Consider the following 115,343-nt stretch of genomic DNA (forward strand, 5'->3'; position numbering starts at 1 on the left):
TATTTTTTAAATTACTGCAAGCCTAATTGAAAAATAAAGAGTACTGAATAATATCTATATAGCAATAAATTTTTAAAATAGCTATGCCATTAATAAATGAAACAAACTTTAAAATCTGTGTTATCTCATGGAATAACCACCAGCCATAGTTAACCACTAAACACCTGATAATTAGCAATATATTTATTAAAATACCCTATATATGAGCATTTACACAGGAATTATTATCAAAAAACTTATCCATACAATAACCCTTAAAATTAGGGATCTCAGCAATAAAAGTATTTACTCAATAAATGATATAAACAGACAAAAACCATAATACAATATAGAAATAATTACTCTATATATTTGGGGATATTGGTCTTCATAATTTCCTAAATATATACAAAAATATTACCAACCATCGAATGGAATATAGTTTTAACAAAATATGCTGTTCGTATTTTTTATACATACTTATTATAACACTACTTGTTATGTTTTATCACGACAAAAAACTTCAATATACGGTTCGGGTGGATCGTCCTAATCCAGCTTTTGCTCGTTTGTTACAACAGGCTATTGGCGGCATTGAAGGAGAAATCCGGGTATGTCTGCAATACCTCTTTCAATCCTGGGGCAGCCGGGGTCCGCAAAAGTACAAGGACATGCTTCTGGAAACGGGTACGGAAGAAATGGCCCACATTGAAATGCTGGCAACGGCAGTGGCTCTGAATCTGGAAGGTGCGACGAATGACCTGAAAGATCAGATGGTGGGAGAAAGCCCCATTTTATCGGGTATCATGGGGGGAATGGACCCTCGCCATTACCTGTCTGCGGGGCTGGCGGCGATGGCGGTTGATAGCAACGGCGTTCCTTTCAATGGCTCCTGGGTAGTGGGTAGTGGTAACCTGGCGGCAGACATGTACGCCAACGTAATGGCGGAGTCGACAGGCCGGGTGTTAGCAACCCGACTTTATGAAGCAACGGATGATGCCGGGATGAAAGATATGCTGTCCTTCCTCATTGCCCGTGATACCATGCACCAAAACCAGTGGCTGGCCGTTCTGGAAGATCTTGGCGGTGTGCAGAATGCCTTACCTATTCCCAATTCGTTCCCAATGACCAGTCAGCCAAACGAGTTTGCGTATACGTTCATCTCAACGGATATTAATCGTCCTGAGGCTCCCGATGCCCGTTGGGCATCGGGTCCTTCGATTGACGGAAAGGGCGAGTTTACCTATCAACATGCTCAGCCTATGGGGCAGGAACCCCAACTGGCTCCGCCCGTACCCGAAGGTTATGCTCAACAGGAGCAGATGGCAGCTGGCCCTGATGGCTTCATTGAAAAAGTAAAAGAAACCTTATTCTAGTTTAACTACCAATGACAATAAAAGCCGTGCTTGAATAGCTAAGTTACTGCTATTCAAGCACGGCTTCTGTATTTTCCAAGTACGAAAGACAAATGATTAATTATCCTTTAAAAGATTCATCAACGTACTGATAACCGTGTTGAGATTAACGGCAGCCTGCTCTGATAGGACCACATGCTTTTCCGATTGCTCCGGTTTCCAATCATTCGTAATAACCACGCTAGGGACCTGTAAGGCCTTCGCCATTTGAGTGACTGCACAATTATTACTGACCAGTAGGGAAGACTGCTTGATGATCCAGCCCAGACTACCTAAGTCCGTTTGATCGATGATGACTGGAGCGGGTTCCTCTCCATCTTTCACCAGACGCTTGACTTCTTCCAGGGTTCGCTGCCGGCCATGTAAACCCGTTAGAACCGTCGGGTAACCCTCAGAGGCCAGCTTACGGGTAAGCCAGGCGTAATGGGAGGCTGGCCATTGATGCGACGTGTCCCCATCCGGGTGAATGCAGATAAAGGATTTCTGTTGCCATTCCGGCCAGGCTTGCCGAGCCTTCCCTTCATCTTCAGCAAAAAGCGGAAATTCAACCGCATCGTTTTCTACCGGAATACCCAGTGACGCGACGAGTTGTAGCGGAGAACTATTACTGGACGCAGTCAGAGCAAAAGGTATAAAGAACCGATCATCGGCCTCATACATTTCGGCTATTGAGGCCTCAAAATAGCCCGCCGTGAGTTTTGCTCCCGCTAACATAAGCATGTGGTTAACGGTACTTCCATGCTCTTGCAGCGAAAGAAGGACGTCCCATTTCCGCTGTTGCATAGCACAGAAAAAATGAACCACTTCACTTGCCTTTACCTTCCGACCAGATAAACCCGGATGGCCGGGAAAAGGAAAAAACTCATCCACATAGGCCGCATACCGCTGAGCTACTTCCTGGTATTCGGGAAAACTGATGAGACAAATCTGAGCTTGCGGAAAAGCCCTGCGGATCGCCCGGAAGGCGGGCACTGCCTGTAACAAATCTTTTAGTTCTTTCGCCAGAAACAAAGCTATTTTTTCAGGCGTATCTTTTAATGTTTGAGTCAACTGGTCCATTACAAATACGATCAAACTTGCCCATGCAAGTCGTTAACTGGGTAAAGGAAACCCTGAGAGTGACTTCTCAGGGCAATGTATTAAATCGTTAGGGCTACAAATACGGCGTGAGTCTTTTGTTTATCCTGTGCCGTTTCAAACGCTTCATTAATGGCATCCAGCGAGAAGCGATGAGTAATGAGCTTTTCAGCATTGAGTTTCCCCTTCGCCAACAAATCAAGACACATTTGCATCTCCGGGTAAATGCCCCAATAAGCGTAACTGGCACTCGGTATTAACTTGATTTCTGACATCTGGATGCGTTGCCATTCGAGTTCAAGCGGCGTAGTACCCGGATCAAAGCCCCCGACCATCAGTACTTTCCCCCCAATGCGGGTAAAGGTGGTAGCCTGAGCAATAGTCGTAGCAATGGAAGGTCCGCCGGCACACTCAAAAGCGATATCTACGCCACGATTATGGGTAAACTCCATAACTTTTTGATAGGCGTCTTCTTTCTGACTGTTTATGACCAAATCTGCTCCCAGTTCCCGGGCCAGGTCCAATGAAGATTCAACAATATCCGTGACGATGACATCGGCTCCGCAGGCTTTGGCAAGTTGTAATTGCCCTAAGCCAATCGGCCCGGCTCCGATAACGGCCACTGTATCATTGATTTTGATTCCACTGAGCTGAATGGCGTGCATGCAAACCGAGAAAGTATCCAGCAAGGTGGCTTCTTCAAAACTAACGTGGTCAGGCAGTTTGTAGAATTTCTTCGCCGGGCCTACCACGTAAGCAGCAAACGCCCGGGATACCGTCTCCATCCGCACCTCGTACAAATGAGGGCAGAGGTTATACTGCTGAACCTTGCACCAGTCGCAGGTATCATCGCCCAGCACCGTTTCTATAACCACCCGGTCGCCGGGCTTCACGTTTGTCACCTCGCTCCCTACTTCAATCACCTCGCCCGCCAATTCATGACCCATAATTTTATGCACTAGCTCCGGTTCTTCTTTCTTCCAGTGCCGCAGGTCTGTGCCGCAAATGCCCGCCACCCGCACGCGGGCCAGCACCCAGTCGGGCTTGGGAATTTTAGGTCTATCTACATCCGTTACTTCGAAATCTCCCTTTGCTGTTTTAAGAGCAGCTTTCATTTGATGGTCCATAAACGATCATTAGAACTGTGTAAGTAACTACTTCACCCGTCATCACCAGTGAATCAAAATCGGACTTATTGGTCCATTAGCAAGTGCTAGAGAATGCGAACCAGCTTTATACATCTGGCCCACGCCTTTAGTACTGAATTTAGATTTGCTTTCCAATCAGAATAATATAGTGCAGGTGAACTTGGTGGGTAGTACCGAATGAATCTCCGTAGCTACGGGCATAATAAGCACAGCATTAACGAAAATAAATATGCCATTTGAAGGATCTAATAAACTGCTAGGACGGCATAAAACCTACTATCAAATAAACACAAAGCACTAACTATCAGAACATTACAAATAATTAATTCTTCTTTTTTTAATACATTACCAGTTTTTGAGGATCTGAATACCCCTTGATTTAGGGGAGCCATTTCTTTGCGTATACCCTGATGAATCCGTCAGCAATTTTGCCAGGATTTAGGCAATGAATTTAAAAGTGAGGAAATAGGTAGCCAATGGGAAGTAGAGATTTGCTTATTCTTTGTTCTATCTAATGTCCGTTCAGAGTTAAAGGTTGAACGCAGGTAAAGTATAACTTACTCTCATCTATATACGTTACTAGCTGTTTTTACTACTCATGCAAAAGAGCAGTGCTGGTGAACACTGCTCTTTGACGTATGGAATCAATCCTATCGTTTACTTAAGGAAGGTTTAGCTTTTCCAAATCTTTTCGGGCGGGGCCTGTTAATACTTCCCCTTGCGGTGAAAACCGGGCTCCGTGGCAGGGGCAGTCCCAGCTTTTCTCGGACGCATTCCAGTTTACAAAGCAATGGGCGTGTGGGCAAACGGGACTCAGGGTATGAATCTCTCCGGTAGGGCTTTTATAAACGGCTACCTTTTTTCCGCTGATTTTGGCAATCATTCCCGTGTCGAAGGGCACTTCTTTCAGAGAATCCAACTCCTCCGTAGACAATCGATCCGCAATGAAATGATAGGCTACGTCAACGTTTTCTTTGACTGCTTCAGGCGTTATCGCTAACGGTTTTACTCGACGGGGATCAAATAAATCGGCGTAAGCATTGTCTTTCCCAGCGATTAAATCACTCAGGATTTTACCTGCAATGGTACCTAGAATCATGCCATTCCCATTGTAACCCGTCGCCGTATAAATGCCCGCTGGACTTCCCGGCATTTTCCCAATGTAAGGTAAGCCGTCTGAGGGAACGAAGTATTGCGAAGACCATTGATAGGCAACTTCTTTGACTTTAAAGTGCTGGCGGGTATAATGCTCTAACGCTTCAAAAGCCGCCTGAGGGTCGTCATGGCCTGTTTTATGATCATTGCCGCCAATTAATAAATACCGTTGCCCCTCAATCACGTGCGACCGAAAATAATGATAGGGCTCCTGCATGTCGTAAATTAAAGCATCGGGATACTTTTCATCTTCTAAAGTTACGGCCAACACATAACTTCGGTAAGGGGCATTCAGAAAATGTAAGGCATTGATGCCACCGGGAGGAATGTGCGTAGCATAAATAACGGCTTTGGCCTGAATCACCTGATCCCCACTTCGAGCCTTATGAAGATCATTTTCCTGTTCAATTTCCTCAATTCTGGTGTGTTCCAGCACCACGCCCCCCAAAGCTTCAAACACTTTTCGCAGGCCACCTATGTATTTTAGTGGATGAAACTGAGCTTGGTGCGGAAAGTGAATTACCTTCAACGCAGGTATGTTCAAAGGAGACTGCGAAACGGTATGGGCCTCTACTCCCGCCCGCAAGGCACTTTCATACAGGCTGTCGAGTTCTTTTCGCTGAGATTCATCTTCGGCATAGACATAGGCATCTTTAGATTCCAGATCACAATCCATGCGATAGGTTGCTGCATTCGTTTTGATTGTAGTAACGGCTTCCTGGATGGCTTTCGCAAATAACTGGGCGGATTCCTTACCAAAATCCTGCTCCACTTCTGCATAGGTAGTATCGGCAAACGTATTAATGTGGGCACTCGTTCCGTCCGTGGTTCCATAACCGATGGTATGCGATTCAGCTATTACTACTGCTTTTCCCAGCTCCTGTAATTGCACCGCCGCCGTCAATCCGGTAATGCCACCCCCCACAATCAGTACGTCAAAAACTTCATTCTGGCTGGAGTACTCCTTTGAGGGAGCCGGTTGAAAACCTGGCTGCCAAATACTTACATTAGCACCATCCCGCGAACTTACTTGTTCGTGGAGTGGCTTTGGTGTGTTCAGCTCGTTCATATTCTTGTTTACTAAAGGGTTGGATAATAGGCACTCACGAATCCTTCTTCGATCAATACTTCTGACATCAAGCCTAATTCTTTTTACTTAGGCGTATAGGTTAGCTGCACCACCAACGCCTGACTTCCGTCCTTGTTAGAACGCCGCCATCCTACCGCAAGCGGAAGGTGCTGCGTCAGGTAAACTTCTGCTCCTAATACGAGTTGTCCGTAATCGTGGGCATTACTGGCCCAATCACCGAGCAGGTGAAATTTCTGATAAAAAATCCCCGCATCAAATCCTGCATGAAAGCCTACGTTCGGTCCTTCACCCAGAAAACGGGCATTTCCCGTATACGTCCCAGCAACCACCTGATAATGATCTTCGTGAAAATGTCCTTCTACGTTAGCATAGAAAAAACCTACCCAGGAAGCAGGCCGGGTTCCGTTCAGATTCGCTCCGGTCTGTAAGCCCACTCCTGCCTGCCAATGCTCATTAATCTCCACAATTTTCTGAGCATTTACCAAGAGCAGGGGAGCATAGGGAATTTGCGTGGTGGTGTCATTACGAATCCAGTGATGATCCTGACGCATCACATTATAGAGGTTGAACCCGACTTCCCAGTGCTTTCCTAACCCGTAGTTAACGGTAGTCATAGAGCGAAATTGCTCCCGATTCAGATCAACCTGCTGTTGAGCCAGGATTTTATGTTGCGGGGTAATGTCCGAGGATGGTACGTTAAAAATGGTCTGCTGGGCGTGCAGACTCATGCTGCTCAGCGTGAGCATCAGCCCGATGAATAACTTTTTCATGATTCATTTAATTACCCGTTTCCGAATGCGACGCATCCACGGGTTTGGATTCCGGAGAACCCTTTTGTCGCAGGAAAATAGAAAGAACAACGATAGATAGTACCGACAAAAATTCACTCTGCCAGTTTTGAAACGATTGGAACCAGAATTCGCTCGTCCCCATGAATTCCCCCAAACTCAACACTTCGGACGATCCTTTCATGCTTTCTTCTGCATTATGCTGCCTGACCCCGCCCAATGCATGCAGGAAAAACGATAAACCGAAAAGAATAAAAAAGGCCAGACTCAGCGAATGCTGGTACAGCTTGAGTGCCCATCCCCCCCGACGAACGGCCCAGGGAGCATTTTTGCGATTGGGGTCAGGCTCTCGATCTACCTCTTCAGAAGCGTCAGGGTCTTTGGATTCGGAGGAGCCTCTTTGGTATAAAGTGACGGTCAATACCACGTAAAGGCCCATTTGTAGAAATTCGCTTTCCCAGTTTTCAAAAACAGATTCTACACAATGCCCGGTAAAAAGGTATTCACCGAAAGACAAAGCCGCTAAGTGGTACTCTTCCCGCTCCTGATTATAGTCATTCCAGCCCGTTAATAAATGAGCGGTCAATGTCAATAAGGTAATCACAATTAGCACAATAGACAGGCCATTGTACTTTCCTATTTTCTTTAAGTTCATCCTAAAATAGTGTATTAGATTTCAGTAGGTTGTCGAAGGAGTAACGAACGTATTCCTCAACTTTGCTATAAAAAATAATACCAGTATCAGAAAATCGCAGAATGATAACGACAATACCTATACGTTAGATAATACAGAGGTAAATGCCATGAAAGCTATATTCATGAGGCGAGTCATTGCTAGCAGCTTTTTCGCTGGTAATCACTAACGGCAAAACCCGCTACCGCTGCCAGCTTTTTTCGTTGGCAGCACTAACCCAGGCTATGCAATACGATCCTGAAGTAAGGGGCTGCTAACAGCGGAAAAAGCTGGCTTTACCTCATGAAAAAGGCTTGTCTAGTATTAACTTAACAAGCCTTTAATATACATCAAGCGGTTATCTAATCAGTTACGAGGTACGTAGGCAGGTACTTTGTCAGCTAATCTGTAGTATCCCCCTATCAAACTAACTGACAAAGCAGGTTCAAACCCGACAAAGTAAAAACCTGTCCCACCCGCATGGACGTATAACGCTCATGCCCGTAATAAATACATTGTAAATGTAGACTATACGTTAATGGCAGTCAATCCTATAATCAAGGTAGATTGAGATACCTAAAGTTGAGGGGATGAGCTGAGTTTTTACTTAATAACCTCAGCGTCATTCAGAATGAACGGATTTGGTTATGGAAAATTTCCGAATCCTTATTCCATCCCAGCCTATAGAAGGTCTTTCTCTTCATTCGGGAGGACAGAGCAGAGAAGTGGCGGTCATCCAGAGCGAAGCGAAGGATCTTATTACTTTTGCGGCCTTACTTGGTTTTAGGAAGGTTTTGGTTTGTCAATGGCTTGAGATTTCTGATTCTTATCCATTTTCTTCCCCGGATTTCATCCGGGGCTATTCGTATTCAACCCCTCCGGGGTTATTTGTTTTAAAACTATTTTGGTAACAACTCCAACAGGGTAACCTCAGGCTGAATAGCCCCGGATGAAACCCAGGAGCACCGTTGGTATTTACCACCAATAATTACTTCACCATCATAATCCGTCTTCCAGAGCGAAGGACGTTATGAACTTTGCGGCCTTGTTGCTCCATCAGGAAACTTTATTAACCCTAGCACCGTCCATTCTACAGAAGGTTTCTCACTGCGTTCAAGAGGACAGAATGAATCTATCCTCTTGAGCAACGGAACGCGTTTGCCTTCCCTGTGAAGGTTTCAAAAACTACAACTTGCATTACTATAAGCCTGGGCGATCGCTTAAACTAGCTAAGATTTTAAAATTCAGGCAAATAGATGTAAAACTTTGCTCCCTGATTGGGTGTCCCCTGGGCCACAATCATACCATCGTGGTTCGTTACTACTTTCTGACAAATCGCCAGCCCAACCCCGGTTCCTGCGAACACATTCTTGCTATGAAGCCGTTGAAAGACCCCAAAAATTCGTTCAGCGTAGGTTTCTTCAAAGCCAATGCCATTGTCTTCAATAACAACCTGATGATAACGAGCATACTTGTCCCTGTTTTCAGGATTGAAGGGTAACTGATTAGTGGCGAGACTTTGGTAACTAACACGTATGGAAGGGACCGTAGCATTGCCAAGAATATCCTTACTGCTAAACTTCAGGGCGTTGGAAATCAAGTTTTGGAATAACTGTTCAAACTGCCTTTGATCTCCCTGAATCTCCGGCAACGCCATAACCTCAATGGATGCTTTGCTTTCTTCAATGGCCACCGATAGGGTATCAATGACCTGATTTAACACCGACGACAGATTAACCCGCTCCCGGTTACTCTTGCCAGTCGATAATTGAGAGAAGGTCAACAGATCGTTAATTAAGTTACTCATTCGCTGGGCCGACTCCTGAATTCGGTCCAGCAGGCGATTATCTTCTGCTAAACTAGCCCGGTGACGCAGGCTTAGCAGGTCACTGAATTGTTGAATTTTTCGAAGAGGTTCCTGTAAATCATGACTAGCTACGTAAGCAAACTGCTCCAGGCTCTCATTTGAGCGTATCAATTGCTCATTAAGCTCCGCAAGATTTTCATTAGAGGAGGTTAATTCTTCATTGGTCGCTTCCAGTTCTTCCGTTCTTTCCTGCACCAGAAATTCCAAAGCAGCCTTCGCCTCGTAATGACTGGTTACATCCCTGATCAGTCCATCTACGTGCGTAGGCTGTCCTTCTAAATTTCTCCTGACCTGTCCTACGGTTTGCAAAATTCTCCTTTGACTAGTCTGGGAATGAATGATGGTGTATTCCATCCGATAAAAACCGCTTGAGCCGGGAAGTAATGCGTCTTTATAGATTTGAAATACACGATCCCGATCACTTTCGATAATGACATCGAGGGAAGCAAACACATCTGTCACTTCAGGAAGACCATACCAACTGGATACTTTGGGTGATTTCACTAACTTCTGACTAGCTAAATCAACCGTATAAGTACCAAGTTCGGCTAAGTCGATCATCGACTGTAAAATATGCTGACTTTCTTTGAGAGCCTGCTTTACTTTTGCCTCGCCTGTAACGTCCACGGCAATATCCAGAATGGCATATACCTTTCCTTCTTCGTCAAAAACGGGGCTGTACGTAATGTTGTAAATGTTATGGGTCATGACCCCGTTTTGCACGATTTTTACCTCGGATCCATAGGAGTGAAATCGCTGGCCAGTCGTAAAAACGTCGTCCAGAATTTGCAGGAAAGGTTGGTTTTGTTCAATCAATTCAGGCATCACTTCCCGCAAAGGCTTGCCAACGATGTCCGGGCCTTTCCCGACAATATCAATAAAGGTCTGGTTTGGATTTTCGACGATTAAATCCCGGCCCACAAATAGACCAATAGCTACAGGAGCCGTTGAAACAATGGAACGCAGCTTGGCTTCGCTAGCTCGCAGGCTTTCCTCCGCCAACTTTTGTTCGTGTATGTCAATTACGGTGCCAATCATGCCGAGGTAATTCCCTTCCGCATCAAACCGGGGGCTTCCTTTATCAATCGCCCAACGGTAAGTGCCGTCGTGCTGACGTAGGCGATATAGCAAATGAAAGGGAATGTGCTGTTCGTTCGCCTCCAGAAACTGCTTGCTGGAGGTATCCTTATCCTCGGGGTGGGTAGCGTCAAGCCAGCCAAAACCTTCGGCCTGAGCTTTGGTTTGTCCGGTGTACTCGTACCATTGTTTGTTTAAGTAACTACAGCTTCCGTCGGGCTTAGTCGTCCAGATGATCGCCGGAACGGTGTCTGTCACCTGTCGGTCATACGTCTCACTCTCCTGATTTTGATCGGAAGGCTGAACAAATGCTGTTGCCGTCGACAGAATCCCAGTGATCACGCCATTTTCATCGGTAACCGGGCTAAAGTTCAACAGGTATCGTTGGTTTTCGAAGGGATCTACTGATTGATAAACAAAGGGTTCGACCGCCTCTGCATTCCAGACCCGCTCTAGCAAAGGCTGTATCAAAGCCCATGGTTCATGCCCAATACGTGCGGCTTTCTGATCGGAATGAATCGGGTTATCTAGGATAGCAGCATAAGCATCATTAGGAAAAAAGAGAAAGTCTTGTCCCCAGAATAAAGCCATTTTAGTAGAAGCCCCCAGCACGGTGCCAAGGGTAATTTTCAGGCTAACAGGCCAACCATCGGGGTTACCCAAAGCAGAGTTACTCCAATCCTGTGAAGCCAGGAATTGCCCCATCTTTCCTTTATTCAGAAAGAAAGGGTAGGTATTGTAATAAAAAGATTCCAATGGTATGATACAGGTTGCTAAAAGGTGGGACAAGAGCTTTAACGAACACGCTAGTCATCTAACTACTTACTCTGGTGAAGTGTTTAATGTCACAATAGATGTATAGCTAAAAGATACCCCAAATGTTAGTCCAAAAGTCTTTCGTTTTTACTCATCTATAGCTAACAAACTAATAATGAACCCATTATTAGTCGTCCTAAATTTTTATTTAAACAAGTATAAATGACTAACGTACTACCCTATAGGTATAGTAATTTAACAATTTTTGTATCTATCTATTTAGGTAACCCCTTGCTTAGCATAAGCGATTTAAAAAGTAGAGCGATGCCTAATGATTTGCATCAGAGACTCCAGGTCCACTGGTTTGGTTACATGCTCATCGAATCCCGCTTCCCTGGCTTTTCGCTTATCGGAGTCTTGCCCGTAACCAGATACGGCGATGATGAACGTCTGGGGGCCTCTCGGATGCTGGCGAATCTGGCGACAGGTTTCGTAGCCATCCATTTCCGGCATACCAATGTCGAGTAAAATCACTTCGGGTTTTAGATTATCCAAGGCCTCCAGGGCTGCCATCCCACTATCCCGCGTGTAGACTTCATAGCCTTTCAATTCCAATAGCACACTTAAGGTGAATGAAGAATCTGAATTATCATCCACAATCAATATACTGGTCTGGCGTATAGAAGTAAGCTTTGTGGACGGGTCCATTTCATTCCTATCCCTCACTAACGCAGGTAGATGTACCACAAAGGTACTTCCCTTATTCAGGCCTTCGCTCTGGGCTTCTACGCTGCCTTCATGAAGTTCGGCAATCTGTTTGACCAGGGTAAGTCCTAAGCCTAGCCCTCCCTGCGAACGAGCCAGTGAATGGTCTACCTGCACAAACAGCTCAAAGATTTTTGAAAGTTGGTCCGTCGCCAACCCAATGCCATTATCTGTGACGCGAATGATCGCTGTATTTTCTTCCTGACTCAAGCTTAACTCAATGGCTCCCTGATTAGGAGTGTAACGGCTGGCATTGGTTAATAAATTCATCATTAGCTGTACCAGACGAGTCGCATCTCCCTCTAACTCAATTGTTTCAATGGGTATGTTAACGCGAAGCTTTTGCTGCTTGTTCTCAACTAACATCTGTACAGATTCGAGGGCCTGATGAACCAAATCGTTCAGAAGAACCCGTTCTTTTTTGAGTTCGATTTTTCCCTGACTGATGCGGCTCACGTCCAACAGATCATCAACCATTCTTACCAGGTGATCGGTCTGACGAGTCATTCGGTCTATCACTGTTTTAGCCTGAGCATTGGTAGCTGCCGTGATTGATAAAATTTGCAACCCACTCCGAAGCGTGGCCATTGGATTACGAAGTTCATGAGCCAGCATAGCCAAAAACTCATTTTTCCGCTGGTTTGCTTCTTTTAAATCATCTTCTGCCTGCTTCTGGCTGGTTAAGTCACGCATTACTTTCAGAAGACCGATGATGGTACCGGCTTCGTTGAGTAAAGGCGTAGTTACCCCCGAACCAAAGAAGCGGGAACCGTCTTTTCGCATATGCCAGCGTTCGTTCTCGGCCCGGCCTTGTAGCAGAGCCATATCCCTTTCTTTCTCAGGAGCACCCTCCGCCCGATCTTCTGGAACAAAAAAGATTTCTCCGGGTTTTCCTACGATCTCCGGTTCTGAATAGCCAAGCATGTACTCAGCACCCGCGTTCCAGTCCTGAACTTTCAGGTCTAAATCAAGCGTTAATATGGCGTAATCGGTTGCACTTTTCAGCATAGCGTCCTGACGACCTTTCATATGTCGTAAATCTATTTCAGCCTGCCTGCGAGCCGTAATATCAAGCATTACCCCGCTCATGAGGAGCGGTTTTCCTCCCGACTTTTCCATTACCCGACCGTATCCGCTCATCCATCGTTCCGTTCCGTCTTCCCGTAAGGCACAAAATTCAGTATCAAAATCCGTTTCACCCGTCAGAGCCTGACGCAACAGTTCTTCGACTCGCCCGCGATCATTCGGATGCACATGTTCAAAAAATACATTAGGGTGAACCGGACCTATTTGAGGTTCGAGACCGAATATTCGAAAGTGGTGTTCGTTCCAGAATACTTCATTGGTCTGAAGATCCCACTCCCAGGTAGCCATGTCTGCGGCTTCAACCGCCATGCGGGTCCGTAACTCTAACTTTTGCAGAGCCATTTCAGCCTCTTTACGCTGGGTTAAGTCAGCAGTAATGGCCAAGACCGTAGTGTCCTGACTAGCTTTGTGATGCAACAGAGAGACGGAGCTATTAGCCCAGACAACCGTACCATCGGGTTTTACATACCGCTTATCAATGGACGCTACCTCTCCAGTCAATAGCAGTTGTTGCAGCACCTCATAGCTTTTAGCAATGTCCTCTTCAAAGGTTACCTCTGAAATAGTATGGCCTATCAACTCAGAGGCATTCCGGGCCAGCAATTGACAAAATTTGTCATTGACCCGTAGAAAGTACCCTTCGGTATTGAGTTCAGAAATGCCCACCTGAGCCGTCTGAAAAATAGCCAGCAGGTGGGTTTGACTTTGCTGAAGGTCTTGTTCGGCCTGCTTCAGGTCATTGATGTTGGAGATAATAACCATGTGCCCGGTAGCCTGCTCATGTCCATTTTTAATAGGAACGGCAGAAACATGAGTCCAGATTGTACTTCCGTCGTCCTGCATATATCGCATCTCAATGGGCGGCAGTACCCGTTCACCTCTCAAGGCTCTGGCCCCTGGAAAGTCCTGAGGATCCATACGGCGACCATCGGGATAATAGCCTAACCATCGATTGGGAGTGTCTTTATCCATAGAAGGCATGACGCCCGTAGGAATAAAGCGTTCCATTTCCTTATTGGAGAGAATGAATTCCCCTTTTGTATTTACCACGCCAATAGCTACGGGCAAACTTTCAAAGATAGCGGCCAGATGAGCTTCACTTTCCCGCAGGGCCTCTTCCGCCCTTTTGCGAGCAGTAATATCAATGACCAGGGAAACCCCCGTCTTCCCCTCTTCCAGCACAGAGCCGGCAAAAATACCCCATCGTAATTCGCCACTGGAATGATAAAATTGTTTTTCGTAAGGTTGGATTGCTCCCGTTTGCTTGAATTCTTCAACCGCCTGCCAGGTTCTGGGTATCCAATCTTCGTGTGTATAAACATCCCAGCGGACTTTTTCTGAATGCAGTTCCTCCTTTGTTACGCCCAGCATCGTCAAAAAAGCCTCGTTGGCTTCCAGAATAGATCCGCCAATGTCAAAAAAAGCAACAGACACCAAACCGCTTTCACTCAAACGTCTGAATTTTGCTTCGGATCGACGCAGGGTATCTTCGACTTCGGCCCGTTGTACGGCTGCCCAGGCACGTTCAGCCGTTTCGTGCAAAATTTTTATATCATTCCTGGTCCACTGACGCGGGCCACGCTGATCGACGGTGAGTACCGCAATAAGACTTCCTTCTCTGATTAGCGGTACAGAAATACTAGCCCCGATGCTGGATTGAATCAGACTGTCTTTTTCTTCGGCTGATAACCGATCCGTTTTACGTACCTCCTCCATTACAAAGTTTTCTCCCCGAAGCAAGACCTCCATGACTGTTCCAAAACTGCTTGCAGAGAAATTACTCATTAGTTCAGCACCTTCCTCGCTTACATACTCGGCATCCGTACTTCTGTCTTTATCACTGAGGGTAGTAAAATACGCATGGTCTACCTGTAGCTGCGGGCCTAGCAACTGCACAGACTTCCGCCGGATTTCGATGGGGCAGGTAGTTGAACGCAAGGCATCGCTTAGTTTCAAAAGATATTCCTGTAACTGCTCGCCGTGCCTACGTTCGGTAATATCTTCAAAAACGTTAGCAATTACCCGGCTTTCAGGCCCGCCTATTCGTGACGTATGTGTCTGATACCATTTATGATTATCTTCATCGTAATGCTCGTACCGGATTGATTCACCTGTTTTAACAACCCGGTCGTAGGCTTCCAGCCAGTAGAATTGAGCAGGCATAAAGTCACTGGCTAACTTTCCCGCCACTTTCTCCAGCCCGGTTATTTTTTCAAAAGCTGGATTTACTTCCAGCCAGCGAAGATCTAATGGCTTCTCTTTTTCATCGTAGATCATCTCTAAAACCGCAAGGCCTTCGCCTATGGTATTAAACAGAGAGTAATACCGATCCGTTGCTTTCTTTGCTATTTCATCTTTCAAACGAAGGATTTCCTGCTGGCTTCTCTTCTTTTCTGTAATGTCTTCGGTATTCATCACGAAGCCATCATTCATTTTAATCAACACCTGATGATACCAGCCATCAAACTGCTCATAACCATAATATTTCTCCTGTTCAATGGATTTACCGGTTTCCGTTACCTCCACAAACTGAGCAAACAGGCCCGTATCTACAACCGCTGGATTTTTTTCCAATAGACTTTTACCAATGACATCGCCATTCTGAATAATGCCTTTTTCATTATTCATCGTCCAGATGAAATCGATAATGGCCCCAGTTTCATCTCGCTCGGCTCTGAAAGCCTGAACGATGTAAGGAGAGCTGTCTAAAATGGTTTGCAAGTGCTCTTTCAGAGTGGCCAGTTCGTGTTTTGTCTGCTTTAGTTTCGTAATGTCGGTGGTGGTGGTAACTAGGCCATCCTCAAGCTTAACCGTAGACTGATAAAACCAGCCATTGAATTGCTCATGCACATAATGACGTTCACTCTGATCGGCTACTCCCGTCTCACATACTTTTTTAAATGTCTCGAAGACGCCCATCTGTTTTACTCCAGGGTTCATTTCCAGCAGGCTTTTTCCAATCACATGACCATAATATTTTTCACTGGCATGATTGTTCAGCGTCCAGACAAAATCGATGATTTCACCCTGTTTGTTACGCACGGCTTTGAACACCTGAATCATTTCCAGCGTACTATCCAAAGTGCCCCGAAGAAGCTGTCTGTTTTCCTCTAACTCCTGCGTGCGTTGGTAGACTTGAGCTTCCAGTTGAATTTCATAGTATTGCTGAGCTTCCAGTAGAGCCTGCTCTGCGTCTTTCTTATCCTGAATGTCAATATTTATACCCAGCCATTTTTTTATGGAACCGTCCGGGTTAAGGATGGGCGTGGCTTTAACATTGGTCCAGCGATAACCACCGCCCGGTCTCTGAAGCCGAAATTCGGCATCTACCCGCTTTTTCTGTCTGCCAGCCTCCTGCCATTGCGAAAGGGCATAGGGTTGATCATCAGGATGCACAGCCGCCACCCAGCCTTCCCCCATCCCTCCTTCTCGTGACTGGCCCGTGTAAGCTTGCCAACTGGGTGAGTCCTTGATAACCATACCCTGCCCATCCGTCTCCCAGAAAGCCTGAGTAAAGGAAGAAAGTAAGGTATGATATTCTTCGGCTGTAATCGTTGAAGACGGCGGTGTAGATTCCTCCTTTTGCATAGAGCATAACGTTTACTAAAGGCTGCTAGGCAACCGATAAAGCAGAGGTAACGAGAGTTGGCCATGATCACTCGAAGCCTATCCTTTTTTAACTCCCGGTTAATCCATTGAATGGAAAAGAAGCGTACCCGAACTTGTTTTATAAAAAAGAAGAATACCTTATTACTAGTAATGGTAGCGACTTTGTATGTTTTCCTATGCCTTCAAATTGATTTCTTTTTCTAACCTATTCGTTTGGGACAGGTTTCTTCCACTTATTCCAGTAGTAAGTAAAATCAAACGAAAAATACCTTGGCAAGCGATTGACAGATTCTTCGCTCCGTGTATTGGCCATCTGTTGAAATTCGAAAATGGTCCGGTTATCAAAAATATTAGTAGCTCCCAGTGTCAATCGAATCTGGCTCTTTTCACCTAAATATTTGGCTATCTTCAAATCTGCTATCGTATTCGCAACGTACGTGTCATTCGTCTTTTTACTAACGATGGCCGTACCTGTGATATGAGCGTACCATTGATTCTTCAGATTCAGATTCGCTTTGACACTCCCTTCATTGCGAATATTAACTCCTGTCTGAGCTTTTAATTGTTTTACCAGGTTAAATCGATAATCAAACTGAAATGTTACCCGTTGGGAACCTATTCCCTTTATGCCCAAGGTAGTACTGTTTAGCAAGGTCTGATAGAGACGATTTTCGCCACTCAGACTAACCCGGTTTTCTCGCCGGGACAAAAAATTGAAAAAGTACAATTGAACCGGACTACTCCGGTTGAAATTAAGCCACATGAACGTAAACGTCCAATGATTTAAGTGTCCATACTGTCGCATGGTTTGATTGAGAGAGCCCAAAAATCCTACGTTTAGCTGCGGGTTAACCGGAGGCTCCACGCCTTCATAATACAAATTGAAAGTCAGGTTATTAGCGGTGGCAACAACTGTTGACACATTTACTTCTGCATTACGCTGGGCGTAGTTCAAGAGGGAAGGATTTCCCTTTCTAATGACCTGAATTGACGAACTATCCATTACGGGCAGCATGTCTGGCAGCATGGGGTCCATGCGGCTTATCTGATAACGGAAAGATGCTTTAGTTTGCCGGGAAAAACGGTACATCAGAAACAGATGAGGCATCCATTGTTGTTCTTTAAAGAACTGCTTCTCCTGATCCAGCGAAACCAGCTTACGCGTGGAGTACCAGTGCCAGGTTGCCATCCCAGCCACCAGATCCCAACGCAAGCCCTTGTATAGGGCAGTAAGTTGAGATTTCCATTCAAAATTCTGAATTTCCCAGGTGTCAAATCCTAAGTCAGGTCGCACAAGGCGAGAGGTCGTTTCCCCTAACTGGTACGCCTGTTGATGAAAAGGAGCCGTAGAGGAATTTGCGGTAGTAGTAGATTCCAGTAACCATCGGCGTGATAATGGCAAGGCATGTACGAGTTCTGCCTTTAGCACCTGTACTGAGCTCACTTGATGAATCTGGTTATGATTGATTGTCGTTGATTCTACAAATGCTGTCTGTCGATTTTGATACGTTAGGTCCGTTGCGTTTTGCTGATAAAAATAGTTTAGGTAAGCGGAAGTTACATGAGCCTTCTTAGCGTGTCTGCGAAGCCAGGCAAGGTGTTGGCTTAACACAAATTCCGATTGCCTCCTATCCTGAAATGTCTGAAAGATATTTTTCAGAAGCGTATCGTTTCTTTGGCGATCTATAAGTTGAAGAGACGTATAGTTAGTATCCAGATTCTTCAGGCGTTTATACGCAATGGTTTGAGAAAACCGTAAGCTGCTTTTCTCTGAAAACTGAATCGTTCCCAATACATTTCCCCGTAGCCAGTCCGTAAATTGCCGGGTATTCTTCCGTCCCCTCAGTACCTGTTCCGTTAATCCAACGCTTATCAGCTGCTGTTCTGTTCGCTCTACATTACGATCATCCTGATCTGCAAAAATAAATCCAGTCCAACTGCTGCGAGCTCCCGATTTAGAAAAATTCAGCCCCAAGCCAGCCATTCGGGTGATCCCTTCCCCCGGATCTGCTAGCAGATTCGGATTCGTAGCCACATTTGTACGCTGTACTCGCAAGATTGGCATGGTTTCGGATTGGCTAGTTATCGAATATGCTCCATTTCTCATCTCCAGAAAGGTACTTCGATTGTACGAATCCTCATCCTGCTGCGTTAAGGCACGTTCGTTAATATTGTTGACACTGAGGTATGTATTGAAAAAATGTGTAGGATGAATTCGATTAAACCGCGTACCTACCTGGTACCGGGACTTCGTAGCCGGACTTGCTCCTACATTTCCGTATAAGCCGTTCTCGTACTCTTTCTTTAGACGAATATTTAGGGAACCGGCTTCGGCAAGCACTTCTAATTGTTTAATCATTTCACCCTGTAGGGCTTTTAATGTAGCCGTAGCATTGCCCCCAAAGAGTAACTTCCCGTTCACAGTCACCCGGTTTATTTTTTTACCCATCACTGAAAGCGTCCCATCCCCGTAAACCCTAATACCGGGAATTTGACTCACTAGTTCACTGGCATCCGCATGGGGCATGATTGGGATACCATCGGTATCAATAAACGTAGTGTCCCCTCGAATAGAAATCCGATTATCCGATTTTATAATCACTTCTTTGAGTTGGGTAATTTCAGGCTCCAGTCGTACCCGATGAAGCATCAAGTCCCTGTTTAAAAACACCTGATATTGATAGCGTTTGTATCCATCAGCCTGGATTTCAATCTGATAATCACTATGTTTTTTTAATAAAATACTCAGACAAGTGTCCGCACTTTTAAAATGAAAAGAAGCCTGTACTCTCCCTTCCGTCAAAACGTATACATCGGTCTGTGTCCGTTCTTGTCTCCCTATACATAACCGAAGTAAACCCGTCGTTTTCTGAGCAAAGACAGGCGAAGAACACAGCATTAGTGACAGTAAGAAGATAAAATAATAAGGTCCACTAAAGAAGGCCATTTTATAGTTTAATAAATTCTGATCATTTAAGTATTCATAACCATCCTATTCCTGATTCACATAGCTAACGTCTGTTCGGACTACTGTTCCTTGAGCATTACTATACCAATTAATACATGCGACAAATGATCCACTCTGATAAACTGACACAAAACCACACGTATAGTTAACTAATTTTTCATAACTGATTTTAATTGAATTATTAGTTAAAAAGCAATCACAAGAGCAGAATAAGTAGCTGTTTTTATTCTATTGTTTAAAATGCAGCGGGTCATTTCTTAAGTAAACTGTTTGAAATATCATCATTATTACTTATTTACGCAAGCAATAATAACTATATATAAGTATGAAAATGATACTTCCTATTTTAGGCATTCTAAGTATATTATCCAATCCCTTAAATGCTCAGAATTATGCTTGGCAGCAAGCCTTAGCTTCGTATATGAACAAGCCTATTAGCTCGCTAGTAAAAGCTCAGGGTACTATTTCGGGAGCTAGTACCAACGAAAGCAAGTCTATTAAGGGAGGGATTCCTACTTCAGTTGTCAAACAATCGCTAAGCTCTTCTTATAATAGAACAATTGTGTTACAACCAGTATCCGAGGGGGGTACGTTTACCATCCATCGAAAGGTGAATAAAATGATTATTACCAGTAAAGATGCCCAATCTACCAGCCAATATGATTCAGAAAATCTGTTTGAAAGGGACGTAATGGCTACTGCTCTAGGCGAACAATACGATCCATTGGTAGGAAAAACGCACACATCGGTTTTTCCTTCAAACCAAACAGTAGATACGGAAAAGACTTTTAATGGGTTATGGACGAAGAGTGTTCCCTTCCTGGTAGCCACCCCCGAACTGGTTGGAATCGTTATGCCCGTAAAAGATATGAATGATTTAAAAGTAGGCTCAGTCTGGAAAGATGAATTCCCCTATGGTAACCAAATCATTGTGAACACCTATACTATTGTATCGCTTGAGAAAAACGTCGCCACTGCTACCCTGACAGGCCGCCGGGAAAGCCGCTCCCCTTCCAGTATTCATTTAGATAATAGTCGCATTGTATCCATCAAGACGAACTATACGGGCACCATTCAATTTGACCCAAAAAAGCTGTTCATTTATAAAGCATCTTTCCATTTTACTACGGAAAATTCCTTGCAGGTCATGGGCTCTGCCAATAACTCTACCACGGTAACTGATTCTGAAATTACCAATTCCTTTTCTCGTTAAACCTTCTTAAATGCTATGGTATTCGGGGCCATTGCTTAAGCCAATTAAGTTCTGTAACCTCAGATAGAGAGAATCTTTCCCTTTTCAGAATATATGCTGCCAGCAAAAAGGCTGCCAGCGGTTTGTTTGGCTATTTGAGTGTTAAAAATATTTCTTGCAAAGCGGCAGGAACTACTACTCATATTAGTTTTCTAACTGAAGGCAGTTAGGTGCCGCCGCTGCCAGCGTGGCCTGGCCAGCTTTTTCGCTGGCAGCATAAACATATGATGGAGTAAGCCTTTTCCAAATTAAGAACATGTGCTGCCAGCAGATTTTTGAGCTATACGAGTGAAGCACTCCAGGGTAGCTAACTAACAAAAAGTATTTGGAATCATGGGTAAGGCCCTTTCTTTCTCCCTAGATAAAAGAGTTGCGTTTTTTCTATTACAAACGCTCATCCCGCGTATAATCCTCCACGGCAATAACTTTTACCAGATCGTAATACCTGGGGAATAAAGGATTTAAAACGACATTATATTCCTGCGGTAAAACGGCACTTCTTACTTTGAAGCCGAGGTATTCTTTTGCTTTTAAAATCCTATCGCCCTGATGTTTCAATGCCAGATTTTCGGTCATCCGCCAGTCGATAGGTAATGCTTCGTCCTGAACTTCGTAAAGTTGAGCAGAGTCGTCAATTTCGATGGTCATGATAAAGAGGTTTGGTGGCAGTTCGGAGTCATCCACGTGCACCAGTAATTCCAGTAAGGCCAACGCCCGGCTTTCGCTGGTATATAATGCGAAAACGCCTTCGTTGTTCCAGCGACCACCGAACAACGAGGCACCTAAGCCGCTTAGATCATTAGCTCGCTCCTTCTTTTTTGCGATTCGATAAACAACCATGAATACTACGAATACACTCCTTCCTCGATTCGTCCCAGAATTTGGTTGACCAGTTTAATGCCCGTGGGCGTATTGAGTAAATCAAAAGGCCTTTGTCCGCTCAGGGCTTTATTTTCCTTGTGTAGCCATCGGTTGAGTTTGTCAGGATCTTCGAAAAGGGTGAGGCCCATAGCGATGGTATGGGCAATTTCAATGGAAAGTGAGGAGACGAGCGTATTCAACACATCTGTTTTCTTTTTCCGGGCCAGCGTTTTATAAGAAAGGTTCAGCAGTTCGGCCATGTCTTTCATGGGAATGTCCAACACATCAGCCAGGTGTTCGAGTGATGCTTTAGGAATGCCTTTTTCGCTGGCCGTCAGAAAATCCAGTCCGGAAACGGGTTCGTTTTCCATAAAATGCGTACTTCCTAAAATCAACCAGGTAATGGTATTGGCAGGAGCTTTTTGCCGAACCATCTCCGTTACTATTCCCAAATTCCAGCCGGAGTCAGGCGTTACCGAAACCATTGATGTTTTCATAGAATGGACATTTGACTCAAATATACGGAAAAATGTCCATTCACTACTATGCAATAATAAAAAGGTCTGAAAATCAATTAGAAATTGACTTTCAGACCTTCAGTACTTAAGAATACTAGAAGTATTATTTCAGTGGCGTAGCCAGATTAACGAAGTAAATACGGTTTCGGTCTACTTTACCCGTAGCAGGTAGTATTTTGGCTGCAAAACCGTTGGCCCCGTTATCAATGACACCGAAATCATCGTCATTGGAAATAGCCAACGTACTATTGCCAATCAAAGCAAGACCTTCGGCTTTGTCGTGCGGATACACGGGGTTGATCTGAGCCAGCAAATCCAGCACCAGCGTTTTCGTAACGGGCGTAATACCCGCACTTTGCAAACCAGCCGTGTTCTTAAGTTGCTCTACCGTTTGCCCGTTATAGAGTTTTCCATTTTCACCATTGGCAGGATCAGAAATGTCCGTAGCTCCGGCCAGATCAAATTTGAATACTTTCTTGAACTTAGCTGGTTTGGCTGGATCTCCGCCGTAATTACCGTCCCGCTCCAGAGCCAGGAAGGTCGTATTCGTAATGGCTGCTACTTCACTGCAACCCGTCAGGCTGGAATTTTCCATGACGTAAGCATACTGATGAGTTTCTCCGCTAGTAATATCGAAAGTTAATACCCGCAGAATGGTTCCCCCCGAAACTGCCGAAGAAGAAGGATTATACAGAGGCGATTGCATTAATCCTACCAGCGTTTTGCCATCGGGAGTAATCGTCAGACCTTCCATACCGCGATTGGGACGGCGTTTAGCCAATACCTTGGGCAGGACACGGCCTCCCGTTCCTGAACCGAAGGGGTTAATACGTTCAATCGTTTTTCCCGAAGCGTCGAAGTGAACAAGGTGAGGGCCGTATTCATCACTAACCCAGAACGAGCCATCAGCCGCCCGCACGAGTCCTTCCGAATCCAGTCCATCGGGATCTGGATTTAAGGTTTTACCCGTTAAATCCAGGGGCGTTTCGCCCGTGCTACCCTGACCAGAAGGGTTAGGAAGTCCCGTCAGAAGCTGACCAGCGGCATTTTTCAGCAGAATAGTTTCAATTAATACCAATTTATCTCCGTCCCGACGGAACTTGCCAATTTGTGGCGTAAAATCAGCTTTGCCAAAAATAATGGAGTTAGCCGCTACCCCTCCTGAGTTCGGCCCCCGATCGGTTAACAGATAAAAAATATTGGGATCATTGGGATCAGTAGCCAGAGCCGAACCGAAACCGCCGTTATAAATCACGGTACCGTTAGGAGCCGTTGACAATATTTTAGGGTCAGAGGCTTCCGCAAAAAGGGGAAAACTAGCCGGAGGAAAAACGTGATCGGTACAGGCCACAAGAGCTAACAGCAGAGTCCCTGCCGTTAGAAAAGAAGGTACATATGGAAGCTTCATGGGATAGTAAGAAGTTAGGCCACAAAGCTAGGAGTGGGAATATTACGGAATCATGATATTATACGAGGTAATGTTATAAAAATGTGAAGGTTTTTATACTTTCGTTTTGATACGGAACCAAGGATATTTATAGTAGGTGATGCCAGCAAAAAATAGAGCATCGACATTCATACGTTAGAAAAAGGAAGGTTTTACGGTGTGTTTTAATGATCAATTAGTAAACTTTAAATCCCATCCAACCCAGTATTGTAATGATGAAAAGAGGCCTTATCTTTTTCTGTTCTGTAGCTATAATCGCTGTTATCTACTGGCGTTACCCATCGAAACCGGCTATAGACCATTTTACTATTATTGAAGCTGGGATTGAGCATCTTTTCAGACATCAAAAATTTTCGCCAGAGTTTTACCGTCATCCGCTACAAATTGTAAAGTCTTTTTACTTAAGTCATCAAAACGGGAAACGTCTCAACCGGAAGCCTTACTACCTGATTGACAAAGCTCCTTGCTCCAACGAACGGGATTGGCAACATCCTTTACCTTATCTGGAAATCTGGGGCATCGTGCCGCTAGCAGATCAGGCGATTCGTTTACAGCTTTTTTTCAATTCTATTGGAAAATGTTACACCCTGGATTTGTACGAAGAAAACCATCAATGGAAAGTAAGAAATAGTAATTATGCTGATATAAAAATGGGATGTTAGACGAATGATGCCAGCGAAAAAGCTGGCATCGGCTAGGCTGAAGTAGTTGAGTTTATCTCTTCTACTATCATCCGAAGCGAAGGGCCTTACTTAGTATTGCGAACTTGCCTGGGGTAGTAACTCCATTCCCTTTTCTCTCACAGTCGCTCGGCTCTAGCCGAGTGACTGCGGAAGTGAATATGAAGCGTGAGACGCATGATGCCAGCGAAAAAGCTGGCATCGGCTGAGCTGAAGTAGTTGGAGTTTCTCTTCTACTGTCATCTAGAGCGAAGTGAAGGACCTTACTTATGCTTTTGCAAACTTATCCGGGGCAGTAACCCCCTTTCCATTCCGAACAAGTTCTCTTCTAAAGTAAGGAGCCTCTGGCAGACCACAGGTTACTCGTGGTCTGCCAGAGGCTCCTTACTTTAGTTAATCCAACTTTTCTACCGTGACGTTTTTAAAACTTCCCTTTCCACCTTCCGTGAACAAACTTACCGTTCCGTCTTTTTTAGTGGGGAAAACGTGGTCAGTAATTACGGCTTCGCCATCGTTGATGTATACTTCAACCATCGAGGCATCTACGAGGATGTGCAGCTTAACGGCTCCATTTTTAAGTTTCACAGGGGCCTCTTCCACACTTGCAAAAGTCGGATTAAAATCCACTTTGCCTGACTTGCGACGGTCAAACTGTACTTTACCATCTACATACCGAATAATCGTTTCTTCGTCACCTGATTTATAAAGCTTTAAACCTATTTCTTTGGCTTGCTTCGGAAGCAGCTCTGCTTTAATTTCCAGCCGTTCGCCCGTGGCTTTACTAAAAACCTTTTCGTTACTGGTTAAGGTTAGCGTTTTTACTGATTCCAGTGGCGTGCGTTTTAGCTTGGCTAAGGCCAGGTAAGGTTTCTGAATCAGAATTAAGCCTTCGGGCGTACGTTTGAGCGAAATTTCGCGGGGTAAAGTCATGCTGCCCCGAAAAGGACTTGTAGGAATTTCCTTGGCGTACGTCCAGTTGAGAGCCCAGCCCAACGTAATGGGTTTGGTCTGCGATTTGGGCAAGTTATTAAACTCAATGGCCGCGTAATAGTCCTTGCCGTAATCAATACTATTACCCCATCCTACCCGAGCTGGTTTTAGATTATCCTTATCCAACGTGAAGGTTTTTCCGTCGTAATTACCTACAAAGTATTGCATCCCCACGAAGCCTTCCACCTGATGGCCCGAAGAAATATACAACACCCATTTTTTCTTACCGGGTTCATTTTCAATGGGGACTTCCATCAGGGCAGGGCACTCCCAGATTTTAGAAACGTCCCCCTGTTTGCCAAATTCTCCCGTCTTGGTCCAGCTTTTCAGATCTTTGGATTCGTAGAACATTGCGGTGTGAATATCCGGCTTCACCACCGACATCACCCATTTTTTCTGCGGCTCGTACCAGAATACGTTCGGGTCGCGGAAGGACGGCGTGCCTAGTGTCAAGACTGGATTTTTAGCGTATTGAGTCCAGGTGCGGCCTTTGTCTGTGCTGTAAGCCAGATTCTGATGTTGCTCCAGTTCTTCGCCCTTGGCGTGCACGTGTCCGGTGTAAATGGCCACCATACAATCTTTGGTACCCGGAGGGCATACCTGACTTTTGTTACCATAATCAATGACGGCACTTCCCGAGAAAATCATGGTTTGGCTTTTGCCGTCGGGATTATCAAATTCGGGAATCGCGAGGGGTAAATGCTCCCAGTGAATCAAATCTTTGCTAATGGCGTGACCCCAGCTCATATGTCCCCAAGTGTCTCCAAAAGGATTGTACTGGTAAAAAAGGTGATACTCGCCTTCGTAGTATAAAAGACCATTCGGATCATTTGTCCAATTCTTCTCTGGAGTAAAGTGAAAGGCTGGACGATACGCTTCTGTTGGCGTTTGGGCCTGTGAGTAAGTAGCCGTCATGGCAGCTAGCAAACTCAGCAATAATTTCTTTTTCATAATAAAAGGTTAAAAGTCGGCTGAATGGATTAGACCATTCAGCCGACTCGCACTAAGGTAAATTAATAGCCTGGATTTTGAATATACAGACCTTTGGTAAAATTGATTTCACGCTGTGGAATAGGCAGGTACTCATCACGGCCCGCCGTAAAACTGGCTCCACTCAGGAAGGAATGTCTGGTTTTTTCTTTAGCCAGATAGTTATTCAGCGTTTCTGCGGCAATGCCCCAGCGAACCAGATCAAAGAAGCGAGGACTTTCCAGAGCAAATTCCAGTCGGCGTTCCCATTGCAAAGCCCGACGGGCATACGACTGAGTCCAGCCCGAAGCATCGTATGTTTTAATCAGATATTTGGATGGATCACTACCGTCGGCTTTCTTGGTGCGGCCCGTACTGGCGGCGGCCCGGGTTCTGATTTTGTTAATCAGCGGACGAGCTAACTCGGGCTGACCCAGTTCAATGTATGCTTCGGCCTGCCAGAGTAATACATCGGCGTAACGAATGACATCCACATTCTTTGCTACACCAATGAACGGCCCCTGCTTTTTAAAGAATTGACTCGTCGCCAATTGCTGTTCTTTCATACTCTGGAAATAGCCGTACACTCCCGGATCGCGAACCCAACTGCTGCTGTAAGGTAAGCTGGCGTTATACTTGTATGGGTGACCATCAATACCAATCGAGTGATCCACACGAGGGTCTACCGTGGCCGTTTTGAAATCAATTTCGGTGGCATTAAACGAATCAAACTTGGGCAAACCATTAGCATCCGTTCCGAAGGCATTAGCTAAATTCTGGCTAGGCTGGTGAAAGCCGCAGCAACCGTACTGAGGTGCTCCGTGCGGGTAATTGAGCCCGTTTTCAGTATTCAAACGTCCCAGCGTAGTTCCGTCATTGATGGAAAACTGAATTGCAAAAACGGATTCAATGCCATTATCAAATTCGGGCAGAAAGTTCTGAGCAAAGTCAGAATGGAGGTCATACTTGCCCGAACTGATTACTTTCTGGGTTAATTCTACTACCTGCTGTAAACGCGTACGATTAATGTTCGTAACCTGATGTTTGTCATTCTGTTCGTAGGCCTGATACAGTCGAGTCTTGGCCAGGTAAGCCGCCGCCGCGTACTGGTTGGCACGACCCGGCTGGCTTTGCGAAACGGGCAGGTTATCCAGAGCATATTGGAAATCAGTAGCAATTTTATCCCATAAGGCATCATTCGTACCCTGGCGGTTAGAAGTGGCCAAGATTTGGTCGTTACTCAACGTTTCATCGACGTAGGGAATGTTCTTGAAGAGCATTTTCAGCATAAAGTGTGAATGCCCCCTCAGGAAACGCAATTCCGCCAGACGCGTCTTTTTCGATGGAAAATCCGTGTCGGATAAATTAGTCAGCGAGCGAATGCCTACGTTGGCCCTTGAAATGGCCTTATAGTAATTCTCCCAGGTTAGGGGGTGATAAAACCCGCCGCCCTGCTGAGCCTGCGTGAGGTTATACTGCTCATAGAAGTTAATATCCTGCAAGTCAGCAACGCCGCCGCCGCCTTTATACGCATCGTCCGAACGAACACTGCCGTACACCCACATGCTGGCAATGGGACCAATCATATCGGCATTGCCAATACCCGCGTAGGCAGCAGTAACCAGAGCCTCGGCGTTGGAAGCGGACGTTACCTGGTCGGAAGAGAGCGTGCCCTTGGGCTGATACTCTAGAAAATTATTGCAGGAGGAAACCAGAGCGATTCCTGAAGCAAAAAGTATGGTGCGAAAAATAGTTTTCATAACAAATTAAGCGGTTTAGAAGGATACATTTAAACCAAACGTATAAGCACGGGGTACGGGAATGGCGTCCAGCGTGGTACGTTCGGGATCAGGGCCCTGAAAGCTTTTGCTTTTGATCCAGAACAGGTTTTCTCCCATTACGTAGAGTCGAACACTACCTAAGCCCCAGCCTTCCACGGTAGTCTTGGGTAACGTGTAACCAAGCTGAGCATTCCGTATTTTAAAATACGAAGTGTTTACGTTGAAATAATCCGAACTCCGCGTTTCATCATTGCCGTCCGACAGAGTCAAGGCAGGAACCGTTGAGGTGGGGTTCTGAGGTGTCCAGGCTCTGAATACACCGGGGCCTACGTTATCACGTCCACGAATGAAGTCATTGTAGAAGGTATATGGATCAAAACCCGTGCGACCCGCAATACCCGATCCGAAGAGGGAGAAATCGAAGTTTTTATACCCCAGATCAATGCGGGCACTGTATTCCAGACCGGGTAAGGTAGTTCCGAAAAACTCCTGATCCAGAGCGTTAATAACCCCGTCGTTGTTGAGATCCCGGTAACGAATCCGACCCGGAGCGGCACCTACCTGTTTGGCGTGGCCGTCTACTTCCGACTGACTCTGGAAAATGCCATCCGTGCGATAACCAAACAAATCCAACTGGGAATGACCAATGATGGTAGTCACGGCATTACCTGCAAATGCGGAACGAACCTCTTCGGGAAGCACCGTGATTTTATCGCGGAAGCGGCTAAAGTTTGCGAAAACGCTATAGGTAAAGTCCCCCACGGGCTTGCCGTTATAACCTAGCGATAATTCGAAACCCTTGTTGGTTTTAGTGGCTCCATTGACAAACCGCAACTGACCTTCGCCCACTGCTGATGCAACGGGAGGTTTGATGAGGATGTCTCGCGTTTCACGACTGAATACGTCTAATGATCCATACAGGCTTCCATTCAGGAAAGCAAAATCCAGACCGACGTTAAGCTCATCCGTCGTTTCCCACTTGAGAGCCGTGTTTGCACCCTGAGTCTGCACGAATCCCGAAGGTAAGGTACCGCTCTTGGAGCCATTCAAATCATAGGCCGTTCCGACGTTCCAGTATTGGTCAAAGAAGGCGTCATGGCCATTGGTTACCTGTGAAGCCAGCGTTCCGTAACGTGATTCGAATAAGCCAAAGCGAGCTAAGTCCCCAATATCCTGATTACCAATTCGTCCGACGCCCGCCCGTAACTTCAGGTTACTAAACAGCTTGGAATTAGCCAGAAACGCTTCGCGGTCAATCCGCCAGCCAATGGAAGCGGCAGGAAAAAAGCCGTATCGGTTCTGAGATCCGAAGCGGGAAGATCCATCCCGGCGAAGGGTTAAGGCTGCCAGGTAACGATCACTAAAGGCATAATCGAGTCGGGCGAACTGTGAGAGTAACCGACTGCCCGTAGACGTGCCCATGCTGCTGGCATTTCCCGAAGCCGCACTCAGCACAAAGTAATCTTCTGTTTGTACGGCAAAGTTTTCGCGATAGGACACCAGGGTTTCCTGATCATCTTTAATGGCCTCAACCCCTACCAGTGCATTCAGTTTATGCGAACCAAAAGCCAGACTGTACCGCAAGGTATTCGTCCAGGTCAGGCTTAAAAACTTGGTATTCGTCAGCGTCATGTTATTGAGCGACCGCGAAATAAACCCTTCCGTAAACGATTGCTCGATGTTTTTAAACGAGTAACCGGAATTATCCATGCCCACCGATGAACGGAAAATCAGGTTATTAACGGGCTCGATCTCCGCATAAACATTACCAAACAAAAAGGGTCGTCTGATTTTATCCCAGCGGTTAATGTATTGCATATGCAAGGGGTTATTCCGATCCGAATAACCAGAACCTAGTGGACCCGCATACTCACCCGTCGTGGTATAAACCGGAATGGTAGGAGCCAGGGTAACGGCTAATCCCGGCACTCTGGCTCCACCTAAATCAGTTGCCACGGGTGTTTCTTTGGAAGTGGTGGCTTGAAGGTTCACTCCAAACTTGAATCGTCCGTCCCATTTGCTAGTCATGGCATTAACGCGGCCCGTTATACGTTCATAATCGGTAAAGCGTAACATACCCGAATTTTTCAGGTAACTCAGGTTAACGGCAATGGAAGAGTTTGACGTTCCGCTGGAAATCGTCAAATCCTGATTCGTCACAACCCCCGTTTTGTATACTTCTTTTTGCCAGTCAGTATTTCCTGCCGGAACGTTCGTATTGCCTCCCACATAAGGTTTCACCGTTACACTGTTCAGCACTGGGTTATTAAAATCACGATTCCAGTCAAACGAATAGATGTCTCCGTAACCCGAAGCCGGGTCCACTTTATCATTTACCGAAGCCTGCCACAAAGCTCGTCCCCGATCAACGGAATTCAGCATTTTGAAACGTTCAGGTTTCTCAGATTGGGTAGTAATGCTACTGTTCAGTTGCACGTGTACTTTTCCATCCGTACCAGCTCCGTTTTTAGTAGTAACAATGATCACTCCATTGGAAGCCCGGGAACCATAAATCGATGCAGAAGAAGCGTCTTTCAGCACCTGAACCGACTGAATAACACTGGCATTCAAACTCTGAAAAACCTGACTCCGTTTGGTAGGCACGCCGTCAATAATGTATAAAGGATCATTATTACCCAGCGTATTCGCCCCACGAATCAGAATTCGGCTGCTTTCCCCCGAAGGTGTTCCCGTTTTCTCAATGTATAAACCTGGTACGCGGCCCTGTAAAGCCTGCATGGGGTTACCAGAACTGGTATTTTTGATGGTAGCAACTTCCACTACCGCTACCGCACCCGTCAAGTCTTCTTTTTTGGAAGAGGTATAGCCCAGCACCACCACTTCTGACAGTTGCTGGCCTTCCACCATAGCAACGGAAACATTGGTTAACCCGGAAACTGGTACATCCTGAGTGGTATAACCAATGTACGAAACCTTGATAGTGGTTACAGTAGCGGGAATATTTAACGAAAATTTTCCCTGTGCATCAGTCGTCGTTCCAGCGGTGCTTCCCACTCCAAGAATGCTGGCTCCCACGAGAGCTTCATTGGTTTTGGCATCGGTCACTGTTCCCGTCAATACCCGCTGAGCAAAGGCCAGTTGCGAACTGAGGAACAGCCATAAAAATAGAAGATTCTTCATAGCTATTAATGGTTAGAGTAAGGAGTAAAGTCGTTAGGGATGAGTAAAGGGAGATACACCTTTTCCCTGGAGGGTGTAAACACAGGGCATACCAAGCCCAGGCACGTGCGGAACGTGCGGCGTAACAGATTCATAGGATTAGAAGTAGTTAAGTAACTGTTTAGGGTTTTGTTAAAGCATTAATGGATGACTAAGGTTTTGTCCATTTGTTCCAGACTGGTTCCTTTCGTTTCGGGCATGATTCGCCAAACGAAAATTAGCTGTAGAAACATCATGATGGCAAAGAAGGAAAAGGTGTGTCCACCGCCCAGTTGTTCGGATAAGTACGGGAACGTGAAGGCAATGAGAGCCGCCATAAACCAGTGGGTAAAACTTCCGAGAGCTTGGCCTTTGGCACGAACACTGTTCGGAAAAATTTCGGAGATAAACACCCAGATCACGGCTCCCTGTGAGAAAGCGAAGAAAGCAATGTACACGAATAGGTAATAAGGAACGGCGTCGAATTGCTGGGTATAAAAAGCTCTCGCAACGAGTGCCAGCGTACCAATCACGCCGAAAGATCCGATAAGCATCAGGGTACGGCGACCAAAGCGATCAATGAAATTCATGGCCAGTAACGTAAAGCAGAAGTTTACCAGCCCGATTCCGGTGGTTGAAAGCAGGGAAGAACTTTTCTCAAATCCAGCCATTTCGAAAATTCGTGGAGCGTAATAGATGATCGCATTAATACCCGAAACCTGATTAAAGAAGGCAAATACCACGGCCAGAAAGACGGGAAAGCGGTTCGATTTTGCCCAGAGGTTTTCTGATTGTTCGCTATTCGCAAATTGACTGGCTTCGATGGCGATTACATCTTCTCTGAACGTGTCGGGGTTAATGATCTGCAAAATTCTGCGGGCTTCTTCCACTTTACCCAACTTGGTAATCAACCAACGGGGGCTTTCGGGAACGCCGAGTAATAACAACAAGAACAGTAAAGAGGGAACCGCCTGTACGCCTAGCATCCAACGCCAGGCATTTTCACCGATGCCTTCAAATGCGTAGTTGGAAAGATAGGCTACCAGAATTCCAAACACCACGTTGGTTTGAAACAAAGCAACCATCCGGCCCCGGGAACGGGCTGGTGAAATTTCGGAGATATATAAAGGAGCGGTAACAGAGGAGGCCCCTACGCCCAAACCGCCCAGAAAACGGAAAAACAAGAAAGGTAACCAGGTAGGTGACAAGGCCGCCCCCAGAGAGGAAATCAAATACAAAGCCGCTACCCCCAATAAGGTTTTGCGACGACCCAGACGATCCGAAGGAATGCCTCCTAATAAGGCTCCTACAACCGTTCCAATTAAAGCGATGGAAACGGTGAGACCGTGTTCGAAGACATTAAGGTTCCAGATTACCTGAATGGCTCGCTCGGCACCCGAGATGACAGCCGTATCAAAACCGAAGAGGAAACCTCCTAATGCAATGACAATTGACCAGAGAAAGACTTTTTTCATACGAGGAATTTTTCAACAAATCTGCCCGCTTTATTCCTTTCGATAATTAAATCCAATCTCAAAATAATTAAACTTTGATACTTCCCGACCATTCCCAGTTAAAAGGCTCAAAAACAGAACTATTGTATTATTTTTATATTAAATTGACTTGCAAAGTATTTCAATCAAGTTACCTACCTTTAAATTTTGTTACATGATCAATTTTTCTGGTGCAAATTTTTAAAGTCAGAGGGTGAAATATTGTATTTGGCTTTAAAGGCCGTTGAAAAATAAGTGGGAGATGAAAAGCCTACCTGATAGGCTACCTCCGCAATGGTGATGCTTTGGGTGGCTAATAATTCACGGGCTTTGGTTAAGCGAATGTTCTGAATGAAATCAGTAACGCCGCAATCCAGCAGAGCTTTGACTTTTCGATAAAGCTGCACGCGGGAAAGCCCCATGTCCCGAGCTAGTTCCTCCACGCTTAAATCGGATCGATTCACATTTTTCTCGACCAGAGCCCCCAGCTCCTGAATAAATTTGCGATCTACTTTCTGAGAAGCAGGTACGGTAGTGTCAATTGATAACTCCCGACGAAAATGCTCCCTCACAAGCTGGCGGTTTCTCAACAGGGTTTTTAAACTTTCCAGTAAGAACGTTGGGTCGAAAGGCTTGGTTAGATAAAGATCGGCCCCCGCCTGCACGCCTTCCAGTTGCTGTTCCTGAGCCGTTCGGGCTGTTAACAGCACAATAGGAATGTGCGACGTTCGCCAATCCTGCTTTAAAGTATCTACCAGATTCACGCCCGAAGTGCCGGGCATCATCACATCCGAAACAATAAGATCAGGTAAGGCATCAATTGCCGTATTCAGGCCACTTGAGCCATCGGCAGCTTCCAGGACCTGGAAGTGAGGTTTAAGTTTCCGAGTCAGAAACGTTCGCAATTCCAGATTATCTTCAATCAGCAATACACTGGCGGCCTGAGGATTGGACGTGCTTTCCACTTCAGGAACTAATTCGCCCGTAGTCCAGTCAGGATCTGCCACTGAAGGCTCGGGTAATACTTCATCCTGAGCATAGACGGGCTTTCCGGCGGGTAAACTGATTTCAAAGCTACTGCCTTTACCCAACTGACTCCGAACACCAATGGTCCCGTGATGAAGCTGAATCAATTCTTTTGCCAGGGCCAAACCAATACCCGAACCCACACTAGCGGATTCGTTCCCCTGATAAAACCATTCAAAGACGCGTTTTTGCTGTTCTTCACTCAGGCCTGGCCCGGTATCTTCAACCATTAATCGAATGGTATCATCCGTAGACTGCGTTTGCAGCACGATAGTTATACTTCCATGATCCGGCGTAAACTTGAATGCGTTTGACACCAGGTTAACAATTACCTTATCAAGCAGATTTGCGTCGAACCAGGCATTGATTAGGGCGTCTGCGGGTAAAAACCGCAAGTGTATGCCTCGCTGCTGGGCCGTTTTTTCAAAAGCTTGGAGTAACGTTCGAGTAAAACTCACCAGATCATACTGTGCAACCCGCAAGGGCATTTTGCCCACTTCGATTTTCCGAAAATCAATGAGCTGGTTAATCAGTTTTAACAACCAGCGGGCATTTCGCTGAATAACTTCCAGGTCTTTTCGTTGATTGCTTCCTGTCGGAGCCGCGGCTAATAACTCATCAATCGGACCTAAAATCAGGGTTAGTGGCGTTCGGAGCTCGTGCGAGAAGTTGGTAAAAAAGCCCAGTTTGGCCTCCGTGGATTGCCGGGCCTGTTCGGCCAATTCCGAAATCGTATTTCGTTGAGCCGATATTTCTTCGTTCTGGTTTTTCAGTTGCTGAGTAATCCGGCGGTTGGAACGTAAAGATTTATACGCAATCCCGGCGAACACTACCGCCGTTAATAAGGACGCACCTAAAATGTATAAAACCGTCTGCTGACTATCATAAAGACGATTTTGTTCTTCAATACGGACTTGCTGCTTCTGGATGTCCTGCCGCTGATCGACGATTTTCTCGGACTGCTGTTTGAGAATATGGACATTTGAAGAATCGATGACCAGCGTACCCAGGATGTTTTCTTTGGCATAAGGTTCATTATCCAGAATTTTCAGGGCTGTCCGAATGGCTTCTTCCCCACCCGTAGGATATAACAAAGTCGCCTTGAATATGCCATCTTCCACAAATTGAAGGCCGCCTTTGGGGCCTGACAGCCCGTCTACGCCTACAATCTTTACCTGATGCTCAATGCCTAAAGCTTTACAAACCTGATAAGCCCCCAAAGCCATTCGGTCATTCTGAGCGAAAATCAGATTAACATCGGGATTCTTTTTCAGCACTTCCGGCAGACGTTTCATGACGTAAGGACGCTCCCAATCCCCATTTAAACTAGGCATTAACTCTATGCCCGGGTATTTTCGAAGAGCTTCCGAAAACGCCTGATGTCGTTCGCTGGCCGCCGAAGCACTGGGTGTTCCGGTAATCTCTAATACCTTACCCTGCTTTTGCAGCAGTTCTCCCACATATAACCCCGCCGTTTGACCAATTTGCAGATTGTCTCCGCCTACATAAGCCGTAAATAGTTTAGAGTTAGTCCGCCGATCTACAATAATAACTGGGATGCCCTGGTTAAAAACCTCTTCTACAACGGGGGTAATGGGTTGAGCCTCGTTAGGCGAAATGATAAGTAAGTCGATCTTGGAAGCCACCAGCTCCCGGATCTGCTGAATCTGAAGCTGACTATCGTCATGAGCATCTTTCATCAGTAGCTTTACCTGCGGGTGAAAGCTCAGCTCCTTTTCCATTCCCTCCAACATGGCTTTTCGCCAGTCGTCCCCATGGGTGCACTGGGCAAAACCGATGGTATAGGGCTTTTCTTTTTCAGCAGTAGAGCACCCTACTATAAAAACAAAACTCAGGGAAAGAATAACTTGGGAGAACGTACGCACGTTTTTTCATGATTTTAATCATACAAAGTAAGAATAAATCCTGAAAAAAGTAACTACGCTGAGTCTACTTGTTCAACCAAACAAAACGGGAGCTGCTCCTGATTGGAACAGCTCCCGTTTCTATACTTCCATGAAGACCTAGCGATTGAAAACGCGGGCAAATAATTTCTTTTCCTTTTTCCAGAAAAAATCAAACTGTCCGAGAATAAAACCGTAGAATAACAGCAATAATTGATAGGTAGGAAAAATGAAAACAATGTAGGTAACCGTCTTGAGCCAGAGCGGCGTTTCGTCAGTGTAGTTAAGCAACCAGAAAAGTCCTTTGCGACACCAAACCACGGAGCTACCCGCAAATGTAAATACAGCCAGAATGGCCCAGAGTTGTGTCATCGAGTCTAGCTCCCACTTCTCTTTTAGCCGATCTTTCCAATTCATGCTGCCTTAATTAATGGTTAGTAAACAATGCTGCAAATATACCTCATCTGGTTTTGAAACGAATCGATTCATTTAATCATTTCGTTAAAAGCGGTCTAAAATGTGTAATTGAAGACTTTGATACGAATCGGAAGGCGTTTCCTCCCTTGGCTTTGCTAGGGCTGACAGGCTTATGACAACGGTAGGTGGAACCTCCCTGATCGTAGGAATGAGATGGAATCTCGCACCAGTGAGGTAATAAAGTTTCTTAACACCCTCGCAGTCGCTCGGCTCTAGCCGACGTTAGCAAGCCTGTTTTTTGCTGGGGTAAGATGTTCTCTGACTCTCTACTATCTCGCATCCTACCGGCCAGAGGCCTAGAGCTAAGTAGTCACTCGGCCAGAGCCGAGCGACTGCAGCAACAACCCCGGAGGGGTTCAATATTAGTAGCCCCGGATGAAATCCGGGGAAGCAACAGAAACTTTCCCAAGACCAAGTAAGGTCGCAAAGGTCATTAGATCCTTTGCTTCATTCTGGATGACAGACGCTGTTAATAAAGTATTGATGAATCATTCAGGTATGAGCGTAAGTTATCATTACTAACCATGTCCCCGGATTTCATCTGGGGAAACAACATTCATTAGACAATTTCTTAACGATAAGAAACATCAGTTCACCCGTCCTTTTTCCTCTTCAGCGGTATCTACCTTACCTCGCTTCCTGCTTTCTTTTCCAAATCGATACGTAAAGGCTAATCCTATCCGACGGGTATCCATCCGCATTTCGTGGTATTGATCGGCCTGTCGTAAACTTTGAATGTAATCCCGTTGAATCCAGGTTCGGAATACATCCTCGGCATTGACCCGGATGCTGGCCTTATCCTTCCAAAGTTTCTTCTGAACACCCGCATTGAGGCTATACCGTGACTTTAAGTGTACCTGCCCATTAATACTCGGCCCGGAGTACATCGCACTTAATTCGGCACTCCAGCTTTTTGTGATTTTAAACTGGTTTTGCAGATTGATCCGTCCCGTTAATAACTGGGAATCTACTTTTTCACCGTACAAAACAGTATTCATTATCGAAAGGCGAACCAGTGACCCGGAAAGGTTGGCCATCCACCACGAAGCAGGATTAAGGTTCAAATACGGATTTAAAGACATTAACTGACCAATGGCGACGTTGGCAGAACGAGAAATGAAAATATCGCCCTGAGCTTCCGTAGACTCAAAGAAAATATCCCGGAATCGGCTGTATTGGGCACTCAGTCCCCAGCTTTGCTTATGCTGGAATTTGAGTTCCACTTGCTGTATAAAGGCGGGTTTGAGATTAGGGTTTCCCGTTGAATAGGAGTAATTATCCCGGTAAAATAAAAAGGGATTCAATTGGTTATAACCCGGTCGGTTAATACGACGACTGGCACTTAAAATCAGCGAGTTGGTCCCCGTGCTATCCAGTTTATAACTCAGGTATGCATTCGGAAACAGGCTGACATAATTTCTTGAAAAACGGCTTTCTTCCCACTCCCGATTCGCCAATTGATGGCCGCTCATCAGCGTTTGTTCCAGGCGTAACCCACCCTGCATTTGCCAGCGACCCAGCGTTTTTCTGGCATTCAGGTAAGCCGCCGCAATTCGCTCATCATAAATAAAGTGATTCGACTTCCGGTCATCCACCAGTAACTGATTATCAACCATCTGCAAATAACGATAATCATTATCATTACGAATAAAACTCCACTTAGCTCCCGCCTCAATCAACCCTTTAGGGAATGGATAGGTATAATCCGTTTTAGCGGAATAAATGGATAAAAAAGCAGGCAACTGGTACTGGAAATTCGCCTGATAAAAATTATCAATTTTCTGATTTTCAATACTTTGAAAGGCCTGCGTATGGTAGGTAATGTAGTTCACATCCGCCGAGAGCTCATGGCCTTTGGTATTAAACTGATGCAATACATGCAGGTTAGTACCCAGATTATATCGGTCTGAAGTACCCGTTACCGATCCCCTGCCCGTCGAATCGAGCTGAGTACTAAAACTGTTACTCGCATAGGTTAATCCTTCTCGTTTGGGATTATTCGTGTAGTTAATTAAAAAACCAAGACTTGTTTTCTGGGATAACGTATAGTCTAATCCCAAACGAGCCATAAAGGCATGTCCCTGCAACCAGCTTCGGTTTTGTAATTGTACCTTTTGGATGGGATTACCCGCTTCATCCGTGATGGTTCGATCAAAAAATTCACGGCTTTGATTCGCATCTTTCGAATAAGACAAAGTACTCGTCAGGCTGACTTTTTTCTGATTGTAATTTAACGATACACTATGGTTCATTCGCGTCGTCCAGCCCTGATTATAGCCCAGAGCAGCGTTGCCGTTCATCCCTTTCAATCGGTTTTTCTTGAGTCGAATATTAATAATTGCTCCGCCAGCGGCATCATACTTCGTAGACGGATTGGTCATTAACTCCAGCCGATCCAGGGTTCCGCCGGGTAACGATTTCAGGTAATCCAGCAGATCTCGGCCTGACAAATACGTCGGTCTTCCATCCACGTAGACCGTTACGCTGCTCATCCCGTTCAGGCGAATCGTTCCATCCTGATCTACACTTACTCCGGGCGTTTTTTCCAAAATATCCAGCGAATGGCTGCTGGCACTACTCAGCATCGCATCCACGTTAATGATGGTTTTATCAAGTTCGTGCTCCATCAAAGGGCGTTTTCCTGCCACCGTAACTTCCTTCAACTCCGTTGATTTTGCAGGTTTCAAAGTAATGATAAATCCAGTAACCGACTCCGAAAGCTGTATGCTTTGCTGAAGGGTTTCGTAAGAAAGAGCGGTCACTAAAACCTGGTAATGACCCGCAGGTAATCCAGCCCATTGAAATGAGCCATCGGCAGAGGCGGTCGTTCCCTTCAATACTAATGAATCTTTCATTAATCGAAGCGTTGCTCCCGGAATGGCTTGTTGCTGAGCATCCAGCACCTTTCCCCTAAACTGAAAAGTGGAATCCTGAGACCAGGAAGTAAAAGGCCAAAAAGCAAGAAATAAAAATAGATATCTCATGTGACGATAAAGTGAATGATTTTCGTCAGCGAAAGTGTATATCTATGGGGGCTACCCGAAATTTCAGGGCCAGACAGCCGCTCTCATAGGTCGAAAGACTGTTTTCGGCGGATTAACCCATTCAAAAGTCATTTTAAAGATTTCGTCAGGCATTCGACGGTGTATGTCAGGAAAGTTTACTTTAGAAAATAGGGTAACTGAATTTTGATTCCGAATTTGCAAAATCAGCATATGGAACATAAGAATGTCATTTCGGGTCTATACGAACCTAGTCCCCGCGTACTTGCCATAATTGCAGGCAGTATTGTTTTTATCATCTTTCTCCTCACGGAACGGTTTTATGATCGCCTATTACAGGGAAGATACGAAGATTTAGTCGCCGTCCTGACAGGATGCTGTTTTGTGGGGGGTATTTTTCTGGGACGAATTCTATCTCAGTTATGGACGGGCTCTAATGCTCCGGTTTCTAATCGTCGTTTGATGAAATTACTACTTAGCATTTTCCTATTGGTAATGTTCATCATTGCGGTACTATCATTACCCCTTCTGCCCGGCCTAGCCAGTCTGATTTTCCTGTTACCACCTTTTCTGGCTCTAAGTATCTGTATTGGTTTATTCATCAAGCAAGTACGAACCGGGTTAAGATATCAGTTAACAGCCGTTCAGATTACAGCCGAGCAAAGCCAGAATGAATTGCAATTACTGCAATCGCAGCTCAGTCCGCATTTTTTATTTAATACCTTGAATAACCTCTATGGACTTTCCATCGCTGAACCGGGTAAGGTGCCCCCGCTTATACTGCAACTTTCCGATTTACTACGGTACTCTATATACGAAGCGAAAGAATTGTGGGTCCCTTTATCGGATGAGCTGGTTTATATTCACAACTACATAGAGTTTGAACGCATTCGCCTGGGTGAACGCCTGGACGTTACGCTAGCGATGGAGCATGTTCCCCCGAATTTGAAAATTGCTCCGATGTTACTGATTGTTTTCGTAGAAAACGCCTTCAAGCATTCCAAAAACACAACAGACCCTAAAATTAAAATCGAAATAGAACTTAAACTTTGGGGAAATACGGTTTTGTTTTCCATCAAGAATACATACGACGCCGATCAAAAACTCAATAATGAGATGAATAAACACAGTGGTTTAGGTTTGGAGAATGTCATGAAGCGGTTACAACTCTTATACCCAGAAACCCATGAACTTTCCATTGATTCACAGGATGGTTGGTATAAAGTCATGTTGCAGTTGAGGATGAAGTAGGTTGTTAGTTGTTAGTTGTTAGTTGTTAGTTGTTAGTTGTTAGTTGTTAGTTGTTAGTTGTTAGTTGTTAGTTGTTTATCAAATAAATTTATTTCGCAAAAAAATAGTCTTTGTCCTCCGCTGCCAGCGTGGCCCGGCCAGCTTTTTCGCTGGTAGCACTAACTTAGGCTATGAGGTTCTATTAGGTGAGATAAGGGGTTGCTACCAGCGAAAAAAGCTGGTAGCGGCATGACCGAACTAAACTACTTTTTCAGCGAAACTGGAGGTATTTGGCTGCTACTGCTAACGTGGTACAGCCATATTTTTTACGATAATAGTAACTAACAGCAAAAGCTGGTCGGGCCACGTTGGTAGCGGCATGACCAAACTAAACTACCTTTTCAGCGAAACTGAATGGATTTGGCTACCGTTTAGTAAGTTAACCGTTGTTTACGAACTATCTTTTATTACTTGACTGATTCCGTTTTATGCGAGTGGCGAAATGTCTTATTGTGGATGATGAACCCATTGCCCGACAAATCATCCAGACCTATTGTGATCATTTGCCGCAGGTACAGGTGATTGGGAGTTGTGGAAATGCTCTGGAAGCCAAGGCTTTTTTGCAGCGGGAAGACGTTGATATTTTATTTCTGGATATCAACATGCCCGTTTTAAGTGGAATCGCATTTTTAAAAACCTTACGCACCACTCCTCAGGTTATTTTTACTACAGCCTATAAAGAATACGCAGTAGATGCCTTTGATCTGGCCGCTTGTGATTATTTGCTAAAACCCTTTTCGCTGGAAAGGTTCATTGTTGCCATTGATAAGGCTACGGAACGTTTGCGTCCGATTGCACCGATTGAAATGCCTAAGACTGAAGATTTTGTTTTTATAAAATCGGAAGGAAGGATATATAAAGTCAGGTATGAAGATGTGTTATATGCCGAAGCTAATGGAAATTATACGAAGATTATTACCCATCATCAGACCTTATTGAGTAGCATGACGTTCACCCATGCCGAAGAACTCTTCTCAAACGCCCTTTTCCTGCGAATTCATCGTTCTTTTCTCATCAATAAAGCTCAGATCTCGCACATTGAAGGAAATCGGGTCTTTATTCATCACTTCGAAATTCCCATTGGGAGTAGTTACCGAGAACAATTCCTGAAAGACGTAGGCTTATAAAAAAAGAGCTGCCAAGATCGTTGACAGCTCTTTTTTGCGAGTCGTTACCTACTCGTCATCTTCTTTATCGTGACCTTCCAGTTTCACTAATTTGTTGTAAATACCTAATAACAGAAAAGGTGCTGCCCATTGGCCTACAAATAAGGCGGTGTGTTTATGTCCAGCAATTTTCAGACCTAATGAAGCTCCCATAGAAGCCAGTGAAGCCCAAAGAAAAACGTCTGAAGGTAATTTTGCGGTTTGTTCTTCAATTGCGGTTGCGACGGGTCCCTCTTTATGTTCGGGATTGAAATCCTTAGCCATAATAACGTAAGTTGAGTTGGTTTTAAAATAGATTACCCCGCTTTAGAGTAAAGAAACATTCCAGCCCTCGAAAATGTACTTCTGCACTACCAGAAAGGCTGTTTAGGTACATTGGTACCAGATAGTGAGACATATTTTTCACAGTAGTAAATTCCTACCTATGCTATGAATCGGTAATCAGGGCTTATCATCGCAAAAGATATTGAACTCTGATCTTCAATTATATTTCCTTTAATTGGTAAGCCATTAGACAATGATTATTTTTGAAGCTTCACTTATATTCCCTTTAGCTATTCATGGGTTCATATACGTTCAGTAAGAAAATAAATAATTCGCTCCTTCCTATAACTTTTATTTATCTATTAATTCCGACTATTCTTTTTACTACTTTCTGGACTAAGCCCACAGTAGCAATATTTGCAGATTTAATTTTATTATTCGGAGCTTTTCTTGCACTATGGAATTACACATCTGTTTGCAAAGAAAAACAGGTTTCCCTCAGTCCTGCAACGTTATTTAGTTCATTCATTAGTTCCCTAATTTTTACCTACGTTAGTGGGGCTGGCGAGTTTATTAATCAGTTTTACGATTACCTTTTACATAATGCAAAATTCAACTTACTTACTGTAGATGACTGGCCCATTTATAACCCTAATCGAAAGGTTTATATGTGCTATTACCTGGGTTACTATTTAGTTCCATCCGGTTTAGGAAAATGGTTTGGTTTAGATTCGGTAAAATATATTTCTTTCGCCTGGCTGTGGTTTGGTTTATTTTTAAGTTTACTCTGGATTCATCAGATTTTCAAGTCGTTTAGTTTACTCAAGCGAACGGTTGCTACCTTCATGATCTGGTCAGGAGCTTATGTGGCGGTGATGATTCCCGTATTAGAAAAACTCTTCGACAAACCCTCCTTTCTGGGAAGTAACAGTGTTTTTATTGGCCGCGGCGAAATGATGCTTCATTATTCTTCCATCCTTAAAAGTGTGGTTGAAGGGCCGCAGCACGCCATTACAGCTATTCTGGGTGGAGCTGTATTTATGGCTCTGGGCTGCACTAGTGCGAGTGTGGGCATTTTCAGCCTCTTTACCATTGGCAGCTTATTCTGGAGTCCTTTTGTTAGCATTGGCCTGGCTCCTTTCACGCTTTATACCTACTACCTTTATGTGACGGAAAGAGGCTTTATTGCTTTTATGAGAAAGCAGGTTCCCATGCTTGTGATGATGCTCATTGGTTTTTTGCCACTCGTATTATACACCCTGGGGTCATCCGCAACGCAGATGGATAGTAACCGATTTTTTACCCATACTACTGCTTCCTACCCCATTTTACTCTATGGCCTTTTTATAGTAGTATCCGCCGGAATCTGGATTCTTTTCTTTCGCAAAAGGTTATTTGAACTTGATGCAGCCATGGTCTGTATCTCTTACGGTACTTTATCTGTGCTGGCCTTGTTTCAGATAGGCTACTTTAATGACCTGAATAATAGAGCCAGTGTACCCGCCTTATTTATTATTGGTATAAGTATTATTCATCTCATTTTAAAATCATCCTTTAACCGTCCTGTCAATTATTTATTACTAGCCGGACTAGCTTTCTGGTTGTTAAATACGGCTAGTATTTTTACGTATCTTTATCAAACATTCATTACCGTTAATAAAGCTCCTGAAAATACTATTTCGAATCCTTATAATCGTCATACCAATAATGACTATTATGATTATATGAAAATTTTATATCCTATGAATAGCCAGGAAGTCATTAAACAGTATTCGCTAAATCCTGAAAGTATATTTCAAAAATACCTACTTAGGAAGTCTGAAAATGATAATTAGCAAGAGTTCCATTCGGGGGCCTCTCTCTACAACAGTGGTGGCATTTTGACCCAGATTTTTCATTATTTTGCCCGGAACGTTTATTTCTCTAGTTGTAGCATTTGAAGTTTCCTTAATTATTTAATGCTATGAAACAAGACGAAATAAATGCGAAAAAGGCGGCAAGCCCCAATGGACTTACCGACCAATCTATCAAAGGAAATAGTGGAGTTTCTGCTGAAGTACCTTTAAAAGATGCACCTCCGGTGGATCGAATCGATGAGGAATATACGGATGGTGATGAATTAGATGCTCCCGTTCGTCAAAACAATCCTAATCGAAATTACGACAAGCCGGATTTAGATAAACCACCCTATAGTTAACCAAGCTAAGCGACGTAGAGACCTACGTCGCTTTTTTATTATGCTACGAAGACACTGTTTAAAATTTATAATCGTCGTCGTCTACTGCGGGGGGAACGAGTCTCGTACCAGTCGTGATCATCCACATTTCCAACGCGGACTAACGGAGTTTCCCAGGGCCAAGCAACCTGTCAAAATCTATAAGGTCCTTCGCTTCGCTCTGGATGACAGATCTGGGGATAAATGAACACCTCCTGACTATTCTCCGCAGTCGCTCGGCTCTGCCGAGTGACCACATAACTGTAGGCCTCTGGCCGTCTCAGGCAAAGAAAACTACCAGAAAGCGAAAGGCTTGTCTAACCTAAACTGTTTTGACTCCTATCGGCCAGAGGCCTGGACTCCATTTTGTCAATCGGCAGAGCCGAGCGACTGCGGGAGAGTCTAAAACTTCCAACGGTCATCTTAAGTAAAGCCTACTTTCAGTCTCTGCATTTTATTGAAAAGTCCTTCTTAAACCACTATTTTGGATCACCAACAAAAAAGCTGACCTAGATAGATCAGCTTTTCTTTGAAGTAATGCTCTATTGTACTAACTCAATACGCCAGTAGGGTCTTTCATCGCTAATTCAGAAGCGGCTTCTTTGTCGAGGAACCACATCAGAAAACCGTTGGACGGAACGATGAGCTGAGCCGGATATTCGGCGATATTAATGGGATCTTCAATGACATGCCGCACAGCTTCTGCTTTTCCTTTACCGTACACCAGAAAAGCCGTACGACTCGCCTGATTAATCAAAGGAAACGTGAAAGAAATGCGATACACTTTTTCTTCGGGCAGGAACACAGATTTTACTGATACACTATCGTCTTCCAAAATATCCGTATGGGGAAATAAAGAAGCCGTGTGAGAGTTATCCCCCAAACCCAGTAGTATTAAATCAAAGCTGATTTTTTCTCCGTTAAAGAACTTATCAATCGTCTGGGTATAAGCCGCAGCGGCAGCCGCTGGTTCCAGACTAGTATCCACGGCGTAAACCTGGCTGGGATGAATCGCTAATGGCGTGAAGAGTGTTTTCTTCGCCATTAAGTAATTACTATCGGCATGATCCTGAGGAACATAACGCTCATCGCCAAAAAAGAAATGAACCTTTTTCCAGTCTAAGGCCATTGCGTACTTTGAGGCCAGAATTTCATACACCTTTTTGGGAGAGCTTCCACCCGACAGGGCCACGGAAAAACTTCCTTTTTTGTCAATGTTCCGAACCGCCGTATCCACAAAATACCGGGCGGTGTTTTCCAGGGTTTCCTCTACGGTATCACCAATCGTAATTTTCATAAGGGTGTTCTAATATGCAATGGTTTACAGGCATTTAATCTCTTCATACCGGTGTAGCCCATTAGTTGCTAACCATATTCACAGTAACCATAGAATACGAAAATTCATATTCTATGGTTTTAACAATCAGACAGCCTTTACTGTTTCTTTGTTTTCAACGGAAGAGAAAACCAGTGAAATCCATCGCGGGCAATGAGTGCTTCAGCAGACTCGGGGCCCCAGGAATCAGCAGCGTAATTCGGGAAGCTCAGACTAGGTTTAGAAGCCCAGGTATTCAATACCGGCATCAATAAATCCCAGGCCGCTTCTACCTGATCGCCACGCATGAAGAGCGTTTGATCGCCCAGCATGGTGTCGAGTAATAACGTCTCGTACGCCTCGGGTGTCTGGTGCGTATACGTACCCTGATAGTCGAATACCATGTCTACCGTATTCAGTACCATATCCAGCCCAGGGCGTTTCGCCTGCACTTGCAAACGGATGCTCATTTCAGGTTGAATACTGATAATCAGACGGTTTTGTGGAAGACTGTCTTTGATGCCCGAAGGAAAAATATCGTGAGGTACTTCCTTGAACTGAATCGAAATTACCGAAGCTGACTGGTGCATGCGTTTACCCGTTCTGAGGTAGAAAGGTACGCCTTGCCAACGCCAGTTATCTACAAAAAACTTGATGGCCGCAAAGGTCTCTGTATTAGAGTTTTCCTCTACTTTAGGCTCTTCACGGTATCCATTTACTTCTTTTCCTTCCATCCAGCCACCGCCGTATTGACCACGTACGGCCGACAAACGAACGTCTTCTGCCGAGAAACGACGCATGGCTTTCAGCACGTCTACTTTACGGTTACGAACTTCATCGGCATTGAAACTAACGGGGGGTTCCATTGCCACGAGGCAGAGTAACTGTAACAGGTGATTCTGAATCATATCCCGCAAAGCACCCGCTCCGTCGTAATAATCGCCACGTTCCCCTACTCCTAACTGTTCCGTTACCGAAATCTGAACGTGTTCGATGTGATTACGATTCCAGAGTGGTTCAAGAATGGAGTTCGCAAAGCGGAACGCCATGATGTTTTGTACCGTCTCCTTACCTAAGTAATGGTCAATGCGATAAATCTGCTTCTCCTGGAAGATGCTCGCCAGCAGGTCATTTAGCTTCTTAGACGACTCCAGATCATGCCCGAATGGTTTTTCAATCACAATTCGAACGCGTTCAGTATCTGAAGCCAAACCTGCTTTTGAAATGTTTTCGGCAATGATAGGGAAGAAATTAGGCGAAACTGCCAGGTAATAAATTACATTGGCTTTCTCGCCCCAGGCTTGCTGGTATTCGTCAATCCGGCTACTGAATTCCTGATAGGTTTCTTCGGCATTCAGGTCAGAAACCTGATAGACTACGTGTTTGGAAAACTCCGCCCATTTTTCTGGAGAAGCTTTTCCGCTACGGGAAAACGAATTAATTCCTTCAAGAATTTTATCGTTGAAAACCTTATCCGTCAGTTTGGTACGACCCGTGCCAATAATGGCAAATTGCTCAGGCAGGTACCCGTCCAGATACAGATTATATAATGCGGGGGCCAGTTTCCGGGAGTTCAAATCACCCGTACCACCAAATATCACAAAGATGGTTGGCCTTGTAGTTGATTCCATGGGGTTAATAGATAAAAGGTTTGACTTTTACGGACCGACAGCTAATGCCGCCGGGTTATTAATAAAAACAGACACAATCCCCTAATCCGTCTGAATTTATTATTCTTTTGTCTGAGCTATCCTAGACCAGGTTCACGTCTTCCTTACTTACCCATTCAGTATGGAAAACACCCTCCTTACCAATAAGCTCGTAGGTGTGTGCTCCGAAGTAATCCCGCTGGGCCTGAATCAGGTTGGAAGGCAGGCGTTTGGTGCGGAAGGCATCAAAGTAACTGATGGCTGAAGTATAAGCCGGAGCGGCAATACCGCTCTGAATTGCAGCCGTTACAACGGTACGCGTGCCGGGAAGAGCAGCAGTGATCTGTTGCTTAACGTTTTCGTCCAGTAACAAATGCTCCAGCTCAGGATTTTTCTCGTAAGCGTTGGTAATATCCGTCAGGAATTCGGAACGAATAATACACCCACCTCGCCAGATTTGAGCAATAGCGGCCAGATTGAGGTTGTATCCGTAAGCAATCGAAGATTTGTACAGCATGTGCATCCCTTGAGCATAGGTAATTACCATGCTCGCAAAAAACGCCTGCTCTAGTGCATCAATGAACTCTTCTTTGACGGCATCAATTCCGTGAGCCTGAGTGCTGTACAGGTCAGAAGCCTGTTCGCGGAGTTTTTTATACTTAGATAAATCGCGTTGTTCAACGGCGGTATCAATCGTAGCAATGGGTACTTCCAGATCCATAGAAGCCTGGGAAGTCCACTTACCCGTACCTTTGGCTTTTGCTTCGTCCTTGATGTCGTCGAGTAACTCGCGATCCGTTCCTGGAATTTTATACGCAAAAATATCTTTGGTAATGTCAATCAGGAATGACTTCAGACGACCTTCGTTCCACTTGGCAAAAATCTGTCCGATCGCTTCATTTTCAAGCTTCAGACCGTTTTTCAGTAAACCGTAGGTTTCTGCAATTAACTGCATGATCCCGTATTCAATCCCGTTGTGAACCATTTTCACAAAGTGACCGGAAGCTCCGGGGCCAATGTACGTTACGCAAGGAACGCCGTCTACCTTCGCCGCAATGGCTTCGAAAACGGGCTTCATTACTTCATAGGCATGCTTATCGCCACCGGGCATCATACTAGGACCGCGACGGGCACCGGATTCACCCCCCGAAATACCCATTCCAAAGAAGTGGATTCCTTTGGTTTGCAGGTAATCTACCCGGCGATTAGTATCCGTGAAATGCGAGTTACCTGAGTCAATCAGAATATCGCCTTCTGAAAGTAGAGGCGTAATGTTTTCAATAACGCTATCTACAGCCTTACCTGCTGGAACCAGCATGATAATCGTACGGGGGATCGTCAGGCTTTGTACGAATTCAGGAAGGGTTACGAAACCCTTCACTTTTTTGCCTTCGCCTTCTTTTTCCAGAAGGTCGGCTTTGGATTGATCGGTATCATGACCCGCTACAGACACGCCATGATCCGCCATATTTAACAGGAGGTTACGGCCCATCGTACCCAGACCGATCATCCCCATAGTATACTGCTCAGTGCTCATGAGTTTGAGTTTACTGTTTTCCGTTTGCTGTTTTCAGTTATCCTGCCACTGATAACTATTTGCCCAAAAGGCAAGCGTTATTCTTGTACACAGTTACTGAAAACTGAAAACAGCAAACGGTCAACTAATTAGAAAGAAGCCACTTTGTCGGCGATGGCTTTGAGGAGTTTTTGGTAAGGTGCGATGAATTTTTCGATACCCTCTTCTTCGAGTTTCGTTGTAATTTCATCGAGGTTGATTCCTAAATCTTTCAGAGAATCAAGGGTTTGCGTTGCCTCATCCAGACCACTTTCCAGAGTAGATGCCGCATTACCATGATCACGGAAAGCCACCAGCGTTTCCATCGGAACGGTATCAACCGTGTTAGGACCAATCAGGGCTTCTACGTAATACGTATCCGCAATAGCAGGATCTTTGCTGCTCGTGCTTGCCCATAACAGACGCTGAGGTTTCGCTCCTTTTTCTTCTAATTTCTTGAAGCGTTCGCTAGAGAAAATTTCTTTGTAGATTTCGTACGATTTCTTCGCTGAAGCAACGGCTACTTTCGCTTTCAGGTCGCTGCCTTCGGGTAATTTAGGATCAACGGCTACGTCAATACGGCTCAGGAAGAAACTAGCTACCGAAGAAATATGATCTATAGGCTGACCAGCGGCCAGACGATCTTCCAATCCATCGATATATGCATTGGCAACGGCAGCGTAACGATCCAGGCTAAACAGCAGGGTAACGTTAATGTTAATACCTTCGCTGATGGCTTTGCGTATCGCAGGCAGACCTTCGGCTGTTCCTGGAATCTTGATCATTACGTTTTTACGATCTACCCGCTCCCAAAGATCCAGAGCCTGCTCAATCGTTCCTTCGGTATCACGAGCCAGTTCGGGAGAAACCTCCAGACTCACATATCCGTCCGCACCTACAACTTTATCATTATAAACACCATCAAACAAGTCCGCAGCGTCCTGAATATCCTTGATTGCTAAGGCATAAAAAATATCTTCTTCGCTCTGGCCCACCAGCTCTTTCATTTGCTCATCATACTCGGAGCTGCCGCTGATGGCTTTTTCAAAAATGGCCGGATTGGAAGTAATACCCCGAACGCCATCTTCGTCAATTAATTTTTGTAATTCGCCAGATTTAATAAATTTCCGTTCAATGAAATCGAGCCAGATGCTCTGTCCGTGTTCATAAATTGCTTTTACACGATTGGTTGCCATAGGTGATAGTAACTGTTTAAATGAAAACTAAACGATATGTTCTAAAGAGTGAACCTTTTGAAGACGACGAAGGTGCCGCTCGGCCCCGGAAAATTTTGCATTTAAGAATGCATCGACATATTCCTGAGCTGCCATAAAGCCCGTAATGCGGCCTCCCAGGCATAAAAGATTGAGGTCGTCGTCCTCAACGCCCTGATGAGCCGAAAAATGATCATTAATTAAAGCCGCCCGGACGCCCGCGATTTTATTAGCCACTACGGAAGCTCCCACGCCACTACCGCAAACGGCAATACCCCGATCTACTTCCTGATTAGCAATTGCTTTGCCTAGGGGAATAACAAAATCAGGGTAATCATCCTGCGTGTCGAGCGAATGGGCTCCGAAATCAACTACTTCATATCCTTTCGCCAGCAAAAACTGGTAAAGGGTTTGTTTGAGGTCGTACCCTCCATGATCGGCTGCAATTCCTATTTTCATAGCGGTGTTAGTTAAAGAAAAGGCTGATACGTTGTGTACCAGCCCCCTCGTTCCTTACTTATTCAGCAAGGCCTTAGCCCGGCTTACAACATTATCAACGGTAAATCCAAACTCCTTAAAAAGATCTTTTGCCGGTGCGGACTCGCCAAAGGTAGTCATAGCAATGACATCTCCCTCATCGGAGACGTATTTATGCCAACCTACGGGTGAGGCGGCCTCTACCGCGAGTCGTTTTTTCAGAGATTTAGGCAAAACGCTTTCTTTATAAGCCTCGTCCTGTTTCTCAAAAAACTCCCAGCAAGGCATACTCACTACCCGTGCCTGAATCGATTCTTCGGCTAATTTTTGCTGAGCTTCCAAAATTAAGGAAACTTCTGAACCCGTTGCTAATAAAATCACATCTGGTTCACCTTGCGAATCAGAAAGGATGTAAGCTCCTTTACTCAGGTTCTCCGCCTTAGCGTATTTATTCTGATCTAAAATAGGAATATCCTGACGGGTCAAAACAATAATCACCGGTCCTGTGGTATGCTCGATGGCCGCTTTCCAGGCCTGAGCTGTTTCGTTGGCATCGGCTGGACGGATAACCACGATATTAGGCATCGCCCGTAAGGCAATCAATTGCTCAACCGGCTGGTGCGTAGTCCCATCTTCTCCCAAACCGATACTGTCGTGCGTATACACCAGTATGGTTCGTATTTTCATAATGGCTGCCATCCGAATGGGAGGACGCATGTATTCCGAGAAAATCAGGAAAGTAGCCCCGTATGGAATAATACCTTTCGTCATAGCCATGCCATTCAAAATCGCCCCCATCGAATGCTCCCGAACGCCGAAATGGAAGTTTCGTCCCGAACGATCTTCCGCCGAAAAGGATGGATAATCCTTTAGCATAGTATCCGTAGACGGGGCCAGATCGGCAGCTCCACCCGTCAAACTAGGCAAGATCGGAGCCAGTGCATTTAACACCTTACCCGAAGCTTTACGAGTGGCCATTTTACCCTCTTCCGCACTAAACGTCGGGATAGCATCCTGCCAGTTTTCGGGTAATTTCAGCGTGCGTTCCTGTTCGTACTGAGCGGCTAAATCGGGATATTTTTCTTTGTAGGCAGCAAACAACTCGTCCCAGCTTTTCTCTAAGTCTTCACCTTTGGCTCCGATGCTGCGGTAATAGTCAAGCACTTCATCGGGAACGTAGAATGATTTTTCCGGATCGAAGCCAAAATTCTGCTTCACTAATTTTACTTCCTCTTCTCCCAGCGGTGATCCGTGCGAACCGGCCGTATTTACCTTATTCGGACTTCCGTAGGCGATTTGCGTACGAACTTTAATGAGCGAAGGTCGCTCGGTTTCATTTTTGGCATTCTCCACGGCCTCAGAAATGGCCTGAATATCATTTCCATCTTGTATAGACTGCACATGCCAGCCATAGGCTTCGAAACGCTTGGCCACGTCTTCGTCAAAGGTCATCGCCGTATTCCCTTCAATCGAAATATTATTGTCGTCGTAGAGGTAAATCAAATTACCTAACTTCAGATGCCCAGCGATGGAAGCGGCTTCGGAGGTTACCCCTTCCATTAAATCACCATCGCTACAAATGGCGTAGATTTTATAATCAAATAACTCAAAATCAGGCTTATTATAGCGAGCCGCTAACTGTTTCTGGGCAATGGCAAAACCTACCCCATTGGCAAAGCCTTGACCCAGAGGCCCCGTGGTAATGTCGATACCATCCAGTAAGCCATATTCCGGGTGACCCGCCGTTTTGCTGTGTAACTGACGAAAGCTCTTAATATCGTCCATCGTCAGGTTATATCCTGTTAAATACAGGTAACTATATTGAAGCATACACCCATGTCCAGCGGAGAGTAGAAAGCGGTCACGATTCGGCCATTCGGGATTTTTTGGATTATAATGCATATGATGAGCCCACAGCACATGTCCCATCGGAGCGGCCCCCATCGGCATGCCGGGGTGACCAGAATTAGCTTTCTGAACCGCATCGGCGGACAGAACTCTGACGGTATTGATACCTAATTGCTCAATGTCGGTTGTTGTTACTGTCATCTTCTTAAAAATTTAGGTAAACACCGATCAACAAACGCTTGCTGCGGTGAACTTTACACAGGTTTAAGTCTTTTTTATCCGCAAAAGAATCATACAAGCCGAGAGATTTTGAGAGATAATTTCCTGATTTTAAGTGGAATTAATTTTTAATTAAAAGCAAAGTCATTTTTCATTAACTTCAGTTAACGATTATTTCTCCCTTACCGACCATGCCTTCTACCCAATTCGCCATTTATACTGCTCTGGCCGCTAATCTAGCCATTGCTGCTACCAAGTTTGTCGCCGCAAGCGTCAGCGGAAGTTCTGCCATGTTGTCGGAAGGAATCCATTCGCTGGTAGATACATTGAATGAATTTCTATTACTATTGGGCATCAAACGCAGCCAGAAACAACCCGATGAAAACCGACCTTTCGGGTATGGGAAAGAAGTCTACTTTTATTCCTATATCGTCTCGCTATTAATTTTTTCGGTGGGCGGCGGCGTTTCTTTTTACGAAGGCATTACGCACATTCAACATCCTCACGCCATTGAAGATCCGTTCTGGAATTATGTTGTCCTAGGAATTGCTTTTGCCCTCGATGGTTTTTCACTGCTTACCGCCTTTAAAGCCTTTAATGCCCAACGAGGAAAAACACCATTTTGGAAAGCCGTAAAAGACAGCAAAGACCCTTCTACTTTCGTCGTTCTTTTTGAAGATGCTTCTGACGTGTTAGGTTTACTAATTGCTTTTTTAGGAGTCTTTCTGGGGCACGAATTACAAAACCCGTACATCGACGGAGCCGCCTCAATCCTCATCGGTTGTATACTGATGGGCGTAGCCATTGTATTAGCCCGCGAAAGTAAAAGCTTATTATTAGGCGAAGGAGCAGATCCCGAGATTCGAAGTCAGGTCAGGGCTGTTACGCAGGCACTAAAAGACTCGGAATCGCTAAAAAATCAGTTAACTTTTCAAATGGGGCCCGAACAAGTAGTCGTTATTCAACAAGTTTGCTTCAATTCAAACCTGAATAGTGAAGAATTAATCAAAGCCGTGGCCGATCTTAAAGAGAATATTATTACGCAAGTAACTCCCGTAACTCATGTGTTTATTGAACCAGTGAAAGAGTAATAAGTGGATTTATTTACCTTATTAAGGTTAAAACATTTCACTTATTCAACAAAAGTAATAACCATTTATTAGAGGTGTTATTTTCATGATATTACAACTATGTATAGCAAGCAAATATGCTTTAAAAGTTATTTATACTAATTTTAGTGCAAACACTTTACCTTTTATTGTAAGGTTGCGTAGAGCCCGGCTCAATTAAATAGCCGTCTTTCATTTTCAAGAGCCCCTTTGAATTATGAGGCAATCGAAGTAATCTATTATAACTTAGCTGAAGATAGTTTGAGAAGCATTACCTCGGGTAAAGCATCCTGGGGTATGCGTGTCAACAAACTGGTAAAATGGGTATATGAACCAGTAGGATTTTAGTCCCTCTTTTAGGTGAGTAAATTTCCACCGCCCAGAACTAGACCAAATACGATCACTTATTTTTTTAACAACGAATGGTCTTAGATTTCCACTTAAAATAAGAGAATCTACGATACCTTTTTCATTCACTCTAAATTTAAATTCGCCATATTGAGTCTCACAATTTTTAGCTAGCTCTTGTTACAAATACGTATTTTCCCAAATAATAGGATATAGGTTTTCTTAATTCACTTTGATGTAAGCTTTCTGTCAATGAAATCTCAAAATCTGGATAGAGATCATTGCTTTGAGGAAAAGCTTTAATACTCGTCAATAGAATGATACTTTGGATAAATACTATTCGTTTAACATTCATAATTGTCTTTATTATAAGTAGTACTTAAAGAAGTAAAATTTCTACCATTATCAATTTTATAACTTGGCTTAGTTACAAATTATCTACAACTTATATACTACGAATCATAACTACTAAAATCTTTATTAATTGAGAATCGGAAGCATTGGTGTAGCTTCTTTGTGCATAGCTATTTCCGAGTACAATGGCAAATGAAAACCTGCTATTGGTATTTATGAGTAGTCTCCAAACACTGGTGTTCTCTGTGACGCCTAACATAGAATACCTTACGCATCTCAACTATAGAAGTATAATGGTTAATAAATAAATAGAAGAAGTAGCCTGATTATATGGCTTTGAGAATCCATCTCACGTAAAATTTCCCGCGTTAGTTTAGTACAGCCTATTCTCAGAGCCGATTACAACCTACTTTCAGCTTTTAACATTTTACGAAGGTTCCTTTAAAAAACGTTATATTCGTCAAAAAATCACTACTTTTAGGGTTGTTAATCGATCAGTTTTGCTTATCACCCCATGCAATACGTTGCTTATTACCGCGTTTCGACGGTTTCTCAGGGAAAATCGGGATTAGGGCTTTCGGCTCAGCAGGAAATTGTTCGCCGCTTCGTGCGTGACGGCGAAACTATTTTAGAGGAGTTTACGGAAGTCGAATCAGGGAAAAAATCAGACAGACCTCAGTTAAAAGCAGCTATTGCTTTTGCCAAGGAAAAAAGAGCCCGTTTGTTAATTGCCAAACTTGACCGGCTTTCCAGAAATGCCGAATTCATTTTTACCCTCAGAAATGCCGAAGTAGATTTTGTGGCCTGCGACATTCCCGATGCCAATACGCTTACCATTGGCATCATGGCCGTGTTGGCCCAGCACGAACGCGAGTTGATTTCGGAACGAACCCGTAACGCCCTCCGGCAAAAGAAGCGGTTAGGATTTACCTTGGGTAAACCCGAAAACCTAACGGAAGAAGCCATTAGCAAAGGCCGGGAGCTACGTATTGAAAATGCCAAAACCCATCAGGCGAACCGACAAGCCGCCGAATTAGCCCGCCTCTACAGAGCCCAGGGACACACCTACGCAGTCATTGCTGAAAAATTGAATAATAACGGTTTTCGCACTCGAAGGGGAAAATTGTTCCATGCCATGACGGTGCAGCGGCTGGTACTACGTTTTACATAAGGTATGAAACGTTTACACTATACGTAAGTTTCAACGCTAAACACCGTAAGCATATGAGTGTTCCACACAATGATCTTCACGGCAATGTACCTGATAGCTGCCCTGTCGCCCTAATAATTATCGATATGATTAATGATCTGGAATTTCCTGAAGGCGAAGAGTTTGTAGGTACTTCTATACAGGTTGCAGAATGTATTCGGGATTTAAAGAAACAAGCCCGAAAGCTTAACATTCCCGTTATTTATGCAAATGATAATTTTGGTCGCTGGCGTTCTGATTTCAATGAGGTGATTGACCACGTTCTTCAAGATCAGGTAAGAGGGCAGGCACTGGCGGAAATTCTCAGGCCCGAAGCGGACGATTACTTCGTTCTTAAACCCAAGCATTCCGCCTTTTTTGCCACAACGCTGTCAACCTTGCTAAGTTACTTCAATGTGAAACGTCTGATTTTGACGGGAATATCTACCGATTCCTGCATTGTTTTTACGGCAACAGATGCGTACATGCGGGATTATGAAATCTACGTTCCTTCGGATTGTACCACGGCCCGAAACGAAGACTATACGCAAAATTCACTCACGTTTTTAGAACGAACGGTGCATGCTAACCTTACTCCTTCGTCGAAACTGAATTTGCAGCAGTTAATGGAATGATTATTCCATCGAATAAACATTAAAAGTATTGATTAGCTGGTGTAATCGGGTAGAACGAAATTTGAAATACCTATCAGCGGGTTGTCTATTTATAGTTTTGAGCTCCTCACCTAATACAGTTGAAGAGAATCTTAAGAAGCTCATGAGCCTTGCCGGATGAAACGGTTTTCAGGCAAGGCTCATGAACCATCCAGTTTTGATTCAGTTCTGACAGGCGATCATTAACATTTCTGTTCATCAAAATCGTTCGCGTATACTCTACCACGTAATTTCCTTTCGCCGATGGTTGCCAAAGCATTTTAGGTTAGGCATGGCTTTCGCTCTCTATTCGTTAAGTCTGTCATCCAGAGCAAAGCGAAGGACCTTATTACCTTTGCTAGCGTACTTGACCTCGGGAAAGTTATGTTAATCACAGGCGTAAGACTTCTATCTCGTATCCGTTTATTTCTTTAACTATACTCGCTTCCCCGGGTTTCATCCGGGGAAGCGAGTATTAAACCCCTCCGGGGTTTTCTTTATAAATCTATTTTAATCATAACCCCAGCGGGGTTGAACATGGGTAGCCCCGGATGAAATCCGGGGAGTACTTATTTTACAGCTAAAGGATATATCAATACTTTACCATCAAATCCGTCATTTCTCCAATAAGACTTCACTAGCCCTAGCCCGAAAAGCACACTTTTTCTATCTCTATTAAGGATTAGACAGAACCTTTCGGTTTTTAAGATCATATTTCTGACCTTCACTCAGCAAAATAAAACCACCATTGGAAGTGGTGAAATTCTCTTTCGCATTAGAGTCGTGCGAAGGGCTCTTTCCTAGTATCGTTTGATAATCATAAACCGCCACGTACGATTTGCCTACCACTTCAAAAGTATCCTGCTGAACAACAATGGCGGTAGATTCATCCAGGCCAATGCCAATCAGTTCGGGAGCATTTTTGATGAAATCTATTAAATCAAATTGCCGATTTCTTTTCAGTAAATGCTGGTCAATAGCGGAGTTCTTTAAAAAGCCAAGTCCCTGCGTGTGATCGCCGACCAGAATCTGAGCCCCTTTGGTATCGCCCCGCCATAAAAATGATCCCTGAATACTCGCTCCCGCTGAACTTCCGGCAATAACCCCTCCCCGATTTAATACCTCAAAAAAGGCTTGATGAGTCAAGGTATTCAGGTACGAATCGGCTAGCCGCCATTGCCTTCCACCAATAAAGTACACGCCCGTTGCTTCTTTCAAGGGAGCGATAAAAGCCTCACTATTTGCTTCCGTAAGCTTTTTGGTGTGCAATAACGTTACCTTCGCAACGCCCGATTGTTTCCTGATGCTTTCCACATGCTCAGGTTTTAACGCTTCTTCATTGCCAGCAGCAGCAGTAACCACCACAATCTTAGCCTTTTCCTTTCCACCCGCTAATGTCACAAATGTATTCCAGATTTCAGGGCCGACTTTGCCTCCGCCAATGATGAGGAGTGATCCTTTTTCGGGACCGTGTCTAGTGGTACTTTTTTCGTTGATAACAACAGGCGTCTGAGCCAAAGCAGACCAGGTGATGATAGTAAATAACAAAAAGTAAATCTGACGCATGGGTAAGGTATTCTGATTGATAAATAAATCTACCTTCCAATGGCAGTTCATCCAAGTAAAGAGCGATTCAATTGCTGTTAACCGCGACCAAAGGCATACTTCTACCTGCTTTCAGGCATCTGTTCCTATCTTTCACTTCCATCGTTAACTACTTTTAACGTCGCAATTGCTTGGCTGACTTTTTATTCATGCTTAGTTTTCTAACCATTCAATCAATGCTCAAACGCCATGAAACACCTCAGCCTTTTTACACTTCTATTTTTCGTATTCACAATGACCTATGCTCAGGAGCGGCCTGATTATGACAACCTAAAGAAAGCCGAAATCGAGCAACATTTAAATAAAGAGGGCTTTATCTCTAAAACAGGCTGGGTTTTAAAAGAAGGGGAAGAAATTACCCTTGGCAACGGAACCATGCCCAATAAATTTTTTGCATTTATTTACGAAACGCCCGCCTATCAGCACAGCGATGAACGGGAGCGGCTTACATCCTTCTCCAATGGAAAAAAGGCAAAAGTTAAATCTTTGTTAGTGAGAGGTTCTAAACGGACAGGTTATCAAGTCATTGCCCGAATTGGCATTGGCACCCTAACGAACTACTGGGTAGAACTCGACAATGCCATTGAGGCGGGCGAGGTAACGCTTCCCGAACCCTATACTTCTCATCTGCAAACACCCGTGGCAAAGCCTTTTAGCGTAGCTGATGAAATACGAAAGTTTAAGGAACTGATGGACGAAGGGGTCCTGACGAAAGAGGAATTTGAAACGCAGAAAAAGAAACTACTGAATCAGTAGCCGATGAAAAATCATTTTTAGCTAGGCTGCAAGTACCTGGCTTTTACTTTTGTAATGATAATCATTCATGTTAAAAAAGAGTTATGGTTTTTTCAGTCATTGGCACCGGAGCAATTGGTGGATTTTACGGAGGAATGCTTGCCGGGGCCGGGCAGGACGTTCACTTTTTATTGAATACCGATTACGACTGGGTCAACGAACATGGTTTACAAATTAACTCCGCCCATCTGGGTGGGCTTCATCTTCCGAAAGTTCAGGCCTACCAGAAGGCCACGGATATGCCTCCATCGGATGTGATTTTGGTGGGTTTGAAAAGCATTCAGAACGAAAAACTATTACCCGATTTATTACCGCCCCTTTTGAAAAAAGATAGTCTTGTCATCTTGATTCAGAATGGGTTAGGCGTAGAAAAGGACGTGGCCGATCTCTTTCCGGGCGTTTCCATCGCCGGAGGCATTGCCCGGGTCTCGGCCAGCAAAGTAAGTCCCGGTGTAATCAGGCATTTTGATAACGGTCGATTGGAGTTAGGTTCCTATAACCTCCCGGATTTGAATCGTCTCGAGGAAGTCGTAAGCACTTTTCAAACTACGGGTTTACCCATCGTTACCATTCCTGATTTACAATTCATTCGCTGGCGTAAATTGGTTTGGAATATTCCATTCAATGGGCTTTCTGTCATTCTTAATACTACTACAGATCAGTTAGTGGGAAATCCGGAAACGGCTCAGCTATCGAAAGAAATCATGCGGGAGGTGATTGCCGGAGCTAATGCCTGCGGGATTCATCTTTCAGAAGCTTTCGCCGACGAAATGCTGGCGTACACCCAACGCATGCGACCGTATTCCCCTAGCATGAAACTCGATTTTGAGCAGGGTCGTCCGCTGGAGATTCGCTACATCTATGAAAACCCCGTTTCAGCGGCTCAGGCAGCGGGTTACTCCATGAGTCGGGTGGATACGCTGGCCCAACAGCTAACTTTTCTGGAACGTCAACGAAACTCTCAGGCTGAAATGTAATACCGTAAATGACTACGAAAAAAAGGCGACGAATGCCTGATCCGCCGCCCCTTAGGAAGATGAATTCTCTACCTTTCTTCTTCGGTACCAACAAAAGATTGAGTCATGGATTTTTTTCGCGGCAGCATCCAGTAATAAATCGGAATACCGACGAGAATAATACCCAGCCCCGGAAGGGTGTATTCGCTTTCAAAGATTAATAAAAGTACAGCCAATGTACTGGCAATGATCAGGTATAGGGCAGGCAATACGGGGTAACCCCAAGCTTTATAAGGCCTTGGTATATCGGGCCTTTTGATACGCAGGATATAAATTCCGGCAATGGTTAATACGTAGAAAATTAACACCCCAAAAATTACCAGAGCCAGAAGTCGGTTGTATTCTCCACTTAGGCATAACAGACAAGCCCAGCCGCATTGAATCCATAAACTATACGCCGGCACCTGAGCTTTATTTAGTTTCCCAGCTTTCGGGAAAAATAAACCATCCTGAGCCATCGTGTAGTACACCCGTGCCCCGGCTAGAATCAGTCCGTTATTACAGCCAAAGGTGGAAATCATGATCAGAACCGCCATTACGGTCGTTCCTGCGGGACCAAAAATGTATTCTGCCGCAACGACTCCGACCCTTGCATTGGGAGCGAAAGCGATGTCTTTCAGAGGAATAACCGCCAGATACATGACGTTAGTTAAGACGTACAGAACCGTGACGATCAGTGTTCCTAAGATCAAACTCAGGCCAATATTCTTTTTAGGATTTTTCACTTCTCCGGCGATGGCGGTAATGGAATGCCAGGAATCGCTGGAAAATAAGGTTCCCTTCATGGCAATGGCAATGGCTCCCCAACTAGCCAATCCGGTTAGTAAGGTTCGTTGCAAGCCGCCGTCGCTTGACGGGCTTAACTGAGCCAGCGTCCAGGCTTGTTGCCAGTTTTGTTCCCAGATTTCGGCTTTTGCTCCCCAGATTAACCCAGCGGCAGTTAATCCCACCAACGATAGTATTTTGATACTCGTTAATCCCGTCTGAACGATGACACCATTTTTTACCCCGCGACTATTCAGATACGTTAATCCAACAATGATGGCGATGGACACCAACTGAGCCGCCGTTAGTTGAAAATGCGATCCCTGATAGAGGTAATTGGTTTCACTGAAAGCCGGAAACACATACGCCGCAAATTTGGCAAAAGCCACTCCCACTGCCGCAATAGTACCCGTCTGGATAACTGCGAAAAAAGCCCAGCCGTACAGAAACCCGACCAAAGGCCCGTAGGCTTCCCGAAGATACACGTATTGTCCGCCAGCTCGCGGAAACATTGCCGCTAACTCTCCATAACTAATAGCCGCAATGATGGTCACCAATCCGGCCAAAACCCACATCAGCAACATATAACCGGCCCCGCCAATGCTGGATGTAATTTCAGCACTGACGATAAAAATGCCCGAGCCAATCATCGACCCCGCTACCAGCATGGTGGCATCGAGCAGAGTTACGCGTGGTTTAAAACCCGGTTCGCTGAGATTTTCCATAAAATTAGATCATAGAAGTTTATACGGCAATTTTCAATAAAAGCCATAGAATATAAGTCTTAATAGACTATATATGTAAATAAAATAAGCTAAAATCAAATATTTACTTACACGTTAGAATAGTATTAATATTTGCGAATCAGCGTCGTAAAACCGCATCAGGTTTTATCCGAATTTTGTGGTGGACTTAAAAAGTATAGTATTTGATACTAAATCAGCTCTTATTCATTCAGAATTTAAGATCTAACCTATATCCATGAACGCTTACCATCAACTATCGAAGCTATTCCTGGCCCTTGTTCTGGTCAGTGGAAGTGCTTTGAGCCAATCACTGGCCCCCGAATGGAAAAATAGTAAAGTCAAAGTTTCGCCGGTAGTACCTGTGAAAGCCTATGTTTTTCCGTTAAGTCAGGTGGAGTTACTCGACAGTCCGTTTCGGCAGGCGATGCAGGCGGATGTTAACTTTTTGAAAGAACTTCAACCCGACCGCTTGTTATCCGAATTTCGGAGTCACTCGGGCCTGAAACCTAAAGCCGAAAAATACGGCGGCTGGGAGTCTTCGGGTTTGGCCGGGCATACGCTGGGGCACTACCTGTCGGCTTGTGCCATGCATTACGCCAACACGAAAGATCCAGAATTTCTGAAGCGAGTCAATTACATGATTGACGAATTGGATGAATGTCAGAAAGCTCGTAAAACGGGTTATATCGGGGCTATTCCAAAAGAGGATACCGTCTTTGCTGAAGTTTCAAAAGGCGATATTCGTTCGCGTGGCTTTGATTTGAACGGTGCCTGGTCGCCCTGGTATACGGTTCATAAAGTAATGGCCGGATTACTGGATGCTCACCTTTATTGTGATAACAAAAAAGCTCTGGACATCAACGTTCGGATGGCAAATTGGGTTGGCGAAACACTGAAAAACCTAACCGACGAGCAAATTCAGAAAATGCTTTTGTGTGAATACGGCGGGATGAATGAATTATTGGTAAATACCTACTCGCTGACCAAAGACAAAAAATTTCTGGATTTATCGTATAAATTTCACGACCGCTGGATTCTGGATTCGCTGGCTCATCATAAGGACATTTTACCAGGGAAACATTCAAACACTCAAATTCCTAAACTCATCGGAACGGTTCGTCGCTATGAATTGACGGGGAATAAAGAGGATTATGAAAGTGCGGCCTTTTTCTGGAATACCGTTGTCAATCACCACTCCTACGCCACGGGTGGAAATAGTAACTACGAATACCTGAGCACGCCAGATCAGTTGAACGAAAAACTGACCGAAAACACGATGGAGACCTGTAATACCTACAATATGCTGAAACTAACCCGGCATTTGTTCGCTTTACAGCCCTCTGCTCACTACATGGATTACTACGAACGCGGCTTGTATAACCACATCCTGGCTTCGCAAAATCATACGACGGGTATGATGTGTTACTTCGTACCGCTTCGCATGGGGGCAAAAAAACAGTTCAGCAGCCGTCTTCACGACTTTACCTGCTGTGTAGGGTCGGGCATGGAAAACCACGTGAAGTACAACGAAAGCATTTATTTTAAAGGAGCGGATGGCAGTTTGTACGTGAACCTCTTTATTCCTTCAAAACTGAATTGGGAAGAAAAAGGGCTACAGGTTAACATGGAAACGCAGTTACCCGCCGATTCTTCCATTCGATTAACCTTACATCCTAAAAAAGCTATTTCGTTACCCCTCCGCATTCGCAAGCCGCACTGGGCCGGGACCATGCTGGTTTTACTCAACGGAAAACCCGTTTCTGACTTGAAAGAAGAGGAAGGTTATCTGGTGATTAACCGTAAATGGAACGCAGGTGATTTAGTGGAAGTAAGCTTGCCGAGCAAACTTTACACCGTCGCCATGCCCGATAATCCCGACCGTAAAGCGTATTTCTACGGTCCATTAATTTTGGCAGGAAATTTGGGTCCCCAAGAAACCGATCCAGCGGTGGGTATTCCGGTTGTGGTCAGTAATGATTCAGATCCTAACCGCTACATCAAATCCACCGGAAAACCACTGGAATTTCAGACGAGTCGATTGGGTAATCCGGGAACGCTGACGCTGCAACCTTTTTATGCGTTACAGGATGATCATTATAGCGTGTATTGGGACGTATTTACCAGTAAAACCTGGCAGGAGCAGCAGAAACGCTACGAAGAGCAACGCCGACAAGCCCGCGAACTGGAACTTCGGACCGTTGATAACCTCCGCGTTGGTGAAATGCAACCCGAGCGGGATCATGACTTCTCAGGGGAAAATCTCGAAACGGGTGAATCTCACACGCGTAAATTCCGGGTAGCGAATGAGGGCGGATCTTTTCAATTTACGATGAAAACAGACCCTGATTCAAAAAATACGCTGGTTGCTACTTATTGGGGCATGGATAACCGGGGTCGGCAGTTTGATATTCTGGTGGACGGGAAAACCATCGCCAGCGAAGACGTTAATAAGTATAAGGAAAGTCGATTTTACGAAATTTCTTATGAGCTACCGAAGGAATTAACTACGGGAAAAAGGTCGGTTACGATCAAGTTTCAGGCGAAAAAAGGCAATCAGGCGGGGCCAGTCTACGGCATTCGAATGTTGAAAGATTAACTGTGAAAAGGGGTACTTCAAAAAGTATCCCTTTTTTATTCCCTAGGGAACAACGGTTTACTTCATAAATTCCTCCTCCATACATTCCGCTTTCCTACCCCCAAAAAACACCTGTTTTGAAGAACACGTATATACGGTCTGTTATTACCTTTTCTCATTTCAGACCTTTGTAAAAGAAACGCCTAGCAATTAAATGCCTCCCGGTTCATTTTACGCTTGTGTATTAGGATTAACCCACTGCCTTTAATTAAACCCGGCACAATTCCGGGAGCGAAACAAAGCTCTATTGTGTGTTGTGCAATCTGTGAAAGAAAAGACAGCTAGCCGCAGGCTCTTTAATGATGTGGATGGCGGTCCCAGAACTAAAGTCGTCGAACGTTAGCTGTCTTGATTTCCAGATTAATTCAGATTCCGGTTTTAATCTGCTCTATATATCACCGCTAAGTTTAATTCATTAAATCTTATCCCGGTACTATGAAACGTAACTCCCATTGCCCAAGATTCCTGTATTTACGAACCCAACATTTCATACCCAAACCCGTGTATCGCGAACGAGCGATGCCTAAACTACTGAAGAAAATAAAAGGAGACACTCGGTTTCCTTTTTCGTTGATACTGACGTAAAAGTTGTCGTCAAAAGAAGCGTTTGAGCTTTTCAAAAAGCTGCGTATTAAACGCATAGCCCGAAGAATTAACCCTCCCTTTAATAGATTAGGTTCAACAGTCGTTCTTCATTGAACGGCTGTTGGTTTTCAGAAGATCAATCCGGTTTTATACCGTCCAGAGCTTGTTTCTAATGGCATACACCACCAGACTTACGGAATTATTAGATCCCGTTTTTTCGAGTAAATTTTTCCGGTGCCCTTCTACGGTGCGGTAACTAATGAAGAGGCGATCAGCGATTTCAGCGGTATTTAATCCCTGGCATAGCAATTCCAGTACTTCCATTTCTCGACCCGTCAAAAGCCCTTCGCCGGGCGTTTTTTTAGCGGAGTCTTCGGGATGCTGAAGTCCCTGACGCAACGCCTGAGCGGTATCATCATTCATGTAATACCCCCGCGTACTGACGTCTTCGATGGCCTGTACGAGCGTGTTCCGGTCAATGTCCTTGGGTAAATATCCGTGAACGCCTACCCGCATGAGCTTCATAATGTGCTCCTGCGAGTAACTCATAGACAGAATAATGATTTTTATTTCGGGATAATCTTTCAGTAAAATCCGACTGATTTCTTCCCCATCCATCCCCTTCATGTGTAAATCCAGCAGGATTACATCGACAGGAGTGATAGGTAACTGATCAAATAAGTCTTTTCCGCTACTGGCCTGTAAGACAATTTCGTACTGCGGAAATTTCTTTAATATCTGGGCGACTCCCAACCGAAATAACTGATGATCATCAACTAGAGCTAGTTTACGATTTTCCATACATACTAACTAAATTGCACGCCCTGCAAAGGTATGAGCATTTCTACACGAGTTCCTTGTCCGGGAGCAGAGTTGATGTCAAGTTTGGCATTCAAAAAATTGGCCCGGGCTCTAATTCCGCTTAGGCCAATGCCACTGGCGGGCGACTCTTTCGAGTGCTCGAATCCTTTCCCGTCGTCTTCCAGCCAAAGACGAAGCGTTCCGGATTCCTGAGTCAGACTCAGGGTTACCTGCTGAGCCTCGGCGTGTTTAATAATATTTACTGAAACCTCCTGTACAATTCGGTAAAGAGCCAACTGTTGTTCATGGGAAAGAGCCGCTTCCTGAAATTGAAATGAATGCGTGATTTGTAGTCCGTTGACTTCCAGTTGCTGGAATAAAGCTCGCAAAGCCCCGGTAAATCCCAGTTTTTCGACTACCAGCGGAGAAAGATGATGCGAAACCCGACGAACCTCCTGCACCAGCGTTCCCAGAACGCCATGAGCCTGTTCGGCCAGTTCGATCATATCCGGCAGGGTTTCTTCGTACTGAATCTGATTGATAAACAGCCGGGCGGCAGACAGCGAAGCACCCACTTCATCGTGCAAATCCTGAGCAATGCGTTCCCGCTCATTTTCCTGAGCCTGAACGATCCCTTCGGTAATTTCCTTCTGATGGCGAATTTCCTGCTGGTGCATCTCCCGTTGCTGCTGAAAGAATTTCCGCTGGTAAACCACAACAAACATAACGACGGTTAGTGCCAGTAAAAACATTACTCCAACCCCCGCCAACAGAAGATAAGTAAACGTTATTTCCTGCGGAGCTTCCATAAGGCTACGGTATAGGTAGTGTACAAAAGCATATCCAGTATCGAATGAACAATCCAGAAAGACCAGTTAAATTCTTGAGAATACCTCCGAGCAAATTCGGCAAATAGATACAGGATGGTGTTACTAGAAAAATAAATAAGTAAACCTCCAGAAACCCAAAAAGCGGGTTCCTGATGGATAGAAGGAGTCTTTATTTCTCTGAACAACTTAAAAAAGTAAGCAATTACTAACGCTATAACGATTCCTCCTTCAATAACCCTGCTTAAACCATCAATCACGTTGTGATTGATAAAATCCTGAAAAGAGTTTAATTTAAGATATTTGCTACCAACGACCACAGCTAATAGAAGAATCAACCAGACTCTTGCCTTCTGTAACCAGGCAGATTCCAGCATCAAACTGTACATCCAAATAAACAAGCTTCCTTCAACTATCGTATAAATGGGATATAGAAACAGATTATTAACCTTTCTATACCATAAAATATCTGAAGCAGTCTGGATTATAAAAGCGAAAAACTGTATGTAACATAGAAACTTTACCCAGCCACTAACCCGCCGGAATTGAATTCCGGCGGTAATAGTTGCGATCCACATTGGTACAATTGCTACTGAAAGTATGATTTGTTGTACAGAATAGTGCATTTTACAATATTCTATTTACAAGTCGGCGGACAGGGTCTACTTAAATCAAAATATCCGTCATCATCATCACTGTCATCTTTTAATTTCTGAAGTCCGGTCTCCGCACGTAGTAACAAACCAAACGTATATACGGCTGGATCTCCTTCCTGATATGTAGGAGAAAGGTGTTCGTGAAGCCCGAAATTAATACGTACATCCGTCGCCTTTCGGTCAATTAGAAGGGCTTCCATGAATTCTTCCAGTTCATAGTTATACCCTTTCAAAAATCCATGGGTTACCAGGAAATTCTGAACACTGATTAGATCATCGTTCGCTTTGGTAAGCCAGTAAAACCGCCATTGCTTTTGTAACTCTGCTGGTACAAGTCCTCCATTGGACTGATCAGGACGCTTCTCAAAAATTGCTTCCTTCGCGTGATAATAAGGGGTGATTCGTTGCTCTAACTCATCCGTTCCCCAGAGTATGACCTGAAAAAAGTTTTCCTCTTCTTTCGAGAACCCGAATCTGATTTTGATGGTACTCGTACCGGGCGTAGAAAGCAGATACTCCAGGGTTTTCTGATTCAGAACAACTCCCGTTTGGATGCTGGTTTCGTTGGCAAAAAACGGAAAAGTGGCGGTTTCAAACTCCAGGGCCTTCCAGTCGGACGTCCAGGTTTTGAATACTTGTTCGGTGATAGTGTGGACATTCATAATCTTATGAGTAAAACAGCGGATAATGGGCGAATATAAGTAATTATTTGAGTCCATTATCCGCTCTTTTACCTCTAGATTATTCTTTTGTTTAACAAGCAGATTTTGAATAAGTATAGACCTGGATAAGCTTCTGCTCTCGCAGCCATAGGTAATCTATTCATAACCAAATGTTAACGACCCACACAGTTATCGAATAAATCCGTGTTACTTCGGGTTTGGAATCAGTTCTAGCTCCAGTGCATTTTCCTTCAGAGGAATCGCAAAGGCTTCCCGTTCCTGAGGATAGGATTTCTGTAATTTATACCTCTGCAATTTTTTCTGGGCTGGATATTCCAGTCGCAGGTAGGCGGTTGGTGTAATTTCGGAAGCAGGTTGTAATCGAATTTTTACTGCTTTAGTTACTGAATTGTAGGCAACCTGCTCAATCATTCCGGCATCCAGACTGACCTGAAGTCCAATGGGTGAAAGATACACATTCGACCGGGCCGCCGTGGTGGGTTTGAGTATCACTTCATTCCCCTGCTGACTGACATTACCTCCAAAACTCAGCCATCCAAATTCGGGATGTTGCGTTAAGTAGGATGTGGTGTTAACCGCATAACCGAAGAATCCACAACCATAATCGCCGGACAAAGCATCTATCTCCAGCGTAGAGGGATAGGAATGAAACGCCGCCGGGCCGAACCCATCTTCGGTGATATTGGCGATAGCTCCCATCAATCCACCGTAGCCGACGCGTAGCAGGTAAAAATCATCCGGCTGATCGCGATACGCCATTAACACTGGAATGGCATTGAGTCCAGAACCATAATGGTGAATCTGCCGCTCCACGCGAGACAATTTTCCGCCGTATAAAAAATCCCAATAGCGACGGGCATTTCCATTGTAAGCCCAGTGAGGAATGGTTGGCATGTACCCCAGAATCGCGTTAAGCGTAACTTCCGCTTTGTCACGGTACCCGAAGTAATACGACCAAACGTAAACTTCTTCCTGACCCGTTGAATCCCAGGGCATTTCGCTACCAAACGGATACTCAAGCGAACGCCAGAGATCGGCCCGTTTTTTCATGGTGCTTTCCAGTTCGGCGGCCAGCTCCGTTAATCCTTCCCGTTTTAAATCTTTTAGAATCAGATAAAATACGGTTCCCTCCATTTGACCAAACTGAGCGTAATAAGGAGCAAGTTTCACCATGCCCAGAGCCGTTTGGGCGGCATTCTCCAGATAACTTTTCCAGTTCCCCTGCTTTACCAGGTGCTGATGATTTCGCTGCAATCGGTATAATACCCAGTGAGCCGCCGCCACGTGCGGGTAGTTATACGAACGTCCCAGTGACTCGGCTTCCTTATGGGGCCAGGCCGACCAGCTTTTGTAGTTCACCGTCGGGCTGTAGGTATGGGGAGGCATGGAGTCGGGCTGATAATAAAACAGACTCTTCCGAACGCCGTATTGGTAGGGGCCTTCTTTATGCTGAATGTTTCCCCACAGGGTTTCATTCACAAAACGTTCCAGCTTTTGTACTTCTTCAGGTTTGGGCAACACGAGTTGTTTCATGGTCGCTCCGAGCCAGCTTCCAGCTCCGCCTTCGTCGCTCAGGCCCGCTACCCAGGCTCGGCTGTCCTGCGTTACCTGTTGCTTGGTTTCGTAATCATAGCTAATCACCGATGGGCTTCGATGAAATGTATCTTTAGGTACTTCGAACCACTGCTTTGTCGTTAGGAAATTCCCAAAATCGGCAATGGTTTCGCTTTCTGGTTTAATGATTTTATAATGGATCGTTTGCTTCAATCCATCCTCATACTGAATGGTTAAGCGAGCACGTCCCCATTTGTTACCCCGAATCAGGTAACTCTGAAGATTCTTCTTTTGAGAGGGAATGGATTGCCAGCTTAGAGCTTCGGCAGGCTCCACTTCCATTGATTTTACTTTACTTGAATGCTGCAAAAACAGCTTTGCTTCTACGTCTTGTGGGACCACATAACCCGGAATTCCTACCGCAACCGGACGTTTATGAGCAATCAACGTTTTTTCAATCTCCCGAATGCTGGGAGCCAGTACCAATTTCAGACCATAACTTTTCGTTTCGCCGGGTTTTAACGTAACGGAAGTAGCGGTATTCCAGGGTTGAGCCTTCGCCCAATCTTTTTCAGCGTGAGCTTTACTATGAATCATCCATTCATGAAAACCCTCAAAGACAATTCCTCGCGGCGTAGGATCATCCAGCAAAGGGTTATAGGCCTCAAATGGCGTGTTTCCTTCGGGTAGTACCAGTAATACCGACCCTTTGCCATGCAAACGAGCTACCTGTAAGTATCCGGCATCGGCCCCAATGTAGGGATCAAAAAAGACGTTTCGAGCATGAGCCTGCTCGAGCGTATTTCCTTCCAGAATGTTATTGAAAATCAGAGGGATACCTAACGAACCTAGTTCAATCGCTTCTTTACCGGGATTTTTGATCTGAAAGCGAAGGATTACGCCTCCATTCGTTTGCTCCCAGGAACGTTGAATTTCCAGGGGGAAATCAGAAGGAAAACTAGGCGAAAGATTCGCTATAGCCCAGACCTGTTTAGACTTTGGCGTTAATGCTTTTACTGCTGAACGTTTGCTCGCTGAAGAGAACGATTTCCACTCATTCCCTACCTTCAGGCGAAGATTAATATCCCCCAGTTGATACAGTCCGTCACCGCTACGCACTTTGAGTCGATCGCCTGGTGTAAAGTCGAAACTCTTCTCGCTGACCGGATGTAAACCTGCCACCGTCTGAGAAGACTTTACCAGCTTTAGTTCCAGCTCCGGCGTAGCAAAGGTTTGATACCCCTGCTCCAGATGAAGCGTGGATGGTTTTTCCTCCAGCTTTTTCCAGGGCGATTGCTGAGCCCAGCTCAGTTGAGTAATACTTAGTAACCCAGCGATCAATAGACCCCGGTGCTTTTTCAGGTAGGTAGCAGTAGTCATAAGGGGGGGAAGTCTTCCGGGTTAGGATTTCCCCGGAAGACCGTTTTTATTTTTGAAAGGCACCGTCCACTAAACGGAAGATATTCAGCGGATTACTGTCTTTTAATTCATCGGGTAAAAGTCCCTGCGGAAAACCCTGGTAACACACCGGACGGGCAAAACGCTTGATGGCATTTGTACCTACGGAAGTACTCCGTGAATCCGTTGTAGCGGGGTAAGGCCCCCCGTGTTGCATGGCGTGGCTTACTTCTACGCCCGTTGGGAAGGCATTAATAATTAATCGACCTACTTTCTGTTCCAGCTCGGATAATAACTCGGCATTGGCCAGTAACTCCTCTTCAGTACCAAACACCGTAGCCGTCAGGTGACCTTCCAACGAACGTGCTACCTGTAGTAACTCTTCACTGGTTTCAGCCTGCACAATAATACTGCTCGGCCCAAACACTTCGTGAGCCAGTAAAGGATTAGCCAGCAAAGCCGTTACCGAACTTTTCAGTAACACCGGACGACCTGCTGCGAAGCCTTCCAGCTCCTGAGCTTCGGCAACAACCTCTACGTTAGCCTGCTCTTTTAATTTAGTGATTCCCTGAGCAAAAGCCTTTTGAATGCCCTGCGTTAGCATGGCCGTGGGCGAAAGTGTAGTTAGGGACTCCTGAGCGGCCTGAATAAACGCCTGCGAATCTTCTGATATAGGCAGAATACTTAAGCCGGGATTGGTGCAAAACTGTCCCGTTCCCAGCGTTAGGGAAGATACGTAATTCTGGGCTAACGTTGCTCCCTGCTGTTTCAGGATTTGGGGTAAAAAGAACACAGGGTTCGTACTGCCCATTTCTGCGTATACCGGAATGGGTTCGGGGCGTTGATTGGCCGCATCGAACAGAGCTTTACCACCCTGAAACGATCCCGTAAAGCCAATGGCTTTAATGGAAGGATGACGAACCAGATCTAATCCAGTAGCCGTGGTACGGCCCTGAATCAACTGAAACGTATCTTTCGGAACACCCGTTACTTCAATCGCTTTATGAATGGCCTGAGCTACCAGTTCAGACGTGCCGGGATGGGCTGGATGAGCCTTCACTACGACGGGGCAACCCGCAGCCAGAGCCGAAACGGTATCGCCACCCGCTACAGAAAACGCCAGAGGGAAGTTACTAGCTCCGAAAATACCTACCGGGCCGAGTGGCCGCAGCATTTGCCGCAAATCAGGACGAGGCAGGGGCTGACGCTCAGGCAGGGCCGGATCAATGCGGGCTTCTACCCAGGAGCCTTCCCGTAGGTAACTGGCAAACAGACGTAACTGCCCCGTTGTACGGCCTCTTTCTCCCGTCAGACGGGCTAGCGGTAAAGCCGTTTCGGCGTTTGCCCGTTGTAAGAGCTCATCGCCCAACGCTTCGATCTGCCGGGCAATTTCTTCTAAAAAATCAGCTTTCGCTGACCCGGAAAGTAATCGGTATTCGGCAAAAGCTTGTGCCGCCCGAAGTCCGGCTTCGTTTATTTCCTGAGACGTAGATTCCTGAAAAACGCCCGGTAATAATTCGCCCGTAGCGGGATTAATGGCCTGAAAACCAGATTCGTTCATAAGTTCAGATGATTACTTATTAATCGTATAAAACCGCCAGCTAGTTTTAAAATCCTGCTGAAGCGGTTGTTTAGTAAGCAAAGCCCGAATTAACTCAACGGGCAGTTGATTGAGTTGCAATATAGAATCATGAAATTGTTTGTCCGTCATTTTTCCGCTGTCTACCAGCTCTTTTCGCAGGGCTACAAACTGCAAACCACCCACCATATAGGCTAATTGATACAGCGGTTCGTACCCTCCAATGAATGAACGACGAACCTCCCCCTCGGCATTCGCCCGCTCGTGCCCTACCCGATCTACCAGAAAGTTGATGCACTGTTGAGGCGTCCATTTGCCGAGGTGGTAATTAAGTGAAAAGATAATCCGGGCACAGCGGTGCATTCGCCAGAACAGCATCCCGATTTTGTCTTCGGGTGACTGCGGGAATCCCTTATCCCAAAGTACCATTTCCCAGTACAATGACCAGCCTTCAATCCAGAATGGCGAGTTAAAGCGACGGCGATGCGTCTCGAAGCGGTTATTCATAAACTGTTGCAGGTGATGACCTGCGATGAGTTCATGGTGAACCGTCGAACGGGAAAAATGAGGATTATTACCTCGCATACTCATCAGCTTATCGGCGTGTTCCATACTCGCCGTCGGGTAGGAAATCAGGATTTGTTCTCCGCCCAGAAAGAAGGGATTCACCAGTTGACGCTCGGGCGTCATCATGCCCATTCGCCAGGTTTCTTCGGCCAGCGGTGGAATGGTTACCAGGTCATGTTTTTTGAGAAAATCAACCGATTCGTTATACAATCGCAGAATTAACTCGGGTTGTTTACCCACGGGAACGTAGCTGTTCTTTACTTTCTCCTGAGCCGCCCGCCAGTTTTCGCCAAAGCCCATTTCCTTACTGGCTTTCAGTAACTCCTTGTCGCACCAGGCAAATTCCTGATTAGCGATGGACAGTAACTCTTCGGGCGAATAAGGGATGTATTCAAGCTTTAACTGACGGATTAACTCGTCACGACCTACCGCAACACCCTGGATACCGCTGCCATCATTAGCCATTGTACCCAGCTGGCCTTTGGGCTGAAAGAATTTCGTTAATTTCTCCAATTGTTCATTCAATCGCGGATAGGGTTTTTCCATCCACCATGTGAACATCGGATCGTATTGATTGTAAAACTCAAAAACGCTTCTAATGGCTTGTTGTAGTCCCTTTGTTGTTTCCTCAGCCCGACTCGCCAGTAGAGGATTCATCGTTTTCATCTCCCCTAATTTCTTCTCAGCCTGGGCAACCTGAGTCGTCCAGCTTTCAAAATCACGGGCCAGTTCTTCTGAATTCAGGTAAATGCCTCTCCGGCGTTTTTTCTCCAGTGCGTAAATCGGTTCGGCAAATGGAAACCAGTCTTTAATTTGCTCTGATTCTTTTTCTGCCGTAGCATATTCACGCAACTCGTCCTCCAGATCCCGGCGAAACAGTAAGTAATCCACCTGATTGTTAGGCGTTAACTGCTTAAAATTCAATGCATTTAACCGGGCGATATACTGCTGATTCAGTTCTTTCAGCCGTTGGCGGCGTTCAGGCGAATTCGCAATCACGTAAAAGCGACGCAAACTGCCTTTGTCAGCTTCATACTGGATAATATGCTGGCTCAACTGCGTAGGATCGGTCGGCATTTGAGCCTTACTTGAAAAACTTAGCAAAAGGCCAATCAGCAGAAGACAACGTGCCAGAGACATAGGTTATGGATGGTTAAGAGTAAGAAAAAACTACCGCTGTTGACGAGTCGTTTTCGCGGATTTTTCAGGTGCTGGCACGGTGGTATCCTTCGCATTCCAGTGGGGAGGCTGCACGTGCAGCAAATGCTGCACAAAAAAGTCCCGGCGTTTACGTTCGCCGTATTCTCCACCCGAGGAATGGCCCATGTTGGGCACTACTACCAACTGAAATTCTTTATTAGCCTTAATCAGAGCATCGGCCAACTGATAGGTTGACGAGGGATCGACGTTATCGTCCATTTCACCCAAAATCAGCATCAAATTTCCCTGCAATTGGTCAGCGTGAGTGACGTTTGAACAATCGGCATAATGCGGACCAATGGGATAACCCATCCACTGCTCATTCCACCAGATTTTATCCATCCGGTTGTCGTGGCAACCGCAGGACGAAACGGCAACTTTGTAGAATTCAGGGTGAAACAAAACTGCTCCTGTCGAACTCTGCCCGCCCGCCGAGGTGCCGTAAATACCCACCCGATCCAGGTCCATAAAAGAGTACTTTTTAGCTGCCGCCTGCATCCACAGAATCCGATCCGGGAAACCAGCATCTTTCAGGTTTTGCCAGCACACATCATGGAAGGCTTTGGAACGATTGGACGTACCCATACCGTCAATTTGCACCACAATAAAACCTAATTCGGCCAGTTCATGCAAGGCCGTATTCGTCGTAAACGACTTGGGAACAAAGGAATCATGAGGGCCGGCATAGATCATTTCAATGACCGGATACTTGCGGGATGGATTGAAATTCGTCGGACGAATAATCATCCCATAAATGTCTGTTTGCTGGTCACGCCCTTTGGCCACAAAGGGCTCGGGTGCTTTCCAGCCCGATTTTTCCCAAACGGAAAGATCAGCTTTTTCTAAAGTCGAAATAATCGAGCCGTCTTTACTGCTCCGCAGCACAGTGACTGGTGCCTGATTAATTCGGGAATATGTGTCAATGAAGCTTTCGTAATCATCCGAAAAGGTAACTTCGTGATTAGCCAGTTCGGGCGTCAGACTTTTCAGTCCTGAACCATCAAAATTAATTTGGTAATAATGCAGGTAATAGGGATCTTCTCCGGCATTCATGCCGCTGGCAGCGAACAGAATGGTGCGGGTTTTATCGTCCACATTCATTACTCTACGAACAACCCAGTCCCCTTTCGTAATCTGATTTTTAACCTGACCAGTGGCGGCATCGTAGAGGTATAAATGATTCCATCCATCCCGTTCGGAAGCCCAGATGATTTCTTTTTCGTCGGAAACATCCTGACGGAATCGTTTGCCACTGTAACTGAAAAAGGTTTTACATTTTTCTTCGATAACAGGCCGGATGGCTCCATTTTCTGCGTTCACATCCAGCACACGATAAACCTGATGCCCCCGCTGATTGTATTCAAGTGTAAAACTCTTACTATCTTTTCGCCAGTGCGGACGCGATAAATCGTATTGCTGGGCAATCAAATCCATCGAAATCCGGTATTGTTTTTTTGACGCGATGTCGAAAAGAGCCGGCTCTGAAATAGCCAGATTATCACCGGGTTTGGGGTAATTCCGCGTTTCCAGTTTAGGCTGTAGCTGATCGACAGGCGAAGAGCGAATCAGGTATAAGAGATGAGGGGTTGGTTTACGAATCTTCACTCCGGCCAGTTTCTTGCCGTCTGGCGACCAGCGAAGATCGCTGCTGTAGGCGTCCCCCGGCGAACCGTCGAAACTCAATGGCGTTTCCTTCTTTGTTTTTTCGTCCCGCAGGTAAACATTGCTGTTCTTTATTGCTGCGGATAAGCTACTATCAGGGCTATACGTTCGGCGGGTTTCGTCTTCTTCCCATCGCTCGCCCCAGTAACGACCGGATGGAACCTCGCCTTTTTTATGTAATCGTCCGTCTTCAAGAGTCCAGCGGACATTTTCAGCCACGAAGGAATAACCCTTATCCGTGGGTTTTAAGTTTTGGAGTGAAAGCTCGTACGCGGAAATGGTTTTACCTACCTGAGCACTGAGTTGTTTAGCCAGTTCTTCCTGATTAAAAGCGGGTTCCCGCCTACCCGTTTTCCGGTTCACCTGAATATATTCCCGACCTTTGGGGGTCTGAATGGTGTAGACTAATCGCTGGCTATTATCCTGCCAGTTAGTCTGCCGGGGAATATAATAAGCTTTATCTGTCCACTGTTTTTTTAGGGACTGACTTCGCTGATAATCAGCCAATGTGCCCTGAGCACAGAGTTGCTGAACGGAAAATAAGGCCAGAAGAAGAAAGGTATAACGCATAGAGGCTCGGTAGGTAAAACGAAAATTTAATCAAATCGATTCGGGGCAAATGCAGTAAGGCTCATACTAAGGGGCTGATCGGCAATTACTTCTGCCACCAGTTTTCCTGTAGCAGGGCCGAGGCTGAGTCCCATCATGCCATGCCCGGTCGCAATTACTACGTTTTCGTAGTTATTCAATCGACCGAGGTAGGGTAACCCATCAGGCGAACACGGACGTAATCCTTTCCAGACCTGATTTTTAGCGGGTAACTGAACCGGAATATCTGGATAATACTGATTAATAGATTCAGCAATACCCTGCACCCGATTCATGTTGACACTCATGTCTGTTCCGGCAATTTCCATGGTTCCTGCGAAACGTAAATCTCCCCCCATCGGCGTGGCTGTGGCCCGAGCTTCCAGCATAATCGCCGGAACCCGTACGTTCTGCTTCACGTCTTTCAACATGAAACTATAGCCTTTGCCACCCTGCAAGGGTAAAGACAACTGTAATTGCTTGACGATTTCAGAAGACCAGGCTCCTCCAGCAATCACAACTTCATCCACCGGGAAAGCCCCTGCTGTCGTTTCAATAGCCGTCACCCGTGACCCCTGTCTCGTAAAACCTGTTACCTCTTTGGCTTCCTTAAACGTAACGCCCGATTGTTTCAGGTGGGTAATGAGCGAAGACATGACCTGCGTTGGAACAACCTGAGCATCACCAGGGTAATACACTGCACCCGCCACTGTCACCCGAACATCCGGCTCCAGTGACTGCACCTGATCGGGGTTTAGTAACTGAGCCTCAATACCGGCGGCATTTGCCACATCGGCTTCATGCTGCATTTCGTGAGCAGCCGAAGGCGTTTTGAAAAGCATTAATAAACCCCGCTCGTGCCAGCCCATGTCCAGTGTATCAGCCATTTGCTGATACAAAGTCTTGCTTAGCAGACTGATGTCCCGCAGTGCCGGAATGGATGCTTCGACGTGCTTCTCGGTGGAGTGCTTGTAAAACAGCCAGCCCCATTTCATCAGATCGGCATTGAGCCGGGGTTTGACGTAAAAAGGACTTTTTGAATCCAGCATCCAGCGTAACCCCTTGGCAATCATGCCGGGCTGGGCCAGCGGAATAATATGGCTGGGAACGATCATCCCGGCATTGCCGTAGGAACATCCATCGGCAATGACCGTCTGATCGAAAATCGTTACCTGATAACCTGCCTGTTGCAGGTAATAGGCCGAACTTAGACCAATGATGCCGCCTCCCACAATTCCAACGTGTTTCATACGCGTATGGCCTGATTTTGGTGGTTAAATAACCTGAAAACCAAATCCGTAAGGATCGTCTTCGTCAATAATGAGGTGATTGTATCCGTGAATTCTCGCCCAGCCTTCAATGCTCGGCACGATGGCCGGGTGATCGCCCAACTGGGTTTCGGCTTCGATACGTCCGTTAAAAATGGAACCAATGATGCTTTCATGCACGAAGACATCGCCAGACTTCAGCTTTCCTTTGGCATACCACTGAGCCATCCGGGCGGATGTACCCGTGCCACAGGGAGAGCGGTCAATGGCTTTATCGCCGTAAAAAACGGCATTGCGGGCGGTTGAGCTTTCCTGAATGGTTTTTCCCGTCCAGAGTAAATGGCTCAATCCGCGAATGGTATCATTTTCCGGATGAACGAAGCTATACTTTTCATTCAGTTGTTTCCGTAATACCCGCGACCAGCTCACGAGCTGATCGGCACTGAAGTGTTCGAGTCCGGGGAAGTTTTCCTGTACGTCCACAATGGCGTAGAAGTTTCCTCCGTAGGCTACATCAACGCTTAATTCTCCTAAATCCGGACAATCTACCGTTAGGTTTTCAGCCGCCAGATAAGACTTGATGTTGGTAATTTTCACCGAAGTTACCTTACGACCGTCCATGACGTACTCGGCCCGTACGAGACCAGCGGGTACTTCCAGATTGAGTACTCCGGGGGTTTTCGGCGTAATGAGGTTCTGCTCAATGGCTACCGTTACCGTACCAATGGTTCCGTGACCGCACATGGGCAGGCAACCCGAAGTCTCAATGAAAAGTACGCCTGCGTCGTTGGCCGGATCGATGGGCGGATAAAGTATACTTCCCGACATCATATCATGGCCCCGGGGCTCAAACATCAGTCCTTTGCGAATCCAGTCGTACTCACGCAGAAAATGCTGCCGCTTTTCGCTCATGGAATTTCCCTGCAAAAAGGGAATACTTCCCCCTGTTACCACCCGAACCGGATTGCCGCAGGTGTGAGCATCAATACAAAAAAAATGATACGCTGTAGACATGAATTCACTCGATTAATAAACTCAGAAAAAGAAATTAGGCGGGGGTTAATACGGGGCGAGTTGCCAGTGCCTTGTCGATAATTGCCTGCACATGAGCACGCTCTTCACCGATTAAAGGTAAACGGGGAGCTCGAACGTATTCTGAAGCAATACCCGTTGCTGTAGCAGCTAATTTAATATTTTGAACCAGTTTGGGGTGAATGTCCAGTTCGAGTAATGGCATGAACCATTTGTAAATTTCCAGAGCTTCGGCCAGTTGTCCCTGTTGAGTCAGATTGAATAAGGCTACCGTTTCTTCAGGGAAGGCATCTACTAAACCTCCTACCAGACCATCCGCACCTAATACTACGGCTTCCATGATTAGGGTATCCACACCACCCATGATTTTGAAGCGATCACCGAAAGCATTACGCATCCGAACGATGTTCGTCAGGTCGCGAGTTGATTCTTTGACAGCCTGAATGTTAGGACATTCTGACAATTCCTGGAACATCGCAATCGTCGTCATGATTTTGTAATCCACGGGATTGTTGTAAATCATGATGGGTAATGACGTTGCCTGAGCCACGGCTTTGAAATATTCAACTGTTTCGCGTGCGTCTGAGTAATAACGCATCGGAGGTAACAACATCAAACCGTCGGCTCCGTTTGCTTCTGCTTCTTTCGCCCGTGCTACGGCTTCGCGAGTAGCCTGCTCAGCAATGTTAACAATAACAGGAATTTGTCCCTGAGTTATTTCCAAAGCTGAAGCCAGTAATTCCAGCTTTTCTTCGGGAGTAAGCGTACTGGCTTCACCCAGCGAGCCACCAATGATGATTCCGGTAATACCGGCTTTCATCTGAGCAATTATATTTTTCTGGAATAAAGGCAGGTCCAGGGTATCTTCAGCAGTGAATGGGGTAAGCATGGCTGGATACACACCTTGCCAGGTAACGATAGTGTTCATGAGCGTTAGTTTTTCTGGTGATTGATTTAGTCAAAGGTCGGAAACTTGAGGGAAAGGTTATTCTCAATATTTGATTGCCTTTAATACTTTTTTCACTAGTTTTATACCGTCAATAAGATTATATACCAAAAATGTATTATTCTTACCTCTATGAAACCACTACTGTTCCGGGTACCCAGCGTGGACCAGCGGTCATTCCGAGTTCAAATTGACGATGGTCCTACCTTTTATGCTCAGTTACACTTCCACCCCGAAGTTCAGTTAACCCTGATCGAACGAGGCGAAGGCACACTCATTGCCGGAGACCGAATTGACCGGTTCCAACCGCTCGATTTACTATTATTTGGGAGCAACCTGCCCCACGTGCTTCGCAGCAGTGACTCGCACGAGCGAGCTACCTCGACTACGATGTTTTTCATGAACGACTCGCTGGAACAGCACTGGCTGGAATTTCCCGAAGTAAGCCATTTACGGCAGTTACTTTCAGAGGCCAAACAGGGGGTTCGTCTGCGTTGTCAGGAAAATGATCCGATTATTGATGAATTCCGGCAGCTCTCGCAACAGCGGCCTTTTCACCAGTTCCTCTTTTTATTAAAAGTACTAGATAAACTCGTAAATGAAGAAGGTCGCGAGGTTTTATCGAGAACGGCTTACGAGCGTCCCAGTCGTCCAGACGACCATTACCGCCTTGAACGGGTATTTTCTTATTTATTACAAAACTACGCTTCGTCCATTTCGCTGGAAGATGTAGCCAATGTAGCCAATCTCACGCCGGGAGCTTTTTGTCGCTTTTTCCGTCAGCATACTCGCAAAACCTTTTCGCATTTACTGAATGAAATCCGAATCGAAAATGCCTGTCGCTTACTGCGGGAATCGAAGGACCCCATGAGTCAGATTGCGGAATCCTGTGGGTACACCAATATGTCCAATTTTAATCGTCAGTTCAAAGAAATCGTGGGCATGCCCCCAAGTCAGTATATCCGTACGTATCGGATGTAGACCCTGTGTCGTTGTTTACCCTATTGCTTAATAACAGACTTTTACGGAATTCAACGAGAGCGTACTTGTAATAAACTAGTCGCTCTTTTTGTTTAATGGACTTTCAGAAAGTTAATTTTGGGCGAGTAAAGGGCTGTATACTTGTCCGTACCCGCAAAATACGCATTCAATAGGACATTTAAGCATAACTATTTATAAACCCTATAGCGGTTCTGGATGTTAAGACTGAAATTCTTCCTACGAGGAAACTTTGGTAAAGGCATTTCATGCATCCCTTCGAATCGTTTGAAAAAGAAATTAACGTAACAACATATAAATGGATATTTCTCAAATTTTCAAAAACAACCAAGACTGGGTTCAGAAAAAGCTAAGTGTAGAGCCAAACTATTTCAGCGATCTGTCTAAAGGCCAAACGCCTGATATTCTGTATATCGGTTGTTCCGACAGTCGGGTAACGGCTGAAGAGTTGATGGGTATCGCACCGGGTCAAGCCTTTGTACACCGAAATATTGCTAACATGGTTCCCAACACCGACCTGAGTGCCATGTCGGTTATCAACTACGCCGTTCAGCACCTGAAAGTGAACCACATTGTTGTTTGTGGTCACTATTACTGCGGTGGCGTTCAGGCAGCCATGAAATCGCAGGATCTGGGAATTTTGAATCCGTGGTTAAGAAATATTCGTGACGTATACCGGACTCACCAGGCTGAATTAGATGCGATCAAAGATGAAGAATTGCGTTACAAAAGACTGGTAGAGCTGAACGTAGAAGAGCAATGCATCAATGTGATTAAAACGGCGGAAGTACAGAAAGCCCGCCGGGAACGAGACCTTACCGTTCATGGATGGGTGTTTGATGTACACACCGGAAAGCTGATTGATCTAAATATTGATTTTATCAAATTACTGGAAAACATCATGCAGATTTATCACCTGGATCCTAACGAGCCTGAAAAACCAGCCGATAAAAACGTGTAATTTTATATGAGTAGCACTTTCCGAAAATTTTAAACTTTCGGAAAATGCCGCAGTCGCTCGGCTCTAGCCGAGCGACTGCTAGGAATCTCCCAAAAACTAAAGACTGACCCTACAGAGTCAAATAGAAAGGAACGCCAAAAGCTGGCGTTCCTTTCTATTTGACTCTTCTTTTTTAAGACCATTTTAAGCGTATTTATAAATCAATTTAAAGCTCTGGGAAGAGCTTTGCTTACACAAAGGCAGTATTAAAAACAAATTCAACACTATCAACTATGCATGTCAACCATGAAAACGCAATGGCTTTTTATGGGCTTTATTCTACTCTGGATGAGTGGATGTACAGCCGTTCAGGTACAGCAAAAAAGTGCCGTCAATTTTAATGACTTTCGCAAATTTACCTTTGTTAAACCAGATATTCAGGGTAATAAAAACCCCTTGTATCGAAGCGGCATTACCGATGACATGATTCAAAATGCGATTGCTGCCGAGCTTACAAAAAAAGGATTGGTTCGGGATGATAATCAACCTGACTTGTTAGTTTCGACGCACGAGTATTTTGAAAATAAAAGCCAGCAGGTAGCCAATCCTTCCTATCCTTATCCCTATTACGTTCCGTATAACATCTGGTACCAACGTCGCTGGATGCCCGTAGGCTTCGGTTATTATTACCAACCCTGGAATACCGGTTATCATACCGAACACTACACGGACGGTACATTGATCGTCGACGTCATTGATGCTAAAACCCAGCAATTACTCTGGCGTGGTTCACTGGAAAATCCAGTAAACGATCCGGCTGAACTGAGTAAACAGTTTGCCCACGAAGCCGAAAAAATTCTCGCTCGTTATCCTCAACATCTTCAACACTCATAACTAGTAAAATCATGAAATCTAACCTGTTAGCCATCGGCCTAATGATTGCACTGGCCTCTTGCCAGTCATCACCAAAAAAACAAGAAGCACAAACTTCCACTACGGATACTACCCTTATCGCGGCGGAAGAAACGCAAGTACTGGAAAATCCTTCGGATGCGTATTTCGATCAGGCTCTAGTGGCTCTGCAGACCAATGCTCCAGAGACCGCAGTAAAAGATTTACAATCGGGTATTGCTGCTCTCAAAGTGGAAGGCAAAAATCTGAAGGGTGAAAACCTGTCACTCTTTGATAATCACCTGAAAGACCTCGAAAAACTGGTAGAGCGGGCCAAAGAAAAGAAATTAACGGAAGCAGAACTGAATGAAGCCGTAACCGCAGCCGAGCTAACGGTAGGCCACCAGGCAATTGAGGATATACTTGTATTGCCAGAAGTAACGACCGACCCCCTCAAGGTTACGCTTAATGACCTGGAAAAACACGTGGGTAAAATGGATAAATCCAGTAAGGAAGAGGGTCTTAAACTTATAAACACCGCTCGCACTTCGCTCGATGCCAGAGAAAAAGCAGCGAAGCAAGACGCGAAAAAAATGGATGATCGCCTGCGTCAGGATTTGAAGAACATTCAGACCTACATCAAAAAACACGCGTAGTCCATAAAAGCCAGCATTCTCTGGCGGATCAACAAAATCTAGAGGCCACCTGTAGGGATAATCCCTACAGGTGGCCTCTAGATTTTGCTATATTATTGGTTAATAGTTGTCAGTTAATAGTTTAATAGTAAGCATTTTACAATCCATTTATCTATGTATTAAATTATTACAAGAACTTATCCCTAACTCCTTACATCACTTATTAGCCGCCGACTTTGAATACAAGTCCTCTAATTTGGCTCCTAACTCTTCCCCTCTTAAATTACGAGCAACAATTCGTCCTTCGGCATCGAGTAATACGTTTGATGGGATGGCCCGAACGCCGTATAATTGAGCGGGTTCGCTGTTCCAGTATTTCAGATCCGATACTTGATGCCAGGTCAGTTGGTCTTTGGCGATGGCTTTCAGCCAGGCTTCTTTGGTATGATCCAGTGATACGCCAAGAATAGTAAAGCCCTGCCCTTTGTATTTTTCATAGGTCTTTACCAGGTTCGGGTTTTCGTGCCGGCAGGGGCCACACCAGGCCGCCCAGAAATCTACCAGAATATAGCTCTTTCCGTACAGACTTGACAACCGCAGGGGCTTCCCTTCGGGTGTGTTGGCCTGAAAGTCTTTGGCTTTTTCTCCTACCTGCACACTTCGCAGGGTACTCACCAGCTCTTTCAGCGTTTTCACATAAGGCGTTTTTTGAAGCGACGCGTCGAGTAAGGCTACGTTTTTCTCAATTTCTTCCGGTGTTAGTCGGTACGAATATTCCCGATACAGAATATAGGTTGGAACAATGGACGTTGGATTCTTTTTAATGAAATCCTCAATCTTCCCTTCCTGCCCCTGACGGAAACTTGCCAGCAGATCTTGCCCCTTGGAGCCCGTTACTTTTGTGTTCCGGTAGCGAGCTACACTATCCAGACTGATCGTTACTTTAGTATCGGTAGCGTCCAGAAACAGAAACTGATTTCCACGGGTGGTATCGATCGTGATACCATATACTTCGGGTAACTGTAGCTTCCGCTGAATCTGAAACTTCCCATCTTTCACGGGTACGGCTTCAACCGTATAAAACATTTTATTGTGGAAGCGTTGCAAGTACACTTTTCCGGTGTTAATACCCGCAACGGTTCCTGAAATATTCACGGGTGTTTGAGCCTGAGCCAGTGAGGTCAGACCTAGTCCAGCCACCAGCGTTAAAGATTTGAGCAGATTCATTGAGTGATTGGTTTGAATTGAAAAAAGTTTTCAGAAATCCTTCTGCGTATAGCGATGGGAGTGCGTTTAAAAACGGCTGACATTAAAGCGGATACAGACTCTTATCGCCATAACGGGAAATTCTCGCTAGCAAATCGGCGTATTCTTTGGCTTTGGTCGAATCGCCTTTTTTTCGATATACTTTATACAAGCCCCAGAGTCCGTTGGCTGAATTGGGATGTTTATGCAATAACTCCGTATACGCTTTAATAGCCTGATCGTAATTTTTGGCCTGTAACTGCACTTCGCCGAGGCTAATCAATACCGGACGGGCATACGAAGGCGGTTCGCTGTACCCTAATTCTTCTTCCTTAACCTTTGCTTTTTCCAATAAGGCAATCGCTTCTTTGGTATGTCCCTGAGCGTTTTTGATCAGTCCCTGTAATTCCAGCGAAGCTACATTTAAGTCATTCACCCGCCGCGAATTGATAATATCTGCTTCGCTAAACTGGTTGACATTTCGCCAAAGCGTAGCATCCAGTGCATCAACCAACTTCTGAGCTTCCTCAATTTTATTTCGCTTGATGGCGTCCATTCCTGCAGAAAAATAATATAGTCCATCTTTATACGCCATTGCTTTGACTGAATACAAACTGTCAGTGGGCAAAATGGCTTTAAGACGTTGGGCCGCCCGGTCGTAATGCCCAAAACAGATTTCCATTTTTACGGGAGCAAGAATGCCCTGATAAAAGAAACGACCTTCGTACTTGCGTTTGCGTTCTTTCGAAGCAGGCATATTCTGGAGCTTTTCGGCATAGTACAATGCCGTTGCGTAACGTCCATCTTCGGCACAATTGGCCAATAAGTAATTGATATTGTGAATGTAATTCCAAGCATCAACTTCCTGAATATTCTGCTTTTTCATATAAACGGAGTCCACCGCGACGGAAGCTTTGAATGTATCGAAGGCTTTCTGGTATTCGCCTAACTTATAGTACACGTGACCCGGCATGTGCACCAGATGACTCGAAGCCGGACCGAGTTTAGGTAATTTTTCACAGCTTTCAAGAGCCTCTTCCGGGCAACAATTTTCCTTCAGGTGAATCCAGTAATGATGAGCTCCGGCGTTATCGGGATGCGATTTTAGTACGTCTCGCAGCAGGTATTCGGCATACATCGTTCCCTCTCTGGGATTCAGCTTGAGATCATAGCCGCTCATTTTGCTTAAAGCCAGAAAGAGCTTGGCATCTACATCGTCGGGGTATTCGTGAACCAGTAACTCCAGAATACGTTCATACTCCTTTTTGTGGTTTGCCCCCGATACCTCGCGGGCCAGAATGGCTTCCGCATAACGCCTTTCATGCGGAGGGGCCTTATCTTTCAACGCTTTAATTTTTGCCACAGCCCGAATCCGGTCTTCCGCAAAGTCATCCCCTTCCATGGAACCAATTGCACTATAAATACCCCAATAAGGCATGAGGGCGGTTGAATCCTGACGGGACGCTTCTTTAAAAGCCCGATACGCCTCAAAATCCCAGAAACCATGCAGTAAGGCAACGCCCTGATTGAAATAGGTTTGAGTTAAAGAAGATTTCGTTTGAATTTTCAGATCAGAAGTACCAATTCCCGACATTACTTGTGGAGCCGGAAGATGATGTACATAAACCGTTTCTTTACGATATTCCTGAATATGAGTAAGATGATCGTGATTCATCGCCCGACCTTCTGGATCGTGGTGATGATCATCGTGATACACCCGTTGACTCAGGGCAGGCAGGGAAAGTAAACTCAAAGCTAGTAAGCGAAGTTTCATAAGGGATTCAGACGGAAAGACTGTTTTTTATCCGATAGAAAAGAACAGACAGGCAACTCCTAAAACAAAATCTGAATCAAATATACACTTACTCTATATATTTAGTATGTTATTATATGAAAATATACTATCCTGTCAATCCCCAGCGAAGGTGATTTTTGAATAATCTATACAGAAGCTTTAAAATAAAGTTTTTAAAAGCATTTGGAAAAGCATTTAAGTTTATCCTACTTTGCCTACCAATTTTATAGACTTTAAATCTTCCATAATGAAACAAGCTGTATATAATTTTCTCACCGAGTATTCTTCTGTCGCTCTCTTACACGATCTCTACTTCAAATCGTGTTGTTGCTAGGTATTCCATTATTCCATTGATCTCCGAAGTATTATTTCGGAAGATTCTCCGCCTTCTTTTTACGAATTCCCCTAGTGTCAGACTTAGCTATTGATTAGGTCTGAAGTTCTCCTATTGCTTTATCAGTACTCCTTTGTGTGCCTTATTCCCATCTTTTCATTGACAAGAGTATGAAAAAACCTATCATTTCCGCTCAGCAGATTCTGGGTTTGTTATTACTGAGTTATGCTTTATCGGGCACACCGCCAGCCGAAGCCGCTCCTCTCCATCAGCCCCTACTCATCTCATCAAAAGACCTAGTGATTCAGGGGAAAGTAACTGCTCAAAGCGATGGTACACCTCTACCTGGCGTGTCGGTCGCCATTAAGGGAACCACCGTCGGCACTACGACCGACGCCAACGGAAATTATCAGCTTCGCATAGCTGATGCAAAAGCGACATTAGTTTTTTCTTTTGTTGGCTTTATCTCACAGGAAGTAATCGTAGGTACTCGAACTCGCGTGGATATCCATCTGGAATCGCAGACCAGCCAGTTGAATGAAGTGGTTGTTGTGGGGTATGGTACCCAGCAGAAACGGGATTTAACGGGCTCGATCGCAACGGTTTCGGGTAAAGACCTTGCCGCTGCTCCCGTGCAAAGTTTTGATCAGGCCCTACAGGGAAGAGCCGCTGGAGTTAACATTTCAACCCCCGGCGGAGCTCTGAACGCTACACCCGTCATTCGTATTCGCGGGATTAACTCAATTAACCTGAGTTCCTTCCCGCTGGTTGTGGTAGATGGCGTACCTACGTATACGGATAATATCTCTACCAATTCAGCTTCTAATAACCCATTATCTAATATTAATCCGGCTGATATTGAGAGCGTTGAGGTATTAAAAGATGCTTCGGCCACTGCTATTTACGGTTCACGGGCCAGTGCCGGGGTCATTCTGATTACCACTAAACAGGGCAAAAAGGGTAATGTAAAAGTAAGTCTGGATTCCTGGGTAAGCTGGTCGAATCCCTACCGACTTAACAAAATCCAAATGCTGGGGGCGGAAGATTTTGTTACCCTGAAAAATGAAGCCCTTGCCAATGCCGGACAAACGCCCGGTTACGCTTTAAATTATGACGCCAACGGCAACTTAATTGATACCGACTATAAGAAACTATTTTACCAGAATAATGGCTTTTCGCAGTCGCACGCTTTGAGTTTTTCAGGCGGTTCGGAGCGGACTAATTATTACGTTTCACTGGGATATACCGATCAGGCGGGGATTGTGAAGCATAACGAATTTGATCGTAAAAATGCTCGTGTTAAAATCGACCATAAGCTTTTCAAAACCTTTACGATTGGAGCTAATTTTGCTATCAGTAACACCAGCACCCTTTCCGTCAATTCAGGTTCAGTAAGTGGGGAAGTCTATTCCTACACCAACGGTCCGCGTTTAGCCTTAAGCCCTGACCCTAACCTGAGTCCATACAATAGCGATGGCTCGTATAATATCGGTTCTGGTGGTTTGATCGGTCAGATGAATAACCGTATTCCGTCCATCTGGGCCAATCTGGCGGCGGTGATGGATAATGATCGCTATCGTTCGTCGGGTGCCGCCACGCAAGGAAGTTTATACGCCAATTGGGAAATCATCAAAGGGCTGAACATCCGTACTCAATATGGGATTGATCGGTTGAGTGTAGTCGATGAATCGTATGAAAGTCCGCTTACTCCTCCCGGCGTATTTGTGGGTGGCAGTGCGACCAGCCGTTATCGCAATAACTACCGTTGGAACTGGCAGAATACGGCTCAATACGATTTTTCATTGGCTGGAAAGCATAATATTTCTTTGTTAATCGGCAATGAACAGCAACTTTCTACAGTGGACCGTTGGGGTTTAAACCGAACGAACCAGTCCGATCCACTTTTCAGGAGTGTCAAGGGGAACTTCGTAAATACAGTTCCGGTGAGCATGGCTCAAACGGAAAACTTCCTGTTATCCTATTTCGGACGTTTGAATTATGATTTCGGTAAAAAATATTTCGCTACTCTTAACTTCCGTCGGGACGGCTATTCAGCTTTTGCGAGTGGTAAAAAGTTTGGTAACTTCTACGGTGCTTCGCTGGGGTACTCCATCTCAGATGAAACTTTCTGGGCGAATTCAGCCATCAGTCGAATCGTAAGTTACCTGAAATTCCGGGGTAGCTACGGTCTGGTTGGGAATAATCAGGGCATTAATGACTATGCTTCGCTGCAATCCTACGCGGCTGGTTTACAGGGCGATTCCCCTACGCTTTATTACGATCAGGCGGGAAACCGAAGTCTGTCCTGGGAAACCAGCAAGAAAACTGATTTTGGATTTGCTTTTGGCTTACTCAATGATCGCATTACCGGAGAAATCGCCTATTACCAAAACGATGTGGATGGCCTGATTCTCAATGTTCCGCAGGCATCTTCCAAAGGGATTCCCTCCAATTCTCTGTTACTCAATATTGGATCGATGCAAAATACCGGGCTGGAGTTCAGCGTACAGGCCCATGCCGTTCGTACGGATGAGTTCAGCTGGAAAATCAATGCGAATGTAACGACGCTGAAAAATAAGGTCATTAGCCTGAATGGAGATAACCAGCGGATAATCAACGGTGAAAACGTAATTGAAATTGGAAAATCGGTTTCCAGTCTCTGGGCCGTTACTACGCTGGGGGTTAATCCTGAAAATGGTCGCCGTTTATTCCAGAAAGCCGACGGAACCGTGGTTCAATACGATCATTCGGCCTCCGCATCCCAACGATGGACGACGCTGGAAGGCACGTCCGTATCTGCTGCAACGACGCTGGCCGACGGTAGAAATCAAGGCCCGGCTTTGCCAAAATGGTACGGCGGATTTGATAACACGTTTACCTACAAAAACTTCGATCTGGGTTTATTCCTGCAATTCTCGGGAGGTAATAAGGTTCTGAACGGCACCAAACCTGGAACTCGTGATCAACGCGGCTACAACAACAGCACGGATCTCCTCGACCGCTGGACACCGAATAATAAAGATGGGAAATTACCACGGGCGGTTTACGGAGATAACATTTCCAACGGCGGAGCGGCTATCTCCATTTCCGAAAATATTGAAAAAGGCGATTTTGCTCGTCTGCGGAATGTTTCGTTGGGGTACAAAATCAATCCAAATGTTCTGAACCGCCTTCATGTATCGAGTGCCCGCGTGTACGCTCAGGTGCAGAATGCTCTGGTTTTTACGAAGTACAGCGGTTATGATCCCGAATCTACGGTGAATGGAAACAGCAATACGGGTCCCGGCGTGGACCGGAATGCATTGGGACAAACCCGTACAGTATCCCTCGGTATTACTATTGGCTTTTAACCCTTCCTGATTATGAATCACTTACTCAAACATACGTCCCGCGTACTAGGCCTTGGAATCGTACTTGCACTTTCTTCCTGCAACGAAGACAAACTAGAACCCACACCCACTACGTTTTTCACCGACATTGTCGTTTTCGATACACCTGCCCGCATTGCCCAGCAGGTGAACGGGTTATTCAGTTCTTCGTCCATTAAATCAGGAGCCTTTCTAGGAGGGCGTTATCACATTTATAGCGATATTCAGGGAGAAGAATTCCTGAATGTCAAGGCCAACCAGGGTACTGGTTTTAACGTGTGGAGCTTTACACAAAACGAATCGCAGACGGGTGGCATCTGGGACGCGGCTTATGCTTCTATTAATAAAGTTAACGTATTTCTAAAAGGTCTGGATGATAACGCCAGCAAATTCGTACCTCCTACGTTTCCAGCCAACTATGACCAGCAAGTGCTAAAATACAAAGCCGAAGCTCGGTTCGTGAGAGCGGTGGCTTATTTCTACGTACTGCAGTTTTATGCCCGGTCGTATGGGGCAACTTCTAATGGTTCCAGTCCGGGCTTGCCGCTTCGGCTTCAGGCTGAAACCAATGCAGCGAATAACGATCTGGCCCGGAGTACGGTGGCCGAAGTTTACGCTCAGATTATTGAGGATTTGAATTTCGCCGAGCAGAACCTTCCGTTAAATTATACCGATGAATTGACCAATGTCTCGCATCCGCATCGGAATTCGGCAATTGCGTTTAAAACGAAAGTTTATCTGGCTCAATCTAAATGGGATGACGTAATCCGGGAAGCCGACAAGATTGTCTCCGCTTCTGCTCCCTTTACGGCCACCACGGGCGTAAAGCATGCCTTGCAAGCCAATATTGCTTCGGTCTTTGCCGTACCGCAAACCACAACGGAAAGCATCTTCTCGCTCGTTTTCACCAATCAGGACAACCCAGGAACGCAGAATCAATTTGGCTTTTACTACCTGCCGACAGGTAACAGGGAGTATTACCTGAACCCGGCAGGAATTCTGGGCGAAAGCACCTGGAAATCGACCGATGCCCGCCGCCAGTTTGTGGTTACTTCGGGCGGGCAGCAGTGGTTATCGAAATACTCGAGTCCGTCGCCTTATACCGACAAAGCTCCGATTATTCGCTACGCGGAAGTGCTATTGAACCTTGCTGAGGCACGAACCCGCTCGACCAATTCAGTAGATGCCCGAGCCGTTCAGTTGCTGAGTGCCGTGCGATCAAGGTCGGATGCTTCTACGCAGTGGACTACCGCCAGCTTTCCTAATGCCAGTGCTTTGCTGGAAACGATTCTAAAAGAACGCCGCATTGAGTTTTTAGGCGAAGGCTTACGCTCTATTGACATTTACCGGCAGAATCTAACGTTTCCAGCAAAAGGCACTGTACCGGCCATCGTACCGAGCGATCCTACATATGTATGGCTCATTCCAGCCAGTGAGTTAACCGCTAATAAGCTAATGACCCGTAATTAATCACAGGCAGCAGGCATTTGTTCAAGCTAGATGCCTGCTGCCTAATCTAACTTCAATTCTCAATCTACTGATTGACAAATGATTAATAGGTTTGGCTAAAAAAATAAACGTTATTAGTCTATAAAATCTATAGATTTATTTGGATAATGTATTTTCACGTATATATCTTTGCAGAGTCTTCAATTACTTCCCTGCAAAAGTAGTTGCGGCTTATAAAGAAAGGTGGAGAGACAGGCTCTTTGAATCCTTAGCAACTTTCCTGAACGGAATCAGTGCTAACCTGCCTATTGAATTAGGAACTATAAACCCAACAACCAACCATGAACGCTAAGCTATTCGCCTGCAATGCTCGCTGCTGCACCTGCTGCTGCTGAGATCCGTCCAACCTCAACTAATCACGAAAGTCATTTGCATCTGCCTGCCTGCACTGGTGTTTATGCTTTCTTTCTCTGCACACGTTTCAACGCGAGTGCATTTCCTAACTATTTCTAACACATCTATTTATGAAAATGAAAGCCATTTCATTCCTGAAAGGCACGGCCCTTACCTTGTCCGTACTCAGTGGTTTTTCTTCGCAGGCTCAGCAAACTCAATTCCCGAAAGAAGGCGTTTGGCGGGGCGTTTTCACCATTAACGAACAGAAGGTTCCCTTTAATTTTGAAGTAAAGGGTAATAAAGCCGAAGACGCTACTTTCACCCTCATCAATGGCACCCGTCAGGATCACTTCCACGTCAAACAAACGGCTTCTGATTCTTTATTTATTAAAATGAATACGTACGATGCCGCACTGGTAGCTAAGGTTCACCCCGACGGCCACCTCACGGGTGAATACCGCAGTCTGGTGCCCAGCTTCCGGGGTAACTCGCTGCCTTTTACGGCGGAATACGGTAAGTCTTACCGATTCGTTGAACCCGGTAAAGACATTGCCCCAGCGGCTAACCTGAGCGGTAAATGGGAAATCAAACTCATTAGTAAAGAACCGGTTGCGAATCAGGTCGCTTTACTCGAACAAAAGGGGAATAAACTGACGGGCGTGATCATGACGGTCGTGGGTGATTCCCGTGAACTGGAGGGGACTGTTCAGGGAAATGAATTTGTTCTTTCGGGCTTCACCGGGCCTAATCCCGTATTGATCAAAGGAAAAATCAACGAGGACAAAACCTTATCCGCCGAAATTGATCGTGGATTATACGTCACTCAAAAGCTGGAGTGGACGAAAAACAAAAAGGCAGAACTTCCGGATCCCTATGCTCTGACTCAACTGAAGGAAGGTCAGAATAAACTGGATTTCACTTTCCCCGATCTGAATGGAAAAACCGTAAAACTGAGCGATGCCAAATACAAAGGCAAAGTAGTTATCGTGGAAATCATTGGGACCTGGTGCCCCAATTGCACAGATCAGACGGCTTTTCTTTCCCCCTGGTACAAGGCCAATAAACATCGCGGCGTAGAAGCCATCGCGGTTGGTTTTGAACAGAAAGATGATCTGGAATACGCCAAGTACACACTAGGTAAACTGAAAGAGAAATACGGTATTGAATACGACATTCTCTTCGGTGGTATTGCGGATAAAAAACTGGCTTCCGAGAAATTCGCGGCCCTCAATAAAATGATGGCGTTCCCAACAACGATCATCATTGGTCGGGATGGAACCGTGAAGCAAATCCACACGGGTTATACCGGGGAAGTAACGGGGAAATACTACAAAAACTACGTGAAGAAGTGGAATAAAGACCTGGACAAATACATTGCTGAAGAAGCTCCGGCCAGCAGCGATGTGGCCGCACGATAATCGTTCGATCGTCAAAGTTGATTTGCCATGTATTCGAGTATCGGGTAGTTTACCCGATACTCCTTAAAAAACCATAATTCGCTACTAATCAGCTACATTTACAAAAACCTAAACAAAACTTGTCATGAAAAAAGTACTCGCTCTCCTCGCCCTTGCGTCATTCGCATTTACAAAGCCTCAGGCTACGGTTACTTACAAAGTAGATACCCAGAAAAGCACTATCGTATGGAAAGGTAAAAAAGTGACCGGTGAACACTATGGCAACGTTACCCTTACCAGCGGCACCCTAATTGCTGATAATGGTAAGTTGAAAGGCGGTTCGTTTGAAAGCGATCTTCGCACGCTGACGGTTACAGATTTAAAAGATCAGGAATACAACCAGAAGCTAGTCAATCACCTCAAAGGGGATGATTTCTTCGCGGTTGACAAACACCCTAAATCAACCTTTGTGATTACGTCGGTAACCCCACAGGCAGCGGGTCAGGTGCAGGTCAAAGGGAAGTTAACCATCAAGGGCATTACGCAGGAAGTAAGCTTTCCCGCCACGGTAAAGGCTGATAAAAACCAGTTAACGGCATCAGCTAAAATTCCGGTAGATCGTACCAAATACGACATCAAATTCCGTTCGACTAATTTCTTCGAAAATCTGGGTGATAAAGCCATCCACAATGACTTTGAACTGGATGTAAACTTAGTCGCTAACGCGGGCGGCACGGCTTCGGCGAGTCGATAATCTTTCCTTGTTTATGAGAAAAATTTTTACCGGGCTAGTCGTTTTACTAGCCAGTGTGACCTCGCTATGGGCTCAGGAAAGCGTTCAGCAACTCGAATGGGATTATTCGCTATCGAAGACCGCTCTCCAGCCCGGTGACGAAGTAGAGCTCATCGTGAGAGCTAGAGTTGAAAAAGGATGGTCTTTGTACTCTTCTGATTTTAAGGCAGATATAGGTCCTCAGCCTACTCATTTTGAGTTCGTATCTAATGGCACGTATTCAGTGCTAGGTCCGGTCGTTCCCATTTCGCCCCAAACGAAGCAAGACAAAACCTGGGAAATGAATGTCTCTTACTTCACGAAACAGGCCGAATTTCGCCAGAAGGTCAGAATCGATAAACTGGATTATTTTTTCACAGGCTACATCACTGGTCAGGTTTGTCACGATAAAAAAGGCTTATGCGTTCCTTTTCGACAAGCGTTTAATTTTGATCCCCGAAATGCCCAATGAAAGTCTTTTTCCTCGCTCTGGGGGGGATTCTATTACTCTTTCTGAACTTCAGGTTTATTACTTCAGAAGAACCCCTAAGCAAAGTAGAACTGGGCAAAAAGCTCTTTTTTGACCCTATTCTTTCCGAAGATCGCACCATTAGCTGTGCTTCCTGTCACAAACCCGAATTTGCCTTTGCGGATACGATGTCCTTCAGTCTGGGTGTGCGAAATACCCCCGGTGAACGTAATACGCCTTCGGCGATGAATCTGGCAGGTCGGTTGCAACTCTTTTGGGATGGGAGGTCATCGTCTCTAGAAATGCAGGCTCTGGAGCCGATTGCGAACCCAACCGAAATGAACTTGCCCATCGCCGAAGCTGTATCCCGCCTTAATGGCGACAAGTTTTACGCAAAGGCTTTTCGTAAACTTTATAAATCAGACGTTACGGCTACTCAACTGGCAGAAGTAATTGCAGCCTATGAGCGAACGCTGGAAACCAGTAATACGCCCTATGACCGGTATATTAATGGAGACGATGCGGCCATGTCGGCTTCGGCCATTCGTGGCAGAAATCTGTTCATTGGTAAAGCCAATTGTGCCAATTGCCATTCAGGAGAAGATTTCACGGCAGATCGATTCAAGAACATTGGTTTATTCGATGGAAAGGATTTGCTGGATCAGGGGCGGTTCAGGATTGTAAAAGACAGTACTTACCTGGGTCACTTTAAAGTTCCGGGCTTGCGTAACGTGGCCTTAACGGCTCCGTATATGCATAACGGTATGTTCAAGACACTGCGGGAAGTCATTCATTATTACAACCATCCCGACCAGTTTGTCAAGAATGGTTTCAACCGGGACCCCTCTCTTAGTACCCCCCTGAATTTAAGCGAAGGTGACATTACTGATCTGGAGGCGTTTCTGCATGCGTTGACCGACGATCAGTTCACTAAAAAGTAAATCAATGAACCCGAGCTTCCCCTGCTCGGGTTTCTTTCAACTCATTTATTCTACTAATTCTATAGATTTAGTAAATTAATATATGAAACACTTTCTTTACCTGACTTTCTTACTGATTATCAGTTTAACTACGAAGGCACAGCAACGAATCATCAGTGGTAATGTAAGCTCTTCCGCCGACAGCGGTCCCATTCCAGGAGCGTCTGTTTACATCAAAGGTACCACGCACGGCAGCTCCACCGATGTCCAGGGTAACTTCAGGCTTACGTTCAATAAAGGTACTACCCTTATTATTTCTGCCATCGGTTACCAGACGCAGGAAGTGGCTCTGAATAAGTCGAATCAATACGTCATCCGGCTGGAATCTGCGGCGAATCAATTGGGTGAAATTGAAGTAGTAGGCTCCCGAAACGCCAGTCGTACCCGAACAGATTCTCCCGTTCCCGTCGATGTAATTGATCTGAAACCCCTGAAAGAATCGGCTCCCCAAGTGAGTATTACCCAACTTCTGCAATACGTTTCGCCTTCCTTTCACTCGGTCAATGGCAGTAATGCCGGGGATGCGGGTTCGGCTCTGAATCTTTCGCAGCTACGGGGTTTAGGCGTAGATCAGGTCTTAGTGCTGGTGAACGGCAAACGTCGCCATAAAAGCTCTAATGTTAACTGGGGTGGATTGGGCAACGGAGCTACGGGTTATGACCTGAACTCTATTCCAACGGGTTCGATTGAACGCGTGGAAATACTCCGGGACGGAGCCGCTGCTCAATACGGCTCAGACGCGATTGCCGGGGTTATTAACATCGTTTTGCGGAAAAGCACCGACGAACTAACGGCAACCTCAACCGTCAGCACGCGGCGTCGCGGCGATGGAACTACGACGCGAACCAGTGCCAATTATGGATTTTCGCTGGGTAACAAAGGCGGTTTTTTCAATGCAACGGCTGAATTTGCTACGCAAGGAATTTCCCTGACTCCCGGCAAAGACGATTCGGGTTTGTACAACGGCCCGATTTACGGCGGAGGAGCCAATACCCGGGCTTACGATGCCATTTATACCAAAGAAATAGATGAGGCTATCCTCGCCAAGCGAGGCATTGATCGGCACTTTTTTGATCAACGCGGTGGCGGTTCTAACAAAGCCAAAGACGCGTTACTCTTTTTCAACGCGGCCATTCCCCTGAAAGAAGAAGCGGAAATCTATGCTTTTGGCGGAATCAGTCACCGCAGCTCACAGTTTACGGCAGTCTATCGTCTGCCCGGCTGGACTGAGCGAACCAACTCGTTTTTATACCCCGACGGTTTTCTACCCGCGATGGAAAACATCATCACCGATAAGTCTCTGACGCTGGGTATTAAAGGAAAAGTACACGGGTGGAATGTTGATTTTTCGAATGTTTATGGAAAGAATGATTTCGGTAACGTCATCACCAATTCCATCAATGCTAGTCTGGGTTTGAAAAGCCCAACTACATTTGACGCAGGAAAGTATAACGCCAGTCAAAACACAGCCAGCCTTGATTTCAGTCGTTACTTTGATCGGGTGTTGAAAGGATTGAACGTTGCCCTGGGTGCCCAGTACCGGGTGGAAACCTATCAGATCATTGCGGGAGAGGAAGCATCCTACAGCAAAGCCGATTTACGCACGATTTATGACATTGATACCACGGCGGCAGGTATTCCTTACCTGAATAATGCGGGCAGCATTGGTCTAAACGGTCTTTCGCCCGGCTCACAAATCCACGCCGGATTCCGTCCAGCCAACGAGGTCAATGTAAACCGGGCCATTTCAGCGGGTTACCTGGACCTAGAAGCAAACCTTACCCAGAACTGGTTACTATCGGGGGCATTTAGGGTAGAGAATTTTTCAGATTTTGGAAACGTAACCACTTATAAAGTAGCCACCCGTTACAAATTCAGCAACTGGTTAAGCATCCGGGCTTCGCATAACACAGGCTTCCGGGCCCCCGATCTGGCTCAGTTCTATTATACCGAAACGTCTACGAGTTTCCAGCAGGGCCGGGCTATTGATCAGGTAACGGCTTCCAACAAAAGTGCCGCCACCCGGGCATTAGGGTTCCCTTCCCTAACGCCTGAAAAATCGAAAGGGTATACCTTCGGGTTTACTTCCCAACCCGTTCGGAATCTGGAATTAACAGCGGATGCGTATCTGGTTGAGGTGAACAATCGGGTAGGCAATACGGGTAACTTCTCAGCAACCGATACCAACTTACCCCTGGAAGTACGTACCCTCTTCGTGCAAACGGGAACGACACAGGCCAAGTTTTTCTATAACTCCTTTAGTACCCGCACGAAGGGTATTGAGTTTACAGGAAGTTATAAAACACCCTTCCGCAGTGGTCAGTTAACGCTTCTGGTGGGAGGCAACTTTGTAAAGAATGAAGTAACCAATGTGCATACACCCAAAGGGTTGGAAGCCTATCGTTACATTATTTTTAACGAAGGCGAAAAGGCCCGGGTTACCTCCAATATTCCCGGTCAGAAAATTACACTTCAGGCTTTCTACCGTCAGGGACGTTTTAATTACCTGCTTCGCACGGTGTATTTCGGATCGGTTACTACGGCTACAGCCCTGAATGCCACCTTCCCCCGACCTGATTATTTCTTCCAAAAACTCAATCCTATCTGGGTAACGGACGCTTCGGTAGGTTACCGCGTTTCTTCGGCCATTCAGGTAACGGCTGGTGTCAATAACCTCTTTAATCAGCTTGGCGATTATTCTCAGGTAGTCAGCCTGCGTAATCCGACGGTAGTTGGGATTCAAAACGGCAGTGCAGGGATTCAGCCCTTCGCCCGCCTTTCTGTCACTTTCTAAAAACAGCATCCATGAACAAGCTCTTCATAAAAGCAGGTCTGTTACTCACGTTCATTACAGGTTTGACTTCCTGCAACAAAACCGATTACCTTGATATTAACGCCTCCGAACGTCCTGCATTAGCAGCCTATGTTCGCTTTGTGAACGCCCGTACTACCGCCACGCCCGTTCAGTTTTGGACGTTCACCAACCAGATCACTTCCACTGCCTTAGCCCCCGGTAATGCATCTGCGTATCTGCCTACAGTTTTTGGAAACGTTCAGATTAACCTGACGGAAGGTTCGGGAACGAGTTACAAAGCTTCTCAACAGTTTGGAAACAGTGCCACTTTTAGCAGTTCTGGGGGGCCGAATGGTCCCATTGCGGATTTTTATCATACCGTTTTTGCCACTCGTAAAAACCGGACTTCTGGAGACTCACTCATTCTCTTCTACGATAATCTGACTACTCCGGCTGCGGGCAAAGCCAAGCTTCGTTTCGTTAATCTTTCCCCCGATCAGGGAGCTGTGACGGTAACGGGTTCGGATGTTGCTTTTACAAATGTGGCTTACGGAAGAGCGGCGAATTCAGCCCTGACCGGAGAAACGTTAAGTGCCTACACGCTCGGGCCCTTTGTGGAAGTAAATGCTGGAACGAAAACGCTTAACGTCAGTAATACGACGGGTGTTCTCCACTCAGCCTCCTACACGTTTCAGGACGGAAAAATTTACACCCTCTTTACTCAGGGTTCGCCGGGTGCCTTGAAAGTGGTTTCCCTCCTGCACAACTAACGATTCACTTCATCAATAGATCCGCGTTTAGCTTTAATCTTAACCGTCGGCTATCAGAGTCGGCGGTTTTATTTATTAACAATGATCGCCTTTAGAACTTCCTGAGCCTTTTTATTTTCTTCGGGTAAGCCAATGGTAATGCGAATCCAGGTCTCGTAGGGAGCAAAGGCCCGTCCAATTTTAATACCAGCTTTCGTGAAGGCCGCTTCCGTTTCAGTATATGGTTTTTTCGTATCCAGATACACAAAATTGGCCTGAGAATTCGTATGAGTTACCTTCCATTCATCAAGCCATTGATTCCACTTTTGACGTTCTTGTTGGATTTGTTGGGTTACTTTGGGTAAATAAGCTTCGTCCTCCAGCGAAGCCAGAGCCGCTACCACCGACAGGCGGTTTAAATCATGGACATTACCCAACCCCTGAGCTTTCAGGTAACTGGCTAATTCTTTAGTCATGACGGCATAACCGATCGATAAACCCGCCAGTCCATAGGCTTTAGCAAAGGTTCTGAAAACCATGACATTATTACCCTTTTTAAGATCAGCCACGGCGGTTCGGCCCTGAAAGTCATCCGTAAATTCCAGATACGCTTCATCCACTATAACCAAGGCTTTCTTACTGGTTTTCTCAATAAAATCATGGAATGCCTTCGCGTCATTCACCGTTCCCGAGGGGTTATGCGGATTCACCAGAAAGATGGCTTGGGTTCGTTCATTTACCTGCTTACTCAGGGCAGGTAAATCGTTTTCTTTCTTCGCATTCAGTGGCACCGAGATTACCTTTCCACCCACCCGGGCCGCCGCGTGAACCAACACGGGGTAACCCGGAACGGAGTAAATGAACTCGCTCCCAGCCCCGCCCTTCAATCCCAGGTAAATTCCCAGTTGATCCAGAATTTCACCCATCACAATCTGATCTGCCGAGACCCCTTCTCGTTGAGCGATGGCTTTTAGTAGTAACTCCCCTTCTTCACCCGTATACCGACTTAATCGATTTTTTTCCGCTTCCAGTCGCTGATAAACCGCAGGAGAAGGGCCATAGGGATTCTCATTCAGCGAAAGAGGAATAACCTGAGCTTCCATTCGCGTGGTCAGGCTCAAGATCAGGAAAACAATCGCGTAAACGTGTCTTTTTTTCATCGCTGTCAAAATTCACTAGTCTTTATTTTCAATGTATTTAAGGAAACCATCTGAGCTTATCAGAAATTTAGTGATGGTCACAACATCATATAACGATTTCACATATACGTTATAATAAATCTGAGACTAATTCATCTGAATTTTCGATGATAAGTTATTAGAAACCCAAAGCATTCCAATAAGCTTTCTAATGATAATCCTCAACCCAACCATCGTATTCAGAGGCTTTTATGACATTGTAAAGATGAAACGCAGTGTTGCAAATTACTAATATAGCCTATAGATTTTATAGATTATTTTCATTTCTGTGGAATAATAACAAGATTTGCAGTCTGTAAAAGACATCCATTTTGCTTTTCTCTCTGGGTCGATTTGTCATTCTTGAAAGTAGTTCAGGCAGGAATTTGCTCGTATGGTTTCATCATTAATTGAGTACCTGGACTGCTTAAAACTAGTCTATTGTTAGCCTCACTCTATCGAAATGAAGCGTACCTTTTTATACTTCTTCACTGCCCTTTGGGGGATCAGCCTGGGGCAGGCTCAAACGCCGCAGCGACCCAACATCGTCTTCATTTTCTCGGATGACCACGCGTATCAGGCCATTAGTGCTTATGGCAGCAAGCTGGCTCAAACGCCTAACATTGACCGCATTGCCCGCGAAGGAGCTTTGCTTCAGAACAATGTGGTGACTAACTCCATTTGTGGCCCCAGCCGGGCTACTTTGCTGACAGGGAAGTACAGTCACAAAAATGGCTATACCGTCAACGAACGCAAGTTTGATATTAAACAGCCCGTTTTCCCGGAATCCTTACAAAAAAACGGTTACCAAACCGCGTGGATTGGAAAAATGCACCTGGGAAGCCTCCCCAATGGCTTCGACTACATCGACGTTTTACCCGGTCAGGGTCATTATTACAGTCCGGATTTTATCAACGGAAAACGGGATACCGTTCGGCATGAAGGGAAGTATGTCAGTAACGTAATCACTGAACTTTCGTTGAACTGGTTAGAAAAACGAGATCAGTCTAAACCCTTTTTTCTGGTGGTAGGTCATAAGGCCACCCACCGCGAATGGTTGCCCGATATTCAGGATTTAGGAGCGTACGACGGCGTTACTTTCCCCCTACCCGCCAATTTTTACGATGCCTATCAAAACCGGGAAGCGGCGGAAAAGCAGGACATGACCATCGAAAAAACGATGCGATTGAAGGAAGATTTAAAGGTACATCTGGACTACGAAGCCCAAAGGCTCTATGGGGAGTATAAACGCTTTACCCCCGAGCAGAAGAAAGCGTTCCGGGATTATTACGAAGGCAAAGTCAGTAAAGAATTTGATGAGAAAAAGTTAAGCGGCAAAGCCCTGACCGAGTGGAAATACCAGCGTTACCTGAAAGATTACCTCGCTACGGCCAAGTCGCTGGACCGTAACATTGGTCAATTGCTCGATTACCTCGATCAGTCGGGACTGTCGAAAAATACGGTAGTGGTGTATGCTTCCGATCAGGGGTTTTACATGGGCGAACACGGCTGGTTTGACAAGCGATTCATCTACGAAGAATCCCTGAAAACGCCCTTTGTAATTCGCTATCCGGGCGTAATTAAACCCGGAATCAAGGTGGCTCCGCTGGTTTCCAACATTGACTGGGCTCCGACCATTTTGGACATTACCGGCACAAAAATTCCGCAGGAAATTCAGGGGAAATCTTTTTTACCGCTTCTGAAAGAACAAAAACCTGCCGACTGGCGGAAAGCGGCTTATTACCATTATTACGAATTCCCGGAGCCTCACCACGTCTATCCGCACTTCGGCGTTCGTACGGATCGTTATACGTTGGTACATTTTTACGGCGAGATTGACCGCTGGGAACTCTATGATTTGCAGAAAGATCCTCACCAGCTAAAAAATTTGTACGGTGAGAAGGGCACTGAAAAAATCACGACTGAACTGAAAAGTCAGCTAAAGCAACTGATGATTGACTACGATGATCAGGAAGCTCTACGCTTGCTGAATAAATTAGTTAATTAATTTTGAGGAATGTAGCGGTGCCTTTTAGTTACTGCCTTCTCTAAACTCATTCGTGCATGTTTCGAATTTCATGGTTACTGGGTCTGATTCTGTTAAACTCCTGCCAGGAACGAAAACAACCCGCAACCAACCAAGCTACCATTCCGGTTTGTGAAACGCGGGAAGCCATTCCCAGCCGAGCCGCTTACTTTAAAACGGATTTCAGCCGTACGAAAGTAAAGCCCGGTTCCACCCAGGGAATGGTTCGCATTCCCGGCGGTGATTTCACCATGGGGTCCAACGAATTCGAAGATACCCAACCCTTACACGCCGTTCACGTAGATGCCTTCTGGATGGACGAACACGAGGTAACCAATGCGGAATTTGCGGCCTTTGTAAAAGCAACGCATTACGTAACGGTTGCCGAGCGTCCCCTAAATCCCGCAGATTTTCCAGGTGTTCCGGCGGCTGACCTCGTTCCGGGTTCGGCGGTCTTTACCCCTCCTACGCAGCCGGTTTCGCTGGAGAATCCGCTTCGCTGGTGGAGCTACGTGCCGGGAGCGAACTGGAAACATCCTAAAGGTCCCCATAGCACTTATAAGCCGAACGATCCCGTTATCCACGTGTCCTACGAAGATGCCGCCGCGTATGCCCAATGGGCCGGTAAGCGGCTCCCTACCGAAGCCGAATGGGAGTTTGCCGCTCGGGGCGGAAAGGCACAAGCCACCATTTATTACTGGGGTAATGATCTCAAGCCGAAAGGGCGATGGGTAGCCAATATCCATCAGGGCCACTTCCCGGACCATAACGCTCAGGAAGATGGCTTTGCCGAATTAGCTCCTGTGAAAACCTATCCGGCCAATGCGTATGGATTGTATGACATGGAAGGCAATGTCTGGGAATGGTGCTCGGATTTTTACCGTCCTGATTACTACGCACAAAGTAGCAAAGATAACCCTAAAGGCCCTCAGGATAGTTACGATCCACAGGAGCCAGGAGCGGTAAAACGGGTGCAACGTGGCGGTTCGTTCTTATGCAGCGATCAGTATTGCATTCGCTACAAGTCCGGCAGTCGCGGAAAAGGCGAAGTAAGCAGCGGCAGTAATAACCTGGGATTTCGCTGCGTGAAAAGTTTATAAGCGAAAAGCCTTACCGCCAATAAAGGCTTTTTCATTAGCTAAGAAATCGTGAAGTCCGACCGGCAGAATAATTAATTTTTACCAGTATGATTGTTCCCCGGCCGGGTTTGGAATCTATTTCCATTTTGCCATTCATAATAGCAACCCTTCTTTTCATGCTTTGAAGCCCCATCCCCCGCTTTTTTACCAGTGACGGCTCAAATCCTCTGCCATCATCTTCAATAATCAGGTTAATCTGCTTTTTATACCAGGTAAGCTGTATCGTAACTTCCTTGGCCTCTGCGTGTTTGAAAATGTTATTAATCGTTTCCTGAATGATGCTGTACAAGGTCACTTCCATTACCGTTTCGAGACGGTCTTTTTCGAAGCCTTCGGAATGAATGGTAAATTTGGGCGATTCGATCTGACCATACATTTCGGTAATCATTTCCAATAGGCCTAATTGCAGCAGAGCCGCTGGGTAAATATTGTGAGCAATATTTCTGCATTCCTCCGAGGCCAGTAAAAGCATTTGATCTGTTTGATGAAACACGTCTTTCATACCCTCCGAAGACGTTTTTTTCAATAGCCCAACATTTAGTCGAATGGCAGAAAGTAACGCCCCCATTTTATCGTGAAGATCGCGGGCCATGCGTTCCCGTTCTTCGTGACGAGTCTGCATTTCAACGCGATACTGGGTCTCCTTCACTCGCAATAATTGCAGCTGATCCAGGTAAAAACGATACGCAATGCCAAGCGTTAGTAAGAACATTTCCCATAGGGTTCCCACGTAATAAGCATTGAATAACTGACTGGAAGCAATCTGATGCCAGTTTGAAAGTGATTCTATAAAACCAATCACAATTACAGGAACTGTGGCAAAAGCAAAAAGCCACGCAGGTTTATATTTTCTCCTGAAGGATTTAACCGCAAATAGTAAGGTAACTAAAAACAGTCCATCTAAAAAGGGATAAAACACGGCCCTTAATTCAAATAACCGTAGATCTGCGAAGTAGTTTGTAATCAATAGAATCAGAAGAATAGAGATCAGCACATAGCCTATTTTCAACCAAAACTGGTCGGAGGGTTTATTTATTTTTAGAAATTCTTTCGTAAAGAAGAAATAACAAATGGCAATAGAAACTACTAAAACCCCGAAAACATCTTTATTGTAGACCATTTCAGGAATTACTGAGGTCCAGTAATAATAATATTCATTCTGCATAAGCATGACCATTAAAGATGTACTTACGCAGGCACTGTATAAGAAATAAAGTCTACTTCGAAACAACAGCATCAGGGCAACTCCAAAACATAACATTAACATCATTCCCCCTACATACAAGTGCTGATATAAGGTTTGTTTGGAAATAAACTCCTGCCCTGCCGTTTTTTCAAATAAATAAAATGGACTCAAGGAAAGCTTATAGTTATTTTCTTTAACTCTTAGAAACAAACGATTCGTTTTACCGGGCTCTAGGGTGAAGGTATAAATAAGAAAATTCGTTGGGTAAAGCCGCTTGCAGAGGGGTTGTACGGTGCCTATTTGAGGAAGGAGTTGAAGGCGACTTCCCTGAATATAGCCTTCAAGAAAGTCAATCCCTTTCGTAACGAACATTAAAGTAATGGGATGTGAACCTGTATTTTTCAGAAAACTTTGAAAATAAACTGGTTCTTTACGGCTACCCATGTTTTCACCCGGTATTTTTTTCCATGATCCTCCTAAAGAATCTTCAGAAAAAAACGTGACTGGTATTAAGTCAGCGTTGGTAAATTTATTAGAGACAAGTAAGGTATCCTGTGCATAAGAAACAGCTATCAATTTACATATAAAGAAAAGAAGCAATAAGTATTGTTTTTTCATAATATACCCTGTCGGTGTGCTTTATTCACCAATTCTGCCGCATTTTTTGCACTAAATTTTCTTAATAAATGTGATCTAAATTCACTGACAGTAAATTTTTTAAGTCCTATTTCATCGGCAATGTCCATATCGGTTAACCCTTGAGCAATGAATGTTAGTACTTCCTTTTCACGCCGGGTTAACTGTACCGTTTCAGTAATCTTAGTTTCATTTCTGAGATCTTTTCTGTGAAGTATCTCTTCAACCTGATTTTGCAAATACTTGGTGCCGGAATGCACTTGCTGGATAGCTTTTAATAACTCTGTCAATGAGGTATTTTTGAGCAAATAGCCCATCGCTCCAAGTTGAATGGACTTTTTGATGAGACTATAGTCGTTATAACTGGATAGAACAATACTTTTAACGTGTGGCATATGCTCCTGAAGATATTCCAGAATCTGAAAGCCGCGATCTACATTCGGTGTTAACTTGCCATGTTCTGGAATACTCAAATCCAGTAAAACAATATCTACTTTGAGTAAGGATAAGGCTCGTAACGCTTCTACTTTATTTGTACAAATACCTACTACGTTAAATTGGCTCTGCTCAGAGAATAACCTTTGAAAAGATTCAGCTAATATATGCTGATCTTCCACGATTAATAATTGAATAATGGGATAATTGTTCATAGATGTTCACAAATGAGGTTGAAATACTACTACTTTTTTTGACGAATAAATATAAAATCTCCACCCCTTCCGTCATCACCAACGTTGTAAATAATACCGTACTGAGGCTGTTGCTTAATTCCTGAAAACCCAGGATTGGACTCCAGTGCCTGTAATATCTGAAAATACAGGTAACTTCCCTGTAAATAAGGGAGAGGGGATTGCCGAAGGTTTTCGACCAGAAGCTGGGCAAAAATGCTTTGATCGGGTACTTCTTCTTTAGCTCCACTGGTTAAAGCGTGACGACTGCGGGTGGTTTGATACCGCTCAGCCACTTTTGCGTTCGAAATCTCACCCGCCGTTTTTGTCGATCGGTTGGTCTGAAAAAGAGTGCCGCTGAAGCACGCATCTACAACCACTAATAGGTGTCGGCATTTAATTACCCTGAGCTTCGTTACAATATCGTTGTTGCTCACCCATTCGGCATCGGACTCCCGCTCGGCATCCACAGGTAACCAGTAACCCGCCTTACTTTCCTCGTCCCAATGGCCATGCCCTGCGTAATAAATCAGAACATTATCTTTTTCCGTTACTTTTCTTCGCAACTGTTCAAAAGCATGCAGCAAACTAGCCCGGTTAGGATTGGTTAGTAACTGAACATTTTCCGGTTCAAACGTATAGTTACTCAGCAATACTTCCTTAAGCATGGTCGCGTCAGCAATAGGATAACTCAAAGGATTCAGCCCTTTACTAACCTGATAGTCATTAATTCCAATCAGTAAAGCATAATAGTTTCCTTCAATAGTTTTAGAAATGGTTCCTACGGGAGCGTCTCCTATTTCTGTACCTCTCGGTGCCAGGGGATAGGGTTTCACATCTGCATTAACATCTTCTGAAACAATAGTTAGAACGATGAAATAAATCGTTTTTCCATTCAAATATTTACCAATCGTTTCAACGCGACTATGGCCTTTTACTAACGTTGTTCTAAAGGTTTTATCCCTACGTTGGCTATGGCTACCGGAATCTACAAAGCCAAATTGTTGTACTAAATCTCTTCTCATTTTAAAAACCTGAGTCGGGTTTTCGATCACAAAAGTTAAACGCGGACTTCCCTCACAGTACGTAATGCTTTCATTCCATTCTCCCTCATTCCCCTGCATGGTTCTTTTAAATTCAATGCAAAGTTTATGCGTTTCAGAATTGATAAATGCCTTTTCGTATACAAAACCCAGGTCTGCAATTATTCCTTCTCTGTTTACACCTTTGGCTAGACTGATTTCAAATAGGTCATTCCACCTTAAATAACCCACCTGAGCATTCGCCTTTGTAAGTAGACCGACTGCAATAAAAAACAATAAATATCGTCTAATAAATTCCGTTTTGCAATGTTCAAACCTCATACTCTTAATTCTCTTCTGATGCTCCTCGTTAATGTAAGGAATAGGCAACGGTAGCCTAAGGGCTTAAATAATTCAAGTTTATTAGCAAGATAAATTCATTCTTAATGATAGTTACCAAACACGCCTATATATTGATAGTATTGTATTATTTATATTCTACTAATTTTATAAATCATATATTCAAAATAAATCTAATCTTAATTTTAAAACAAACTTTTTGCTTATTAAGGCACCTTTTTAAAAATAAACTAATATTATATTACTGTTACTATTGATTATTTACATAAAATATAAATACTATTTTCAAAACCAATCTCTTGCAAATGATCTCTTAACCAAGATCTATTCACCACCTGTTGCAGGCTTTTGTTCAAATTCGTAAAATTTCTCCCTTGGTATATTATAATGTTATATCTTTCCTTTCTATTGGGGTTAAATAGGTTAGTCAGTAATATTTCAGACTTACGTTCGAGCTCCACTTGTTCACTACATGTACAATAGTTCTGTTTAAAATGATGTATTAGTTGCTCCTGAGTGATAGGCTTATCCCTGTAGTTAATGTAAATAATTAATCTTTTTGTATTGATTACAGAAATAAGCCCAAGATCTGCATATATATCTATTCGCATGAGCTTCGATAACTGATCTGTTTTTTTTTCCTGAAAATCAAAACCTGTTTGTGTCTTTAGTTTTGCCGTTTCCTGGCATTCATACTTTTTATGTTTAACCCAGGGGTCGGCATTAGTACCATATCCTTTTTTTGCTTTGACAATGGGTTGTTCTAATTCTACTTTATAACCTACCATTTCATCAGCATCCATTTCTGTCTGTTTTATTTCTTCTCCGTTTCCCCTAAAAAGTATAGGTACATCGTCACTATTCCCAATCAATTGCAGTTCAACCCGGCGGTTCTTACGGCGGCCTTTTTGCGTATGGTTGGATGCAAGGGGAACTGTAGACCCAAATCCTCTCGTGCTTAATTGCAATGGCATTATTCCTTTGGTAATTAAAAAGTGTCTTACCATTACTGCTCGACTAGTAGAAAGAGCCTTATTCTTTTGAGGCTCCCCCGTATTATCCGTATGCCCCTCCAGAACCAACTTCGCTTTAGGAATCTGTTTAAAATAGTATGATACAGCTGTTAGATATACTTGGGCAGAAGCGGTTAATTGATTCGCTCCGTATTCAAATTCGATATTTTTTAAATGTATGGCTTTATTCTTAACCGTTTCTTCACGATCCTTTTCCATAGCCTTTATGATCCCCAATAATTCTTTATCAGAAGTATCCTGAGTAAAGCCCTTCGGGCCTGTTAAAAAATAAATCATTAATGCGAAGAAAGCAGGTATTTTTTTCATATTCGAACAGAGTAATGCTAACATTATCTGTTTTGCTCAACAGATCATCAAACACCTTTTCATTGAATACCATATTTGAAAGGTAATTGGCGGATTAGTCATTTTTTAGATTTGCACATAGGTCTTTAAAGAGATTCTGTTTATAAAAACCACTTTGCCTTCTGTTAGTGGTAATTTGAAAAAGTAACCCCTTAAACCGAAAGTATTAACTGACTCATTATATTATACGCAAGCATTTCAAATGATTAGACTGGCCCCAGCCAAAGGCCGGGGCAGTCAGGATTCGGGTGTTAAATGAGCAGATAATCTTTAGGTATAGGTGGAATTTTACAATTCCCATCATCAATGTATACTCCATAACCTAATATAGCAGCACAATTACAGTTAGGAATATCATTAATGATGGGCATCAATAAATACTAAGGTTGAAGTCTAGGAGAGCAAACGGAATAAATACAGTTTTTACAACTTGATGGGCAACAAACAGTAGGATCATTTGGCTGCTTTATTAAGGCCTTTCGGCGGTGACCTTTATAAAATGGTGAGTAATGGAATTTCAGTAATCCACTTGCGTTAGAGATTACCCATCAACCAGTTTCAAAGAGAGTTAAACATCTATCATAACAGAAAAAAGCATAATAATCTTATCCAGATCTCAATAGCTAAGCATTAGCTTCACCTATCAGAATCACGTCTTCAATAGTACTATGCTTCAGTCTGTTACAACATATCGTGAGTTGGAAAGTATTGCGAATCTTTGGTCTTTAATTTCAAATCCTGTCCTTTGCCTGGTTACCGCCTATGGCGATAAGCAGTACCCTAAGCGAAGCAAAATTGACCTTTGAAGATTATTAAACCAACCCCTAAAAATAGGGGGTATTTCGCAGATCGCTCATTTTATGAATAGCATGAGCCTATTAGAGATACTATTTCTAAATTAATCATATACAAAATAAAAATATGACAACAAATACCCCTTATTCATCTCATACCTTCGACAGATCATTACATTTATAATCATTTATCAACGTCCTTAAGACTCCTTAGTAAAGAGATTGTCCCAGATGGAACAAGCGATATAATCACTATTCCTTGTACAGAATATTCATTCGAAAATCCAATATTATATCGTCTAACCATACCTGTGTAATGAAAGATATTTACCAAATGAATGGAAACAATTTCCAGGTATATTTTTGATAGTCAGTGTATTTTTCTCCAAAAACGCTAATTAAAAACTTCTCTTCAATTGAAACACGATAGACGTATGATCCCGTAATAAGGATCAGAATAATCATTGTACTCCAAAAGCCTTGTAAAGTCACGCCCGTTGCTACCAGAAATAGCCATGCTCCCGTGTAACTAGGGTGTCTTAAATAGCTATAAGGCCCCGTTTTTATTAACGTCGGGGTGATCTTTCCAACGGTATTCGTAAAGTTTTCTTTAAGTTCTCGAATGGCTATGTATCGAAAGGTCAAGCCCGTAATCATACCCATCAGTCCCAGATAGAATGCATAATTATTTTCCTGAAAATCAGGCATATTTCTTATAAAAATCCAGTCTATCATCAAAACCCATTGCCCTAGCCAGCTGGTTACTAAAAGAATAATCATTGAACCTCGATCCTTCGTGTTTTCAAAATCTGCTTTGGTGATAGTTGGCTGGGTTATCAACAGCATTGCACATCCGACGACTACTGGTATTAGTTGCCAAGTAGTTAAGCTTAAGTCGTGATTACGTAGGAAATAAATCAAAACAGGCAGGCCATAAAAGAGCAATAAAGTGAAGGCTACTTTAAAGTAATTTTTCATTGAGCGTAGAGATTTAGGGCCGAGTTTTTTCAGCCCGCGTAGTGTTGGCTACCAGGATTAAAAAAGTAAAATGGAGAAGTAGGGAAACTTATCGGCTGAGGCCTTCAGCCATCATTTGGAAAGTCACTGCAATGAAGTAGAGATTTTCATTCTTTGGGTAAGTGCCGAGGTAGGGAAGATTTTCAAGAAAACTGCCTTCTTTTCTGTCATTAAGGCAAGTAGGAATGGTTTCGAACTGGAATGACTTCCGCAGGGTCCGTCCTAAAGCCGTTCGGACAATGGCAACGAATCCCGATAAATTCCAGCGTTTTCCGTAATACAAAAAAGCTTTTTGTATCAAAAGAAGTACTTCAGGAGGGGCCTGAGGCTCAATTGCCAAGCGTCCATACTCTACGGTGCGGTTCCAGTCGAGCGGTAATGAAGATTTGTGAAAGTCTACCTGAAAAAGATCTTCTCCCGGAAAAATTCCATTCGTAGGAAACATAAGAGATGCCGTACCGAGAAGCTTGTTATTCTGGTCATATACCACCAGCACTTTCGTACGGTAGCGTTGACTCGTATGCAATTTACTGGCTTCAATCTGGTGGGTCTCCCAGTAACGCCGCTCCACCAGTGCGTAAGCTTCTGAGATTTCCTTTTTGTTTCGTGCGAGTCTGGCTCTCATGATTGTAGTGTTTTTCTAATTCACTACTGAATCGGGACGACTGCACTGAAACGTCAGGTGAAAATTTCCTTTTCTAAAAAATATTTTATAATTATCTATAAATCAGAATTATAGCTGTATTATTTTTTCCTGGCCGGAATGATTTCAAAAACAAAGGATGCTGTTCCTAACTGATCTAAGGACATTTCATCGGGTTTACTTCCACGAAAATTCGACCGAAAAAGCCTCTGATAAGGATGGTCCGATTCTTGTTCTGGGATATTGCCCCGATTAAGTACAGCCGTTCGTAAGTCAAAGGGCTGGGAGGCCATCAATAGCTTGTACATTTCGATACCATAAGGCGGGGAAATCGTTTCAATTGGGTAATGAAGTGTTTGTTGCGGCTTAAGGTAAAGCCCTTCCTTGCCCCATCCTTTTCCCGGTAGAAGAACCGATGTTTTACCCTGAGGCTCAATATCGATCAGGTTGAAGTAAAAAGCCGTCTTGCCCGTATTGGTGATGCTTAGCCAACCCTGATCCTGCGTGGAAAAAATAGGGTAACCACCCGAAGCTGTTCGTTTTTCTACAACTTTGTAGTTGCCCTTTTCGTCTTTTTCCAGACGAACGGGTACGAGTTCGAGTTTTGCCTGAAAAGAATTCGAAGACTGGAGGGTTAACTCCCGCAACAATTTCGCCTGAATGTAATTTTGCAGGGCCTCTTCCGTTTTATAAACCCATTGGTCGTTCAACGGCAACTTTTGCCAAACCTCTGCATCCTGCTGGTGAATGATGAAAAGATTATCCCTTTGTTCTTTTACCAGAACCTCCGCAGAATCGCTAACCCACACCAAGGCCTTATTATGCTCAAGTCTCTGATAAAGAGCATGTTGCCGATTCTCTGACAACTCCGTTTTGAGGAAAAGCTGCCAGTTATCCAAAGCTTTTGAGTATTCATAAACTTTGTAGAAATCCATTGAAGAAGTAGGAAGTGGCTGCTTTAAACGGACCTTGGACTGAAAAGTACTACTCTCTATTACTTCTCCTTCCAGATCGTCGTCGCCTCGAGGGTTATCAACCGAACGTAACCGAACCTTCGCTCCCTTGAACAAGCCCGAAAGTGTTCCTGCCGCTACCGTCACTTGGGTACGAACCTGGTCAACAAATCCGGTTACAGAATAAAATGTCGGACGAATAACCCCCATCCCACCCAGAACCAATTCTTCAGAATCTCCCTCTAACTGAGGCGTTTGGCCCGGGGCCTTTTGGGCCATGATGGTTGAAATTACTTCGAAAAAAACACGATAAACCGTTCCTTTTTCCAACTGTTCGAAAGCTTTACTAATGGCATAGCTTAGCGACCCTATTTTCTTGCCTTCGTCATCTTTGGTTTCGTAATTAGGCTGCGTTGATTTCGCTCCGCTGATAAATACAAGCTTACCTAAGCCTCGCCCCGAGCGGCTTTCAAACAAACCCGAGCCATTTTCGGTGGAAAGAAAATCGCTGATCATCCCACTTTCCCCCCTCACTTGCGACTCTCCGCGAGAGGCCGTTCCCGAATGGCAGGAATCCAGAAACAGCACCACTTGCCCGGACGAACCTACCTTTTCCCGCAAACGATCCAGCCAGTTGCCTAATTCATCATCCCTCAGGTGAAGCGTCCCCGAGTAAGAGGCATCAAAACGCTTAGGAGCGTCGTAAGGCACCAAGCATTCGTCTTTGCCATCGGCTTCGTCACCCGTATCGTCCTTTAACTGACAGCCGTGCCCAGAATAATGAATCACTAACTTGTCCCCCGGCTGGGCCTGATTATAAAGCTGTTGCAGGGATTGAGTAATGCCTTTTCGAGTAGCCTGAGCATTGGTACAGGTCAGGATACTGCCAAATTCCTGACGTTGCAAGGTCTCCGTCAGTACCAGCCGATCGCGATCTGCATTTAAGGCAGCCCAATTCTTGTCCGCGTAATGAGCAATAGTAATAAGTAGGGCTTTTTTGGATGGATTTTTCGCCAAACTCCAGGATACTGAACCCAGAAAGAGCCATCCACACACCCAGAAGTGGGGAAGAATCAAGCTTTTTCCCATAGCTTTCCTATAAAGATTCCAGCATTTTCCGGGCAGATGACTGGTAAGAATGTTGCTTATTACCAGCCATTCGCTTTAATAAATCAAGAGCATTTTCCCGCTGATGATTTAATAAATACGCTAACGTCAGATACCATTCCGTTCTTTCTTTGAGCATTCCTACGGGTTCTTTGCTTAACACCTTTTTGAAATCTGAAATAGCAGCTTCTTCATTTTTCAGGGCCAAATTAGCCAGACCGTGATAGTATAAGGCACAACTCAGCTTTAATCTCGATTGGGTCAAACGTAGCGTTTGTTCGAATAAGCCGTTGTAATACGACTGACGAATGGACGCAGGTAAATCACTACAGAAAACACCTTGGTCATCCCCACGGCTTTCGGCTTCGGGTTGGTAATAAGCTTCAAACACCTGATCCTGCCGATACGCACGAACCTGCATCAGCATAACGTAACCTATTCCCAGAAGTACTACCAGTGAAGCCACAAGCCACGCATAACGCTTCATGGATTTCGAGGATCGCACGGGCGTTGCATCCTCGTGATTACCCTCCTTTTCAACGGTCAGGCTTATTTGCTGAACCTGGTATTCCAAACTCAATTCTTCCAGTCCCCGATGAAGACGCTGATAGGTGTCTAATCGTTTACGTAGCTCTGGCTCCTGTTGTAGCCTCTGCTCAAAGTCCTCACGTTCAGACTTTAGCATCTGGTCTTTCACATAAGCCTCAATATCTCTCTGGTCAAAATCAAATGCCATTATACGCTAAAATTAGTGATGTCATTAGTCCGTTTATCTATTACCAGCCTCGTTGAACCAAAATGCTTCGCAGTTGTTCCTGACAGCCCCGGTAGGAGTTTTTGGCATGCCCTTTAGAAATGGAGATTCGTTCGGCCACTTCCTCCCAGGAACACCCATGAATATCCCTTTCAATGATGATACTCTGACAGGGCTGGCCCAGCTGTTTTAAAGCATCTTCTACAAATGCTTTTGTATCATCCACCGACTCTTCCGTCAATTCCGGGAAATCACCGGTTGGTTTTCGGGTACGGAGTATATCAATCCAACCATGCACCATCATCGGATGAATATAAACTAATATCGTAGCTTTCTCTGGCCCCTGATAACTTCCCTGCTCAATGGCATCCATGAATTTATGCAGGACTTTAGTGAGTAACGTGTCTGTATCATCCCGAATATCAACCGGGCTATTATTCGAAACATGGCGATAAAATTTATAATAGACCAGTTTTATAAACTCTTCAATAGCAGCATTATACTGCCTTCGAATTAGTCCTAATTCCTTTCTTAATTGAGTATAATCATTCAGTTTAAGTATAGCTACTAATTGCTGTAATTGAGTATCATTTGGAAAACGTAAAAGTGCTTCCTGCGTTTTTTCTTTCGCTAATAAAATCGTCTTCTCCTGAAATCGTTGTTCGAGTTTTTGCAACCATTCCATTCTTTCTTCGACGGTAATAGTAGCCTGTACTAAAGCCTCATCAGCCCGAGTCCAGATTAATGCATAATCAATCGATAACTCCGACAAACGATTCTGTTCCAGTCGATTATTACTAAGCCAGTCGGCAAATACCGTTGCTTTTTCTTCAGAAATAGGGATTGATTGAAAAGCCCTTCCCAGAAAAAGACCTCGATACATTCGCAGTTCCTTTGAAAGACCGTCGCTGGGTTTTAAGTACATAGAGCTAACCATTAATTCATTCCGATACTATTTTACTTAAAAAAATTTAAGTACCACTATTCATTACATCATTCTTTTTAAATAAATCATCGGATTAACTTCCTAAAAGTGGACAAACAGTTTGTAGAATTTAGGAAGCTATTTACACTGGCTCGGGCTTTTTAAAATTACATCAGAAATTGCCGCAAATTTGAAAACAATATTGCCATGAGCCATCAACAACAAGTAGAACATATGAAAGAATTAGCCCGCCAACTGAGCTGCCCCGACGGCGAAGAAGGAATTAAAACGGGTGAACATATGAACATTAACAACGCCTTCATGACCTCCCTTACCATCGATTCGCTGGAGTTACTTCCGGGTCAGAACGTATTGGAAATTGGACCGGGTAATGGGAGGCACGTCAATTATTTACTCGAAAAATACCCCCATGTTACCTATCAGGGCGTGGACATTTCGGAAACCATGGTAAGCGAAGCCCGGCGACTCGTTCGTTCAAATCAGGCTCATTTTCAGTTAATTGATGGAGAAAAATTACCCTTTGCTGACGCGAGCTTTGATGCTCTTTATACCGTGAATACCCTTTATTTCTGGAAAGAACCCCTGGCTTATGCTCAGGAAATGGCTCGGTGTCTAAAACCTGGTGGTAAGCTACTCCTGGCTTTTGCAGTGAAAGAATTCATGGAACATTTACCTTTTACCCAACACGGCTTTGAGCTTTATGAAGAAGAAACGGCAGTAGAGCTTTTACAAGAAGCTGGTTTTCAGATCGTAACTACGAATCAGCAAACGGAAGAAATTTTGAGTAATGCCGGACACCCGGTTGTGCGTACCTTTGTACTCATTACCGCTCAAAAGTAAATCTCCGTTATGGCTTACCCCTTTGCCGCCCTCGTTGGGCAGGAACCCCTGAAACTGGCTTTATTACTCTGTGCTATCAATCCCGGCATTGGTGGTATTTTGATTCAGGGCGACAAGGGAACGGCTAAAAGCACCGCGGCCCGCGGGCTGGCTGAGTTAATGCCATCTCTGCAACGCGTGGCTCAGTCTCGTTACAATGCCTCCCCTGAGGAGTTACTCGAATGCTGTGAAGCCTGCCAGTTGAATCCTGATTCTTTCGAAGTCGTTCCGGTTCCTTTTGTTACGCTTCCCCTCGGAGCCACGGAGGACCGGGTCTTGGGTCATCTGGATCTGGAAAGTGTTCTCAATGAAAAGCGGAAGAAACTACAACCCGGCCTGTTGGCCACGGCTCACCGGGGCATTTTATACATTGATGAAGTAAACCTGCTGTCCGACCATCTGGTCGATGTGCTGCTCGACGTGGCCGCGATGGGAGTGAATACCGTTCAACGCGATGGTTTGTCGATTAGTCACCCATCGCGGTTTATGCTCATCGGCACGATGAATCCCGAAGAGGGTAATCTTCGACCTCAGTTTCTGGATCGTTTTGGGTTAATGGTAGACGTGCAGGCCCCAACGGATGTCAACGAACGAACCGAAGTCATTCGCCGCCGCATCGCCTATGAAACAAACCCCAAAGCGTTCATCGATACATGGG

Annotated in this window: 81 protein-coding genes and 1 riboswitch (1 of these 82 running past the window's edge); of the genes, 30 read left to right on the plus strand and 51 right to left on the minus strand. The window is 44.9% G+C overall.

Annotated elements, in window-relative coordinates:
- Positions 1-479 precede the first annotated feature (479 nt).
- Positions 480-1,355: a manganese catalase family protein gene (locus tag QE357_RS23425; protein ID WP_309713291.1), complete on the plus strand. Its 876-nt coding sequence runs from the start codon at positions 480-482 to the stop codon at positions 1,353-1,355.
- Between the two features lie 96 nt (positions 1,356-1,451).
- Here the strand turns inward: QE357_RS23425 and QE357_RS23430 are convergent, their stop codons facing one another.
- From QE357_RS23430 to QE357_RS23450, 5 genes are all read right to left on the minus strand, one after another.
- On the minus strand, positions 1,452-2,453 hold the full coding sequence (locus QE357_RS23430) for a glycosyltransferase family 9 protein (protein WP_309713294.1): 1,002 nt from the start codon (positions 2,451-2,453) through the stop codon (positions 1,452-1,454).
- Positions 2,454-2,533: 80 nt separating this feature from the next.
- The gene (locus QE357_RS23435; RefSeq protein WP_232793817.1) at positions 2,534-3,586 is read right to left on the minus strand and encodes a zinc-binding dehydrogenase; all 1,053 of its coding nucleotides are present in this window, start codon (positions 3,584-3,586) and stop codon (positions 2,534-2,536) included.
- 694 nt (positions 3,587-4,280) lie between these two features.
- On the minus strand, positions 4,281-5,843 hold the full coding sequence (locus QE357_RS23440) for an FAD-dependent oxidoreductase (protein ID WP_309713300.1): 1,563 nt from the start codon (positions 5,841-5,843) through the stop codon (positions 4,281-4,283).
- An 83-nt stretch (positions 5,844-5,926) separates the two neighbouring features.
- The gene (locus tag QE357_RS23445; RefSeq protein ID WP_309713303.1) at positions 5,927-6,634 is read right to left on the minus strand and encodes a hypothetical protein; all 708 of its coding nucleotides are present in this window, start codon (positions 6,632-6,634) and stop codon (positions 5,927-5,929) included.
- Between the two features lie 7 nt (positions 6,635-6,641).
- Positions 6,642-7,307: a DUF6766 family protein gene (locus QE357_RS23450; RefSeq protein ID WP_106638176.1), complete on the minus strand. Its 666-nt coding sequence runs from the start codon at positions 7,305-7,307 to the stop codon at positions 6,642-6,644.
- Between the two features lie 665 nt (positions 7,308-7,972).
- Here QE357_RS23450 and QE357_RS23455 point away from each other — a divergent pair.
- Positions 7,973-8,236: a hypothetical protein gene (locus QE357_RS23455; RefSeq protein ID WP_309713305.1), complete on the plus strand. Its 264-nt coding sequence runs from the start codon at positions 7,973-7,975 to the stop codon at positions 8,234-8,236.
- Between the two features lie 326 nt (positions 8,237-8,562).
- On the opposite strand, the gene QE357_RS23460 is transcribed toward QE357_RS23455, so the two are convergent.
- The 3 genes from QE357_RS23460 to QE357_RS23470 all read right to left on the minus strand — a co-directional run bounded on the left by QE357_RS23460 (position 8,563) and on the right by QE357_RS23470 (position 19,432).
- A complete protein-coding gene (locus QE357_RS23460) occupies positions 8,563-11,025 on the minus strand; it encodes a PAS domain S-box protein (protein WP_309713307.1) in 2,463 nt (820 codons plus the stop codon).
- Between the two features lie 309 nt (positions 11,026-11,334).
- Positions 11,335-16,464 (minus strand): PAS domain S-box protein, encoded by a 5,130-nt coding sequence (locus QE357_RS23465; protein ID WP_309713310.1) that lies wholly within the window; start codon positions 16,462-16,464, stop codon positions 11,335-11,337.
- Positions 16,465-16,690: 226 nt separating this feature from the next.
- On the minus strand, positions 16,691-19,432 hold the full coding sequence (locus QE357_RS23470) for a hypothetical protein (protein ID WP_309713312.1): 2,742 nt from the start codon (positions 19,430-19,432) through the stop codon (positions 16,691-16,693).
- A 346-nt stretch (positions 19,433-19,778) separates the two neighbouring features.
- Between QE357_RS23470 and QE357_RS23475 the strand changes: the two genes are divergently transcribed.
- Positions 19,779-20,666, plus strand: coding sequence for a hypothetical protein (locus tag QE357_RS23475; protein ID WP_106638170.1), 888 nt, complete (start codon positions 19,779-19,781; stop codon positions 20,664-20,666).
- Between the two features lie 423 nt (positions 20,667-21,089).
- Here the strand turns inward: QE357_RS23475 and QE357_RS23480 are convergent, their stop codons facing one another.
- The 3 genes from QE357_RS23480 to QE357_RS23490 form a co-directional block, all read right to left on the minus strand.
- The gene (locus QE357_RS23480; RefSeq protein ID WP_309713317.1) at positions 21,090-21,545 is read right to left on the minus strand and encodes an RES family NAD+ phosphorylase; all 456 of its coding nucleotides are present in this window, start codon (positions 21,543-21,545) and stop codon (positions 21,090-21,092) included.
- A gap of 5 nt (positions 21,546-21,550) precedes the next feature.
- Positions 21,551-22,063 carry an antitoxin Xre/MbcA/ParS toxin-binding domain-containing protein gene (locus QE357_RS23485; RefSeq protein WP_309713320.1) on the minus strand — a complete coding sequence of 171 codons (513 nt, stop codon included), beginning with the start codon at positions 22,061-22,063 and terminating at the stop codon, positions 21,551-21,553.
- A gap of 124 nt (positions 22,064-22,187) precedes the next feature.
- On the minus strand, positions 22,188-23,492 hold the full coding sequence (locus tag QE357_RS23490; protein ID WP_309713324.1) for an esterase-like activity of phytase family protein: 1,305 nt from the start codon (positions 23,490-23,492) through the stop codon (positions 22,188-22,190).
- Between the two features lie 251 nt (positions 23,493-23,743).
- Between QE357_RS23490 and QE357_RS23495 the strand changes: the two genes are divergently transcribed.
- Positions 23,744-24,193 carry a hypothetical protein gene (locus QE357_RS23495; protein ID WP_309713327.1) on the plus strand — a complete coding sequence of 150 codons (450 nt, stop codon included), beginning with the start codon at positions 23,744-23,746 and terminating at the stop codon, positions 24,191-24,193.
- 411 nt (positions 24,194-24,604) lie between these two features.
- Here QE357_RS23495 and QE357_RS23500 read toward each other — a convergent pair whose 3' ends face one another.
- The 7 genes from QE357_RS23500 to QE357_RS23530 all read right to left on the minus strand — a co-directional run bounded on the left by QE357_RS23500 (position 24,605) and on the right by QE357_RS23530 (position 38,994).
- Positions 24,605-26,152 carry a glycoside hydrolase family 32 protein gene (locus QE357_RS23500; protein WP_309713330.1) on the minus strand — a complete coding sequence of 516 codons (1,548 nt, stop codon included), beginning with the start codon at positions 26,150-26,152 and terminating at the stop codon, positions 24,605-24,607.
- Positions 26,153-26,214: 62 nt separating this feature from the next.
- The gene (locus QE357_RS23505; protein WP_309713333.1) at positions 26,215-27,930 is read right to left on the minus strand and encodes a RagB/SusD family nutrient uptake outer membrane protein; all 1,716 of its coding nucleotides are present in this window, start codon (positions 27,928-27,930) and stop codon (positions 26,215-26,217) included.
- Between the two features lie 15 nt (positions 27,931-27,945).
- A complete protein-coding gene (locus QE357_RS23510) occupies positions 27,946-31,092 on the minus strand; it encodes a TonB-dependent receptor (protein WP_309713336.1) in 3,147 nt (1,048 codons plus the stop codon).
- 179 nt (positions 31,093-31,271) lie between these two features.
- Positions 31,272-32,585, minus strand: a complete 1,314-nt coding sequence (locus QE357_RS23515; RefSeq protein ID WP_409050286.1) for a sugar porter family MFS transporter — start codon at positions 32,583-32,585, stop codon at positions 31,272-31,274.
- A 197-nt stretch (positions 32,586-32,782) separates the two neighbouring features.
- Positions 32,783-35,515, minus strand: a complete 2,733-nt coding sequence (locus QE357_RS23520; RefSeq protein ID WP_309713339.1) for a substrate-binding domain-containing protein — start codon at positions 35,513-35,515, stop codon at positions 32,783-32,785.
- Positions 35,516-35,653: 138 nt separating this feature from the next.
- Positions 35,654-35,950 (minus strand): DUF6787 family protein, encoded by a 297-nt coding sequence (locus QE357_RS23525; RefSeq protein WP_106638159.1) that lies wholly within the window; start codon positions 35,948-35,950, stop codon positions 35,654-35,656.
- A 647-nt stretch (positions 35,951-36,597) separates the two neighbouring features.
- Positions 36,598-38,994, minus strand: a complete 2,397-nt coding sequence (locus QE357_RS23530) for an outer membrane beta-barrel family protein (protein ID WP_309713343.1) — start codon at positions 38,992-38,994, stop codon at positions 36,598-36,600.
- A gap of 231 nt (positions 38,995-39,225) precedes the next feature.
- On the opposite strand from QE357_RS23530, the gene QE357_RS23535 reads away from it, so the two are divergent.
- Positions 39,226-40,263 (plus strand): histidine kinase, encoded by a 1,038-nt coding sequence (locus QE357_RS23535; RefSeq protein ID WP_309713346.1) that lies wholly within the window; start codon positions 39,226-39,228, stop codon positions 40,261-40,263.
- A gap of 467 nt (positions 40,264-40,730) precedes the next feature.
- Positions 40,731-41,429 (plus strand): LytTR family DNA-binding domain-containing protein, encoded by a 699-nt coding sequence (locus QE357_RS23540; protein ID WP_106638156.1) that lies wholly within the window; start codon positions 40,731-40,733, stop codon positions 41,427-41,429.
- A 48-nt stretch (positions 41,430-41,477) separates the two neighbouring features.
- Here the strand turns inward: QE357_RS23540 and QE357_RS23545 are convergent, their stop codons facing one another.
- Complete coding sequence (locus tag QE357_RS23545; RefSeq protein WP_307144174.1) at positions 41,478-41,732, minus strand: hypothetical protein; 255 nt, start codon at positions 41,730-41,732, stop codon at positions 41,478-41,480.
- A gap of 668 nt (positions 41,733-42,400) precedes the next feature.
- On the opposite strand from QE357_RS23545, the gene QE357_RS23550 reads away from it, so the two are divergent.
- Positions 42,401-43,567, plus strand: a complete 1,167-nt coding sequence (locus tag QE357_RS23550; protein ID WP_309713353.1) for a hypothetical protein — start codon at positions 42,401-42,403, stop codon at positions 43,565-43,567.
- Positions 43,568-43,695: 128 nt separating this feature from the next.
- A complete protein-coding gene (locus QE357_RS23555) occupies positions 43,696-43,929 on the plus strand; it encodes a hypothetical protein (RefSeq protein ID WP_106638152.1) in 234 nt (77 codons plus the stop codon).
- A 568-nt stretch (positions 43,930-44,497) separates the two neighbouring features.
- Here QE357_RS23555 and pgl read toward each other — a convergent pair.
- The 6 genes from pgl to tkt form a co-directional block, all read right to left on the minus strand.
- Positions 44,498-45,244 carry a 6-phosphogluconolactonase gene (pgl, locus tag QE357_RS23560; RefSeq protein ID WP_309713356.1) on the minus strand — a complete coding sequence of 249 codons (747 nt, stop codon included), beginning with the start codon at positions 45,242-45,244 and terminating at the stop codon, positions 44,498-44,500.
- Positions 45,245-45,381: 137 nt separating this feature from the next.
- Positions 45,382-46,893 (minus strand): glucose-6-phosphate dehydrogenase, encoded by a 1,512-nt coding sequence (zwf, locus tag QE357_RS23565; RefSeq protein ID WP_307144077.1) that lies wholly within the window; start codon positions 46,891-46,893, stop codon positions 45,382-45,384.
- Between the two features lie 121 nt (positions 46,894-47,014).
- Complete coding sequence (gene gndA / locus QE357_RS23570) at positions 47,015-48,448, minus strand: NADP-dependent phosphogluconate dehydrogenase (RefSeq protein WP_309713360.1); 1,434 nt, start codon at positions 48,446-48,448, stop codon at positions 47,015-47,017.
- Positions 48,449-48,576: 128 nt separating this feature from the next.
- On the minus strand, positions 48,577-49,662 hold the full coding sequence (gene tal / locus QE357_RS23575) for a transaldolase (protein WP_106636159.1): 1,086 nt from the start codon (positions 49,660-49,662) through the stop codon (positions 48,577-48,579).
- Between the two features lie 27 nt (positions 49,663-49,689).
- On the minus strand, positions 49,690-50,139 hold the full coding sequence (locus QE357_RS23580) for an RpiB/LacA/LacB family sugar-phosphate isomerase (RefSeq protein WP_106636158.1): 450 nt from the start codon (positions 50,137-50,139) through the stop codon (positions 49,690-49,692).
- A 54-nt stretch (positions 50,140-50,193) separates the two neighbouring features.
- Positions 50,194-52,206 (minus strand): transketolase, encoded by a 2,013-nt coding sequence (gene tkt, locus QE357_RS23585; protein ID WP_309713367.1) that lies wholly within the window; start codon positions 52,204-52,206, stop codon positions 50,194-50,196.
- 209 nt (positions 52,207-52,415) lie between these two features.
- Here tkt and QE357_RS23590 point away from each other — a divergent pair, with 209 nt between their 5' ends.
- The 3 genes from QE357_RS23590 (at position 52,416) to QE357_RS23600 (ending at position 55,859) form a co-directional block, all read left to right on the plus strand.
- Entirely contained in the window at positions 52,416-53,315 is a 900-nt protein-coding gene (locus QE357_RS23590) for a cation diffusion facilitator family transporter (protein ID WP_309713369.1), read from the plus strand.
- Positions 53,316-54,549: 1,234 nt separating this feature from the next.
- Entirely contained in the window at positions 54,550-55,206 is a 657-nt protein-coding gene (locus tag QE357_RS23595) for a recombinase family protein (RefSeq protein WP_106636153.1), read from the plus strand.
- Positions 55,207-55,259: 53 nt separating this feature from the next.
- Positions 55,260-55,859, plus strand: a complete 600-nt coding sequence (locus QE357_RS23600) for a cysteine hydrolase (RefSeq protein WP_309713374.1) — start codon at positions 55,260-55,262, stop codon at positions 55,857-55,859.
- A 106-nt stretch (positions 55,860-55,965) separates the two neighbouring features.
- Here the strand turns inward: QE357_RS23600 and QE357_RS25085 are convergent, their stop codons facing one another.
- Entirely contained in the window at positions 55,966-56,157 is a 192-nt protein-coding gene (locus QE357_RS25085) for a DUF6250 domain-containing protein (protein WP_409050288.1), read from the minus strand.
- A 395-nt stretch (positions 56,158-56,552) separates the two neighbouring features.
- Positions 56,553-57,494 (minus strand): cyanophycinase, encoded by a 942-nt coding sequence (locus tag QE357_RS23605; RefSeq protein ID WP_309713377.1) that lies wholly within the window; start codon positions 57,492-57,494, stop codon positions 56,553-56,555.
- Positions 57,495-57,671: 177 nt separating this feature from the next.
- Here QE357_RS23605 and QE357_RS23610 point away from each other — a divergent pair, with 177 nt between their 5' ends.
- Both QE357_RS23610 and QE357_RS23615 read left to right on the plus strand, forming a co-directional pair.
- Entirely contained in the window at positions 57,672-58,238 is a 567-nt protein-coding gene (locus QE357_RS23610) for an SHOCT domain-containing protein (RefSeq protein WP_309713380.1), read from the plus strand.
- Between the two features lie 83 nt (positions 58,239-58,321).
- Positions 58,322-59,254 carry a putative 2-dehydropantoate 2-reductase gene (locus tag QE357_RS23615; RefSeq protein WP_309713383.1) on the plus strand — a complete coding sequence of 311 codons (933 nt, stop codon included), beginning with the start codon at positions 58,322-58,324 and terminating at the stop codon, positions 59,252-59,254.
- A gap of 68 nt (positions 59,255-59,322) precedes the next feature.
- Here the strand turns inward: QE357_RS23615 and QE357_RS23620 are convergent, their stop codons facing one another.
- Positions 59,323-60,783 carry an APC family permease gene (locus QE357_RS23620; RefSeq protein ID WP_307144066.1) on the minus strand — a complete coding sequence of 487 codons (1,461 nt, stop codon included), beginning with the start codon at positions 60,781-60,783 and terminating at the stop codon, positions 59,323-59,325.
- A gap of 256 nt (positions 60,784-61,039) precedes the next feature.
- On the opposite strand from QE357_RS23620, the gene QE357_RS23625 reads away from it, so the two are divergent.
- Positions 61,040-63,400: a beta-L-arabinofuranosidase domain-containing protein gene (locus tag QE357_RS23625; protein WP_309713386.1), complete on the plus strand. Its 2,361-nt coding sequence runs from the start codon at positions 61,040-61,042 to the stop codon at positions 63,398-63,400.
- A 771-nt stretch (positions 63,401-64,171) separates the two neighbouring features.
- Here QE357_RS23625 and QE357_RS23630 read toward each other — a convergent pair.
- The 11 genes from QE357_RS23630 to QE357_RS23680 all read right to left on the minus strand — a co-directional run bounded on the left by QE357_RS23630 (position 64,172) and on the right by QE357_RS23680 (position 78,767).
- The gene (locus tag QE357_RS23630; protein WP_309713388.1) at positions 64,172-64,825 is read right to left on the minus strand and encodes a response regulator transcription factor; all 654 of its coding nucleotides are present in this window, start codon (positions 64,823-64,825) and stop codon (positions 64,172-64,174) included.
- Positions 64,826-64,830: 5 nt separating this feature from the next.
- The gene (locus tag QE357_RS23635; protein WP_309713390.1) at positions 64,831-65,634 is read right to left on the minus strand and encodes a sensor histidine kinase; all 804 of its coding nucleotides are present in this window, start codon (positions 65,632-65,634) and stop codon (positions 64,831-64,833) included.
- Entirely contained in the window at positions 65,613-66,278 is a 666-nt protein-coding gene (locus QE357_RS23640) for a hypothetical protein (RefSeq protein ID WP_309713393.1), read from the minus strand. The genes QE357_RS23635 and QE357_RS23640 overlap by 22 nt, the downstream gene beginning before the upstream one ends.
- An 11-nt stretch (positions 66,279-66,289) precedes the next feature.
- Positions 66,290-66,970 carry a hypothetical protein gene (locus QE357_RS23645; RefSeq protein ID WP_309713395.1) on the minus strand — a complete coding sequence of 227 codons (681 nt, stop codon included), beginning with the start codon at positions 66,968-66,970 and terminating at the stop codon, positions 66,290-66,292.
- 207 nt (positions 66,971-67,177) lie between these two features.
- Positions 67,178-69,925 carry a DUF5695 domain-containing protein gene (locus QE357_RS23650; RefSeq protein ID WP_309713397.1) on the minus strand — a complete coding sequence of 916 codons (2,748 nt, stop codon included), beginning with the start codon at positions 69,923-69,925 and terminating at the stop codon, positions 67,178-67,180.
- 46 nt (positions 69,926-69,971) lie between these two features.
- Positions 69,972-71,504 (minus strand): aldehyde dehydrogenase (NADP(+)), encoded by a 1,533-nt coding sequence (locus QE357_RS23655; protein WP_307144058.1) that lies wholly within the window; start codon positions 71,502-71,504, stop codon positions 69,972-69,974.
- Between the two features lie 12 nt (positions 71,505-71,516).
- Complete coding sequence (locus QE357_RS23660) at positions 71,517-73,229, minus strand: DUF885 family protein (RefSeq protein ID WP_309713400.1); 1,713 nt, start codon at positions 73,227-73,229, stop codon at positions 71,517-71,519.
- A gap of 30 nt (positions 73,230-73,259) precedes the next feature.
- Complete coding sequence (locus QE357_RS23665; RefSeq protein ID WP_309713402.1) at positions 73,260-75,521, minus strand: prolyl oligopeptidase family serine peptidase; 2,262 nt, start codon at positions 75,519-75,521, stop codon at positions 73,260-73,262.
- 26 nt (positions 75,522-75,547) lie between these two features.
- Positions 75,548-76,789: an FAD-binding oxidoreductase gene (locus QE357_RS23670; protein WP_106636140.1), complete on the minus strand. Its 1,242-nt coding sequence runs from the start codon at positions 76,787-76,789 to the stop codon at positions 75,548-75,550.
- Positions 76,790-76,813: 24 nt separating this feature from the next.
- Positions 76,814-77,821 carry a 4-hydroxyproline epimerase gene (locus QE357_RS23675; protein ID WP_309713404.1) on the minus strand — a complete coding sequence of 336 codons (1,008 nt, stop codon included), beginning with the start codon at positions 77,819-77,821 and terminating at the stop codon, positions 76,814-76,816.
- 34 nt (positions 77,822-77,855) lie between these two features.
- A complete protein-coding gene (locus tag QE357_RS23680; RefSeq protein ID WP_106636138.1) occupies positions 77,856-78,767 on the minus strand; it encodes a dihydrodipicolinate synthase family protein in 912 nt (303 codons plus the stop codon).
- Between the two features lie 150 nt (positions 78,768-78,917).
- Between QE357_RS23680 and QE357_RS23685 the strand changes: the two genes are divergently transcribed.
- The 4 genes from QE357_RS23685 to QE357_RS23700 all read left to right on the plus strand — a co-directional run bounded on the left by QE357_RS23685 (position 78,918) and on the right by QE357_RS23700 (position 82,271).
- Positions 78,918-79,766 carry an AraC family transcriptional regulator gene (locus QE357_RS23685; protein WP_106636137.1) on the plus strand — a complete coding sequence of 283 codons (849 nt, stop codon included), beginning with the start codon at positions 78,918-78,920 and terminating at the stop codon, positions 79,764-79,766.
- 316 nt (positions 79,767-80,082) lie between these two features.
- Entirely contained in the window at positions 80,083-80,745 is a 663-nt protein-coding gene (locus tag QE357_RS23690) for a carbonic anhydrase (protein ID WP_106636136.1), read from the plus strand.
- Positions 80,746-81,030: 285 nt separating this feature from the next.
- The gene (locus tag QE357_RS23695) at positions 81,031-81,618 is read left to right on the plus strand and encodes a DUF4136 domain-containing protein (RefSeq protein WP_307144054.1); all 588 of its coding nucleotides are present in this window, start codon (positions 81,031-81,033) and stop codon (positions 81,616-81,618) included.
- Between the two features lie 11 nt (positions 81,619-81,629).
- On the plus strand, positions 81,630-82,271 hold the full coding sequence (locus tag QE357_RS23700; RefSeq protein WP_309713407.1) for a hypothetical protein: 642 nt from the start codon (positions 81,630-81,632) through the stop codon (positions 82,269-82,271).
- A 195-nt stretch (positions 82,272-82,466) separates the two neighbouring features.
- Here QE357_RS23700 and QE357_RS23705 read toward each other — a convergent pair whose 3' ends face one another.
- Positions 82,467-83,477 carry a TlpA disulfide reductase family protein gene (locus QE357_RS23705; protein ID WP_309713409.1) on the minus strand — a complete coding sequence of 337 codons (1,011 nt, stop codon included), beginning with the start codon at positions 83,475-83,477 and terminating at the stop codon, positions 82,467-82,469.
- A gap of 82 nt (positions 83,478-83,559) precedes the next feature.
- Positions 83,560-85,269: a tetratricopeptide repeat protein gene (locus tag QE357_RS23710; RefSeq protein WP_309713412.1), complete on the minus strand. Its 1,710-nt coding sequence runs from the start codon at positions 85,267-85,269 to the stop codon at positions 83,560-83,562.
- Positions 85,270-85,794: 525 nt separating this feature from the next.
- Here QE357_RS23710 and QE357_RS23715 point away from each other — a divergent pair.
- From QE357_RS23715 to QE357_RS23750, 8 genes are all read left to right on the plus strand, one after another.
- Entirely contained in the window at positions 85,795-88,974 is a 3,180-nt protein-coding gene (locus QE357_RS23715; protein WP_309713415.1) for a TonB-dependent receptor, read from the plus strand.
- A gap of 12 nt (positions 88,975-88,986) precedes the next feature.
- Positions 88,987-90,462 carry a RagB/SusD family nutrient uptake outer membrane protein gene (locus QE357_RS23720; RefSeq protein ID WP_106636129.1) on the plus strand — a complete coding sequence of 492 codons (1,476 nt, stop codon included), beginning with the start codon at positions 88,987-88,989 and terminating at the stop codon, positions 90,460-90,462.
- 207 nt (positions 90,463-90,669) lie between these two features.
- A riboswitch (SAM riboswitch) is annotated at positions 90,670-90,770 on the plus strand.
- A gap of 195 nt (positions 90,771-90,965) precedes the next feature.
- A complete protein-coding gene (locus tag QE357_RS23725; protein WP_307144049.1) occupies positions 90,966-92,255 on the plus strand; it encodes a peroxiredoxin in 1,290 nt (429 codons plus the stop codon).
- 124 nt (positions 92,256-92,379) lie between these two features.
- The gene (locus tag QE357_RS23730; RefSeq protein WP_106636128.1) at positions 92,380-92,988 is read left to right on the plus strand and encodes a YceI family protein; all 609 of its coding nucleotides are present in this window, start codon (positions 92,380-92,382) and stop codon (positions 92,986-92,988) included.
- A 13-nt stretch (positions 92,989-93,001) separates the two neighbouring features.
- Positions 93,002-93,478: a protein-disulfide reductase DsbD domain-containing protein gene (locus tag QE357_RS23735; protein ID WP_309713420.1), complete on the plus strand. Its 477-nt coding sequence runs from the start codon at positions 93,002-93,004 to the stop codon at positions 93,476-93,478.
- Positions 93,475-94,416 carry a cytochrome c peroxidase gene (locus QE357_RS23740; RefSeq protein WP_309713422.1) on the plus strand — a complete coding sequence of 314 codons (942 nt, stop codon included), beginning with the start codon at positions 93,475-93,477 and terminating at the stop codon, positions 94,414-94,416. Before QE357_RS23735 ends, QE357_RS23740 begins: the two co-directional genes overlap by 4 nt.
- Positions 94,417-94,498: 82 nt before the next feature.
- A complete protein-coding gene (locus tag QE357_RS23745) occupies positions 94,499-97,249 on the plus strand; it encodes a TonB-dependent receptor (protein WP_309713425.1) in 2,751 nt (916 codons plus the stop codon).
- Between the two features lie 11 nt (positions 97,250-97,260).
- A complete protein-coding gene (locus tag QE357_RS23750; RefSeq protein ID WP_309713428.1) occupies positions 97,261-98,019 on the plus strand; it encodes a DUF4397 domain-containing protein in 759 nt (252 codons plus the stop codon).
- 68 nt (positions 98,020-98,087) lie between these two features.
- Here QE357_RS23750 and QE357_RS23755 read toward each other — a convergent pair whose 3' ends face one another.
- The gene (locus QE357_RS23755; protein WP_309713431.1) at positions 98,088-99,158 is read right to left on the minus strand and encodes a histidinol-phosphate transaminase; all 1,071 of its coding nucleotides are present in this window, start codon (positions 99,156-99,158) and stop codon (positions 98,088-98,090) included.
- 481 nt (positions 99,159-99,639) lie between these two features.
- Between QE357_RS23755 and QE357_RS23760 the strand changes: the two genes are divergently transcribed.
- Together QE357_RS23760 and QE357_RS23765 are read left to right on the plus strand one after the other, a co-directional pair.
- The gene (locus QE357_RS23760) at positions 99,640-101,184 is read left to right on the plus strand and encodes a sulfatase (RefSeq protein ID WP_309713434.1); all 1,545 of its coding nucleotides are present in this window, start codon (positions 99,640-99,642) and stop codon (positions 101,182-101,184) included.
- 56 nt (positions 101,185-101,240) lie between these two features.
- Positions 101,241-102,302, plus strand: coding sequence for a formylglycine-generating enzyme family protein (locus tag QE357_RS23765; RefSeq protein ID WP_309713437.1), 1,062 nt, complete (start codon positions 101,241-101,243; stop codon positions 102,300-102,302).
- Positions 102,303-102,336: 34 nt separating this feature from the next.
- Here QE357_RS23765 and QE357_RS23770 read toward each other — a convergent pair whose 3' ends face one another.
- The 9 genes from QE357_RS23770 to QE357_RS23810 all read right to left on the minus strand — a co-directional run bounded on the left by QE357_RS23770 (position 102,337) and on the right by QE357_RS23810 (position 113,785).
- Positions 102,337-103,899: a 7TM diverse intracellular signaling domain-containing protein gene (locus tag QE357_RS23770; protein WP_309713440.1), complete on the minus strand. Its 1,563-nt coding sequence runs from the start codon at positions 103,897-103,899 to the stop codon at positions 102,337-102,339.
- 242 nt (positions 103,900-104,141) lie between these two features.
- Entirely contained in the window at positions 104,142-104,813 is a 672-nt protein-coding gene (locus tag QE357_RS23775) for a response regulator transcription factor (protein WP_106636120.1), read from the minus strand.
- A gap of 29 nt (positions 104,814-104,842) precedes the next feature.
- Entirely contained in the window at positions 104,843-105,955 is a 1,113-nt protein-coding gene (locus tag QE357_RS23780) for a caspase family protein (RefSeq protein ID WP_309713444.1), read from the minus strand.
- A gap of 515 nt (positions 105,956-106,470) precedes the next feature.
- A complete protein-coding gene (locus tag QE357_RS23785) occupies positions 106,471-107,553 on the minus strand; it encodes an OmpA family protein (protein WP_309713447.1) in 1,083 nt (360 codons plus the stop codon).
- 1,160 nt (positions 107,554-108,713) lie between these two features.
- The gene (locus QE357_RS23790; protein WP_309713450.1) at positions 108,714-109,364 is read right to left on the minus strand and encodes an isoprenylcysteine carboxylmethyltransferase family protein; all 651 of its coding nucleotides are present in this window, start codon (positions 109,362-109,364) and stop codon (positions 108,714-108,716) included.
- An 88-nt stretch (positions 109,365-109,452) separates the two neighbouring features.
- Positions 109,453-110,028, minus strand: coding sequence for an N-acyl amino acid synthase FeeM domain-containing protein (locus QE357_RS23795; protein WP_309713453.1), 576 nt, complete (start codon positions 110,026-110,028; stop codon positions 109,453-109,455).
- 119 nt (positions 110,029-110,147) lie between these two features.
- Complete coding sequence (locus tag QE357_RS23800) at positions 110,148-112,088, minus strand: caspase family protein (RefSeq protein ID WP_309713456.1); 1,941 nt, start codon at positions 112,086-112,088, stop codon at positions 110,148-110,150.
- Positions 112,089-112,095: 7 nt separating this feature from the next.
- Entirely contained in the window at positions 112,096-112,842 is a 747-nt protein-coding gene (locus QE357_RS23805; RefSeq protein WP_309713459.1) for a hypothetical protein, read from the minus strand.
- 40 nt (positions 112,843-112,882) lie between these two features.
- Positions 112,883-113,785 carry a hypothetical protein gene (locus QE357_RS23810; RefSeq protein WP_309713462.1) on the minus strand — a complete coding sequence of 301 codons (903 nt, stop codon included), beginning with the start codon at positions 113,783-113,785 and terminating at the stop codon, positions 112,883-112,885.
- Positions 113,786-113,992: 207 nt separating this feature from the next.
- On the opposite strand from QE357_RS23810, the gene QE357_RS23815 reads away from it, so the two are divergent.
- Both QE357_RS23815 and QE357_RS23820 read left to right on the plus strand, forming a co-directional pair.
- Positions 113,993-114,646, plus strand: a complete 654-nt coding sequence (locus QE357_RS23815) for a class I SAM-dependent methyltransferase (RefSeq protein WP_309713465.1) — start codon at positions 113,993-113,995, stop codon at positions 114,644-114,646.
- 9 nt (positions 114,647-114,655) lie between these two features.
- Positions 114,656-115,343: the 5' end (the start) of a magnesium chelatase subunit D family protein gene (locus QE357_RS23820; protein ID WP_309713468.1), read on the plus strand. It continues 1,184 nt past the right edge of the window; only the first 688 of its 1,872 coding nucleotides appear in the window; it begins with the start codon at positions 114,656-114,658; its stop codon lies off the right edge, out of view.

The sequence above is a fragment of the Siphonobacter sp. SORGH_AS_0500 genome (assembly GCF_031453245.1).
GTDB lineage: Bacteria > Bacteroidota > Bacteroidia > Cytophagales > Spirosomataceae > Siphonobacter.

Excerpts from the sequence above, each read along its gene's own strand:
- QE357_RS23425 (WP_309713291.1), top strand. The coding sequence starts at position 480 with ATGTTTTATCACGACAAAAAACTTCAATATACGGTTCGGGTGGATCGT.
- QE357_RS23430 (WP_309713294.1), bottom strand. The coding sequence starts at position 2,453 with ATGGACCAGTTGACTCAAACATTAAAAGATACGCCTGAAAAAATAGCT.
- QE357_RS23435 (WP_232793817.1), bottom strand. The coding sequence starts at position 3,586 with ATGAAAGCTGCTCTTAAAACAGCAAAGGGAGATTTCGAAGTAACGGAT.
- QE357_RS23440 (WP_309713300.1), bottom strand. The coding sequence starts at position 5,843 with ATGAACGAGCTGAACACACCAAAGCCACTCCACGAACAAGTAAGTTCG.
- QE357_RS23445 (WP_309713303.1), bottom strand. The coding sequence starts at position 6,634 with ATGAAAAAGTTATTCATCGGGCTGATGCTCACGCTGAGCAGCATGAGT.
- QE357_RS23450 (WP_106638176.1), bottom strand. The coding sequence starts at position 7,307 with ATGAACTTAAAGAAAATAGGAAAGTACAATGGCCTGTCTATTGTGCTA.
- QE357_RS23455 (WP_309713305.1), top strand. The coding sequence starts at position 7,973 with ATGGAAAATTTCCGAATCCTTATTCCATCCCAGCCTATAGAAGGTCTT.
- QE357_RS23465 (WP_309713310.1), bottom strand. The coding sequence starts at position 16,464 with ATGCAAAAGGAGGAATCTACACCGCCGTCTTCAACGATTACAGCCGAA.
- QE357_RS23470 (WP_309713312.1), bottom strand. The coding sequence starts at position 19,432 with ATGGCCTTCTTTAGTGGACCTTATTATTTTATCTTCTTACTGTCACTA.
- QE357_RS23475 (WP_106638170.1), top strand. The coding sequence starts at position 19,779 with ATGAAAATGATACTTCCTATTTTAGGCATTCTAAGTATATTATCCAAT.
- QE357_RS23480 (WP_309713317.1), bottom strand. The coding sequence starts at position 21,545 with ATGGTTGTTTATCGAATCGCAAAAAAGAAGGAGCGAGCTAATGATCTA.
- QE357_RS23485 (WP_309713320.1), bottom strand. The coding sequence starts at position 22,063 with ATGAAAACATCAATGGTTTCGGTAACGCCTGACTCCGGCTGGAATTTG.
- QE357_RS23490 (WP_309713324.1), bottom strand. The coding sequence starts at position 23,492 with ATGAAGCTTCCATATGTACCTTCTTTTCTAACGGCAGGGACTCTGCTG.
- QE357_RS23495 (WP_309713327.1), top strand. The coding sequence starts at position 23,744 with ATGATGAAAAGAGGCCTTATCTTTTTCTGTTCTGTAGCTATAATCGCT.
- QE357_RS23500 (WP_309713330.1), bottom strand. The coding sequence starts at position 26,152 with ATGAAAAAGAAATTATTGCTGAGTTTGCTAGCTGCCATGACGGCTACT.
- QE357_RS23505 (WP_309713333.1), bottom strand. The coding sequence starts at position 27,930 with ATGAAAACTATTTTTCGCACCATACTTTTTGCTTCAGGAATCGCTCTG.
- QE357_RS23510 (WP_309713336.1), bottom strand. The coding sequence starts at position 31,092 with ATGAAGAATCTTCTATTTTTATGGCTGTTCCTCAGTTCGCAACTGGCC.
- QE357_RS23515 (WP_409050286.1), bottom strand. The coding sequence starts at position 32,585 with ATGAAAAAAGTCTTTCTCTGGTCAATTGTCATTGCATTAGGAGGTTTC.
- QE357_RS23525 (WP_106638159.1), bottom strand. The coding sequence starts at position 35,950 with ATGAATTGGAAAGATCGGCTAAAAGAGAAGTGGGAGCTAGACTCGATG.
- QE357_RS23530 (WP_309713343.1), bottom strand. The coding sequence starts at position 38,994 with ATGAGATATCTATTTTTATTTCTTGCTTTTTGGCCTTTTACTTCCTGG.
- QE357_RS23535 (WP_309713346.1), top strand. The coding sequence starts at position 39,226 with ATGGAACATAAGAATGTCATTTCGGGTCTATACGAACCTAGTCCCCGC.
- QE357_RS23540 (WP_106638156.1), top strand. The coding sequence starts at position 40,731 with ATGCGAGTGGCGAAATGTCTTATTGTGGATGATGAACCCATTGCCCGA.
- QE357_RS23545 (WP_307144174.1), bottom strand. The coding sequence starts at position 41,732 with ATGGCTAAGGATTTCAATCCCGAACATAAAGAGGGACCCGTCGCAACC.
- QE357_RS23550 (WP_309713353.1), top strand. The coding sequence starts at position 42,401 with ATGTGCTATTACCTGGGTTACTATTTAGTTCCATCCGGTTTAGGAAAA.
- QE357_RS23555 (WP_106638152.1), top strand. The coding sequence starts at position 43,696 with ATGAAACAAGACGAAATAAATGCGAAAAAGGCGGCAAGCCCCAATGGA.
- pgl (WP_309713356.1), bottom strand. The coding sequence starts at position 45,244 with ATGAAAATTACGATTGGTGATACCGTAGAGGAAACCCTGGAAAACACC.
- zwf (WP_307144077.1), bottom strand. The coding sequence starts at position 46,893 with ATGGAATCAACTACAAGGCCAACCATCTTTGTGATATTTGGTGGTACG.
- gndA (WP_309713360.1), bottom strand. The coding sequence starts at position 48,448 with ATGAGCACTGAGCAGTATACTATGGGGATGATCGGTCTGGGTACGATG.
- tal (WP_106636159.1), bottom strand. The coding sequence starts at position 49,662 with ATGGCAACCAATCGTGTAAAAGCAATTTATGAACACGGACAGAGCATC.
- QE357_RS23580 (WP_106636158.1), bottom strand. The coding sequence starts at position 50,139 with ATGAAAATAGGAATTGCAGCCGATCATGGAGGGTACGACCTCAAACAA.
- tkt (WP_309713367.1), bottom strand. The coding sequence starts at position 52,206 with ATGACAGTAACAACAACCGACATTGAGCAATTAGGTATCAATACCGTC.
- QE357_RS23590 (WP_309713369.1), top strand. The coding sequence starts at position 52,416 with ATGCCTTCTACCCAATTCGCCATTTATACTGCTCTGGCCGCTAATCTA.
- QE357_RS23595 (WP_106636153.1), top strand. The coding sequence starts at position 54,550 with ATGCAATACGTTGCTTATTACCGCGTTTCGACGGTTTCTCAGGGAAAA.
- QE357_RS23600 (WP_309713374.1), top strand. The coding sequence starts at position 55,260 with ATGAGTGTTCCACACAATGATCTTCACGGCAATGTACCTGATAGCTGC.
- QE357_RS25085 (WP_409050288.1), bottom strand. The coding sequence starts at position 56,157 with ATGCTTTGGCAACCATCGGCGAAAGGAAATTACGTGGTAGAGTATACG.
- QE357_RS23605 (WP_309713377.1), bottom strand. The coding sequence starts at position 57,494 with ATGAACTGCCATTGGAAGGTAGATTTATTTATCAATCAGAATACCTTA.
- QE357_RS23610 (WP_309713380.1), top strand. The coding sequence starts at position 57,672 with ATGAAACACCTCAGCCTTTTTACACTTCTATTTTTCGTATTCACAATG.
- QE357_RS23615 (WP_309713383.1), top strand. The coding sequence starts at position 58,322 with ATGGTTTTTTCAGTCATTGGCACCGGAGCAATTGGTGGATTTTACGGA.
- QE357_RS23620 (WP_307144066.1), bottom strand. The coding sequence starts at position 60,783 with ATGGAAAATCTCAGCGAACCGGGTTTTAAACCACGCGTAACTCTGCTC.
- QE357_RS23625 (WP_309713386.1), top strand. The coding sequence starts at position 61,040 with ATGAACGCTTACCATCAACTATCGAAGCTATTCCTGGCCCTTGTTCTG.
- QE357_RS23630 (WP_309713388.1), bottom strand. The coding sequence starts at position 64,825 with ATGGAAAATCGTAAACTAGCTCTAGTTGATGATCATCAGTTATTTCGG.
- QE357_RS23635 (WP_309713390.1), bottom strand. The coding sequence starts at position 65,634 with ATGGAAGCTCCGCAGGAAATAACGTTTACTTATCTTCTGTTGGCGGGG.
- QE357_RS23640 (WP_309713393.1), bottom strand. The coding sequence starts at position 66,278 with ATGCACTATTCTGTACAACAAATCATACTTTCAGTAGCAATTGTACCA.
- QE357_RS23645 (WP_309713395.1), bottom strand. The coding sequence starts at position 66,970 with ATGAATGTCCACACTATCACCGAACAAGTATTCAAAACCTGGACGTCC.
- QE357_RS23650 (WP_309713397.1), bottom strand. The coding sequence starts at position 69,925 with ATGACTACTGCTACCTACCTGAAAAAGCACCGGGGTCTATTGATCGCT.
- QE357_RS23655 (WP_307144058.1), bottom strand. The coding sequence starts at position 71,504 with ATGAACGAATCTGGTTTTCAGGCCATTAATCCCGCTACGGGCGAATTA.
- QE357_RS23660 (WP_309713400.1), bottom strand. The coding sequence starts at position 73,229 with ATGTCTCTGGCACGTTGTCTTCTGCTGATTGGCCTTTTGCTAAGTTTT.
- QE357_RS23665 (WP_309713402.1), bottom strand. The coding sequence starts at position 75,521 with ATGCGTTATACCTTTCTTCTTCTGGCCTTATTTTCCGTTCAGCAACTC.
- QE357_RS23670 (WP_106636140.1), bottom strand. The coding sequence starts at position 76,789 with ATGAAACACGTTGGAATTGTGGGAGGCGGCATCATTGGTCTAAGTTCG.
- QE357_RS23675 (WP_309713404.1), bottom strand. The coding sequence starts at position 77,821 with ATGTCTACAGCGTATCATTTTTTTTGTATTGATGCTCACACCTGCGGC.
- QE357_RS23680 (WP_106636138.1), bottom strand. The coding sequence starts at position 78,767 with ATGAACACTATCGTTACCTGGCAAGGTGTGTATCCAGCCATGCTTACC.
- QE357_RS23685 (WP_106636137.1), top strand. The coding sequence starts at position 78,918 with ATGAAACCACTACTGTTCCGGGTACCCAGCGTGGACCAGCGGTCATTC.
- QE357_RS23690 (WP_106636136.1), top strand. The coding sequence starts at position 80,083 with ATGGATATTTCTCAAATTTTCAAAAACAACCAAGACTGGGTTCAGAAA.
- QE357_RS23695 (WP_307144054.1), top strand. The coding sequence starts at position 81,031 with ATGAAAACGCAATGGCTTTTTATGGGCTTTATTCTACTCTGGATGAGT.
- QE357_RS23700 (WP_309713407.1), top strand. The coding sequence starts at position 81,630 with ATGAAATCTAACCTGTTAGCCATCGGCCTAATGATTGCACTGGCCTCT.
- QE357_RS23705 (WP_309713409.1), bottom strand. The coding sequence starts at position 83,477 with ATGAATCTGCTCAAATCTTTAACGCTGGTGGCTGGACTAGGTCTGACC.
- QE357_RS23710 (WP_309713412.1), bottom strand. The coding sequence starts at position 85,269 with ATGAAACTTCGCTTACTAGCTTTGAGTTTACTTTCCCTGCCTGCCCTG.
- QE357_RS23715 (WP_309713415.1), top strand. The coding sequence starts at position 85,795 with ATGAAAAAACCTATCATTTCCGCTCAGCAGATTCTGGGTTTGTTATTA.
- QE357_RS23720 (WP_106636129.1), top strand. The coding sequence starts at position 88,987 with ATGAATCACTTACTCAAACATACGTCCCGCGTACTAGGCCTTGGAATC.
- QE357_RS23725 (WP_307144049.1), top strand. The coding sequence starts at position 90,966 with ATGAAAATGAAAGCCATTTCATTCCTGAAAGGCACGGCCCTTACCTTG.
- QE357_RS23730 (WP_106636128.1), top strand. The coding sequence starts at position 92,380 with ATGAAAAAAGTACTCGCTCTCCTCGCCCTTGCGTCATTCGCATTTACA.
- QE357_RS23735 (WP_309713420.1), top strand. The coding sequence starts at position 93,002 with ATGAGAAAAATTTTTACCGGGCTAGTCGTTTTACTAGCCAGTGTGACC.
- QE357_RS23740 (WP_309713422.1), top strand. The coding sequence starts at position 93,475 with ATGAAAGTCTTTTTCCTCGCTCTGGGGGGGATTCTATTACTCTTTCTG.
- QE357_RS23745 (WP_309713425.1), top strand. The coding sequence starts at position 94,499 with ATGAAACACTTTCTTTACCTGACTTTCTTACTGATTATCAGTTTAACT.
- QE357_RS23750 (WP_309713428.1), top strand. The coding sequence starts at position 97,261 with ATGAACAAGCTCTTCATAAAAGCAGGTCTGTTACTCACGTTCATTACA.
- QE357_RS23755 (WP_309713431.1), bottom strand. The coding sequence starts at position 99,158 with ATGAAAAAAAGACACGTTTACGCGATTGTTTTCCTGATCTTGAGCCTG.
- QE357_RS23760 (WP_309713434.1), top strand. The coding sequence starts at position 99,640 with ATGAAGCGTACCTTTTTATACTTCTTCACTGCCCTTTGGGGGATCAGC.
- QE357_RS23765 (WP_309713437.1), top strand. The coding sequence starts at position 101,241 with ATGTTTCGAATTTCATGGTTACTGGGTCTGATTCTGTTAAACTCCTGC.
- QE357_RS23770 (WP_309713440.1), bottom strand. The coding sequence starts at position 103,899 with ATGTTCGTTACGAAAGGGATTGACTTTCTTGAAGGCTATATTCAGGGA.
- QE357_RS23775 (WP_106636120.1), bottom strand. The coding sequence starts at position 104,813 with ATGAACAATTATCCCATTATTCAATTATTAATCGTGGAAGATCAGCAT.
- QE357_RS23780 (WP_309713444.1), bottom strand. The coding sequence starts at position 105,955 with ATGCAGGGGAATGAGGGAGAATGGAATGAAAGCATTACGTACTGTGAG.
- QE357_RS23785 (WP_309713447.1), bottom strand. The coding sequence starts at position 107,553 with ATGAAAAAAATACCTGCTTTCTTCGCATTAATGATTTATTTTTTAACA.
- QE357_RS23790 (WP_309713450.1), bottom strand. The coding sequence starts at position 109,364 with ATGAAAAATTACTTTAAAGTAGCCTTCACTTTATTGCTCTTTTATGGC.
- QE357_RS23795 (WP_309713453.1), bottom strand. The coding sequence starts at position 110,028 with ATGAGAGCCAGACTCGCACGAAACAAAAAGGAAATCTCAGAAGCTTAC.
- QE357_RS23800 (WP_309713456.1), bottom strand. The coding sequence starts at position 112,088 with ATGGGAAAAAGCTTGATTCTTCCCCACTTCTGGGTGTGTGGATGGCTC.
- QE357_RS23805 (WP_309713459.1), bottom strand. The coding sequence starts at position 112,842 with ATGGCATTTGATTTTGACCAGAGAGATATTGAGGCTTATGTGAAAGAC.
- QE357_RS23810 (WP_309713462.1), bottom strand. The coding sequence starts at position 113,785 with ATGTACTTAAAACCCAGCGACGGTCTTTCAAAGGAACTGCGAATGTAT.
- QE357_RS23815 (WP_309713465.1), top strand. The coding sequence starts at position 113,993 with ATGAGCCATCAACAACAAGTAGAACATATGAAAGAATTAGCCCGCCAA.